Raw genomic sequence first — 114694 nt, forward strand, 5'->3', positions numbered from 1 at the left:
TGCCCGGCGCCTGATTCCTTGCCCAGGCCGACCGGGCGCCTGATCCCCGTGCCAGGGGGCTTGGCGGCTGATCACCGGCCGGGTGGTCCGGCCGAGGCCGGTGTGGGGTCACCGCACCGGGTGACCCAGCAGCATGGTCGGGGCACCGGCGACGCGGGTCAGGAACACCGTGACGGACGCGGTGCCGTGCTGCTTGGGGAGGACCTTGCGGCGCAGTTCCTCCGGTTCGACGGCCGAGCCGCGCTTCTTGACGGTCAGGATGCCGATGCGGCGCTCCCGCAGCAGCGCCTTCAGCTTCTTGACGCCGAAGGGCAGCTGGTCGGTGATCTCGTAGGCGGTGGCGTACGGCGTCGGCCGGTACTCGTCCGCGGTGACGTAGGCGATGGTCGCGTCGATCAGCCCGCCGTCCAGCTCCTCGGCCACCTGGGCGACCAGGTGGGCGCGGATGACCGCCCCGTCCGGCTCGTACAGGTACCTCCCGACCGGCCGGACCTCGGGGTCCGGGAGCATGGTGCCGCGTGTCGCGTGAAGGCCGGCTCCGGCGGGCAGCAGCGTGGCCCGCCGTGCCCCCGGTGTCACGTCCGGGCCGAACCAGAGCACGGCCTCCTTCACGTCTCCGTGGTCCGAGACCCATTCGGCCGTCGCCTCCGCGGGGATCGCCTCGTGCGGGATGCCGGGCCCGATCTTCAGCAGGCCGAACGGTGCCGCGAGTGCGGCGGACACGGCCCAGGACAGCGGCGGAGAGTAGGCCTCCGGATCGAAGATCCGGCCGCGTGGGGAGGACCGCCGGGCCGGATCGACGAACACGGCGTCGTAGCCGGCCGTGTCCACCTCCGTCACATCGGCCTCGCGCACCTCGATCAGGCCGGCCAGCCCGAGCGCGTCGGCGTTGGCGCGGGCCGCCTCACAGGTCAGCGGATCCCGGTCGACGGCCAGGACCCGGATCCCGGCGCGGGCGAACGCGATCGCGTCGCCGCCGATCCCGCAGCACAGGTCGGCGACGGACCGTACCCCCTTGGCCCGGAGGCACTCGGCGCGGTACGCGGCCACGCTCGCCCGGGTCGACTGCTCGACCCCGTTGGGCGTGAAGAACATCCGCCGCGCGTCCTGCGCCCCGAACTTCGCCACCGCCCGCTGCCGCAGCCGTGCCTGGCCGAGCGCGGCCGACACCAGCTCGGCGGGGTGCTCGCGGCGCAATCGGGTGGCGACGGCGAGTTCGTGCGCCGGGTCGGTGTCGCGTACCTCGTCGAGGAGGGCGCGGCCTTCGGGGGTGAGGAGCGGTGCGAGGTCGTTCACCGGGTCATTGTGGGCCAGTCGGTGGACCGTATGCCTCCGGCCGCGGTGTCGGGCCGGGACCGGGCGGTCCGGCTGCGAGGATCCGGCTCCATGCGAGCAGTAGGACAAAACGATAAATACCGGCCTCGGTGTGGCGTACGGACCGGCCTCGCCGTACTCGCTCTCGCCGCCATCGCCTCGGCCTGCGGACAGGGCGGCGGCGACCGGGTCGAACCGGCGAGTGGCCAGCAGCCCCTCCAGGCGCCGCCGGCCCGCGCGCTCGACGCCTACGCCACCAAGCTGCGCGCCGCGCACACCGCGAGGGTCGCCGCCGCGAAACGCTGGGGCCTGAAGAAGGTGCCCCGGACGGCCCCGCCGCCCCCGGCGAAGAAGCCGGGGATCACCACCAGGGACGGCTTCGAGGTCGACGGCCACCGCCGCCTCGGGCTCCCCCCGGTCTTCACCACCGTCCCCACCAAGGAGCGGATCGTCTTCCTCACCATCGACGACGGCGAGGAGAAGGACCCGGCGTTCCTGCGGATGATGAGCGAGCTGAAGATCCCGTACACCGCCTTCCTCAGCGACTACCTCGTCAAGGACGACTACGGCTACTTCGAGAGGATGCGGGACGGGGGTGTCGGCCTGCACAACCACACCCTCCACCACCCCTACCTCCCGGCCCTGTCCCGCGCCCGCCAGCGGCACGAGATCTGCGGCATGCAGAAGATCATCGAGGAACGCTACGGCGAGCGCCCCACCCTCTTCCGCCCGCCCTACGGCAACTACGACAAGGACACCCTGCGCGCCGCGAAGTCCTGCGGGATCACCCACGTCCCCCTCTGGAGCGAGGAGGTCTTCGTCGACCGGTGGGAGTACCGCGAGTGGGACCGCTCACTGCACCCCGGTGACATCGTCCTCAGCCACTTCCGGGGCCGAGACGACTGGAAGGGCACGATGCCGGACATGATCCGCCGCTTCCTGGACAAGGTCACCGCGGAGGGCTACGCGGTGGCGCGGCTGGAGGACTACCTGTGAGGCGGGGGAGGGCCGTGACGCCGGGGCGGGCCGTGACGGCCCTCCTGGCGGCCGCCGCCGCGCTGACCGCGGGATGCGCGGCTCCGGACGGGCCGTCCCGGCTTCTGGTACCGGCCGGGCCGACGGCGACCGGCAGCGCCTCCCCGCCCTCCCCCTCCGCCGCCCTCCCGCCCGTCATCGACCACATCCCGACCGACGACCGGGTCGTCTTCCTCACCTACGACGACGGCGCCGAACGCGACCCCCGCTTCATCGACCTGGTCCGCGCACGCGGACTCCCCGTCAGCATGTTCCTGACGGACAGTGTGATGGGCCCCGGCTACGCCCACTTCGCCCGCCTGCGCGCGGTCGGCGCGAGTCTGCAGAACCACACCCTCGACCATCCCGCCCTGCGCGGGTTGCCCTACGCCGGTCAGCGTGCCGAGATCTGCGGCCAGCAGCGCAAGCTCAAGTCCCGCTTCGGCATCACCCCCCGCCTCTTCCGCCCGCCCTACGGCACGTACGACACCACCACCCTGCGCGCCGCCGCCGACTGCGGCATCGGGGCCGTGGTCCTGTGGCGGGTCACCCTGGAACCCGACGGCCACCTCACCTACACCCACGGCCCCCACCACCTGAACCCCGGCGACATCATCTCCGTACCGTCGGGCGAGGCCCCGACCCTGTCCCTGGCGGAACGAACGGCACGGCTCCTGGCGGAACTGGAGAAGCGGAACCTGAGGGTGGGCAAGCTGGAGACCTACGCCGAAGCCCACCGAGCCGACGTTCACTGACGAGCACGGCCGACCTTCCAGCCGATCCGCGCAGGCTGGAGGGTTACTGGAGGGTTGTGCGGGAGTTCGCCGGGCCGACGGTTCCTGGCGAGCGCCGCTCACCCTCCAGCCCGTCCGGCGTTTGAGGACGAGGCCCGTTCAGGGCCGAAGCGGGGGCCTGGGGGCGGCAGCCCCCAGTGACGGTCACAGCAACACCGCCGGCCGCACAACCCGGTGCCAAAAAACGCCCCCACCCCCCGACGCGCCACACGGCAATTGGCACTCCGCTTGACCGAGTGCTAATCCCGGCCATAGTCTCGGATCTGGCACTCCCCCCTGGAGAGTGCCAACATGCGCGACGGGCAGGTCCGGCACCCGCGACGACGGATCCACCTGGTCGCCACCTCAGACAATTGACCCCGTGAGATCTCCGAAGGGGGAGGTCGGATCGTGACGACCACCAGCTCCAAGGTTGCCATCAAGCCGCTCGAGGACCGCATTGTGGTCCAGCCGCTCGACGCCGAGCAGACCACCGCCTCTGGCCTGGTCATCCCGGACACCGCCAAGGAGAAGCCCCAGGAGGGCGTCGTCCTGGCCGTGGGCCCGGGCCGCTTCGAGAACGGCGAGCGCCTGCCGCTCGACGTCAAGACCGGCGACATCGTGCTGTACAGCAAGTACGGCGGCACCGAGGTGAAGTACAACGGCGAGGAGTACCTCGTCCTCTCGGCTCGCGACGTCCTCGCGATCATCGAGAAGTAGTTCACCCGCTTCCACCGAAGCACATTGCTTTTTGAGCTGCGCCCCGGGCCCCCGCGACCTTATGAAGCCGGGCGTCAGGGGCGCAGTTCGTTTCACCCACGCTTTCCGAGAGGGCTGAACCGCTCCCATGGCGAAGATCCTGAAGTTCGACGAGGACGCCCGTCGCGCCCTTGAGCGCGGCGTCAACAAGCTTGCCGACACGGTGAAGGTGACGATCGGCCCCAAGGGCCGCAACGTCGTCATCGACAAGAAGTTCGGCGCCCCCACCATCACCAACGACGGTGTCACGATCGCCCGTGAGGTCGAGATCGAGGACCCGTACGAGAACCTCGGCGCGCAGCTGGTGAAGGAGGTGGCGACCAAGACCAACGACATCGCGGGTGACGGCACCACCACCGCCACCGTGCTGGCCCAGGCGCTGGTCCGCGAGGGCCTGAAGAACGTCGCCGCCGGTGCCTCCCCGGCCGCCCTGAAGAAGGGCATCGACGCGGCCGTCGCCGCGGTCTCCGAGGACCTGCTCGCCTCGGCCCGCCCGATCGACGAGAAGTCCGACATCGCCGCCGTCGCCGCGCTGTCCGCGCAGGACGAGCAGGTCGGCGAGCTCATCGCCGAGGCGATGGACAAGGTCGGCAAGGACGGTGTCATCACCGTCGAGGAGTCCAACACCTTCGGCCTGGAGCTGGACTTCACCGAGGGCATGGCCTTCGACAAGGGCTACCTGTCCCCGTACTTCGTGACGGACCAGGAGCGCATGGAGGCCGTCCTCGACGACCCCTACATCCTGATCACCCAGGGCAAGATCGCCTCCATCGCGGAGCTGCTGCCGCTGCTGGAGAAGGTCATCCAGGCCAACGCCTCCAAGCCGCTGCTGATCATCGCCGAGGACGTCGAGGGCGAGGCCCTGTCGACCCTGGTCGTCAACAAGATCCGCGGCACCTTCAACGCGGTCGCCGTCAAGGCGCCCGGCTTCGGTGACCGCCGCAAGGCGATGCTGCAGGACATGGCCGTCCTCACCGGCGCCACGGTCATCGCCGAGGAGGTCGGCCTCAAGCTCGACCAGGTCGGCCTGGACGTGCTCGGCTCCGCCCGCCGCGTCACCGTCACCAAGGACGACACCACGATCGTCGACGGTGGTGGCAACAAGGAGGACGTGACCGGTCGCGTCGGCCAGATCAAGGCCGAGATCGAGACCACCGACTCCGACTGGGACCGCGAGAAGCTCCAGGAGCGCCTCGCGAAGCTGGCCGGCGGCGTGTGCGTGATCAAGGTCGGCGCCGCCACCGAGGTGGAGCTGAAGGAGAAGAAGCACCGTCTGGAGGACGCCATCTCCGCGACCCGCGCCGCGGTCGAGGAGGGCATCGTCTCCGGTGGTGGCTCCGCACTGGTCCACGCCGTCAAGGTCCTCGAGGGCAACCTCGGCAAGACCGGCGACGAGGCCACCGGTGTCGCCGTCGTCCGCAAGGCCGCCGTCGAGCCGCTGCGCTGGATCGCCGAGAACGCCGGCCTCGAGGGCTACGTCATCGTCTCCAAGGTGGCCGAGCTGGAGAAGGGCAGCGGCTACAACGCCGCCACCGGCGAGTACGGCGACCTGGTCAAGGCCGGCGTCATCGACCCGGTGAAGGTGACCCGTTCCGCGCTGGAGAACGCCGCCTCCATCGCCTCCCTGCTCCTCACGACCGAGACCCTGGTCGTCGAGAAGAAGGAAGAGGAGGAGCCGGCCGCCGGTGGCCACGGCCACGGCCACGCCCACTGACGACGTAAGGTCGCCGGAACCCGAGTGAGGGCCCGGTTCCCCGTCCACCAGGACGGGGAACCGGGCCCTCGCCGTACCCCGATCATGGAACCGAGCCACGGCGGAGCGTGTCTCTCCCCACAGCGGACGGAGCGGGAAGGGGAAGGGCGATGAAACAGGTGCTCTACGGAGAACAGTCCCGGAACCCCTTGGCACGCACCGTGGAACTCACCGAGAGCGGGCTGCGCCGAGGCGGCCGGACGACTCCGCTGGACGAGCTGAACCTCGCCGCCATGGCGGACGCGTTCCTGCGCGGACAGTGGCTCGGCGGCGGAGGCAGCGAACGCCCCCTGGCATCGTTGCCGCCCGACCGCGGCATCGTCCCGGTCACCCGCGTGACCGGCACCAGCAGGCCCCTGAAGACGCGTCAGTCCTCCGCCTTCGCCCGCGCGCTGGGCGAACTGGCGGTGCGCAGATGCGGCGGACCCGACCAGGTGGCCGCCCTGGCCGCGCGGGCGCACGCGGAGGGCGTACCGCTGTGGATCGCGCGCCGGTACGCGCACGGCCCGGCCGGCCCGGTGACCGTCACCGTGGACCGGCGCTCGGTACGCGTGGACGTCTGGGGCCCTCACGCCCCGGCTGTACGGCTCAGAGCCCCGCAGGGCTACCTCCTCGACACGCCCGACCGCACGGGCGGCCTGACCCTGACCGTCGGTGACATCCCCGCGCGGCTCGAACTCCACAACAAGTTCCGCAAGTCCAAGAGCAAGGTCGAGATCCGCCTGCCCGACCGGCAGTGGACCCTGCGCCGCGAGACCGCGGTGAGCTCCTCGCTGCTGCGCGACGGCACCCGCATCGCCGTACTCACCCGCCCGCCCCGCGGCACGACCCCGCCACCCGGCACCGTCCTGCTGCCGCTCGCCGACGTGCACCACGAGAGCCCCGACCCCCTGGACGCGGTGCTGGCCCACGCGGTCGCGGTCTCCTTCGGCCTCGGCGACACCACGGGCGCGGCCAGGTTTCGCCCCAGGCACCGCTCCCGGGGGACCGCGGACGACGCCGACTGGGACCAGCCCTGGTTCAGCAACCTCGGCAGAAACCGGGACGACAACGAATCCGGCGGCGGCGACGGCTGGGGCAGCGACGGCGGAGACGGTGGCGACGGAGGCGGAAGCGGTGGGGGCGACGGAGGAGGGGACGGCGGCGGCGGAGGCGGAGGCGACTGAGCCCACCCGGAAACCGCGCCCCGCCCCGCCCCACCCCATCCCGCTCCCGGCTGAAGGCTCACCACGCCTTGCTGCGGTCGAACTCCGTGATGTTGATGGTCACGCCGGAGGTCTTGAGCGTGGTGGGTGACTCACCCGTGGCCGTCTGCCCCGGCTGTACGTCGGTGGCGAACTCGGTCGAGTTGTAGAGCCGTTTGCCGTCCGGGCCCACGGCTTCCCACTCCCAGGTGTAGTCCGACTTCTCCGAACTCCGGTTCGTGATGGTCCAGGTGACCCAGATGTCCTCGAACCCGGCCTGCGAGCGGTCGTCGATCTCGAAACTGACGAGATCGTCGCGCTCACCGTCCGCCGCCTCCGACCGCCCGCCCTGCGGCTCCTCACCCTGTCCCTCGGCCTTCTGCTTCTCCGCGGTCGCGGTGCCGTCGTCCGGGGCCGGGGTGGAGCTGTCGTCCTCGACGGTGCAACCGCCGACGGCCAGCCCGCCCACCATGGTCACTGCCGCACAGGCGGCCACAACACCGAATCTTCGCATCGTACGGCCCTTCTGACGCTGTATGTCATGTATAGACCCGTTTGGTGCAACGCGCAGGTCGAGGCCGCGTGAGCGCCGGCTCACCCGCCTCGGCCGTTCGGGCTCACCAGCACTCCGGACACCGCGCGTTCGCCCCGTCAGGCGGCCGTCGGTGCGGCCCTGCGTGCGGCCCGCACCGTGGCGGACAGGGCGGCGAAGGCCCGCGTCAGGTCCTCCTGGGTGGAGGGCACGACCCCGCGCATCAGGACGAAGGCGTGGATGTGCCCATCGGCTTCGAGGAAGGTCGTGGGCACGCCCGCGGTGACGAGGGCGGCCGCATAGGCGCGGCCCTCGTCACGGATCGGGTCCTCGCCCGCGGTGAGGACGACGGCCGGCGGCAGGCCGGTGAGGTCGCCGAGGAGCGGCGAGCCGCGCCAGTCGTGGGCGTCGGCACGGTAGTGGTCGTAGTACCAGCGGAGGCCCGCCTCGGTCAGCAGCCGTCCGGTGGCGAACTCCTCCTGCGAGGGGTACGGACGTGAGAGGTCGGTGGCCGGATAGATCGTGATGTGCGCCTGGACCTGGACCGCGGCCGGGGCGTCACGCAGGGCCATCGCTGTCACGACGGTCAGCGTCCCCCCGGCGCTGTCTCCGCCGAGCACCAGGGCGTCGGCCTCACGACCGAGCTCACGGGGGCGTGAGGCGACCCATCGGGCGGCGTCCTCCGCGTCCTCGACCGCGGCCGGATACGGGTGCTCCGGGGCCAGCCGGTAGTCGACGAGCACCACCGGGAGGTCGAGCATCCGTGCGACGTCGGCCGCGAAGCCGCCGTGCGTCTCCAGGTCTCCGGTGACGAATCCGCCCCCGTGGTACCACACGACCACCGGGCCGGGCTCACGCTCCGCTCGTGGGTCGAGGAGCAGACCGGCGATCGCGCCGGACCGTGTCGGGATGGCCAGCGGCCGCTGCACGGCGATCTCGCCGACGGGCAGGTCCGCGGCCTTGACCGACGCGCGCAGGCCGGCGCGTGCCTGCTGTGGGCTCTGGGTCTCTATGTCGGGCATGTCGGCGGCGGCGAGGTGGGAGAGAAGCGCTTCCACATCTGCACGGGGCATGATCGTCCTCACGTTGATGTCAGATTATGACATCGGCAAGGCTAACACCTGACGTCACAATCTGACATCACTGATAGGGTCGGCTCATGAGCCGCTGGAAACCGGGAAGCCGTGCGCGACTCCAGGAAGCCGCCCTCGACCTGTTCCTGGAACGCGGCTATGCGGCGACGACCACCGCGTCCATCGCCGAGCGGGCCGGTGTGACCGACCGGACCTTCTACCGCCACTTCAAGGACAAGAGCGAAGTGCTGTTCGGCGACGAAGGCCGGATCGAGCACCTCATGGTCACCGCCGTGACGGACTCCGAGTCGTCCGCCTCCGGCGCCCTGCGGGAGGCCCTGCGCGCGGTCGCGCGGGACTTCGAGCCGCGTCGCGGCGCCATGGCCAGACGGGCGACCGTCATCGAGTCCGTACCGGACCTGGCGGAACGCGAACTGTGGAAGCTCCGCGCCTGGTCACAGGCGCTCACGCAAGCACTCGTCGAACGGGGCGAGGAACCCTTCACCGCTCAGGCCCAGGTCGAGGTGGCCCTGGCCCTGTTCCGTACGGCTTTCCAGTCGTGGACACACGACGACGCCGCGCCGTGCCTCGATGAACTCATCCGGAACGCCTACAACGCCGTCCGCCTCCCCCACGCCTGACGGCTGAGGATCCGCCCTGCCGGGTCGCGGCAGTCGCTGGTCACGCCGGATCGACGACGAGCGCCGCCTCGTCCACCGGGCCACCGAGAAGGACGTCGTGATCATCAAGGCCCGGTACCACTACTGACGGTCCGGCGCGGCGGGCACCACGGCCCACACCGTCTTGCCGGCGCGCCGGGGCGCGGGGCCGTTCCCCACTCCTTGGCCAGGGCGGCGACGAGGAGGAGCCCCCGCCCGCCGTCCTCCCCGCTTCCGGCGTCCCGCGTCTCGGGTAGCCGCTCGCCCCGCGCGTCGCTCACCTCGACGCGGACGTGCCCGTCCTCCTCCCTGCTGAGCCGCAGCTCGGCGTCCCGGCAGGGGACCCGGCCGTGGGTCGCGGCGTTGGCGGACAGTTCGCCCACGATCAGCTCGACGGAGTCGTGCGCCGGGGTGCCGTAGCGCCACCCCCAGGCGTCCATCCGGCAGGAGGCGAGCCGACGGGCGAGCCGGGCACCGCGGGGCGAGGCGGTGAAGCGGAACGAGAACACCGTCTGATCGGCGAGCGGGAACGGCAGCGCGGACCGCCGCTCCTGGTGGGGGGAAAGTGGTCATGCCCCGAAGATCCCGCGCCCACACCCCTGCTCACCAGGAGCGACGCCCTCACGACGGCGCTCTGTCGGGGCGCTGGGCGGTGGGCGGTGCTGTCGGGCTTGTCGGGGCGGTCTCCGAACAGGCCGACGAGGACCATGCGGGCAAAGGGTTCTCAGGGAACCTGACGGTAGACCTCGCGGCGGTTGCCCACGGCCAGCACCCACACGATGAGCCGACCGTCCTCGATGGTGTAGACGGCCCGGTAGTCACCGACCCTGAGCCGCCACCGGGCGTCGTGCCCTCGGAGGGCTTTCACGTCGAACGCCGCCGTGTCCCCCGCGTCCATCGCCTTCTGGAGTTCGGCCAGGCGGTACAGGATGCGCAGGGCGTCGGGGCGCGGGATCTTGAGCATGTCCCGCTGGGCGTGCGGGGTGAAGCGCGTGACGTACCCCACGCGCGTCAGCCCTGCTGGTCGCGGAGCAGGGCGGCCATCTCTTCGAGTGAGACCGATCCGTCGGTTCCTTCGGACTCGGCTTCGTCGGCCAGCCGGTTGAGCCATGCCTCCTCGGCGTCCTCGGCGAGTTGGCGCAGCCGCTGGTACTCCTGGATGTCGATCACGATGGCTTCCTGCTTGCCGCGCCGCGTGATGATCGTCGGCGTCTCCTCGCGGCGGGCGCGGTCGATGACATCGGCGAGGTGGTTGCGGACCTCGGCCATGGACTCGACTACCGGTTCACTCATGTCACGAATGTAGCAGATGTACATGAAGGCCCCGGTCTACCGGTGATGTGTCCTCGCGTCGATGCTCGGCGGACCGGCATGGGGCGGTGGTGAGGTGAGGCAGCGGCGGCAGAGGGTTTCGTCGCCGGTCGGACGGAAGAGCGTCGCCTGGACGTGGTCGCCCTCGCATTCCCGGAGGGAGGCGAGGCGGCTGGTCGGGCGGGCGGAGGTGGGGCGTTGGGCGGCCGGGGCGGTGTCGGGGCCCGGCGCGGGTGGCATGTCGCGGAGGAGGTAGCGCAGGAGGCCGCCGGGGCGGTGGACCGGGGTGCCGTCGTCGGGGAGGCCGCGCAGGATGTGGGTGCGGATGGCGGTGGGGGCGTGACCGGCGGCGAGCCAGCGGGAGACGAGGCGGGCCAGTTCGTCGTGCATGCCGCGTGGGATGCGGCGCAGGTCGGGGGAGAGGTGGGGGAGGGCGGCGACGAGGGCGTGGGCGGCTTCGGAGGGCTCGGTCGTCTCGGTCGCCTCTGGGGTGGGCTCGGGCTCCGGGTCCGGCTTCCGCTCCGGCGGGGCGGGACGGTGGGAGGTGTTTTCCCCGGGGTTTTTCCTTGGATGACCGTCGGTGGGCCGAGGGGCCGGAGCACCGACGGCCGGGATGCGGGGACTCGGCGCGACCTGCGGTGACGCGTCGACGGAGGGGCTGTGGACGGGCATCCGGGCGAGGATCTTGGCGGCCTCGGCGGCGCTCAACGGCACGTTGGAGACGAGCTGTTGGGTGCCCCAGTGTCCGCCCGGCCCCTGGAGCCGCCGCTCGTGCACGAAGCCTTCCTCCTTGAGCTGCCGCTTGGCCCGCGTGAAGGCGCACGCCCCGATGCGGGCGCGTTCGGCGGTGCGTGACAACGACTCGCGCGCCCCGTCGGGGAGGGAGAGCTGCCAGGTCAGCAGCCGCACGGCGTCGGAGGACAGCCGGGGGTGCCGGATCAGGTCGTGGGAGAACTGGGAGAAGGCGCGCGGGGGCGCGATATGGTGCCGGTAAATCAACGGTGGAGTCCTGTTCCACTGGTGGTTCAAGGCCCTCGCGGACGGGTGCAACCGGCCGCGGGGGTCGCCTTCGTTCCGTGCTCGGAGTGCACGCGGAAGACGTGATGTCGAGGCGACGCTACCGCACACTGCGTGTATGCATGGACGCGTTGAGTGAAGAAGGCTTTCGCGAAGGGCGACCACGGGTCAGCGGGGCCCTCGACATGGGTGCCCCGGGTAGCGAGGTGACGCATCGCATCGGCCGCTCCGCTGGGTTGGGTCTCCTGTGCGACGGGGAGAACAACGAACAGTTGATACATCCGGGGGCATAGGGGGCTTTGCGTGGACGCGGCGGAACTGGCGGGCTTAGCGGTAGGCGTGGTGGCCGCAGTGGCGACAGGGGCGGCCACCGGCGTGGGGGAAGGAGCGGGCACGGCGGTCGCCGACGTGGTGCGCGCCCGCCTGGTGTCGACGGAGCGAGGGCAGCGGGCCCTGGAAGGCCTCGACGCGGATCCGAACGCCGCGTCGGCCCGGTCCGAGGCCGGGGGCCTCCTGCGCGAGGAGATCGAGGCGGATCCCGAGCTACGGAGCCGCCTGGAACAGCAGCTGTCCGGGGTCGTGGCACACTCCTCCGTGGTGATCACGGGGGGCCGGGTCTCCCGCAGTCCGATCGCGATCGGTCCGCTGACGATCAACAACACACGTCAGGCACGGGGGTGGTTCGTCGCTGCGGCGGCTCTGCTTGTGGCGCTTGTCGCCCTCGCCTCCTACGGCGGGGTCCAGTTGTTCGGAGCAGACGACTCTCCGGGGACATCACCACAGGGGACGGAGCAGAGCGGCCTCCTGCCGGCTGAGGGCGGCGAGGGCCCGTCCGACCGGAGTGGTGACAGGGCGGTGGACACCAGCGGCTTCCTGTCGACGAGCGAGACCGGGCGGGTCCTGCCCACCTTGCAGGACATGCCGCCGAGCTGGACTCCGTACCGAAAGGCGCGCGTCTCCTCGGCGGAGGAGCCCGGACAGTGCCACCAGGGCCGGGTGGAGTACGAGTCGTTGGAACCGGACGTCGGGTTCCTGGTCGCGGAGTTCACCGTCTACGCCTGCCCCAGCGCCGACACGGCCGGTGCCTGGTACGAGGAGGTGCTCGGCTGGCAGCAGGGTTACGACGAGACGAACCCGATCTCCATGCCGCGCTTCGGCGACGAGAGCACGGCACTCGTCTATTACAAGGCCCCCGAGGACAGCACCACGGCGGTCACCTTGGTGCGCACCGGAACTGTTCTCCTCATGCTGAAGTACGCGCACGTGGATGATCAACCCGAGTACGCGGCACACGTGCAGGAACTGACCGCGATCTTCGCCGGTCTGGCCACGGGCTGACGAGCCGGTGTCCGGCGGATTCGGTCGGCGGTCCGTACGCGGTCAGGTCCCGGCGCACACGTCGTGACGGCGCGCGGGGAGACGTTCACCCGTACGACGCAACTCGTGGGGATTCCGGTCCGGTCGGCACGGAAGGCGCCCTACGGTGCGAGCACGGGTGATCGGTGGAGGTCGTGCTGAGAGGGCTGGTGCGATGGAGTCGGGAGTGGACTCGGGTGGGGGTGTGGAGGGCGAGGGCGTGGGCGCCGATTCCAACGGGGAGTTCCTGCGGTGCTTCGGGCGGTAGATGAAGCTGCTGCGGGAGGCCGCGGGGCTGACACGGGCGCAGTTGGGCGAGCGGGTCGGATACGGCGAGGCGCAGATCGCGTCGGTGGAGCAGGGGCGGCGGATTCCGCGAAGGCGGGCGGGGCGGGAGCGCGGGGCGGGGCCCGTCCCGCCGGTGAGGAAGCCGCGATGCGGCGACAGCCCGTCAGGGCGCTCGTAGGATGCCTGGATGCCCGAGCCGATACGGACGAGCCGCCGCACGTGGGTTGCCGCGTGGGTGGTGCTGTGCGCGGCCGGCCTCGCCGCCACTGCCGGACTGAACGCCTCCCCGGTACCGGACCCGCAGCCCGAGAGGCCCGTCAGCGCCGAGTGCGCCGAGTACGTCGCGGACGTCGGGAGGCGACTGGCCGAGGCCAAGAAGGAAGGCGGGGGAGACGGAATACTGGCCTTCTCCCGAGTCCGGACCGGCACCGGGGACGACTGCGACGACGAGCTCCGCGACCGCCTCCGGGGCGACCGGTGAGCCGTGGTGCACGGCTCGCCGCGATGGCGGGACTGACCTGCGTCGGTGCCGTGGCGATCATCGCCGTGGGCGCCACGACGGAACCGGAACCTGAGCCGGGGCCCGCACCGTCGCGGGTGTACTCCTCCTGTCTGGCGGCCGACACCGTGCCGGTGCCCGCGGGCGGCGACCCGTGCGCAGGCCGGTGAAGGCGGAAAGCACGTCGGGACTCCTCCGGCAGTGCTCTGTGGGACGACGAGAAGACGGCACGCACAGGGAACGGCCGTAGCCCCGTCCAACACCGCCAGACCGGGGAACCGCGCCCGCACCCGGGACGGGTCCTGCATGACGGTCCGTCAGGGTCGGTTCGCGGACGGCTCATGTGCGGGGACGGGGATTCGGCGGTGGGTGTCGGTGAGCAGGTGGTGCATCGCCATGCGGAAGATCTCGGCCTGGTGGCCGCCGAGGAAGGTGGTGTGTCCGAACACCTCGAGGACGACCAGGCCGTGCATATGGCCCCACGCGCTCACGAGCAGCGCGGCCGCGGCGGGCGGCAGGGGTACCGGGCCCTCGGCATCGCCTGGAAGGGCTTCGAAGTGGGTCCGGAGCGGGGGCGGCAGGGCGTGGGTGTCGGCCGCGGCGAGTTGCTCCTGGGTGAACCCGCTGAAGAACACCTGCTGGAAGACCGCGCTCATCCGGCGCATCGCCCGGGTGGTGGGGCCCTCGACGGGTGCCGCGTAGTCGCGCAGGGGGGTGCCGTAGATGAGCTGGAACCGTTCGGGGTGGGTGACGGCCCAGGTGCGGTAGCTCTCGCTCGCCTTCACGAAGGGCGGGACGGCTTCCATGGGGGCCGGGGACCGTCCGTCGGCGGGGGTGCCGACGGCGGTCTGTACGGCGTCGGCCAGGTCGTCGTACGCCTTGGTGATGAGCACGGTGACGAGGGCGTCCCGGTTCGGGAAGTAGTGGTAGAGCGCCTGGACGGTCATGCCGAGGCTGCGGGCGACGGCGCGCAGGGAGAGGGCGGCGGGACCGTGCTCGTCCAGGTGGCGCTCGGCGGCTTCCACGATCTCCTGGGTGGCGACGGCCCGGCGTTGCTGGCGCAGGGAGAGCGGCGCGGGACCGGTCACGGGCGCGGACGCGGCGCCGGTGGTCGGGATCGGGAGGTGTTCGGGCATGCGGCCGAGCTTACGACGAGGCTCCGATGAAGCGTCAAGAATATTTACAGCATGGATGTTATATCTGACACTGTCAGAAAATTCTCCTTCTGTCAAAGGATCTGTCGCCTCACTAACGTCGTGCTCGCGACGAGGAATGCGACACCGCGCCTGCCGGACGGGGTTCAAGGGTGTGCGGGTTGCCACGCCGGCCCATTCGGGCGTCCGGCGGACACGTCGTCCCCACCGTTGTGGACAATTCGAAGGAGATGTGGCGTGTTCGAACGCTTGGCAGAGTTGGTGATCCGCCGGGCCCGGTTGGTCCTGGCCGTGGCCGTCGCGGCGGTCGTCCTCATGACCGTGGTGGGCGCGGGCGCGTTCGACAAGCTGCTCGGCGGCGGCTTCGACGACCCTGCCTCCGAGTCCAGCCGGGCCGCCGAGGTCATCGACGAGAGATTCGGCGGGGAGACGAACCTCATCCTGCTGGTGCGCGCCTCCGACGGCGATGTCGACGCCTCCGGCGCCCGGCGCAGCGGCGAGGCGCTGGTCGCCGAACTGAAGGAGGAGAAGCGGCTCACCAACGTCGTCTCCTACTGGGAGACGGACAACCCCGTGCTGCGGTCCCGGGACGGCAGCGAGGCCATGGTGCTGGCCCACGTGACGGGCGACGAGACCCAACAGCGGCTCAGCGCGAAGGAGTTGCTGGAGACGTACACCGGCACCCACGACGGCACGCTCACGGTCCGGGCCGGCGGAGGCGCCGCCGTGGGCGGCGAGCTGTCCCAGCAGGTGGTGGACGACCTGATCCTGGCCGAGGCCATCGCGGTCCCGCTGACGCTCATCCTGCTGCTGTTCGTGTTCGGCAGCGTCGTCGCGGCGCTGCTGCCGCTGGTGATCGCCGTCATCGCCGTCGTCGGCTCGCTCGCCCAGCTGTCGCTGCTCGCCGATGTCACCGATGTCGCCGACACCGCGACCAACCTCACCACCGCCCTCGGCCTGGGACTGGGCATCGACTACGCCCTGCTGATGGTCAGCCGCTTCCGTGAGCAGCTGGGGGCCGGCGCGAGCGTGGAGGACGCGGTGCGGCGCACGGTGAGCACCGCGGGCCGTACCGTCGCGTTCTCCGCCGCGACCGTGGCGGCGGCGCTCGGCGCGCTGCTGGTGTTCCCGCAGTACTTCCTCCGCTCGTGCGGCTTCGCCGGAGTCGGTGTCGTCGCCATCGCGGCCGTCAGCACGCTGTTCGTGATGCCGGCGCTGCTCGTCGTGCTGGGCCACCGGGTCAACAGCGGGCGGCTGCCGTGGGCGAAGCCGGGGCGTACCGACGCACGGGCGCCGATGTGGGGGCGGCTGGCCCGTACCGTCATGCGGCGGCCGGCGCTCACCGCGCTGCCCGTCCTCGCCGTGCTGGTGCTGGCGGCGAGCCCGCTGCTCGGCATCACCTTCGGCATCCCGGACGAGCGGGTGCTGCCCGAGGACGCGGGGAGCCGGCAGGTATCCACGGCGCTGCGGGAGAACTTCGACGGCACCGAGGAAGCCGCACTGCACATCGTCATCGACCAGGCCGTGGAGAAGGGCCCGCTGGCCTCGTACGCGTCGGAACTGTCCGACCTCGACGGTGTGGTGCGGGTCGAGACCAGCACGGGCACCTACAGCGGGGGGAAATCCGGGGCGGACGGCGCCGGCAACCCGGCGCTCGGGCGGGAAGACGCCCAGCGGATCACCGTGGTGAGTTCCCTGACGCCGAGGTCGGAGGCGGCACAGACGCTGGTCGAGGAGACGAGGGCGGTCACCCCGCCCGGCGGGACCGCCCTCGTCGGCGGTAGTGACGCCCAGCTGGTCGACTCCAGGGAGTCCATCGGCGACCGGCTGCCCCTCGCCCTGGCCCTGATCGTCCTCACCACCTTCGCCCTGCTCTTCCTGTTCACCGGCAGTGTCGTGCAGCCGCTGCGGGCGCTGGTCCTGAACGTGACGAGCCTGGCGGCGACGCTCGGCGTCATGACGTGGATCTTCCAGGACGGCAACCTCTCCTCCCTGCTCGGCTTCACCCCGCAGCCGATGGAGATGGCGATGACGGTGCTGATGTTCTGCATCGCCTTCGGCCTGTCGATGGACTACGAGGTGTTCGTCACCAGCCGCATCAAGGAACTCCACGACCTGGGCAAGGACAACGAGACCGCCGTGGCCGACGGTCTCGGGCACACCGGACGCATCGTGAGCGCGGCGGCCTTCCTGCTCGCGGTGAGCTTCTTCGCCTTCGGCACCTCGCAGATCAGTTTCATGCAGATGTTCGGCCTGGGCAGCGGGCTGGCCATCCTCATCGACGCCCTCGCCGTGCGCGGTGTGCTCGTCCCCGCCGCGATGCGCCTGCTGGGCCGCTCGGCCTGGTACGCGCCGCCGTTCCTGCGCAGGTTCCACGACCGGTTCGGGCTCCACGAGGGCGGACCGGTGACGGCCGCGGTGCCGACAGCCGGCCGGCCGCAGGCCCAGGCGCAGCCGCCGTACGTGAAGGACACGACCCGAGTCTGACCACGCGACCCGCCCGGCCCGCCCGGCCGCCGTGCTCGAGCACCGGCGGCCGGCGGAACTCGCGTCGGCTCACCCAAGGGGGCGACCGGCAAGGCAATGCGGCCCCGCGCCGCATTGTGTTCACCAGGCTGCGCTTCGATCCCCGCACCCAGGCGTACTACGAACGCCGCACTCGGGAGGGCGAGACCCGACGTGAGATCACCGGATGCCTCGAGCGTTATGCCGCCCGAGAGGTCTTCAGCCTGGTCGGGAGGCGTCCAGTGCCGCCTCGCCATCGGGCGGCGGTGATACGGCGGAGCCCCGTCGGGAACTGTCCCGATGGGGCTTCCGCGGAGTTCGTCGGGCCGCTGACCTGGCGGCCTACACGGACGGCGGTCACCCGGCCCGTGGAGGCCGAGGTCGACGTCCTCGCCTTTCCCAGGAGCGGTGAGGAGGGCCTGTCCGAGCAGTCGACCCGCCGCACGAAGGTGCTCCGCGGTGCGAAATACTCTTCTGATGGGTTCACGCACTTCCCCGGTCCACCCGATCACGATACGGAGGGCTGTCGCGCGGGATGCCAAACGGCTCACGCGGCTCGTGCGTGGCTCGGGCGCCTACGAGGGCAAGTACGCGTCCGCGGTCGCGGGCTACCGGGTCGGTCCTGATTACATCGAGGCCCACCGCGCCTTCGTGGCCGTCGGCGGTGACGTGCATGGAGGCCGGGTCCTCGGGTTCTACTCGCTCGTCCTCGCGCCACCGGAGCTCGACCTGCTGTTCGTCGCCGACGAAGTGCAAGGACGGGGTGTTGGACGGCTGCTCGTGGCGCACATGCAGTCCGAGGCCCGTGCCGCTGGGCTCGACCGTGTCCTGGTCGTGTCCCATGTCCCCGCCGAGGATTTCTACCACCGCGTCGGTGCGGTGCGGACCGGGACCGCGCGCGCCAACCCGCCCGCCGTGCCGTGGGACCGTCCCGAATTCGAGTTCCGCATTCCTTCGGGATGACTCGCTCCCACCGCAGTCCTGCCGCCTCACACGTCGGCGGGCCAGAACCGTATGAGCCAGCGCTCCACCCCGTGACCGGTTCCCTCGCCTTCCGGCAGGGCGGCGGCCTCGGCCCGGCCCGCGCAACTGACCCGGACCCGCCAGGGAGCGGAGGGCGTCCTTGGCCCAGCCGCCGGTCGCGACGGCGGCCGCGGTGATGCTGGTGCCGAGCGCACCGGGAGCACTGGCTGCTCCGCTCGCCGGGGGCGAGGACGTCACCTGTCAAGAAGGCGCCGGCCGTCCGCTCGGGCTCCAGGACCGGGCACACCTGCAAGTCCGTCAAGAACACGGGCGGCAAACACGTACAAGCGCTGGGCGGGCAGGGGTTCGGCCGTTGGGTGACCCTGCGAGCTGTTCGCGCGTGAGCGTGCCCAGCGGCCGTCCCCCCTTTCCGGACGGGGCGGGACCACGGCGTCCACTCGGTGTGCCCCGACGACACGTTCGCCGTGTTCCCGGGCCGACGCCGACACACTTCCGAGCCCCGCCGTGCACGCACCGCCGCCGCCCAAGGCCTGCCGGCTCAGAGCTCCGTCGGCTCCAGCGCCCCCAGCTCCGCCATCAGACCCAGCCGGTCGTACTCCCACCAGCCCTCGACGATCTTCCCGGTGTCACCGAAGCGGAAGATGGTCGTCCCGGTCATGGAGACCTTCTTCCCGGTCGCCGGGATGCCCAGGAAGTCGGCCTTGTGGGTGCCCTCCCAGCTCCAGCGGGTGCACACGCGGTCGTCCTGGGCGATCTGGTCCTCGACGCGGAACGCGAAGTCGAAGCCGCCGCGCCACTCGTCCAGCTCGCGCCGGAGGTGGTCCAGGCCGATCACGTCCTGCTCGTCGGCCGGATCGTGGCCGTGGTAGTGCTCCTCGGTCAGGCCCGTCAGCGGGGACAGGTCGTCCGAGGTGGTCACCACCTCGAAGAAGCGTCGCGCCGTGTCCGTGTTCAGCTGCGCGTCGCGCACCACGTCCAGGTCCGTGAACGTGGGCATCTCGTCGCACAGCGCCACCATCTCGCGGAAGATCCGGTCGGTCTCCGGGAGCTGCGAGTTCCGCATCGCCTCCTCGTAGGACGGGAACTCCACGATCTCGATCAGGTGCGACGTGTCCGAGTGGTCCTTGCCGACCAGCGCGTGCGTCGCCGTCCGCTTGCCCTTGGTCTGCTCGACCCACTGGTCCATCAGCCGGTTCATCTCCTCGAACCGGTTCGTCCTGCAGTCGATGAGCTGGATGAAGGTCATGACGTCACCGCCTCCGGCCCCCTGGGTCCGGGGGTCCTCAAAGCCCGGGTGTCCTGGCACCTCCATCTTCCTCCGGGGAACGGAACTCGTCCCGTTCGGCCGGCCGGGGCGTGCGGAGCGGCCTCTACCGGGGGCCGTACTTGCGTCCCGTCCGGGACGACACCCCGCCCAGCAGCCCGCGCGGGATCAGCTTCGCCGCCCCCATCAGCGCCTTGTACCGCGGGTCGGGGATCGACACCGTCCTGCCCCGGGCCAGGTCGGCGAGCGCCGCCGAGGCGACCTTGTCCGCGTCCAGCCACATCCACTTCGGGATGTTGTCCGTGCCCATCCCGGCCCGCTCGTGGAACTCGGTGCGCACGAAGCCGGGGCACAGCGCCATCAGGCGCACGCCGTGGCCCGCCAGGTCCACCGCCGCGCCCTGGGTGAACTGCACGACCCACGCCTTGGAGGCCCCGTACGTCCCGCGCGGTACGAACGCGGCGGTCGAGGCGACGTTCACGACACCTCCGCGGCCCCGCTCCCGCATCGGCTCCACCGCCGCCGACGTCAGCCGGAGCACGGCCTCGCAGTGCACCTTGAGCATCCGCAGCTCGTCGGCCATGGGGACCTCCAGGTAGCGGCCCCTGTTGCCGAAACCGGCGTTGTTGATCAGCAGGTCGACGGGGTTCCTGGGGTCACCGAGCCGGTCGGCCACCGTCTCGATGCCCTTGTCCTGAGCCAGGTCGGCGGTCAGCACCTCCGCCTCGATGCCATGGCGGTCGTGCAACTCGGTGGCCTGCTCGCGCAGCCGGCCGGTGTCGCGGGCCACCAGCACCAGGTCGTGTCCGTCGGCCGCCAGCTGCCGCGCGAACGCGGCACCGATCCCAGCCGTCGATCCCGTAATCAGAGCCGTTGTCATGGCGCAAGAGTAGTTACCGGGAGGGGAGGCGTCCGCTCCGCGCCTCCCGGTTCACCACCACCTCCACGAACCGTCCCGGCAGGGCTCCGCGGCGCCGAGCGGTGACCGTCCGTCAGGTCGCCTGCCGTGTACCGTACTTCTCCATATACGTCCGTGCCGTCGCGAGCGCCTCCGGGTGCAGTGCCTCGCCGGCCGCCGCCAGCCGGGGCAGCAGCGTCCGGTCGGTCGTCACCGCGCGGAACTGCAGAGCCACCGTCACCTCGTGGTCCGGCCGGTGCAGGATCCGTACGGCGTCGCCCGCGCGTATCTCACCGGGCTGGATCACCCGCAGGTACGCGCCCGGCGCGCCCCGCTGCGTGAAGCGCTTCACCCAGCCCTTCTCACCCAGATGGCCCTGGAAGGTGCGGCAGGGGATGCGCCCGCTGGTGACCTCCAGGACCACCTCCGCGCCGATGCCCCAGCGTTCGCCGATCAAGGCGCCGGACACGTCGATGCCTTCCGTGGTGAGGTTCTCGCCGAAGGAGCCGTGCGGCAGCGGGCGTCCCAGCGTGCGCTCCCACTCGTCGAGATCCTCCCGGGCCACGGCATAGACGGCCTGGTCGTCACCGCCGTGGTGCCTCGTCTCGCACACCGCGTCCCCGGTCAGCCCGCTGCCCCCGACCCCCTTGGGTCCCGGAGCCTCCACCCGTACCGGCTCGGCCACCGGCCGCTTGTCGATACCGGTCACACCGTCGGGCTGATCCGTGTAGGGCACCGCTCGGGGGCGTCCCAGGTTCACAGAGAGAAGCTTCATGGGCGCACGGTAGGTGATGCGGCTAAAAGCGTCGACGCATTAATGACCGGAATGTCAAAGAGTCACTTATTCTTGTGGGTGTGATCGAAGCCCGTCATCTCCGTGTGCTGCGCGCCGTGGCCACCACCGGTTCCTTCTCCGCGGCGGCCCGCGAACTGGGCTGCACCCAGCCCGCCGTCAGCCAGCAGATGAAGGCCCTGGAGGCCTCGGTCGGCACGCCCCTGCTCGTCCGCAGCGGCCGTGAGATGCGTCTGACCCAGGCCGGCGAGGCGCTGGTGCGGCACGCTGCCGGGATCATCGCCGGACTCACCGCGGCCGAGGAGGAGGTCGCAGCCATCGCCGGGCTGCGCGCGGGCCGGGTCCGGCTCGTCTCCTTCCCCAGCGGCAGCTCCACGCTCGTCCCCACTGCCCTCGCCGCCCTGCGCGACGCCCACCCGGGAACCCGGGTCTCCCTGGAGGAGGCCGAACCGCCACGCTCCGTGCGGATGCTGCGCGAGGGTGACTGCGACGTGGCCCTCGCCTTCCGGTACGAGGGGGCGGCGGGCGACGAGGAGTGGGACGACCTGGTCGTACGGCCGCTGCTGTCGGACCGGCTCGTCGGGCTCCTGCCGGAGCGGCACCGGCTCGCGCGCGCCAAGTCCCTGGCCATCGGCGAACTCGCCGACGAGCCGTGGATCGCGGGCTGTCCACGCTGCCGGGGGCAGTTGGTCGAGGTGTGCGAGACGGCCGGCTTCACCCCGCGCATCGACTTCGCGACCGACGACTACCCGGCGGTCGCCGGACTGGTCGGCGCGGGACTCGGAGTCGCGGTCCTGCCTCAGCTGGCCATCGAGTCCGTACGGCCCCGGGGCGTCCGCGCCGTGGCGCTGGAGCCCGCCGTGCGACGCGAGATCGTCGCACTCACCCTCCCCGATCTCGCCCAGGTGCCCGCGGTCGCCGCGACGCTGGACAAGCTCGCGGCGGCAGCGGCCCGCTGAGAGGCGCGTGCGCGCGTTCTCCGGGGACGCGCCTTGGAGAAACGTTCCTTCAGTTGTTCGAGGTGGTGGCGTGTCCGCCGCCGGCCGACGCCGACACCAGCCGGTGACGCGCCCGCCCCATCAGTTCTTCGCGCTCGTCCTCGGTCAGGCCGCCCCACACGCCGTACGGTTCGCGAACCGCCAGCGCGTGCGCGGCGCACTCGGCGCGTACCGGGCACCTCATGCAGACCTCTTTGGCCGAGTTCTCGCGAGCGCTCCGCGCCGCACCGCGCTCACCCTCGGGGTGGAAGAACAGCGAGCTGTCCACCCCGCGGCAGGCGGCCAGGAGCTGCCAGTCCCACAGGTCCGCGTTCGGTCCGGGAAGGCGGGAGAAATCTGCCATTACGTGACCCCTTGTAGCGGTTCTGGGCGGATCCGGTGTCCATGACCGTACAACTACGATCCAAGGAGATGAAAATATGACTCATTGCGAATCTAGCTCCGGACACCATCAAAGGGGAAGAAAAGGGTCTGAATGGGGCATGGGTTGTAGTGAAAGTTCGAGGGTCCGCGCGCATGTCTGCACCGTGAACGCCTCCTCACGTAGAGTGCCGAAGATGGCGGACGGCCCCGTAACTCTTTCGAGTGACCATCGTTGAGAGTGCGAGGCGGTTGAAGGAACAAGCGCTCGGGCCGGCGTCCGAGACGGTCGACCGCACAGGTGACGATTTCGTACCAGCCTGGAGGCTCAAGGTGACGCGCATCAGCTGCGGAGGGCGGCCATGACTTCCGTCCTCGTCTGCGACGACTCCCCGCTTGCCCGAGAGGCGCTCCGCCGCGCGGTCGCGACCGTGCCCGGTGTCGAGCGCGTGACGACGGCGGCCAACGGCGAGGAAGTCCTCCGCCGCTGGGGTGCCGATCGCTCGGATCTGATTCTGATGGATGTACGCATGCCCGGCCTGGGCGGCGTCGAGACGGTCCGCCGGCTGCTGTCCGCCGACCCGGGAGCGCGCATCATCATGCTCACCGTCGCCGAGGACCTCGACGGTGTGGCGCTCGCGGTGGCGGCCGGCGCGCGTGGCTACCTGCACAAGGACGCTTCGCGCGCGGAGCTGCGGGCCACGGTCACGCAGGCGCTCGCCGACCCGACCTGGCGGCTCGCCCCGCGGCGGCTGCGCTCCGCCGAGATGGGCGCGGCGCCCACGCTCACCGCGCGGGAGATCCAGGTCCTCGAAGGCATGAGCCACGGACGCTCCAACGCGGAGATCGGCCGGGAGCTGTTCCTCTCCGAGGACACCGTCAAGACCCACGCGCGACGGCTCTTCAAGAAGCTCGGCGCCTCCGACCGGGCCCACGCGGTGGCGCTCGGGTTCCGGTGGGGCCTGGTGCGTTAGGGCCCGACCTTCGGGCCGGGCAGGGTCGGGCCGGATGCGGCGCGGCGTGGTGGTGCGAGCTTGTGCCCCCGCGGGGACGGCGATGTGCCTGCGCGGGTGCCACGCCCCGCGCGCGGGCGCGGATGGGTGCGTCCCTCGCGGGTCGGTGGACGCGTCCTGCCGGGAGCTGCCGGTGTGTGATGCCGCGGATGCCGGGCCGTCCGGTCGGCGTGGTGGCCCGGACATCGGGGCGCTCCTGGAATGCGACGGCATCACCGCGCGGTGTCGTCGAGGGTCGGCCTCCCGTTGGCGAGGGCCCGCCTCCCGGCGTCGGGGGTCGGCCTCCCGTTGGCGAGGGCCCGCCTTCCGTTGGCGAGAGGTGTGCGGAAGAGCGGGGTGCGGGTTCCGGTTCCGCCCTCTCCGCGCCGGACCGGAGCCCGAGCGGCGCGGCGGCCTGCTCCTCGGCCGGGCCGTGGGTCTCCGCCGTTTTCGCCTCGGCGAGCAGCCCGCCGGACCGGTCCGGACGACCGTCCCCGAGCCGGTCGCCCCTGCGCGGAAACCGCACCGCGACTCCGGCCCGTCCGGGCTTCCACGGTGTCCGGAAGATGCCCGCTGCTCGTTTCGGCGCGGATGGCGCATCCTTGAGGTGTGGAGTTCCTCGGGGACGAGTCGGTCGAGCGGGAGGGGAGGGCGCAGGGTATGAGTTCCGGCGCACCTGCTCATAACGCTTCGGTGCACAACCAGGGACACGGTGCGACGGACCAGACGTCCGCAAGGCACCATGGACCGATGCGCGACGACGAGGCGGGCACTGCCCAAGGGGCGTTCGGTGCGCTCGTCCATCGCGCCGTCGACGGAGACGAGCAGGCCACACACGACCTGCTCGCCCATGTCCATCCCCTGGCGCTGCGCTACTGCCGCACCCGGCTGTCCCGGCTGCCCGGCGACGCCCGGCACTTCGTCGAGGACCTCGCCCAGGAGGTCTGCGTCGCGGTGCTGCTCGCGCTGCCCCGCTACAAGGACACCGGCCGGCCCTTCGAGGCGTTCATCTTCGCCATCGCCTCCCACAAGGTCGCCGACCTCCAGCGCGCCGCGATGCGGCACCCCGGCTCGACCGCCGTGCCCTCCGACGAGATGCCCGAGCGCCCCGACGACTCCCTCGGCCCGGAAGAGCGCGCCCTGCTCAGCAGCGACGCCGAATGGGCCAAGAAACTGCTGGCCAGCCTGCCCGAGAACCAGCGCGAGCTGATCCTGCTGCGCATCGCCGTGGGGCTCACGGCGGAGGAGACCGGGCAGATGTTGGGAATGTCACCCGGGGCCGTCCGGGTGGCACAGCACCGCGCGCTGAGCAGACTGCGCGCCCTGGCGGAGCAGTAACCGCCGCCCTCGCGCCACCCCTTCGGCGTATGAACGGACGATCAGCCGTTCCCGTACGAACATACGAAGCCGGAGCCGTGCGAAACCGTGGAAGGAGACACCCGCGCTTCCCGTTAGCATGGACATCCGCACCGATCAAGGCCATTTGGGGAAGGTGTCATGACTGCCAACGTCGACGGAGTGCCCGGAAAATTCGCGACCCTCGGGCTCACCTACGACGACGTGCTGCTGCTGCCGGGCGCATCCGAGGTGCTGCCCAACGCGGTCGACACCTCGTCCCGCATCTCCCGCAACGTCCGGGTGAACATCCCCCTGCTCTCGGCCGCGATGGACAAGGTCACCGAGTCCCGCATGGCGATCGCCATGGCGCGTCAGGGCGGCGTCGGGGTGCTCCACCGCAACCTCTCCGTCGAGGACCAGGCCAACCAGGTCGACCTGGTGAAGCGCTCCGAGTCCGGCATGGTCACCGACCCCATCACCATTCACCCGAACGCCACGCTCGCCGAGGCCGACGCCCTGTGCGCGAAGTTCCGCATCAGCGGCGTTCCGGTCACCGACGGCAGCAAGAAGCTGCTCGGTATCGTCACCAACCGTGACATGGCCTTCGAGACCGACCGCTCCCGCGAGGTGCGCGAGGTCATGACCCCGATGCCGCTGGTCACCGGGCACGTCGGTATCTCCGGCGTGGAGGCGATGGAGCTGCTGCGCCGCCACAAGATCGAGAAGCTTCCCCTGGTCGACGGCGCGGGTCTGCTCAAGGGCCTGATCACGGTCAAGGACTTCGTGAAGGCGGAGAAGTACCCCCATGCCGCCAAGGACGAGGAAGGCCGCCTGATCGTCGGCGCCGCCGTGGGCGCCAGCCCCGAGGCCCTGGAGCGGGCCCAGGCGCTCGCCGAGGCCGGCGTGGACTTCCTGGTCGTCGACACCTCGCACGGCCACAACAGCAACGCCCTCAGCTGGATGGCGAAGATCAAGTCGAGCGTCGGCGTCGATGTGATCGGCGGCAACGTGGCCACCCGCGACGGTGCCCAGGCCCTCATCGACGCCGGTGTCGACGGCATCAAGGTCGGCGTCGGCCCCGGTTCGATCTGTACCACCCGGGTCGTCGCCGGCATCGGTGTCCCGCAGGTCACGGCCATCTACGAGGCGTCCCTCGCGGCCCGCGCGGCGGGCGTTCCGCTGATCGGGGACGGCGGGCTGCAGTACTCCGGGGACATCGGCAAGGCGCTCGCCGCCGGCGCGGACACCGTGATGCTGGGCAGCCTTCTCGCCGGCTGCGAGGAGTCCCCCGGCGAGCTGCAGTTCATCAACGGCAAGCAGTTCAAGTCGTACCGCGGCATGGGCTCGCTGGGCGCCATGCAGTCCCGCGGGCAGGGCCGGTCGTACTCCAAGGACCGCTACTTCCAGGCCGAGGTCGCCTCCGACGACAAGCTCGTGCCCGAGGGCATCGAGGGCCAGGTGCCCTACCGCGGCCCGCTGGCCAACGTGCTGCACCAGCTCGTCGGCGGTCTGCGCCAGACCATGGGCTACGTGGGCGCCGCGACCATCGGGGAGATGGAGTCCAAGGGCCGCTTCGTGCGCATCACGTCGGCCGGCCTCAAGGAGAGCCACCCGCACGACATCCAGATGACGGTCGAGGCACCGAACTACAACCGCCAGTAGCGGCGGACTTCGGCGAGGGCGGATCCGGACCATCCGGGGCCGCCCTCGCCGTACGTCCGGGGCGGTGGGCGCCACTGCCGTCGGGGATACTGGAAGGCGCTGCAACGCATCAGGGAAAGGCCACAGACGTGACTGAGATCGAGATCGGGCGCGGCAAGCGCGGCCGCCGGGCGTACGCCTTCGACGACATCGCCGTCGTCCCCAGCCGCCGTACGCGGGACCCGAAGGAGGTCTCGATCGCCTGGCAGATCGACGCCTACCGCTTCGAGCTGCCGTTCCTGGCCGCTCCCATGGACTCGGTCGTCTCGCCGGCCACCGCGATCCGCATCGGCGAGCTCGGCGGCCTCGGGGTGCTGAACCTCGAGGGCCTGTGGACGCGCCACGAGGACCCCGAGCCGCTGCTGGACGAGATCGTCGGCCTGCCCGCCGAGGCGGCCACCCGGCGCCTCCAGGAGATCTACGCGGCTCCCGTCCAGGAGGAGCTGATCGGGCAGCGCATCAAGGAGGTGCGCGACGCGGGCGTGGTCACCGCCGCCGCGCTCTCCCCGCAGCGCACCGCCCAGTTCTCCAAGGCCGTCGTCGACGCCGGCGTGGACATCTTCGTCATCCGCGGTACGACGGTGTCGGCCGAGCACGTCTCCGGCTCGCACGAACCGCTGAACCTGAAGCAGTTCATCTACGAGCTCGACGTCCCGGTGATCGTCGGCGGCTGCGCCACCTACACCGCCGCCCTGCACCTCATGCGCACCGGCGCGGCGGGCGTCCTGGTCGGCTTCGGCGGCGGCGCCGCGCACACCACGCGCAACGTCCTGGGCATCCAGGTGCCGATGGCCACCGCGGTCGCCGATGTGGCCGCGGCCCGCCGCGACTACATGGACGAGTCCGGCGGCCGGTACGTGCACGTGATCGCGGACGGCGGGGTCGGCTGGTCCGGCGACCTGGCCAAGGCGATCGCCTGCGGCGCGGACTCCGTGATGATGGGCTCCCCGCTGGCCCGCGCGACGGACGGTCCGGGCAAGGGCAACCACTGGGGCATGGAGGCCGTCAACCCGGAACTGCCGCGCGGTCAGAAGGTCGACCTCGGCACGGTCGGCACCCTGGAGGAGATCCTCACCGGCCCGTCCCACACCCCCGACGGCTCGATGAACCTCTTCGGCGCCCTGCGCCGCGCGATGGCCACGACCGGCTACAGCGAACTGAAGGAGTTCCAGCGCGTCGAGGTGACGGTCGCGGACTCGCAGCACCGGCGGTAGCGGCCGCGCGGGCTTTTCGTACGGCACCGAGAGGGCCGGTCACCTGGTGAGGTGGCCGGTCCTTTTCGCATGTCAGGGGGCGCGCGGGGGCGCCCGTGGCAGTCGGGGGGCGCGCGGTTGCTTTCGGGGCCGATCCGCGCTGGTCCACCCGTGTGAGGCCGCTAGTGTCCTCGACGGCGCCCCAGTTCTTCTGGGAGCCCCCTTCCAAGGACCTGGTCCGGACCCCTCCCTTCGGGGCCCGGCCCGATTCCGACGGACCGTTCCACCGGGCAACTGGGCGGTGTCGTGGAAGGGGGCACCCATGGGACGCCACCGCAGGCCCACTCGCTGGGATCGGATCCGTCTGTGGACGGTGAAGTGCCGGAGGAGGTGGATCTTGCGGATTTTTGGATGGTGAGCGGCCGCCCCCACAAGGACTAGGGGCGGACACCCGTGAACCATCTTGGAGCCTGCCGCAGTAGCCCCTGCGGTGGGCTCCACCTTTTCCAGCCGTGAGCGGCCGCCCCCAGAAGAAGTAGGGGCGGACACCCGTGAACCATCCTGGAGCCTGCCGCAGTGCCCTCTGCGGTGGGCTCCACCTGTTTTCTACCGTACCCGTGTGGCACTCGGCCCACCACCAACCCCTGTGGCGCGGGCAGCCGCCGCGCGCCCCCGCTCACAACCGGTGCGCCGCCCCCGTAGGCGTGGCCCCGCGGGTGTCCAGCAGGAGCTGGGCCTTCACCGACAGGCCCTGGAGGTCGTACGTGCGGTGCTGCTGGAGCAGGATCGTCAGGTCGGCGTCGGCGGCGGCCTCGTAGAGGGAGTCCGCGCGGGGAACGGGCCGGCCGAGGACGTTCCAGGACGGGACGTGCGGGTCGTGGTAGCTGACGGAGGCGCCCAGTTCCATCAGCCGGACCGCGATCTCCTGGGCCGGGCTGCCCTGCTGGTCGGCGAGGTCGGCCTTGTAGGTGACGCCGAGGAGCAGCACCCGTGCGCCGCGCGCGGACTTGCCGTGCTCGTTGAGGAGCGCGGCGGCGCGCTGCACGACGTAGCGCGGCATGCGGCTGTTGACCTCCTGGGCGAGTTCCGCCATGCGCAGGGTGCGTCCCGCGTGGGCGGTCAGGTCCTGGGGGACGCTGTGGCCGCCGACGCCGGGGCCGGGGCGGAAGGCGTGAAAGCCGAAGGGCTTGGTCTCCGCGCAGCGCAGGACGTCCCACAGATCGATGCCCAGGTCGTGGCAGAGGGCGGCCATCTCGTTGACGAGGGCGATGTTGACATGCCGGAAGTTGGTCTCCAGGAGCTGCACGGTCTCCGCCTCACGCGGGCCGCGCGCGCGGACGACCTTGTCGGTGAGCCGGCCGTAGAAGGCGGCCGCCGACTCGGTGCACGCGGGGGTGAGGCCGCCGATGACCTTCGGGGTGTTGGCGGGGGTGAAGTCGCGGTTGCCGGGATCGACACGGCTGGGGGAGTGGGCGAGGTGGAAATCGCGTCCCGCGCGCAGGCCCGAACCCGACTCGAGCAGGCGCAGCAGGGGCCCCTCCGTCGTCCCCGGGGGGACCGGGGACTCCAGGATCACCGTGGTGTGCGGGCGCAGCCGCGCGGCGAGGGTCCGGGCGGCCGTCTCGACCTGGCCGAGGTCCAGCCCGCCGTCCGTGCCCGGCGGGGTCGGCGCGCAGATGACGGCGGTGCGCACCCGGCCCAGCTCGGCGGGGTTGGCGGTGCTGCGGAAGCCCAGGGCGAGCATGCGGCGCTGTTCGGCGGCGCTGAGGGAGCCGGATTCGGGGCCGGTCCGGTAACCGATGGTGGAGATGCCTGCGGTGACGGCGGCCTGGGCCAGGGGCAGTCCGTACGGGCCGAGTCCGATGACGGCGAGATCTGCGGGCATGGCGTGGGCCGTCCTTCCCAATAACCGGAGTGCTACAGGTGCGCAAGCGCTGTGGACTGGACAGGCGAGCGCAATGTCAGACTAGGAGTAAATATGACCGATATGTGGGATTGGTCGGCCGGTTTCGGTGAGTCGTTCCGCGGACGTTGTCCACAGGCTGGGGGCGCGTGTGGCTGAAGTCGGGCATGCCGGTCAGAATTTGGGCATGAGGACGACGGACCGGTCTTCGCCCGACGGGTGCGGCCGACGCAACCGATGAGCGGGAGGCAGTGGTGAGGACAGCGACACTGGGACCGGCGCAGCGCGCCGAATCACTCGCATCCATGGCCGAGCACGAACTGGATGTGCTGGTGGTGGGCGGCGGAGTGGTCGGTGCGGGCACGGCGCTCGACGCCGCGACGCGCGGACTGTCCACCGGACTGGTTGAGGCGCGTGACTGGGCGTCGGGCACCTCCAGCAGGTCCAGCAAGCTGATCCACGGCGGCCTGCGCTATCTGGAGATGCTCGACTTCGCGCTCGTACGCGAGGCGTTGAAGGAGCGCGGCCTGCTGCTGGAAAGGCTCGCCCCGCATCTCGTGCGACCGGTGCCGTTTCTGTACCCGTTGCAGCACAAGGGCTGGGAGCGGCTGTACGCCGGTGCGGGCGTCGCGCTCTACGACACCATGGCGATGGCCCGCGGACATGGGCGGGGCCTGCCCGTGCACCGGCACCTGAGCCGACGTCAATCGCTGCGCGTGGCACCGTGCTTGAAGAAGGACGCACTGGTCGGTGCCCTGCAGTACTACGACGCCCAGATGGACGACGCCCGGTTCGTCGCGAACCTCGTCCGCACGGCCGCGGCGTACGGGGCGAAGACCGCCAACCGGGCCCGGGTGGCCGGGTTCCTGCGCGAGGGTGAGCGCGTCGTCGGCGCCCGGGTGCGGGACGTCGAGGGCGGCGGCGAGTACGAGGTCCGCGCCAAACAGGTCGTCAACGCCACCGGTGTGTGGACCGACGACACACAGGCGATGGTCGGGGAGCGCGGGCAGTTCCATGTCCGGGCCTCCAAAGGCATCCACCTGGTCGTCCCCAAGGACCGCATCCACTCCACGACCGGACTCATCCTGCGCACCGAGAAGTCCGTCCTCTTCGTCATTCCCTGGGGCCGGCACTGGATAGTCGGCACCACGGACACCGACTGGGACCTGGACAAGGCGCACCCGGCCGCGTCCAGCGCCGACATCGACTATTTGCTCGAACATGTGAACTCGGTGCTCGCGGTGCCGCTGACGCGGGACGACGTCGAGGGCGTGTACGCCGGCCTGCGGCCGCTGCTCTCCGGCGAGTCCGACGCCACCAGCAAGCTGTCCCGCGAGCACACCGTGGCCCACCCCGTACCCGGACTGGTCGTGGTGGCGGGCGGCAAGTACACGACGTACCGGGTGATGGCCAAGGACGCGGTGGACGCGGCGGTGCACGGACTCGACGTGCGCGTCGCCGCCTGCGTCACCGAGGACACACCGCTGGTGGGCGCCGAGGGCTACCACGCGCTGTGGAACGCGAGGGCGAGGACGGCGGCGCGCACCGGACTGCACCCGGTACGGGTGGAGCACCTGCTGCAGCGGTACGGCACGATGGCGGAGGAGGTCCTGGACCTCATCGCCGCCGACCCCTCGCTGGGCGAGCCGTTGCGGGCGGCGGACGACTATCTGCGCGCCGAGATCACCTACGCCGCCTCGCACGAAGGGGCTCGGCATCTGGACGACGCGCTGACCCGGCGCACCCGCATCTCGATCGAGACGTTCGACCGGGGCACGCGCAGCGCGCGGGAGGCCGCCGAACTGATGGCCCCGGTACTGGGCTGGGACACGGCACAGATCGCGCGCGAGGTGGAGCACTACGAGAAGCGCGTGGAGGCCGAACGGGAGTCGCAGCGGCAGCCCGACGACCTGACGGCGGACGCGGCGCGTCTGGGGGCGCCGGACATCGTGCAGCGATAGCCGTCCCGCGACGCCGCGGGCGGCGTCCCGCATCACTCGAATGGGCGACTGGATCCGGGAGCTTCGCGGAGGAACGCGCTCCCCGGCCCCGCACGATGTGCTCCGCCGGGGCCGTCCGCGACGGGTCCGGATCGGGGGCAGCGGCACCCTGGGCGTCGGACACTTGTCGGGTGAGGGACAATGAAGGCTCTGTCAGGGCGGGTTGCATGAGGGGACGCATGTCGGAGGCGGAGCGGGCGGGGACATCCCGTCAGGACAAGAGCGCACGTCTCCTCGCCGGGCGGTACCGGCTGGGAGATGTGCTCGGCCGCGGCGGCATGGGGACGGTGTGGCGTGCCCAGGACGAAACCCTGGGGAGAACCGTCGCCGTCAAGGAACTTCGCTTCCCGTCGAGCATCGACGAGGAGGAGAAGCGCCGGCTGATCACGCGGACGCTGCGCGAGGCCAAGGCGATCGCGCGGATCCGCAACAACAGCGCCGTGACCGTCTTCGACGTGGTGCAGGAGGACGACCGGCCCTGGATCGTCATGGAACTCGTCGAGGGCAAGTCGCTCGCCGAGGCCATCCGGGAGGACGGCGTGCTGGAGCCGCGGCGTGCCGCCGAGGTCGGGCTCGCCGTGCTCGACGTGCTGCGCTCCGCGCACCGGGAGGGCATCCTGCATCGTGACGTGAAGCCGTCGAACGTGCTGATCGCCGAGGACGGCCGGGTCGTGCTCACCGACTTCGGCATCGCCCAGGTCGAGGGCGACCCCTCCATCACCTCCACCGGCATGCTGGTCGGTGCTCCCTCCTACATCTCCCCGGAGCGGGCGCGCGGCCACAAGCCCGGGCCGGCGGCGGACCTCTGGTCGCTCGGCGGGCTGCTCTACGCGGCGGTGGAGGGGACACCCCCGTACGACAAGGGCTCCGCGATCGCGACGCTCACGGCGGTGATGACCGAACCGCTGGAGGAGCCCACGAACGCCGGACCGCTCCGGGACGTCATCTACGGGCTGCTCACCAAGGACCCCGCCCAGCGGCTCGACGACAGCGGCGCCCGGGCCCTGTTGAACGCGGTCATCAACGCGCCCGCGCCCAGCCGGGCCGACCAGGAGCCGGCGGACGCCACGAAGGTCGTGCCGCTGCCCGAGCAGCCCGGCGAACGGGACGTCAGGAGCAAGCGGGGCGAGGAGGCGGGGGAGAAGCTGCGGGGCGCGCTGCGTTCCGTGCGCAAGGCGGTGGCGGCCGGCCCGGCGGGCACCGCCGCGGCGAACCGGTTCAAGTCCGGCACCGGCACGACCCCTTCGGCGTCCGGCACGACCGCCGCGACGACTCCGGAGAGGGCGAGCGGGCCGTCCGGGGCAGCGGCCGGCACCGGGGCCCTCCCCTCCACGTCCGCCTCGCGCGCCCCCTCCGCGTCCGCCACGGCCCCGGGCCCGGCATCCGGGTCGGGTGGGCGAGGTGGCGGGCCGCAGAAGCCGGCCGCCGGCGGCCGCAGTTCGGGGTGGCCGGTGATGACGCCGCCGGACCTGCCGGCCCGGCCCGTGCCACGGGCGTCGCTCACCGACGTGGTGCCGCGGCGGACGCTGGTCGCCATCGCGCTGGTCGCCGTCCTGTCCGTGCTCGGCATCGTGCTGGCCATCGTGCTCAGTGGCGACGACGAGGGCGGCACGGGGGCGAAGGGCGGCGCCGGCGATCGGACCGCCGCCAGCGGGAACCCGAGCGCCGACACCAAGAACGACGAGTCCGGCGGCACCCGGACCGACGGCACGCACCCCGACGGCAAGGCGACCGGATCGGCCGGGTCGGGCTCGGGCTCGGGGACGAGCGACCCGGACACCGGCGCCGGCGAGGCGGACGGCTCGGCCGGGGACGACGGCGGTACGTCCGCGACGAAGACGTACCAGGGGAGCCAGGGGTACTCGATCGGACTGCCCGAGGGGTGGACGTTCCAGACGTCGGGTGCCGCCGGTGACCGCTTCGCCGGCCCCGACGGGCAGAAGCTGCTCATCGGCTGGACGACCACACCGAAGGACGACCCGGTCGCGGACTGGACGAACCAGGAGCGCGCCATGGTGCGCGCTCAGTACCAGCGGATTCGTATCGAGGCGGTGGAGTACCGGGGCTGGAAGACGGCCGACTGGGAGTTCACCTATGTGGAGAACGGGACCACGTACCGGTCCGTCGACCGGGGGACCGTCGTCGGTGACCGGCTCGGGTACGGGCTGATGTACACGGCCGAGGCCGACCGGTGGAACAGCGATCAGCGCAAGAACACCTGGCGGACGCTGACCGAGACGTTCCGGCCCAAGGACTGAGGGTGAGCGGTTTCCGGAAAGGGGAGCCAGATGTGGCATCCCCTCTCTGCGGGTTGCCTCCGGCACGTATCGTGAATGCTTGCGGACCGTACGCAGCGACAACGGGCCGCTGGGCGAACGGAACCGACCGACCGTAGTGCCGGGGGAGGCAACGTGGACGACTATGCGGGACGGGTTCTCGCCGACCGCTACCGCCTGCCGCTGCCCCCCTCCGACGAGTACGAACTGACCGAAACCCGCGCCTTCGACACGTACAGCGGGCAGGAAGTCCTGGTCAGGCAGGTGCCGTTGCCCGAGGTCGTCGAGGCCGAGGTGCTCGACGCCGAGGGGCTGCCCGACGGCTTCACCGCCCGTGACGGGTTCGCCCGGCGTGGCGGCCCCGGTCCGGGAGCCGCGCGCGGCGGTGTGCGCCGGCCCGCCGATCCGGTCGTGCGGCGTGCGGTCGAGGCCGCGCAGGCGGCGGCCGCCATCCCCGACCACCCGCGCCTGGACCAGGTCTTCGACGTGTTCGCGGAGGGCGGTTCGCTGTGGATCGTCAGTGAACTCGTGGCCGCCCGGCCGCTGGCCGCCCTGCTCGCCGAGAAACCGCTGTCCCCGTACCGGGCGGCGGAGGTCGCCTCCGACGTCCTCACGGCCCTGCGGGTGCTGCACTCCCACGGCTGGGTGCACCGCAACATCACCGCGCGGACGGTACTCGTCTGCGACGACGGCCGGGTCATGCTGACCGGGCTCGCCGTCGGAGCCGCGGAGGAAGCCCTGTGCGGCTACGACCCGGTGCCGGCTCCGGACCCGGAACCGGAACCGGTGGAGGAGCGGCCGGGGGCGCTGGAGGCCCTGGGACCGGCGGCGGCGCGGAGCGGGACGCCGGAGGCCGGGCCCGGCCCGTCCTGGCCGCCCGGGTTCGCCCGTGACCCGGACCCCGACCCCGATGCCGCGCGCCGCGCCGCCATCGAGGCACGGGCCGGCCGGCTGCCGGGCGGTGGCGCCGACCTGCCGGGCGGGCTCACTCCCGCCGCGGCACCCAGGGCACTCGACAGTGCCGGAGACGTGCGGGCGGCCCGTGCGGGGGCCATCGCCGCGTACCGGGCCGGCGCCCGTGCCGCCGCCCGCGTGCAGGAGGACCGGCAGAGCGGCCGTACGGCCCTGCCCGGCGCCCGTCCCGCCCCCGAGGGCGAAGGACCGCCGGCCGGCGCGGTCCCGCCGGGGCAGATAGCCGACCCCTACGGCGTGGGTGCCACCGGCCGCCCCGGAGCCACGCCCCGCACCGGCCCCGGAGGCCCAGGAGCCACGCCCCGTACCGGCCCCGGAGGCCCGGGAGCCCTCGGGGGACCCCCGGACAGTCCGACGGGCCCCGCCGCCCTCGAAGCGGTCGGTGCCCCCGGCGCTGCCACCCCTGCCGCCCGCTGGGACGACCTGGTGGCGCACACCCCCGCCCGCCGGGGCCCGACCACCGCGCTGGCCGCCGAGCGGGCGAGGCAGGCCCGGATGGCCGTCGTCGGCCCCGTGACCGAGCGGTGGGCGCCGGAGCAGGCCGGCCCGGTGCACGAGAACTGGCAGCTGGCCGCGCCCATCGGCCCCGCCACCGACCTCTGGGCGCTGGGCTCCCTGCTGTTCCGGGCCGTCCAGGGACACGCCCCCTATCCGGAGGAGTCGACAGCCGAACTGGTGCAGATGGTGTGTGCCGAGCCGCCCGCCTTCGCCGAGGAATGCGGGCCGCTCCGGCCGGTCGTGGAGTCGCTGCTGCGTCAGGACCCCACCGAACGCCTGGACTTCGAGGAACTGCGCGGCTGGCTGCGATCGCTGGTGCGCTCGGCGCCCGAGCCCGAGGCCGGTGTGCACGTCATAGCGGCACCGCCCGCCGACACCAGCAGACTGCCGGTCATACGGCGCCGGGGTGAGTTGGTGCGCAGGCGGCGCGCCGGGCTCCCCGCACACCACGGACGGCACAAGCGGACGAAACGGGAGACCGGTTCGCCGCGCCGGCTCGGCCGCTCCCTGCTGCTGCTGGTGCTGCTCGCCATGGCGGCGGCGGTCGCGTACGCCGTGCTGTTCATGCCCAGGGCGGGCGAGGAGAACACGGGGGCGTCGACCGACCCTACCGGCGCCGCCGGTGAGGTCAGCGCCGCGCCGAGCCCCCCCGACGCCGGGCAGAACTCGCCGGAGCCCGGGAACGGCCCCGAGAACACCCCAGGGAACAGCCCCGAGGAGTCGGCCGCCGACAACGAGACCCAGACCACAGGGCCCGAGGTCGCCGACGGCTTCACCCTGCGCGAGGACCCGGAGGGGTTCCGGGTCGCCGTCGCCGAGAACTGGCAGCGCACCGCGAAGAACGGCAGCGGTCAGGTCGTCTACTCCCGCGGCGACTTCGAGCTCATCGTCGTCCCCGGCCGGGACAGTGCGGAGCAGTACGGCAGCGACCCGATGGCCTACCAGCGGGACGACGAGCGCGAGCTCCAGCCCTACCGCGACTCCAGCTGGGCCACCTCCACGGGCCTGAAGACCATCGAGGTGGGCGGACGGACCATGGCCGAGGGCCAGTTCACCTGGACCGGTGACGGCGGCGAGCTGTACGTCCGCAACCTCGCGGCGCTGATCGACGGCCGCTACCACGTGGTTCAGGTGCGCGGACCGGAGGCCGAGCGGGACGAGGTGACCCGGCTGTACGAGCAGGCGTCCGCGACCTATCAGTTCACCGGCTGAACCCCGGACCGTACGCGGAAACACGCCTTTTGGTTGCCTCCCGCCGGATACAGCGACAACCATCACAGTGCGGTCTCCATGGCGTGCCCTCGGTTCCCAGGATGGTCGCCAAGTACTTACCCTGGCCCTGTCAAGACCATTGCGGGGCAACGTGAATCAGATGCAGGGCTCGCTCGTCGCGGGCCGCTACCGGCTCGGTGAATCCATCGGAAGCGGTGGCATGGGCCGGGTGTGGCGTGCGCACGATGAGGTGCTGCACCGTACCGTCGCCATCAAGGAACTGACCGCGGCGCTCTACGTCTCCGACAGCGAACGGATCACGCTGCTGGCACGCACCCGCGCGGAGGCGCGGGCCGCCGCGCGGATCAACCACTCCGCCGTCGTCACGGTGCACGACGTGCTGGAGCACGACGGCCGGCCGTGGATCGTGATGGAACTGGTCGAGGGGCACTCCCTCGCCGACACGCTGAAGGATCAGGAACGCGTCGAGCCCCGCGAGGCCGCCCGGATCGGCCTGTGGGTGCTGCGCGCCCTGCGCGCCGCGCACACCGCCGGCGTCCTGCACCGTGACGTCAAGCCCGGCAACGTTCTGCTCGGCAAGGACGGCCGGGTGCTGCTCACCGACTTCGGCATCGCGCAGATAGACGGCGACACGGCCATCACCCGCACCGGAGAGGTCGTCGGCTCGGTCGACTACCTGGCCCCCGAGCGAGTTCGCGGCCACGACCCCGGCCCCTCCTCCGACCTGTGGGCGCTCGGCGCGACGCTGTACACGGCGGTGGAGGGCCTGTCGCCGTTCCGCCGCACCTCGCCGCTGACCACCATGCAGGCCGTCGTCGAGGAGGAGGCCGACGAGCCGCGGCACGCCGGTCCGCTCGCGCCCGTCATCAGCGCGCTGCTGCGCAAGGATCCGGCCACCCGGCCCGACGTCTCCCAGACCGAGCAGCTGCTCGCCGAGGCCGCGGAGGGACGCCGGCCGCGCGCGGCGCAGGAGTACGTGCCGACCCGCGCCGTCGACGCCCCCGCGCCGCCTGTGCTGCCGCAGCAGCGCGGCCCGGAGACCGCCGTCGGCGCGGCACCGCCGTACCCGGTGCCCGGCAGCGGTTCCACGGCCCTCCAGCAGCCGTACGGGCCGCCCGCCGCGCCGCGCCGGAGGATGCGCGGACGGATGATCGCCCTGGTCGTCGCCCTGGCCGTCATCATCGGCGGGGGAACCGCGGTGGTGCTCAAACAGTGGGACCGGGGCAGCGGTTCCACGGCGGGCCCCGGCGAGTCCCCCGGGCCCAGGTCCGGGACCACGTCCGGGCGCACGTCCGGACCCACGTCCGAGCCCACGCCCGAGCCCAGTGGCACGAAGACGGGTGAGACCGACGCGGCGGGAGGCCTCCCCGAGGGGTGGGTGCGCCGTACCGACCCGCTCGGGTTCACCGTCGTCCTGCCCGGCGAGGACTGGGAGCGGGTGGTCTTCGACGAGGAGACCCGGCAGGTCGACTACACGCCCGACGGCGGCAAGCACCTGCTCCGTATCGCCATGGACGACTCCCCCGACTTCGACGACCCCTACGAGCATCTGCGCGACATCGACCAGCAGGTCGGCGCGCGCCTGGTCGACTACGAGCCGCTGGGCCTGCGCCGCCTGACCTACCGTGACCGCGACAGCGCACGGCTGGAGTACAGCTGGACGGCGCTGGCCAAGGACACGGAGTTCCCGGGGCCGTACCGGGCGATCGACCAGATGTACATCTCGCGCGACGGCGTCGAGTACGCGATCTACATGGCCGCTCCGGCCGCCGACTGGGACACGACCGGCGAGCAGTTCCGGACGATCCTGCGGGGGTGGCGCGAGCCCTGACGCCCGTGGCAGGGCGCGGGCGCGCCGCTTGGCCGAATCGCCGTACCGGAGCGGACACATCCGGTGGGGCATGATGGGCGCATGGTGACCGAGGGGGAACCGGGCAACGGGACCGCACGGCACAATGCCCGTGTCATCGCGGGCCGTTACCGGCTGGAGGCGAGGATCGGGCGCGGCGGCATGGGCGTGGTCTGGCGGGCCACCGACCAACTGCTCGGGCGGAGCGTCGCCGTCAAGGAACTCCCCTTCGACGAGACGCTCTCCGCGACCGAGGCCCGACGGCAACGGGACCGCACCCTGCGCGAGGCGCGTGCCCTCGCCCAGTTGAGCCACCCGAACATCATCGTCGTCCACGATGTCGTCGAGGACGACGAACGCCCGTACATCGTCCTGGAACTGATCGAGGGGCCGTCCCTCGCCGAGCGCATCGCCGAGCAGGGCCCGGTCGGCGCCGCGGAGGCCGCGCGGATCGGCGTCGACCTGCTCGGCGCGCTGCGCGCCGCCCACACCTCCGGTGTGCTGCACCGTGACCTCAAGCCCGCCAACGTCCTGCTGGAGGACCACACCGACCGGGTGCTGCTCACCGACTTCGGCATCGCCCAGGTGTCGGGCTCCACCACGCTCACCGAGGCCGGCTCGTTCGTCGGCTCTCCCGAGTACACGGCGCCCGAACGGATGTCCGGCGCGCGGACCGGTCCCGAGTCCGACCTGTGGTCGCTGGGCGCGCTGTTGTGCACGGCGCTCAGCGGCGAGTCGCCGTTCCGGCGCGACTCCCTGAGCGGGGTTCTGCACGCGGTCGTGGTCGACGAGATCCGTCCGCCCGCCGAGGCCCGACCGATCCTGCCGGTGGTGCGCGGTCTGCTGGAACGCGATCCGAACCGCCGGCTGGACGCGGACCGGGCCGAGCGGATGCTGAGGGCGTTCCTCGCCACGGGTCGCACGCCGGAGTCGGCTTCCCCGGAACTGCTGCCGCCGGACCGGGAGCCGGCCCGTCGGCGGTACGCGGCCTGGCGGGCGGCGACGGCCGGTGCGACGCCGGACGCCGTCGGACCGGGCGGTTCACGGCCGGGCGCATCCCGGTCGGGCGTATCGAGGCCGGGTACGTCGCGGTCGGGTACCTCGGGGCCGGGTGGCGCCTTCGGGGAGCCTCCCGTACTGCGGCAGCCCACGAGGGGGGTGATCCTGGCCGCGCTGGCGGTCGCCGCGATGGCGGGAGCGGGCCTGTCCGCGGCGGCACTGCTCCTGCAGGACCGGGACGGCGACGGGGGCGGTACGCCGAGCAGCACGGCGCCGGAGACACCCCCGGGCGACCCGGCCCCCGGGCCACGCCCGCCCGCGTCCGTCCCCACGACCACCAGCCCGCAGCGGACGCTGCCGTCGCAGACCGGCCCCGAGGCCGACCCCACGACGGCCGGCCCGGTGACAGCGACCCCGACGACGGCCGGCCCCTCGGTGTCGGGTTCCTCACCACAGGCCGTTCGCAAAGGGCGATAAAAGGGAGATAAGTTCCGGTGCGGGTCACGGGTCTGTGACCGGTGGGCGTTCGCAGTGGATACGGGACGGTCTCGCGCGATATGGATGAACCATGAGCAACAACGGGGGAGCCCGCAGAGGGGCCGACGAGCCCACCAGTTTTGATCTGCAACCGCCGAACCCGCCCACGGCGGTGCCGCACCCCGACAACCCGTACGCGGCATCGACCCAGGTGGTCCCGCAGCAGGCGCACGCGACTCAGCAGGCGCACCCGCAGGGTGCCGGGCAGGACCGGACGCCCCGGTCGGCGGGCGCGCCCGACCCCGGTACCGGGCGGCTGATCGCCGGACGCTACCGGCTGCTCGCCAAGCTGGGGCACGGCGGCATGGGCACGGTGTGGCGGGCCAAGGACGAGACGGTGGACCGTGAGGTCGCCGTCAAGGAACCGCGCGTCCCGGACCACCTTCCCGAACGCGAACGTTCCAACGCCTTCGAGCGGATGCGCAGGGAGGCCCGCGCCGCCGCGCGGCTCGACCACCCCGCGGTGGTCAACGTCCACGATGTCGCGGTGGTCGACGGCCGGCCGTGGATCGTGATGGAGCTGGTCCAGGGCCGTTCGCTCGGCGCCGTGCTCCAGGAGGAGGGCACCCTCTCCGCGCGCGAGGCCGCCAGGGTCGGCCTGGAGGTGCTCGGCGCGCTGGAGGCCGCCCACGCGGCGGGCATCCTGCACCGGGACGTGAAGCCGGACAACGTACTGCTCGGCCGACACGACCGGGTCGTGCTCACCGACTTCGGCATCGCCCGGATCGAGGGCGAGACCAATCTGACCGACACCGGCGGCTTCGTCGGTTCGCCGGAGTACATCGCGCCGGAACGGGTGCTGGGCCAGCGCCCCGGCCCCGCCTCCGACCTGTGGTCGCTCGGTGTGGTGCTGTACGCGGCGACGGAGGGGGTCTCTCCGTTCCGCCGCAGCAACACCCCCGCCACCCTCCAGTCCGTGCTCAACGCGACCCCGGCGCCACCCGCCTCCGCGCAGGGACCGCTGGCCGGGATCATCACCGCCCTGCTGCAGAAGGACCCGGCGCGCCGGCCGAACGCCGCCCAGGTCCGCGCCGTACTCGAAGACGCCGCGAACCCGCCCGCCCCGCAGCCCACGCAGATCGCCCCGCTTCCCGGGCCCGGCCGCGGCGGCAAGGGCATCCGGATCGGCCGCAGGACGCTGACCGGTCTGGGCGCGGCGGTGGTCGCCGCGGCGGTGGCGGCGTATCTCGTGGTCGCCGACCCCTTTGCGGGTCCCCTCCCGGACGGCTGGAAGCAGCACGACCTCGGGGACAGGGTGGGTGTCACCCTCGCGGTCCCCGAGGGTTTTGTGAAGGACGAGCCCGCCGAGGACGGGGACGGGACGGTCGTCTCCTTCACCGACCCGAGCGGAATGGTGCGGATCGAGACCGACCGCGACCTCAAGGCCGACGACAAGAACGACGAGCTGCCGGCATCGGCGTCGGAGGAGGCCTTCGCACACTGGAACCTGCTGAAGGACGGCGAGTACGGGTGGAACATCGCCAGTGAACCGGCGCCCGAGGGGCAGCCGCGCGAGACCACGTACAAGGACCGTGACGCGGCCACGAACACCATCGTCTACACGGACACCGCCACCCAACCCGTCGTGCGGGAGGCGCAGGTCATGTACTACCGGAACAAGGCCGGCGACATGTACCGGCTCTGGGTCGTCTATCCGGGCAAGGGCCACTTCACGGAGGAGGGCCGGGAGATCGCCCGCACGGCCATGAAGTCCTGGGACATCCACAAGCTCTGAAGAGGCAGGGCGGCCGGACCGGCCCGAGACCGAAACGTAGTCGACCAGTTCCGGTCCGATCGGCAACGCCCTGATCAGTGCGTTTGTTGCCAGCGTTCACTGGCGGTGTGCAGGTCGTGCGGGAATCTGTTACCGACGGGTACACAAAGGGTGCGCTCCGGCATACCCTGCGGCTCATGACGGACGCGCAGACCCGGGAAACCACCGGCACCAATCCCCTCGCCCCCGCCCCGGAGGGCGCTCGCACCGCCGCCGACGTGGTCACGCCGGAGCTGGTCGCCCGGCTCACCAAGGGGGTGGCCGGCTCCGGCCGGACCGCCAACCACACCCCCTTCACCGGGGAGAAGCTGGCCGAGCTGCCCGAGTCGACGCCCGAGGACGTGGCCGGGGCCTTCGAGGCGGCCCGCGCCGCCCAGGTCGTCTGGGCGCAGATACCGGTACGGCAGCGCGCCGCCGTCCTGCTCCGCTTCCACGACCTGGTGCTGGAGCGCCAGGCCGAGGTGCTCGACCTGATCCAGCTGGAGACCGGAAAGGCACGGCTGCACGCCCACGAGGAGGTGCAGGCGGTCGCCGTCGCCGCCCGCCACTACGGCCGCCGGGCCGCCGCCTATCTGCGGCCCAAGCGGCACGCGGGCGCCATGCCGACCCTGACGAAGGTCACCGAGCTGCGTCACCCGCGTGGTGTCGTGGGCCAGATCGCCCCCTGGAACTACCCGCTCGAACTCTCCGTCGGCGACGCGCTCCCGGCGTTCGCCGCGGGCAACGCGGTCGTGATGAAGCCCGACACGGAGACCTGCCTCACCGCGCTGTGGGCCCGTGACCTGCTGATCGAGGCCGGACTGCCCGCCGACGTCTTCCAGGTCGTCCTCGGTGAGGGCCCGGTTGTCGGCCCCGAGGTCGTCCGCCACGCCGACTACGTCTCCTTCACCGGCTCCACCCGTACCGGCCGCGAGGTCGCCCAGGGCGCCGCCGCCCGCCTGGTCGGCGTCTCCCTCGAACTCGGCGGCAAGAACGCCATGCTGGTCCTGGAGGACGCCGACCTCGACAAGGCCGCGGCCGGCGCCGTCCGCGCCTGCTTCTCCAGCGCCGGCCAGCTGTGCATCTCGATCGAGCGTCTGTACGTCCACGAGTCGGTCGCCGACGCCTTCCTGGAGCGCTTCGCCGCCCGCACCAAGGCCATCCGCCTCGGCACCTCCCTCGCCTACGGCGCCGGCATGGGCTCACTGGTCGGGCAGCGCCAGCTGGACGCCGTCACCCGGCACGTGGACGACGCGGTCGCCAAGGGCGCCAAGGTGCTCGCGGGCGGCACGGCCCGCCCGGACATCGGCCCCTACTTCTACGAGCCGACCATCCTCGACGGGGTGGAGAACCCCATGAGCGTCTGCTCGGAGGAGACCTTCGGCCCGGTCGTCTCCGTCTACCGCTTCTCCTCCGACGACGAGGCGGTCGACGCCGCCAACTCCACCCCGTACGGCCTGAACTCCTCCGTCTGGACCAGGAACGCCCGGCGCGGCCGCGAGATCGCCGCCCGGCTGCGCACCGGCACCGTCAACATCAACGAGGGGTACGCGCCCGCGTACGGCAGTGTCCAGTCGCCCATGGGCGGCATGAAGGACTCCGGTCTCGGCCGCCGGCACGGCTCCGAGGGGATCCTCAAGTACACCGAGGCACAGACCGTGGCCCACCAGCGGCTGCTGCCGATGGCGCCCTCACTGGGCATGGACGACGAGACGTACGCGGCCTTCATGAGCCGCAGTCTGCGTCTGATGAAGGCCTTCCGGTTCAGGTGAGCTGCCTCAAGGTGCGCGAGGAACCGCGCGACCGGCCACACACGACCCGCACGCGAACTCAAAGGGGAGCCCTCCGTGCCTGAAGACGCTTACGACTACGACGTCATCGTCGTCGGCTCCGGCTTCGGCGGCTCCGTGTCCGCCCTCCGCCTGACGGAGAAGGGATACGCCGTCGGCGTCCTGGAGGCCGGCCGGCGCTTCACCCGCGAGACCCTGCCGAAGAACTCCTGGGACCTGAAGAACTACCTCTGGGCCCCGAAGCTCGGCATGTACGGCATCCAGCGCATCCATCTGCTCGGCAACGTCATGGTCCTGGCCGGCGCGGGCGTCGGCGGCGGCTCCCTCAACTACGCCAACACCCTCTACGTACCGCCCAAGCCGTTCTTCGACGATCCGCAGTGGGGGCACATCACCGACTGGCAGGACGAGCTGAAGCCGTACTACGACCAGGCGCGGCGCATGCTCGGCGTGCGGCTCAACCCGACGATGACCCCGTCGGACGTGCATCTCAAGGCGGCGGCCGAGCGGATGGGCGTGGGCGACTCCTTCCACATGGCCCCCGTCGGTGTCTTCTTCGGCGACGGCGAGGACGCCGACGGCACGGCGAAGGCGACGCCGGGGCAGGAAGTGCCCGACCCGTACTTCGGCGGGGCGGGACCCTCACGCCGGGCCTGCACCGAGTGCGGCGAGTGCATGACCGGATGCCGGCACGGCGCGAAGAACACCCTCAACGAGAACTACCTCCACCTCGCCGAGAAGACGGGCGCCGTGGTGCACCCCATGACCACGGTGGTGTCGGTGACGGAGGACGCGCAGGGCGGATACGCGGTCGCCACGCTCCCGACCGACAACCGCCGCAAGGGCAAGGGCCGTACCTACCGCGCCCGGCGGGTGGTCCTCGCCGCCGGCACCTATGGCACCCAGACGCTGCTGCACCGGATGCGGGACGGAGGGCAGCTGCCGCACCTCTCGGACCGGCTGGGCGAGCTGACCCGTACCAACTCCGAGGCGCTCGTCGGCGCGCAGACCGACAACCGCCGCTACCGCAAGGCAACCGGTGAGGTGAGGGCCGACTTCACCCGCGGTGTGGCCATCACCTCCTCGATCCACCCCGACGAGAACACCCACATCGAGCCGGTCCGTTACGGCAAGGGCTCCAACTCGATGGGCGGGCTGTCCATCCTCCAGGTGCCGTACGCGGGCGGCGGCTCGGGCGCCGCCCGGGTGCTGGGCTGGCTGGGCAACGCGGCGAGACACCCCGTGATGCTGGTGCGTTCGCTGTCCAACCGGCGCTGGTCGGAGCGGACCATCATCGGGCTGGTGATGCAGTCCCTGGACAACTCCCTGACGACGTCCATCAAGCAGTCCGGCGCCGGCCGCGGGCTGCTCACCGCCCGGCAGGGCCATGGCGCACCCAACCCCAAGCAGATCAAGGCGGCCACCGAAGGCGCCTCGGCGCTGGCGGCCGAGATCAACGGCTTCGCCGGCTCGAACGTCGGCGAGCTGACGGGCATGCCGCTGACCGCGCACTTCCTGGGCGGCTGTCCGATCGGCGGCTCCCGCGACACCGGTGTGATCGACCCGTACCACCGCCTCTACGGCCACCCCGGCATCTCGGTGGTGGACGGGGCGGCGGTCTCGGCGAACCTGGGCGTCAACCCCTCCCTGACCATCACGGCCCAGGCCGAGCGCGCGATGTCGTACTGGCCGAACAAGGGGGAGGCCGACACGCGGCCGGTGCAGGGCGAACCGTACCGGCGGCTCACGCCGGTCGAGCCGAAGGCCCCGGCGGTCCCGGCGGACGCGTTCGGCGCGCTGAAGCTGCCCTTCCTGGGGATTCCGGCGGTGCCGCCGAAGAAGTAGACGAAGTAGCGGGCACGGCGCCGCGAGGAGAGAGAAGGAAAAAGGACCTGGGCCCCCCTCCGAGCTCAGGTCCTTTTCCCTTGTCCTGGGTGGTGCCGCGCGGGTCGGCGCGGCACCGAGGGGTTACGCCTCAGTGGGGTTACGCCTCCGTGCCGGCCTTGCGCCGCCGCACCACGAACACCGCGCCGGCACCGGCCACGACGGCGGCGCCGCCGACCAGACCGATCATCGGCAGAGCGGAGCTGGAGCCGGTCTCGGCGAGGCTGCCGGTGACCTTCACGTCGCTGACCTTGTCGAGCTCGGTCGTGCCACCGGTCTGCGGCTTGGCGTCGTTCGGCTCACCGGCGTCGGAGCCGGCGGCCAGGATGTCGAAGAAGTACGCCCAGCCGTTGGGGTCGTCGGCGACCCAGCAGCCCTCGTCGTCCGCGTACGCGGCGAGACCGCCGGTCAGGCCGAGCGCGTCGGGCACCTTGCCGCTGACACTGAGGCGCAGCTGGTACGAGACCGACTGGCCGGCACCGAGCGAGAACGCGGCGAACGTGGCGCCCTCACCCGCGGCGTCCGCGAGCGTGTTCCACTTCCCGGTGGCCTTGTCGAACACCTGGACGGTGATCTTGCCGGAGTAGTCCTTCATGTCGTTCCAGCCGACGGCGGCGACGCCGATCAGCGGCTTGATGTTCTTGATCTTCTCGTCGCCGCGGTTGGTCACGTTGAACGAGAACGCCGTCCAGCCGCTGCCGGCCACGATCGTGTCGGGCAGCCCCGCCAGACCGCTGCGCAGGTCGGTGCTGAGCTCGGCCGCTTCCCCGCCGTCCTCGTCGAGGCAGAGCTCGGGGTCCTCGTCCTCGTCCTCGGCCGGGGTGCTCTCGCCGGCGCTCGGCGCGGGGGCGGTCGTCGACGCCGAGGCGGACGCGGACGGCGAGGTGGAGGTGGACGCGGACGACTCGTTCTCGGACGCGTCGAGCTCGGTCTTGTCCGAGGACTCCGTCGACTCCGTCGACTCCGTCGAGTCCGTCGTCTCGGCCGGAGCGGACGGGGACGCGTCGGTCGTGTCGTCACCGGCCGTGGACTCGGTCGCGGTCGCGCTCGGCGTGGGGTCGGTCGCGTACGCGGCGGGGGCCGCGAGCAGGGCGACCGGGGCTATCACGGCCGTCGCGGCCGCTACGGCCATGGCGCGGCGAAGCTTCATGAAGACCTCGGGATGTCCGGTGTGCCGCGTGACCGCGGCAGGCACGAGTGCGGGAGGCCTCCGCGTGTGGGGCGCGGCTGTGGCCCTTGGTTTCGGTGGTTTGATCAACGAGGCCGGCGAAGGGTTGCCCCGGACCTCACACAATTCTTATGTGAGCTGGGTCACGTGCCCGCATGCCGGGGAGGTCGGGTCGGGGACCGCGGCCCGTGACGCGTGTCGGCCGGCTCCGGGCGTCCCCGGAGCCGGCCGTTCCGCTGTGACCGGGCCGCTGTCCCCGGCCGCCCGGTCACCCGTCCGGAGCGAGGTCCCACGACGTACGACGTGATCCGTACGCCTCATCGCTCCGGTGAGCCACGCGTGGTTCTCTCTCGGGCCCGCCCCTGGCTGACGCGGACACCGGTGCCAACGAGACCGCCGGGGCACCGGTCACGCGCCGGACGGGTGAGAGGCGGTGCGTACGTCCGTACCGGGGGACGCCGCTTCAGATCCTGCCCCGGCACAGCTCCAGCAGGGTCATCGCCAGCGTGGTGCCGGGCTTGCCCAGGGCGTCCCGGTAGGTGGCGAGGATCTCCATCTCACGGGAGAGGTTCACGCGCCGGCCGCCGGAGGCGATCCGTTCCTTCTGGATGACGGCCGACACGGCCATCCGTTCCTGCACCAGTCCGATGATCCGGTCGTCGAGCGCGTCGATCCGCTCACGGGCGCCGGTGATCAGTTCGGCGGCCTCGGTGGTGCGGGCGCCGGTCTTCTCGGCCGGCTCGGTCGTGGTGGCGGTCATGTCGGGGCTCCTCGGTGAGTGGGTGGGGCCGGTGCCCCGGAGCGGCCAGGTCCGGAAGAAAACGACAGGCGCCCCGGACCTTGTCGGCCCGGGGCGCCTGGGAAGTCGCTTGTCAGTTGCTCAAGCAGCACGACCATGGCAGCCGGCGGGCCGGGTGCCATAGGTAAAGAGGAAGGTCGGGTGCGTGAGCATGCGGCCCAGTATGCCCGGTGGGCCGCGGCTGTCCAAGGTCGGCCGCATGGTGAGACGGGGGCGGGGTGGGGCGGGCGCGGTGACGGGCTCTGTTCTCCGGTCCCGTGCCACCGTGTGTCATCCGGTCCGGTGCCGTGCGTCCCCCCGTCCGGTGTCGTGCGTCCCCCGGTCCGGTGCCGTGCGTCCCCTGGTCCGGTGCCATCCCCGGTCGGCCCGGGACGTGTCCCTCCGCCGCCTCGGTAGAATCGGGAGGCACAAGACTCCCGCCCCACCGCCGGAAGGCACCTCGTGTCATCAGCGTCTCCCGCTGCCAACGCGCCCGACACCGTTCTGGTCGTCGACTTCGGCGCGCAGTACGCCCAGCTCATCGCCCGTCGCGTCCGCGAGGCGCGGGTCTACAGCGAGATCGTGCCGAGCACCATGCCGGTCACCGAGATGCTCGCCAAGAACCCGGCGGCGATCATCCTCTCCGGCGGCCCGTCGTCCGTGTACGAGGAGGGCGCCCCCCGTCTCGACCGCGAGATCTTCGAGGCCGGCGTCCCCGTCTTCGGCATGTGCTACGGCTTCCAGCTCATGGCCCAGAGCCTGGGCGGTCAGGTGGACAACACCGGCTCCCGTGAGTACGGCCGTACGGATCTGCACGTCTCCAAGAACTCCTCCACCCTCTTCGAGGGCACCCCGGGCGAGCAGGCCGTCTGGATGTCGCACGGCGACGCCTGCTCCGCCGCACCCGAGGGCTTCACCGTCACGGCCTCCACGGACGTGGTCCCGGTCGCCGCCTTCGAGAACGACGAGAAGAAGCTCTACGGCGTCCAGTACCACCCCGAGGTGATGCACTCCACGCACGGGCAGCAGGTGCTGGAACACTTCCTGTACCGGGGCGCGGGTCTGAGCCCCGACTGGACCACCGGCAGTGTCATCGAGGAGCAGGTCGCCGCGATCCGCGAGATGGTCGGCGACCGGCGCGCCATCTGCGGTCTGTCCGGCGGAGTCGACTCCGCGGTCGCCGCCGCCCTCGTCCAGAAGGCCATCGGCTCCCAGCTGACCTGCGTGTACGTCGACCACGGTCTGATGCGCAAGGGCGAGACCGAGCAGGTCGAGAAGGACTTCGTCGCCGCGACGGGCGTGCAGTTGAAGGTCGTGGAGGCCGAGGAGCGGTTCCTGACCGCGCTCAAGGGCGTCTCGGACCCCGAGGAGAAGCGGAAGATCATCGGCCGCGAGTTCATCCGGGTCTTCGAGCAGGCCCAGGCCGAGATCATCGCGGACGCGGGCCCGGCCGTGGAGTTCCTGGTCCAGGGCACGCTCTACCCGGACGTCGTGGAGTCCGGCGGCGGCACCGGCACCGCCAACATCAAGTCCCACCACAACGTCGGCGGCCTCCCCGAGGACCTCGAGTTCAAGCTGATCGAGCCGCTGCGCAAGCTGTTCAAGGACGAGGTCCGGATGGTCGGCCAGGAACTCGGCCTGCCGGAGGAGATCGTGCAGCGCCAGCCGTTCCCCGGCCCCGGCCTCGGCATCCGGATCGTCGGCGAGGTCACCAAGGAGCGGCTCGACCTGCTCCGCGAGGCCGACGCCATCGCCCGTGAGGAGCTCACCGCGGCCGGCCTCGACCGGGACATCTGGCAGTGCCCGGTCGTCCTGCTGGCGGATGTGCGTTCGGTGGGCGTCCAGGGCGACGGCCGCACCTACGGTCACCCGATCGTGCTGCGCCCGGTCTCCAGCGAGGACGCCATGACCGCCGACTGGTCGCGGCTGCCGTACGACGTCCTCGCGAAGATCTCCACCCGCATCACCAACGAGGTGCGCGACGTCAACCGCGTCGTCCTCGACGTCACCTCCAAGCCGCCGGGGACCATCGAGTGGGAGTAGTGCAGGAGTAGTCCGGGCGGTCATGTCCGTTTGAGGGTCCGCACCGGCTCTCCGGGCTTCCAGACCTGGACGACCAGGTATTTCTCGTCCTCGACGCTGGTCCGTACGACCTCCGTCAGCTCGGTGCGGAAGAGGTGGAACGGCTCCGGCGGTTCCACCTCTTCGGCATACCGGGCCCGCGTCCGCGTGTCCTCCGCGGGGATCTCGACCGCCCGGCCGCCGACGCGGACGTCGCCGCCGCCCATGCCGGTGCCCTCACCCGGGTTCGCCTGGAGCGCGAAGCGCGGGTCGCGACGCAGGTCCAGCGCCTTGAGCGAGTCCGGCATCATGCCGAGCCAGAGCTCCCCGTTCAGGAAACGGACCTCCAGGCCGGTGGTACGCGGCGAGCCGTCCCTGCGGACGGTCGCGAGGACGTGGTGGGTGTACGCGGCGAAGCGTTCCTCGACGGTCTTCGCCAGCTCGGGTTCGGCCGCGGTGAAGGCAGCCCAGTTCACGGTCGTGTCTGTGCTCATGGGCCGAGTGTGGCGCGAATACCGGACAACCGGTGTCGGATATCCGGCGTTACGGAACAGAGCTGTCGTACGGGGCGGCCCACCGGTAACTTCCGCCTCGTACGCAAACCCCCTGCGGGAGGACTTATGCACGGGCCCACGCCGCCCCTGCCGCTGCCCACCGACCGACTGCGCTTCGCCATGCCGCCCATGCACGAGTCGATGGAGGACGAGCGCCGGCACCGCAAGGGACGGCTCGCGGGCGCGTTGCGGCTCTTCGGGCGGCTCGGCTTCGAGGACGGTGTCTCGGGGCACATCACCGCACGCGACCCGGAATTCAGCGACTGCTTCTGGGTCAACCCGTTCGGCATGCCCTTCCGGCACGTCACGGTGAGCGACCTGGTCCTCGCCAACCGGGACGGCCAGGTCGTCGAGGGCGGCCACCATGTCAACCAGGCCGCGTTCACCGTGCACGCCCAGGTGCACGCGGCCCGGCCCGATGTCGTCGCCGTCGCCCACTGCCACTCCGTGCACGGGCGGGCCCTCGCCGCCCTCGGTGACCTGCTGGACCCCATCAGCCAGGAGAGCTGCGCCTTCTACGAGGACCACGCCCTCTACGACGCCTACAGCGGCGTCACGGTCGACGCCGGGGAGGGGCGGCGCATCGCGGAGGTGCTCGGGTCCCACAAGGCGCTGGTACTGCGCAACCACGGACTGCTCACCGTGGGCGACTCGGTGGACGCGGCGGCCTGGTGGTTCGTGAGCATGGAACGGTCCTGCCGGGTGCAGCTCACCGCGAGGGCGGCGGGCCGGCCGGTCCTCATCGACCACCGGCAGGCGGTCGCGACCCGGGAGCAGCTCGGCGGGGACCTCGTGGCGTGGATCAACTACCAGCCGATGTGGCAGGAGATCACCCGGAGCGAGCCGGATCTCCTGAGCTGAGTGCGGGTGGTCAACGAGGCGCCTCGAAGTTCACTCTCACGGACCGGGCCTGCCGGACGGGGAGGGGTGGCGGTAGGGCACAATTCGCTCTCGTCACGGGGGACTTGCCCGGTGTTCGTCGGCAGTGGTCGTGGTTGTGGTTGTGGTCGTAGTTCTGGCCGTGGTTCTGGCCGTGGCGTGTTGTCGTGGTCGTGTTGTCGTGGGTTCTTGATCAATGGCGGGGAAGGCGGGCTTCGGGCGTGGCGGTGCACGAGGCGAGGCAGGGCGGGGTGGACGCGGGGGCGCACGAGGGCGGCTGCACCTGCGGAGACTGTCCGCACGGGGCGCGTGAGGGGCATCGGCGCGCGGTCGCCGCGTTCCTGCTGAAGCGGGACGGGTTCGCGGCCGGACAGGGCGTGCCGGCGGCGGTGGCGCACTCCGCCTCCGCCTCCCGGCAGTGGGTGTCCGAGGAGCTGACACAGGCCGCGGAGGCCGTCGCCGAGCGGGGGCGGGCCGAGGGCGAGGCCTGGCTGACCGGGCTGTGGCGGTGGACCGCCGCCGTGGTGTGGGCGGGTGTCGTCCTGCTGCTCCTCGGACAGGCGCTCACGGCGATCGGCGCGGGGTGGACCGCCGCGCGCACCGCGGGGCTGCTGGCCGCGCTGGTGGTGGCCGGCGCGCTGACCGCCGCGTCCTGGTTCCACCGGGCGCGCGGTGGTGTGCTGGCGCCGGTGATCGGGGAGGACAACCGGCTCTCCACCTCCCGTGCGGTGGCGGCGTGCTGGGTGCTGTTCCTGGCGTTCGCCGTGCTCGTGCTGGTGGGGCAACTGGCGGCCGCCTCCGGGAACCGGGAGCGCGATGCGCTGATCGACGGGCTCGAACTCGCCCGCGGTGCGGGTGTCGTGACCGTGCTGGCCGTGGTGTGCGGGATCGCTGTGCTGGTCCGACGGGTGGTCGGGCTGCGGGTGCAGGGGCAGCGGCTGCAGAAGGTACGCGCCTACCGGCCCAGGGCGGCGGACCTGCTGACCGACGACGCGGGGCGGGGGAGCTTCGCCGACATCCAGTACGTCGTGATCAGCGGGGTCGCCCTGGCCTTCGCCGCGGTGCGGCTGGCCCGGCGGCCCGAGCAGTTGCCGGATCTGCCGTGGGGACTGGCGGTGGTGGTGCTGGTGTCGGCGGGGACGTATCTCGCGGGGAAGTACGCGGAGGGCGGGCGTCCGGTGATTCTCTCGGTGGTGCGGGCACGGGAGGCGGGCGATCTGGACGCGCCGATCCGGACCGGGGACGACATCGAGATCCGGGGGGCCGGGTTCGTGCCGGTCGGTGCGCAGGGGGCGGACCGGTTGTCGCGGATGGTGGTGCGCGTGGGGACGGTGAACGTCCACGTGCCGCTGGTCCCGGTCACCGGCGGCTTCGACAACCCCACGGACGCGCTGCTGACGGTGCCGGTACCCGCGGACGTCGAACCGGGCCGCGTGGACGTCCAGGTCGTCACCGCGGCGGGCGTGGAAACGAACCGCTACACGATCGACGTGACCGACTGACACGGCCGGAGCCCCGCGGCACCGGTGCTTTCAAGAAATACCGCGCGCCCAGGGTTGAGCCGCGCCAGATTGTCGTACGTATGGTCAGAAGGGCGGCCCCGGCACGGCAGTGAGAGGCGGCGGACAGGGATGGCTCACGGTATGCGCACGGACACGCGCCCCCACTTCGACGGCGACCGGAACTGGCGGGACACCGCCACCCGCCACGCCCTGGTCCCCCTGCGCGTCTTCCTCGGCGTCACCTTCATCTACGCCGGCCTGGACAAGCTCACGGACAGCGCGTTCATGAAGGACTCCGGCGCCGGTTCCATCGGGGAGATGATGCGCGCCGTCCGGGACTCCTCCGCCATCCCCGCGATGGTCGACATGGCATTGGAGAGTCCCGTCGCCTTCGGCTACGCCATCGCCCTCGGGGAACTGGCCGTCGGCATCGGTACCCTGCTCGGGCTGCTCACCCGCCTCGCCGCACTCGGCGGTGCGCTGATCTCCCTCAGCCTGTGGCTGACCGTGAGCTGGGCCGCCGATCCGTACTACTACGGCAATGACCTCCCGTATCTCATGGCCTGGATCCCCCTGGTGCTGGCGGGCGCTCCGCTGCTGTCCGTGGACGCGGCCCTTCGTGCACGGCGACGGCGGCGGACGGGGGAGTACCGCTAGTTCTCCGACACCCTGCGGCGGCGTCTGCGGCCGGTCAGTGAACCCACCGCGCCGGCCAAACAGAGACCACCCAGGACGACGGGGATCATGACGAACCACGGGGTGTCCCAGGCGCCGCCCGCGTCGCCGGCGTAGAGCACCGCGGCGGCGGTGAGGGAGAGACCGGCGACCAGCCTGCCGGGCTGGAACTCATGACGTAGCACGGCTCACCTCCGCCTGTCCGACACCGACATGGAGCTCGAGATCCAGGGTTCCCGCCGGCTTGGTGCCCGCGGGCGGTTCCAGGGTCAGCTGTGTGTGCTTGCCGGGTGCCACGTCCACGTCCTTCCGCCTGTCGCCCGGCACCTGGATGTCACCCACGCCCACATCGATGCTCAGCCTCACGGTCACGTCCCTGGGCACGATCACATGGATCCGGCCCAGGCTGACGTGCGCCCTCGTCGAGACGGTGTCGTTCTCGGGGAGGCGTATCGAGGACAGGTCCAGCTCGCCCTCGCCCCCGCCCAGGTCGTACGTGGGACGGATCTGCGCGACCGAGGTGGGCTCCCAGGTCGTGCGCGCCCAGTCGGTGCCGATGTCCTTGGGGACCGCGGTCGAGCCGGTCAGCAGACCCGCCGTGAGGAGTGCCAGGACGATCGATCCCGCCCCGGTACGACCGAGGAAGGCGCTGACGGCCACGCCGACGCCGAAGACGCCGAGCGCGCAGGCCAGACCGGTCTGCAGGCTGGTGCCGAGCGGGTGCGTCTCCCAGGTCAGGCCGGTGCCGAGACCGGCCGCGATCAGGGCGGACAGGAAGATCCAGCCGCCGATCCCGCGAGGGCCGCGGGGCTTCGGCGGTCTGTGGAGCGGTGCGTGCGGTCTGTCGCGGGTGCGGGAGTCGAGGCCGATGTTCACGGCGGCGGAGATGTCCAGGTCGCGGGTGTCCCGGGGGCCCCACAGATAGCCTGTGCCGCCGACATGCGTGCCGTCCTTGACGATGGGATCGCGCCACCACGACGGGAAGGCGTCGGGAACCGGTGGCGCCTGGGGCTCCGGCGGGGCGTCGGCGGCGGCCTGGGCGGCGATGTGGTCGGTGCTGGGCGCGCCGCGCCGCCGCGACCAGTAGCCGGCGCCGGCGAGGAGCAGGGACAGTATGACGGCGAAGCTCAGCACGCCTTCATTCCTCAGCATGGTGAGGAAGACGCCGCAGCCGACGAGTGCGAACAGCACGGCCGTCAGGGTGTGGCCGTCGACCCGGCCGGTCAGCAGCCGGCGGATGCCGTTCTCCTCCTCGTCCTCGTACGGGACGAAGAGCCAGGCGAAACCGTAGAAGATGAGACCGATGCCGCCGGTGGCGGACAGGACCGCGAGGGTGATCCGGAAGATCACCGGGTCCATGTCGCACTGCCGGCCGAGCCCCGCGCAGACGCCGCCCAGCATCTGGTGCCGGCGGTCCCTCCGGAAACGGAGGTCCGGGTCCGCGGGGCCGGGCCCGCCGGGTGTCTCCGGCGGCGCGGCGGTCGCTCCCCCCGGACCCGCCGCGGTGTGCTGGTGATCGGTCATGGGTCCATGGTGACGGGCGAGCCGCCGTGGCGGGAGTCGGAACGACCCTGGCCGGACCCTGATATCGGTCCCTGAGCGGGACCCGGGGAGGGTTCGAGGGGCCCGGAGCGGGGAGATCAGGGGAGTCTCCGGGACGGACCCTGATGCTCCCGTATTCCGGGCGTGTGACCATCGTTGGCATGTCGGAAGCCGCAGCAGCGCCAGTCGTCGAGCCGCGGCCGCCGCGCAAGCTCTACCGCAGCAGTGACGGACGCTGGCTCGGTGGCGTGGCGCGGGGGCTCGCCGGACACCTCGGGCTGCCCGTGATCTGGGTGCGTCTCGTCTTCGTCGCCCTGTTCATGGCCGACGGTCTCGGTGCCCTGCTGTATGCCGCGTTCTGGTTCTTCGTACCGCTCGGTGTCGGAGGGGTGGACGCGCAGAAGCCGGCCCCGCCGGTGACGACCGAGACGGCGCCGGACGGCCGGCGCAGACTCGTCACCCGCAGACCCGACAAGGGGCAGATCGTCGCCCTGCTCCTCATGGTCGTGGTGGCCATGGTCTTCGTGGGAAGCGTGGACCTGAACAGCGGCGCCAAGGCGTATCTCTGGCCGACCGTCCTGGTCGGCGCGGGTGTCGCCCTGGTGTGGCGGCAGGCGGACAACGCGCGCCGGGCCCGCTGGATGGAGGTCGGCCGCCGCCGACGCACGGTCACGCTGCTGCGGGCCGTGGCCGGTGTGCTGCTGGTGACGGCGGGCGCCTCGGGCATGTTCGTCCTGCGGGGCTCCGGCAGCCACCTCGGCTCGGTGCTCCAGGCGGCCCTCGCGGTCCTGGTCGGCATCACGCTGCTCGCCGGCCCCTACCTGGTGCGCATGACGCAGGACCTCTCCGAGGAGCGTCTGATGCGCATCCGCGCGCAGGAACGCGCGGAAGTGGCCGCCCATGTCCACGACTCGGTGCTGCACACCCTCACCCTGATCCAGCGCAACGCGGACAACGCGGGCGAGGTACGCCGTCTGGCCCGTGCCCAGGAGCGCGATCTGCGCGCCTGGCTCTACAAGCCGGAGGGCAACGGCAAGGATGAGGACGACGAGCCCACCACCCTCGCCGAGGCCGTGAAGCGCAACGCCGCCGAGGTCGAGGACAAGCACGGCGTCCCCCTCGAGGTCGTCGTGGTCGGCGACTGCCCCCTCGACGAGAGAATCGGCGCACAGATGCAGGCCGCGCGGGAAGCAATGGTCAACGCCGCCAAGTACGGTGGCGAGGGAGGCGCGGTGCAGGTCTACGCCGAAGTCGAGGGGAAGAAGGTCTTCGTGTCCGTCCGTGACCGCGGTCCCGGCTTCGACCTGGACTCGATACCCGCCGACCGCATGGGCGTCAGAGAATCGATCATCGGCCGCATGGAGCGCAACGGCGGCACGGCGCGGCTGCGCGCGGTGCCGGACGGCGGCACGGAGGTCGAGCTGGAGATGGAGAGGGCGGAGAAGACGTCATGAGCGAGCCGACCGAGGCGGGCGCAGCGACGGGAGCGGGGCAGGGCCCCGGGTCCGAGGAGCCCGCCGGGCGTCATGTGCGTGTGGTCCTCGTCGACGACCACCGCATGTTCCGCACCGGCGTCCAGGCGGAGATCGGGCAGACCGCGCAGACCGGCGTCGAGGTGGTCGGCGAGGCCGCCGACGTCGACCAGGCGGTCACGGTCATCACCGCGACCCGGCCCGAGGTGGTCCTGCTCGACGTCCACCTGCCCGGGGGCGGCGGCGTCGAAGTGCTGCGCCGTTGCGCCCCGTTGATGGGCGACACCGAGCAGCCGGTCCGTTTCCTCGCCCTCTCCGTGTCGGACGCGGCGGAGGACGTGATCGGGGTGATCCGGGGCGGCGCCCGTGGGTACGTCACCAAGACGATCACCGGGACCGACCTGGTCGACTCGATCTTCCGGGTCCAGGAGGGCGACGCGGTGTTCTCACCGCGGCTGGCCGGCTTCGTCCTGGACGCCTTCGCCTCGACCGACGCTCCGCCGGTCGACGAGGACCTCGACCGCCTGACCCAGCGCGAGCGGGAGGTGCTGCGGCTCATCGCCCGGGGGTACGCGTACAAGGAGATCGCCAAGCAGCTGTTCATCTCCGTGAAGACGGTCGAGTCCCACGTCTCTGCGGTCCTGCGCAAACTCCAGCTCTCCAACCGCCACGAGCTGACCCGCTGGGCGACGGCACGGCGCCTGGTGTGAGCCGCGGCCCCGCACGGGCTGCTCAGCTCACCCGGGTCGCGCCCGCGAAGGGCATCTCGTCGAGGGGGGCCACGCGGACCGGGGCCGAGGGGTTCGGTGCGTGGATCATCCGGCCGTCACCGACGTAGATGCCGACGTGACTGATGCCGGAGTAGAAGAAGACCAGGTCGCCGGGGAGGAGTTCGGAGCGGGGGACGCGGCGGCCGGCGTCGATCTGGGCGTAGGTCGTGCGGGGCAGGGAGACGCCGGCGGAGCGGTACGCGGCCTGGACGAGGCCCGAGCAGTCGAAGGCGTCCGGGCCGGTCGCCCCCCAGACGTAGGGGCTGCCGATCTTCTCGTAGGCGTAGGCGACGGCCTCCGCCGCGCGGGGGCCCGGGGCCCGGGAGGTGACGGAGCCGGGGGCGGACGGGCCGTTGTGGGGGTCGGTCGAGGAGCGTGAGGCCCGGTCGGTACCGGCGTCGTGCTGCTCGGGCGGCAGGCGGGACAGCAGCCGGCGGGCGGCGGTCAGCTTGTCGTTGATCGTCTTCCTGTGCCGCTTCATCTCGGCCCGGCGGGCGGTCAGCGACTCCACCTCGACGCGGGCGGCCCCGCGCAGTCGCTCGATCTCCCGGAGTTGTCCGCGCAGGCGGCCCACCTCCGCGTTCTGGCGGCTGCCCACGCGTGCGGCGAGGGCGGTGCCGTCCAGATAGCCGTCCGGGTTCTCGGACAGGAGGAGTCGCAGGGCGGGGTCCAGGCCGCCGCCCCGGTACTGCGCCGCCGCGACCGAACCCAGGGCGTCCCGCGCGTCGTTGAGCCGGTCCCTCCGGCGGGCCGTCTCGTCGTGCAGATCGTGCAGCCGCCGCTGGGCCGACTCGGCCTTCTCCTTCGCGCCGTTGTACTTCTCGGTGGCGGTCTCCGCCTCCTGATAGAGCACCGCGATGTCGGCTCTGGCCTGCTCCGGTGTCGACTGTGGTTCGGCGAGCGCAGGCCCGGCGAAGCCGGTCGCGGTGGCAGCGCCGACGAGGGCGACGGTGGCGGCCGTGCGGCCGCCCGCCGAGCGCTTCCGGGACCTGCGGTGCGCTGCCACCTTGCTGCCCGTCCTTTCCGACGACCGCACCGGACGGACTGTCGTCCGGCGGTCCGGCGGCGGGATGTGCGGGGGAGCCGTCCGCCGCCGGACCTTTCGGCGGTGGTGCCCGGCCGCCGCCCCTGGCACGGGCGGCGATGGAGAGCCGGTCACCTGGTGGAGGACGCTAGGCCCCGCCGCGCGCCCCGGGTAACGGGTTGTGCGAAAGTGGCGTGGGTGGATCGACGAGTGACCGTAAGTGATCGGAATCGCGTTCCGGCTTCGTCCTCTTCACTCTGGGTCATGATCGATGCGGTGAAGCCCGGCGGGCCGAGGGCGCCGGAGTGCTAGAGGACGGGGGTGGCTAGGCTCCGGCCTCATGGACGTACTCATCCACCTCTTCGTCGGTCTGCACATCATCGGCATCGCGTCGCTGCTCGGTGGCTTCCTCACCCAGATGAAGGCGATAGGCGAGGGCACCGCCCGCTTCATCCCGGCGATGCTGCACGGCGCGCTGACGATGCTGGTCACCGGTATCGCCCTGGTCGGCCTCAACGAGGCGCAGGACTACTCCGTCGACAACATCAAGATCGGTGTGAAGCTGGCGCTGCTGATCGTGATCCTCGGCCTGGTCTATGTGAAGCGCGACGACGAGAAGGTGGACAAGGGCCTGTTCGGTCTCGTCGGTCTGCTGACCGTGACGAACATCTTCATCGCGGTGCTGTGGACCTGACGCGTCGGGGCACGGAAGCGGTCGTCCGGGGAGGCGGAGCCTCCGTGCCCCTGCTCGGTCAGGCGGGGCGTACCACGCTGTGGATCGAGGACTCGCCGTCGTAGAAGATCGACTCCTCGCGGACGTACGTGCCGGGCTTCGGGGCGTGGATCATCATGCCGTTGCCGATGTAGAGGCCCACGTGGGTGACGTCGTCGTAGAAGAAGACGAGGTCGCCGGGCCGGGCCTGGGAGACGGGGACTGTCGTGCCCGCGTTGACCTGGTCGTACGTGGTGCGGGGGAGCGTGACGCCGGCGGCCTTCCAGGCGGCCTGGGTGAGACCGGAGCAGTCGTAGGAGCCGGGTCCGGTGGCGCCCCAGACGTACGGTTTGCCGATCTGCGCGCGGGCGAAGGCCAGGGCCTTCTCGGCCTTGGTGCCGTACGAGGAGTCGGATGACGGCGCGGTGGCCGAGCCGGAGGACCCCGAGGTGCCCGAGGCGCCGCTGTCCTGCTGCGCGGCGGCGGCCTCTGCCTGGGCCTGCTGCCGCTCCGCCTCCTGCTTCGCGAGCTCGGCGGCCTGGCGGGCGGCCTCTTCCTGCTTCTCCCTCTCGATGGCCGCGAGCCGCGCCTTCTCCTCGGCGGTCAGCTTCGACAGCAGCTCACGCGCGTCGGTGAGCTTCTTCTGGACGGTGGCCTTGGCCGTTTTCAGGTCGTCCTGCGACTCGGTGAGCGTCTCGAGGCTCTCCGTGGCCTCCTGGCGCATCTTCATCGTCTCGGACTGCTGCGTGACGTAGTCGTCGACCGCCTGCTTCTGACGGCCGGTCATCCGGTCCATCACCTGGCGCTGGTCGAAGATGTCCTGCGGGGTGTCCGCGAGCAGGAACGTCGCGGTGTCGGGGACGCCCGCGCCGGTCCGGTACTGGGCGGCGGCGTAGGAACCGAGTTCCTCACGCGCGTCGTTCAGCTTCTGGGTGCGCTTGGCCACGTCGTCGAGGAGGGTGTCGACGCGCTTGCGCTGCTTGGTCGTCTTCTCTTTGGCCGAGTTGTACTTCTCGGTCGCCGACTCCGCCTGGCGGTAGAGGTCGCCGACCTTCTTCTCGACCTCCTCCAGGCTCGGCTTGTCGTCGTCCGTGGGGACGGCGTTGGCTGTCTGGGAGAGCAGGGCGACGGAGGTCAGGGCGGCCGTGGCCAGGGCCGGGGTCCGTATGCCTGCTACGCGCGTGCCGGGAGTGCGCGATTTGCGGTGCGACGCCAAGGGAGGCGACTCCTTCCAATGCTCCGCCTACCGGGTTAGCTGTCGGGTTCGGGCGGGTGGTTCGGAAGGGTTGCCCTACGGCCGCTCCACGGGGGAGTGGGCCGATTCACCCCAAAATCTCGGTGGGTCCCCGGCTCCGGCTGCCACGGCGGACAGTGACGGACTCGGCGGAGGCCGCGCGGTCCGGCGAGGTTCGCCGGCGGGGGACGAGCGGCCTGACCGCACCGTAGCCAACTGGTGTGGCCTCTGTGAAGGTTGATGGGTGATATGCCCGATACATTTTTGTGACCTTATGCAATGAGCCACTCAGGGTGAGGGGCCGGTCCTGGAGAGTGTGCGCCCGTGCGGTGGCCGGGCTCCGGCGCCGGCGGCGGGCGGAAAGCGGGGATGTTCCCGGGGCGGGCCCGGGATGTCGGTGGGGCACCCTAGACTCGGAGAGCGATGAGCAGCCTCTTTGACGACAGCTTCCTGGCGGACCTCCAGGCCCAGCGGGGCCCCGCGGACGAACCTCCGCCACCGCCCGAGGACGATCATGCGCCGGAGTCCGTTCCGGACGATCTGTTCGGCGGGAAGTTCGACGTGCCGCCGGACCGGGATTCCTACTACCGCGACGGCGCCCCGCGCCCGGTCACCGACCCCGCCGCGCTGCTGGAGGGGCTGAACGAGAACCAGCGCGCCGCCGTCGTGCACTCCGGCTCCCCGCTGCTCATCGTGGCCGGTGCCGGTTCCGGCAAGACCCGCGTGCTCACCCACCGCATCGCCCATCTGCTGGGCGAGCGGCACGTCCACCCGGGCCAGATCCTCGCGATCACCTTCACCAACAAGGCCGCGGGCGAGATGAAGGAGCGCGTCGAGCAGCTCGTCGGCCCGCGCGCGGGCGCCATGTGGGTGATGACGTTCCACAGCGCGTGCGTGCGCATCCTGCGCCGCGAGAGCAAGAAGCTCGGCTTCACGTCGTCGTTCTCGATCTACGACGCCGCCGACTCCAAGCGGCTGATGGCGCTGGTCTGCCGTGACCTGGACCTCGACCCCAAGCGCTTCCCGCCGAAGTCCTTCAGCGCCAAGATCAGCAACCTGAAGAACGAGCTGATCGACGAGGAGGACTTCGCCGCCCAGGCCGGTGACGGCTTCGAGAAGACCCTCGCCCAGGCCTACGCGCTCTACCAGTCCCGGCTGCGTGAGGCCAACGCGCTGGACTTCGACGACCTGATCATGACGACGGTCCATCTGCTCCGCGCCTTCCCGGACGTCGCCGAGCACTACCGCCGCCGCTTCCGGCACGTCCTGGTCGACGAGTACCAGGACACCAACCACGCCCAGTACGCCCTGGTCCGCGAGCTGGTCGGCACCCCCTCCGAGCATCCCGTCGACGTGCCGCCGGAGGCCGAGGTCCCGCCCGCCGAGCTGTGCGTGGTGGGTGACGCCGACCAGTCGATCTACGCCTTCCGCGGCGCGACCATCCGCAACATCCTCCAGTTCGAGGAGGACTACCCGGACGCGACCACGATCCTGCTGGAACAGAACTACCGCTCCACGCAGACCATCCTGAGCGCGGCCAACGCCGTCATCGAGCGCAACGAGTCGCGCCGCCCCAAGAACCTGTGGACCAACGCCGGCTCGGGCGCGCGGATCACCGGGTACGTCGCCGACACCGAGCACGACGAGGCACAGTTCGTCGCCGACGAGATAGACCGCCTCACGGACGCGGGCGAGGCCAAGGCGGGCGATGTCGCCGTCTTCTACCGGACCAACGCCCAGTCCCGTGTCTTCGAGGAGATCTTCATCCGCGTCGGCCTGCCCTACAAGGTCGTGGGCGGTGTCCGGTTCTACGAGCGCAAGGAGGTCCGGGACGTCCTGGCCTATCTGCGGGTGCTCGCCAACCCCGAGGACTCGGTGCCGCTGCGCCGCATCCTCAACGTGCCCAAGCGGGGCATCGGCGACCGCGCCGAGGCCATGATCGACGCCCTCGCGCAGCGCGAGAGGATCAGCTTCCCGCAGGCGCTGAAGCGCGTCGACGAGGCCTACGGCATGGCCGCGCGCTCGTCGAACGCCGTGAAGCGGTTCAACACGCTCATGGAGGACCTCCGTACGGTCGTCGAGTCCGGCGCGGGCCCGGCCACCGTCCTGGAGGCGATCCTCGAACGCACCGGGTATCTGGCCGAGTTGCAGGCGTCCACCGACCCGCAGGACGAGACCCGGATCGAGAACCTCCAGGAACTGGCGGCCGTCGCCCTGGAGTTCGAGCAGGAGCGCGGTGAGGGCGAGTCCGTCGCACTGTCCGACTTCCTGGAGCAGGTCGCCCTGGTCGCCGACTCCGACCAGATCCCCGACGAGGACGACGACGGCTCCGGTGTCATCACCCTCATGACGCTGCACACCGCCAAGGGCCTGGAGTTCCCGGTCGTCTTCCTCACCGGCATGGAGGACGGCGTCTTCCCGCACATGCGCGCCCTCGGCCAGCCCAAGGAGCTGGAGGAGGAGCGACGGCTGGCGTACGTGGGCATCACGCGCGCGCGGGAGCGGCTGTACCTCACCCGGTCGACGCTGCGCAGCGCGTGGGGCCAGCCCTCGTACAACCCGCCCTCGCGCTTCCTGGAGGAGATCCCGGCCGCCCACCTTCAGTGGAAGCGGACGGCGGCGAGCGCGCCCGTGCCGTCCGGTCCGGCGTCGGGGGTGGCGGCCTCGCTGTCGTCGTCCCGTTCGCGCTCGTCGGCGTCCGGTGCCTCCGGCTTCGCCACCCGGCGGACCACGGAGAAGCCCGTGGTGTCGGTCGCGGTCGGGGACCGGGTCACGCACGACCAGTTCGGCCTCGGCACCGTGGTCGCGGTGCGGGGCACGGGGACGAACGCGGAGGCGACGATCGACTTCGGGGACACCAAGCCCAAGCGTCTGCTGCTGCGGTACGCGCCGGTGGAGAAGCTGTAGCCGCACGCCGGGCGCCCGCCGGTCCGTCATGGGCTCGCGGGCCGCGTGCGGCTGGTCCGCCTGCCGGAGCTGTTCCCGTCCCGCGACGCGCCGAGACGTCTACGACGGCTCGAGGCCGTGGCTGCGCAGCCAGGCGAGCGGGTCGATCGCCGAGCCGCCGCCGGGGCGTACCTCGAAGTGCAGGTGCGGGCCGGTGGAGTTGCCCGAGTTGCCGGAGAACGCGATCTGGTCGCCGGCTTTCACGGTCGAACCGGAGGGAATCTGGTAGCTGGAGAGGTGGCAGTACCACGTCTCCGTGCCGTCCATCGCCGTCACGATCATCATGTTGCCGTACGCGGAGTTGTACTGCGTGCGCACCGTGCCGTCGGTCGCGGCCAGCACCGGGGTGCCGTACGAGACGGGGAAGTCGATGCCGGTGTGGGCGGACATCCAGTTGATGCCGGACTGGCCGTAGTAGGCGCTGAGCCCGTGCTGTGCGACCGGGAGGGAGAACTTCGGGCGCAGCCGCTCCTTGCGGGCCGCCTCCTCGGCGGCCGCCCTGCGCTCGGCGTCCTGCTGCGCCTTGAGGTCGATGCGCTCCTGGGTGCGGCTGGCCCGGTCGGCGAAGTCGTCCGCGCCCGCGGCGAGGCTTTCCAGCTGGGTGTCCAGCTTGATGTTGGCGGCGGACGGTGTGACCGGCTGGGCGTCGGCCGCGGTCGTCTTCGTTTCCTGGCCGCTGTCCTCGGCCAGATCGCCGACCGAGGCCGCGGCGATACCGGCGACGCCCATCACACACGCCGAGGGCACGGCCACCGTCAGCAGCGCGGAGCGCTTGGCGGGCGAACGGCGTCGGGAGCGGGACCCGGAGCGCGAGGCCGCGCGCGGTGACGGGACCGGTGACGGGACCGGGAGGGGCTCCTCCTGCTCGTCGAGCAGGGACACGGCGGGCAGTTCACCGGTGTCGCCCGGCTCGTCGTGGGCCGGTGTGCCGAGGGCCGGTTCGTCGGCGGTGGTCTCGTAGGCGTCCTGCGCGTAGGTCTCGTGCTCGCCCGTGCTCTGGCCGTAGGGGTCCTGGTCGTAGGACTCGGCCGGTGGTGCGTAGGTGTCGGACGTGGGGGCCGGGGAGGCCGCCTCGCCGCCGTCGGAGTTCCACTGCGTGGCGTCGTACACGCCGCTGTCGAAGGTCTGCGTGCCCCAGCCCCACTGCGGGACCCCGTCGGCCGGGGTCTCGGCCTGGCCGGACGGGAGCCAGGTGCCGGCGTCCCACTGGCCACTCGTCTCGGGCGAGCCGGCCTGCGGCGGGATCACCGTCATCGGCTGGTCGCCGGTGGTCCAGGCGGTCGTGTCGTAGCCGCCGGTGTCGTACGAGGCGGGCTGCTGGGCCGCGTACAGGTCGTAGTGCCCGGTGTCCTGGCCGTTCGCGGGCCAGTGTCCGGTGTCGTAGCTGCCCGTGTCGGAGCTGCTGCCCTGGAGGTCGCCGAAGAGGGGGTCGGCGGTGAAGGTCGCGGTGCTGTGGCCGCCGGTGCCGTAGTGCGTGGCGGCGAAACCTGTGGCGTCATAGCCACCGTAGGTGGTGAAATCGCCGTACTGGGCTTCCTGGGTGCCGTACGACGCGTAGGGCGCCTCGTCGGCATCGGAAGCCGGAGCCGGGGCCATGGTCCCCGACGGGTGACGGTCGTTCACCAACTTCTCTTTCGCCTCGACAACAGGGGCTGGCAGAGCAGTGCGGCGACTGTACCCGGCGGTACGCGGGCACGACAATCTTCCCGAGGTTTCACGCGCGCAGGAAACGGGCATTCGGACGTGTTTTGGCGGAGGGCGGGCGCGGTCTTGGCTCTTTGTTCGAAGTTTGTTCGAGATTTGAATGAGTCGGTGGCCGTAAGTCGGCCGTGTCGGACCGTTGTTGTTCGGATGTGGGCGCCCGTGGTGCGCCCCCCGAGAGGCGGGTTCGGGGCGGGCGCCGGGCGTGTCGCGCCCTGCCGCTCTCGTGCCCTGCCGTTATGCCACCGTCAGACCGTTCGCGCGACCGGTGGACGGCTCTCCGGCGTGTGCCGCGTCCAGCGCCTCCCGGATGCCGGTCGCCACCGCAGGGTGCACGGGCAGGGCGAGATGGCCGACACCGCTCACCCGGACGTTCACCGCTGTCAGGTCCGGGTGCTCCACGCACGCCGCCTCCAGCGGATCCATGATGTGGTCGAGGTCGCTCCAGAAGGCGACGAAGTGGGTACGGCAGTCGGGCGCCGGCCGGCTGAGCTCCTCGAGTACCGGTGAGCCGGGGCGCATCTGGCGCACGATGGGGTGTGCGTCGGCCAGTCGCGCGACACGCGTTCCGGAGTGCGGGGTGCCGAGCGTGACGAGCGTCCGCACTCGGGTGTCACCGCCCAGTCGCTGCACGTAGTACCGCGCGATCAGCCCGCCGAGGCTGTGTCCGACCACGTCCACCTGACGGCTGCCCGTACGCTCGCACACCTGCTCTATGTGCCGGCCGAGCAGTTCCGCCGCGATGCGGATGTCACAGGTCAGCGGCGAGTAGTTGAGCGACTCGATCTGCTGTCGGCCGTGCTGGGACAGGCTGCGGCGCAGCAGGACGAAGACCGATCGGTTGTCGATGAAGCCGTGCAGCAGCACGACCGGGGGCTTGGCCTCCGCCGGCAGCTGTGCGGTGCCCTGCGGTGCGGGCAGCACGGTGCGGTCCGGGCCCCGCCGCTCCTGGATGATCCCCGCGGGATAGAGGAGGACGTGACCCGCCAGGATCGCCAGCTCCAGGGCCGTCGCTTTGAGCAGGGCCAGGGAGAAATCCGTCAGCCGGGCCGGCAGAAGACGCCGGCAGAGCGGCAGGAAGGAAAGAGCTGCCTCGGTGACCTTCATGGCCGACCTCCTGTCGGCACGCGAGGGGACAGCCTCGTCCCCCGTGTGCCCTCATGGGATGTCGCTACGAGAGGGGTCGGCGGTGTGCGTGTGCGATGCGGGGAGGGAGTGTGCTGGTATGCCGACGTCGGTGCGAATCCCTTATGCGCATGCTCCCACCGATGCCCGTGCCTCGCACGGGCGCGCGGTACGCGGGCCTCGGAGCCCGGGAACGCTGCGCGGTGAACGTGTCCCTGTGTGTGATTTCCCCCTCCCTGTGCACCGCGAAACTGCCGGTTGCGGGATGCTGGAGATAACGTTCGTTCACTTCTCCGGCCGGTTCGGGACGGAGTGTCCGTGCGATATGTGCGGTACTTGTCGATACGGATGGATGTAGTCGCTTCATGGAGGCAGTGATGGGTGTGGCAGCCGGTCCGATCCGCGTGGTGGTGGCCAAGCCGGGGCTCGACGGCCACGATCGTGGGGCCAAGGTGATCGCGCGTGCGCTGCGCGACGCCGGTATGGAGGTGATCTACACCGGGCTGCACCAGACTCCCGAGCAGATCGTCGACACCGCGATCCAGGAGGACGCCGACGCGATCGGTCTGTCCATCCTCTCCGGCGCGCACAACACGCTGTTCGCGGCGGTCATCGAACTGCTCGAGCAGCGGGACGCGGCGGACATCCTGGTCTTCGGCGGTGGCATCATCCCCGAGGCGGACATCGCTCCGCTGAAGGAGAAGGGCGTCGCGGAGATCTTCACCCCGGGCGCGACCACGGCATCGATCGTGGACTGGGTCCAGGCGAACGCTCGCCAGCCCGCGGACGCGTAGAGCGGGCCCGGGGGTTCTCGGGACCGACGGTCGCCGCACCGGAACCGGACCCGGGGTCCTGGTCTCGTGGCCCGGAGGCCGGTGCGGGGCGCCGCCGCGCCCCGCACCCATGAGCGGGTGGACCCCCGTCGTCCCGGTGGTACCCCCGCCGGGGGAGGAACGACTGCCCGAGCGGGTGGGGAGGGGGCGGGTCAGGGGGTGGCCGGGGTCAGCTCCGTCAGCATGGCCGCGCGCAGGCGCAGTGTGGTGACCAGTCGCTGGAACGCCTCCGCCCAGTAGCCCCCGGCTCCCGGTGACGCGTTTTCCGGCTCGTCCGGTACCGCCAGGAGCGCGTCGAGCCGGCCGGCCTCGGACGGGTCCAGGCAGCGTTCGGCCAGTCCCATGACTCCGCTGAAACTCCATGGATAGCTCCCTGCGTCACGCGCGATGTTGAGCGCGTCGACCACCGCCCGCCCGACGGGCGCCGCCCACGGCACGGCACACACCCCGAGCAGCTGGAACGCCTCGGACAGGCCGTGTTTCTCGATGAACCCGGCCACCCACTCCGCTCGCTCGGCAGCGCCCAGCATGCCGAGCAGCTTGGCGCGCTCGGCCAGGGACACCGCCCCCGGTCCACCCGCCTCCGGTGCGGAGGGCTCGCCGAGCAGCGCCAGGGACCATGCCGCGTCCCGCTGCTGGACCGCCGCCCGGCACCAGGCCGCGTGCAGTTCGCTCCGCCAGTCGTCCGCCACCGGCAGCGCGACGATCTCCCGGGGGGTACGCCCGCCGAGCCGCCGCGACCAGCTGCCGAGGGGCGCCGACTCCACCAACTGGCCGAGCCACCAGGACCGTTCACCACGGCTCGCGGGGGCTTTGGCGACCACACCGTCGCGCTCCATACCCGCGTCGCACTCGTGCGGGGCCTCGACGATGATCGTCGGTATCTCCCGCGTACGGTCCACGGACACACACGCGCCGGCTCTGACCGCCATCCGTGCCGCCAGGGCCGAACCGGGCAGCGCCGACAGCAACTCGGCCGCCGTCGCCCGTACGGTGCGGCTGCGGTCGGCCAGGGCCTGTTCCAGGAAGGGCTCGTCGTCCGCGCCGATTCCGGTGCGCAGGGAGTCGAGGAACATCAGCCGGTCCTCGGCCCGCTCCGTCGCCCAGGTCTCCGCGAGAAGCTCACGCGCGGCGGCCGGTGCTCGTGAGCGCAGCGCGGTGAGGAGGGTGACCCGCTCGGCGAAGAGCCCCTCCTGCCAGAGCCGCCGCATTCCGTCCATGTCGGACGGGGCCGGTACGGACGCGCCGCCTCCCGGCGTGGAACGCAGGGCGAACCGCCAGTCCGGGTTGAGCCGGGCCAGCCACAGCGCGCGCGGCCCCGCGAACCGCAGTGCCGCCGGACGCAGGTCCGTACGCCCCCGCGCGGCGTCGAGCAGGGCGGGCAGGAGGGCGGGAGGTGGTGCGAAACCGCGGGCGTTCGCCGCCGCCAGCCATTGGGGCAGCAGCTCCATGAGGTCCGGTGCCGTGCCCCGGCGGCCCCCGCCGGAGGTGCCGGGGCGGTCGGTGAGCAGCATCGTCAGCCGGCGGGCGGCGGCCGGTGGCAGCACGGGGCGTGGGTCCTCGGGGGAGGGCCCCGGACGCTCCGCGGCCCGGGCCGGCCGCAGCCCGGCCCTTCGCCGTACCGTCGCCACGGCCGCGGCGTCCAGCAGGGCCGACGGCGCCCGCGGGCCGGGCGCGACACCTGCCGGTGTGCGCCGGTCGGTGCCCAGCAGGGCCGTGGTCACCAGCTCCTCCCAGTTGCCCGGAAGGCACGCGTCCACGGCGGCGGTCGTCCTGCTCATGGCCGTCCTTTCCGGCGGGGACCCCGGGGGAGTCGGACACTCGGGCGCACCGAGTGTCCAGTGATGTCCGAAAGATTCCTGAGGTGGACGGGAACGGGGGCGAGGGCACCGCTCAGCACAGGGACACCACCTCACCGGGCTCCTCGGGCCATGCCGCCAAAGGAGTGAATCCCTGATGGCCGCACTCACCGAAGACCCTGACCGGGGCGCCGCCGGACAGCGCGACCAGGCGCCACAGACCCGGCCGGGACCGCGCGGCGGGGGAGAGCGGCAGGGCCGCGTCCCCGTCGGCGTCGGCCAGCTGCCAGGAGGCCCCGCCCTCGTCCGGGGCCGGTATCACGCGGTCCAGCGTCACCGGAACCGACTCCAGCCAGGGGTCGTCGCGCAGCGCCTCCCCGTAGCGGGCGAGAGCCGGGCCCGTCGTGGTGCCCGGCGGCCGCGCGCTGGTCGGCGCGGGCGGTGCGAACCGGTCGCCCAGGGCCGCCCTCGGCTGCCCCGGCCCCGGGTACGCGGACAGCTCCGCGTCCAGGGCCAGGCCGACCGGCAGCGCGAGTTCCGGGGCGCGGCCCGCCGCGCCGTAGGAGAGGAGCAGCGCCGTACGCCCCGAACCGGTGCCGTACAGCCAGATACGGCGGGTGGTCAGCCGGCTGTCCGGGGTGTCGTACTGGGCGAGGACCAGCCAGCGGTCCCGTACCGGCGGGCCGTCCGGCGAGGCGGGCAGACCGACGCGCGCGCGGACGGTCGCGGCAAGACCCTCCGGAAGCCGGTCACGGCGCAGCCAGCCGCGGGCCAGCAGATGGAGCAGCGCGCACTCCTCCAGCAGCCGCACGGGCCGGCCCGGCCCGGTGCCCGGGAGTGCCGCCAGCTCCCGCACCCGGGCGGCCAGCCCCGGCGCCTGGGCGTCGACCATGCGGGCCGCCGTCTCCTCCCACACTCCGGGCCCCGCCTGCTCGGCCGGGGCCAGACCGCCCCGGAGCAGATCCGCCAGACGCTGCTCCAGCTCCTCGGCACCCGCGGTGATCCGCTCGGCCCGGCGCTCCGCCCTGCGCCGCGCCGCCCCGGGGCCGGCGGAACCCTGGGGGGATCCCGGAACGTCCGTCCTCCGTCTCCCCCCGGTTCCCGCGCGCCGGCCCATGACCCACTGTTCGGCCCACTCCGGCACCTCCGCCCGCGGCACCGCTTCCTCTCCGCCCGCCCGGAGCAGCAGCAGACCCAGCGCGTGCTCGCACGGCGACTTCGCACTCGGGCAACTGCATGTGTACGCGGGGCCGGATGCGTCGGAGAGGTCGACGAGTGTCCGGTACGGCGTGCCGCCAGGGCCCTCGCACACCCCCCACACCGTCCCTTCGGCGGAACGGCCGGTCGCCGACCACGACCCGGCCGCGCCGAGTTCACGTCCTGCCCGGCGTGACGCGGCGTCAGGCGCCAGGCCCAGCACCTGGTCCGCGGTCCGTCGCACCCCCTGCTCAGTCATGCCGTCGACACTAGATCCCGCCACTGACAGTCGGCCCGGAGCGCGCATTCGTGCAGGTCGGAGCGATTGTCAGTGGTGTGGTGCACGGTTGGTGACAGATCCGAACCGGCCGAGCTGGAGGGGGACTCAGCCATGACTGTGCCTGTGGGACCTGTGCCTGGGGGACCGACATCCGTCGACCCGAGCCGGACCGGCTCCGCGCCGGACGACACGTCCGTGCTGAGGCCGCACGCCGAGGACGCCTTCGCCGCCGAACTCGCCGCGCTGGCCGCGTGGGACGATCGTCCGCGCCCCGCCCGCTGGCGGCTGTCGCCGTGGGCCGTCGCCACCTATCTGCTCGGCGGCGCACTGCCGGACGGCACCGTGATCACGCCGAAGTACGTGGGCCCGCGCCGGATCGTCGAGGTCGCGGTCACCACCCTCGCCACCGACCGCGCCCTGCTGCTGCTCGGGGTGCCCGGCACGGCGAAGACCTGGGTCTGCGAGCATCTGGCCGCGGCGGTCAGCGGTGACTCCACCCTGCTGGTGCAGGGCACGGCCGGCACACCGGAAGAGGCCATCCGCTACGGCTGGAACTACGCCCGGCTGCTCGCCCATGGACCCAGCCGGGACGCCCTCGTCCCCAGTCCGGTGATGCGGGCCATGGCGGAGGGCATGACGGCCCGCGTCGAGGAGCTGACCCGTATCCCGGCCGACGTCCAGGATTCGCTGATCACGATCCTGTCGGAGAAGACGTTGCCGATACCGGAGCTGGGCCAGGAGGTTCAGGCGGTCCGCGGCTTCAACCTGATCGCCACGGCCAACGACCGTGACCGCGGGGTCAACGAACTGTCCAGTGCCCTGCGCCGGCGGTTCAACACCGTGGTGCTGCCGCTGCCGGAGTCGGCGGAGGCGGAGGTCGACATCGTCGCGCGCCGCGTCGACCAGATCGGCCGCTCCCTCGACCTGCCGGCCGTGCCCGACGGCATCGACGAGATCCGCCGGGTCGTCACGGTCTTCCGGGAACTGCGCGACGGGGTCACGGCCGACGGCCGCACCCGGCTCAAGTCGCCCAGCGGCACACTGTCGACGGCCGAGGCGATCTCCGTGGTCACGGGCGGTCTGGCGCTGGCCGCCCACTTCGGCGACGGCGTGCTGCGGGCCGGGGACGTCGCCGCGGGCATCCTGGGCGCGGTCGTCCGCGACCCGGCGGCGGACCGTGTCGTCTGGCAGGAGTACCTGGAGACCGTCGTCCGTGAGCGTGACGGCTGGAAGGACTTCTACCGGGCCTGCCGGGAGGCCGGCGCGTGAGGCAGGGGAACGCGGACGCCGCCGCGGGGCCGCTGCTGCTCGGGGTGCGGCACCACGGCCCGGGGTCGGCGCGGGCGGTGCGGGCGGCGCTCGAGGAGGTGCGGCCGGGTGTCGTGCTGATCGAGGGACCGCCGGAGGCGGACGCTCTGATCCCGCTCGCCGCCGAGGAGGACATGCGGCCGCCCGTCGCCCTGCTCGCCCACGCGGTGGACGAGCCCGGCCGGTCGGCCTTCTGGCCGCTGGCCGAGTTCTCCCCGGAGTGGATCGCGATCCGCTGGGCGCTGGAACACGGAATCCCGGCTCGCTTCATCGACCTGCCGGCGACACACACGCTGGCCTGGGAGGAGGACGGGGGGAGCGGCGGGGAGGGCGGTGGGCCCGGCCCGGCGGGGGGCGTGCCGGACGGGGAGCGGGGCCCGGGCGGGACCGCTCCGGGCGGGGAGGACGACCCGGGCACGGGGGACGACCCGGGGCCGGGGGACGAGCGACACGGCAGGGCGGGGGACCCCGGCCATGGTGCCGCCGCGGACGGCGGGGGTGCCGGGCCGGCAGCCGACGTACGGTTCGACCCCCTCGGGGTGCTGGCCCAGGCAGCGGGGTACGACGACGCCGAGCGGTGGTGGGAGGACGTCGTAGAGCACCGGGGTGTGGGGAAGGGGGACCCGGTCGCGCCGTTCACCGCGCTGGAGGAGGCCATGACCGCGCTGCGGGAGGAGTACGGCAGCGGGGGACACGACCGGGACCTCGTGCGCGAGGCCCATATGCGGCTGCGGATCCGCGCGGCGCGGCGGGAGTTCGAGGACGGCGTGGCCGTGGTGTGCGGGGCCTGGCATGTGCCGGCGCTGCGGCGCAGGACCACCGTCGCCGCCGACCGGGCCCTGCTGAAAGGACTGCCCAGGGTGAAGACGGACATGACCTGGGTGCCCTGGACCCACCGCAGGCTCTCCCGGGCGAGCGGCTACGGCGCGGGCATCGACTCACCCGGCTGGTACGGGCATCTGTTCCGCGCCCCGGACCGGCCGGTGGAGCGGTGGCTGACCGAGGTGGCCGGTCTGCTCCGGGCCGAGGACCGCATCGTCTCGTCCGCGCATGTCATCGAGGCCGTACGGCTGGCGGAGACCCTCGCCGCGCTGCGCGGACGTCCGCTGGCCGGGCTGAGCGAGACGACCGACGCGGTACGGGCGGTGATGTGCGAGGGCTCCGACGTGCCGCTGGCGCTGGTGCGCGACCGGCTGGTCGTCGGGGACGTCCTGGGGGAGGTGCCTGCCGCGGCGCCCGCCGTGCCGTTGCAGCGTGACCTCGCGCGGATCCAGCGCCGGCTCCGGCTGAAACCGGAGGCGGCCGAGCGGCAGCTGGAGCTCGACCTGCGCAAGGAGACCGACGCGGAGCGCAGCAGACTGCTGCACCGGCTGCGGCTGCTCGGCATCGACTGGGGTGAGCCGGGCGCCTCGCGCGGCAGCACCGGAACCTTCCGGGAGACCTGGCGGCTGCGCTGGGATCCGGAGTTGTCCGTGCGGATCGCCGAGGCAGGGGTGTGGGGAACGACCGTGGCCGCCGCCGCGACCGCCAAGGCGGAGATGGACGCCGTCGCCGCGCGGGGCCTCGACGTGGTCACCGGGCTCGCCGAAGTCTGCCTGCTGGCCGGGCTGTCCGAGGCGCTGCCCACGGTGATGCGGATCCTCTCCGACCGAGCCGCCCTCGACACGGACATCGGCCGGCTCGCCCGGGCACTGCCCGCCCTGGTCCGCGCACTGCGCTACGGCGATGTGCGCGGCACGGACACCGTCGCGCTGGCCGGAGTCGCCGCCGGACTCGCCGAGCGGGTCTTCGTCGGGCTGCCCCCGGCCTGCACCGCACTGGCCCCGGACGCAGCCGAGGAGATGCGGAGCCATGTCGACGCCGTGCACGGGGCGGTCGGCCTCCTCGGCGACTCCCCCGCCCCGGGGCACGCAAGACTGCGCGCCCGCTGGCACTCGGTGCTGCGGACGCTGTCCGCCCGGGACACCGTGCCGGGGGTCGTACGGGGCCGGTCGGTGCGGCTGTTGCTGGACGCCGGGGAGGTGGCGGGGGAGGAGGCGGCGCGGCTGATGGGGCTCGTGCTGTCGCCCGGCACACCTCCGGCGGACGCGGCCGCGTGGATCGAGGGGTTCGTCGGCCGGGAGTCCGGCGGCGGGCTGCTCCTGGTCCACGACGAACGGCTGCTCGGCCTGGTCGACGCCTGGCTGACGGGCGTACCGGCGGAGGCGTTCACGGATGTCCTGCCGCTGTTGCGGCGCACGTTCTCCGCGTACGAGCCAGGGGTGCGGCGCACCATCGGCGAACTGGTCCGGCGCGGACCGGAGGCCCGCGGGAGTGCGACGGCCGGGGGCTCCGGCACAGCCGGCTTCGCCACCGGACTCGACACGGCACGAGCGGACGCCGTACTGCCGGTCCTGCGCCTGCTGCTGGGCCCGGACACCGAAGGCGGGGCACCGAGCGCGGGACCACCCGGGACGGTGGGGGCGGCTGAAGCCGGTGCCGGAGCACCCGGGGTGGCGGGGGCGACCGGGGCGGCGCGATGACGGGCACACACCGGGAGGGGGAGACGGGCATGGAGAGCACCACGACGGATCCGGCGGGGGAGCGGCTGCGCAGATGGCGGCTGGTGCTCGGCGGGGACCCGGCCGACGGCACCGGCAGTGTGCTCTCCGGGCGGGACGCCGCGATGGACGGGACCCTCGCCGCGCTCTACGGCGAGGGCGGCCGACCGCGGGCGGGCAGGGACCGCTCGGCGGGACTGGGCGCATCGGCGCCGTCGGTGGCCCGCTGGCTCGGGGACATCCGGACCTACTTCCCCTCCTCCGTCGTCCAGGTCATGCAGCGCGACGCCATCGACCGGCTCGGGCTCGCCACACTCCTGCTGGAACGGGAGATGCTGGAAGCGGTCGAGGCGGACGTCCACCTCGTCGGCACCCTGCTGTCGCTCGGCCAGGCCATGCCGGAGACGACGAAGGAGACGGCCCGGGCCGTCGTGCGCAAGGTCGTCCAGGACCTGGAGAAGCGGCTCGCCACCCGCACCCGGACCACCCTCACCGGCGCCCTCGACCGCAGCGCCCGCGACAGCCGGCCACGCCACCGCGACATCGACTGGAACCGCACGATCGCCGCCAACCTCAAGCACTACCTCCCGGAACACCGGACGATCGTGCCCGAGCGGCTCATCGGCTACGGGCATGCCGCGCGGTCGGTGCAGAAGGAGGTCGTCCTCTGCCTCGACCAGTCGGGGTCGATGGCGGCGTCCGTCGTGTACGCGTCGGTGTTCGGGGCGGTGCTCGCGTCCATGCGGTCGGTCGACACGCGGCTCGTCGTCTTCGACACGGCGGTCGTCGACCTCACCGACCAGCTCGACGACCCCGTCGACGTGCTGTTCGGCACCCGGCTCGGCGGCGGTACGGACATCAACCGGGCGCTCGCGTACTGCCAGTCGCGGATCACCCGGCCCGCGGAGACGGTGGTCGTCCTGATCAGCGACCTCTACGAAGGGGGAATACGCGACGAGATGCTCAAGCGGGTGGCGGCGATGAAGGCGTCGGGGGTGCAGTTCGTGGCGCTGCTCGCGTTGTCCGACGAGGGGGCACCCGCCTACGACAGGGAGCACGCGGCCGCGCTCGCCGCACTGGGCACGCCGGCGTTCGCCTGCACGCCCGATCTGTTCCCGGAGGTGATGGCGGCGGCGATCGAGAAGCGGCCGTTGCCGATACCGGACGAGGGCTGAGGGAGGCGGACCCGGACCGCGGACGCGTCGCGTTCGAGGACCGGCGCCGCCCTGTCCCGGGCCGGGTGCGGACGGCTCGCGTCAGTCGTCCTCCCCGTCGCCACGCGCGCCGCCCCTTGCGCCGCCGTCGGGAGGCGAAGGGGTCGGGCACCGTCGATGTCTCCGAGGGCTCGTTCGGCGTGGCCGCCCCGGACGCCCAGGGCGGACCGGCAGCCCAGGGCGGACCGGACGGAACCGCGACCGCCGCCGCGCACGGCCCGGAGTTCACCGGCCCCGGCAGCGGGACGCACGGGGGGCACGGCGGTCGCCGGGACGGCGCCCCCGCGACGTGACGGCGTACGCGCCGGACCGTTCCTCGCCCCCACGCCCCCGCCGACGGCCGGTCGGACGGCGCACCGGGCAGCCGCACGGCGGCGGACCACGGCACACCGGCCCGCCCCCCCGGCTCGTACCGCGCACCGGCCCGCCCCCGGCTCGTACCCGGCACCGTCGTTGCGCGCTGAGCCGGTGTACCCGCGCGGACAATCCGCCCGCCCCGGCGGAAACCGGAGCGGACCGTCCGGCCAGGAGGGCCGGTTGCCGGACCCGCCTCCCACCCGGACCTGACTCACGGGTAACAAAGGACTCCGCGGGGGCGTCGGGACACGGACAGCCGAAAGCCGTCGGCTCGTCCGGTCGCACCCTTCGCGGAAGGGTGACCCGCCCCCATTGGGGTGGAGGCCGGTCCCCCGCATCCCGGAAACCGGGCGTGCACCGCCCTGTCCGGGTGCTCGAAGGGCCTCACCGGGTCGACCCCAGCCCGGTGAGGCCCCTCACGTCCGGCACGGCGTGTCAGGGATGGCGGCATCATGTGACAGGTATCACCGCTCACGTGTGACCCGCGATTTAGAGAGGTCACCCGTGCGGCGATAACCTGCGAGACGGACATGCCGCGCGCTCGGACACCGTGTGCGCCTCCCTTGTGACACAGCGGACGTCACGTTGCCCTTCGCGGCACGCCCACGCATCCAACGAACCGCGAGATCACTGATAGGGACGGAAGCGCGTGGACCTGTTCGAGTACCAGGCGAGGGACCTCTTCGCAAAGCACGATGTACCGGTGCTGGCCGGTGAAGTCATCGACACGCCTGAGGCGGCCCGCGCAGCCACTGAGCGTCTCGGTGGCAAGTCCGTAGTCAAGGCCCAGGTGAAGGTCGGCGGCCGTGGCAAGGCCGGCGGCGTCAAGCTCGCCGCGACCCCTGACGAGGCCGTCGCCCGCGCGACGGACATCCTCGGAATGGACATCAAGGGCCACACGGTCCACAAGGTGATGATCGCCGAGACGGCCCCGGAGATCCTGGAGGAGTACTACGTCTCCTTCCTCCTCGACCGTGCCAACCGCACCTTCCTCTCCATCGCCTCCGTCGAGGGCGGCATGGACATCGAGGAGGTGGCGGCCACCCGTCCGGAGGCCGTTGCCAAGACGCCGATCGACGCCAACGAGGGTGTGACCCCCGCCAAGGCCCGCGAGATCGTCGAGGCCGCGAAGTTCCCGGCCGAGGTCGCCGACAAGGTCGCCGACGTCCTGGTCACCCTGTGGAAGACCTTCGTCGCCGAGGACGCGCTCCTGGTCGAGGTCAACCCGCTGGCCAAGGTCGCCTCGGGTGACGTCATCGCCCTGGACGGCAAGGTCTCCCTGGACGAGAACGCCGAGTTCCGTCAGCCGGAGCACGAGGCCCTGCAGGACAAGGCCGCGGCCGACCCGCTCGAAGCGGCCGCCAAGGAGAAGAACCTCAACTACGTCAAGCTCGACGGTGAGGTCGGCATCATCGGCAACGGCGCGGGTCTCGTGATGAGCACCCTGGACGTCGTCGCCTACGCCGGTGAGGCGCACGGCGGCGTCAAGCCCGCCAACTTCCTCGACATCGGTGGCGGCGCCTCCGCCGCCGTCATGGCGAACGGCCTGGAGATCATCCTCGGCGACCCGGACGTCAAGTCCGTCTTCGTCAACGTCTTCGGCGGCATCACCGCCTGCGACGAGGTCGCCAACGGCATCGTGCAGGCGCTCCAGCTGCTCGCGGACCGGGGTGAGGAGGTCACCAAGCCTCTCGTCGTCCGTCTCGACGGCAACAACGCCGAGCTGGGTCGCACGATCCTCTCCGACGCCAACCACCCGCTGGTGCAGCGCGTGGACACCATGGACGGCGCGGCCGACAAGGCCGCCGAGCTCGCGGCTGCGAAGTAAGGGACGAGGGACAGAACAGCCATGGCTATTTTCCTCAACAAGGACTCCAAGGTCATCGTCCAGGGCATGACCGGTGCCACGGGCATGAAGCACACCAAGCTCATGCTGGCCGACGGCACGAACATCGTCGGCGGCGTGAACCCCCGCAAGGCGGGCACGTCGGTCGACATCGACGGCAACGAGATCCCGGTCTTCGGCACGGTCGCCGAGGCCATGGAGAAGACGGGCGCGAACGTGTCCGTCCTCTTCGTCCCGCCGGCCTTCGCCAAGGCCGCCGTCGTCGAGGCCATCGACGCCGGTATGCCGCTCGCGGTCGTCATCACCGAGGGCATCGCGGTGCACGACACCGCCGCCTTCTACGCGTACGCCGTGGAGAAGGGCAACACGACCCGGATCATCGGCCCGAACTGCCCGGGTCTGATCAGCCCCGGTCAGTCGAACGCCGGCATCATCCCGGGCGACATCACCAAGCCGGGCCGTATCGGCCTGGTCTCGAAGTCCGGCACGCTGACGTACCAGATGATGTACGAGCTGCGTGACATCGGCTTCTCCTCGGCCGTGGGCATCGGTGGCGACCCGGTCATCGGCACCACGCACATCGACGCGCTCGCCGCGTTCGAGGCCGACCCCGACACCGACCTGATCGTGATGATCGGTGAGATCGGCGGCGACGCCGAGGAGCGGGCCGCGGCCTACATCGCGGAGAACGTGAAGAAGCCGGTCGTCGGCTACGTCGCGGGCTTCACCGCGCCCGAGGGCAAGACCATGGGCCACGCCGGCGCCATCGTCTCCGGTTCCTCCGGCACCGCCGCCGCGAAGAAGGAGGCCCTCGAGGCCGCCGGCGTCAAGGTCGGCAAGACGCCGACCGAGACGGCCAAGCTGGCGCGCGCGATCCTCGCCGGCTGAGTCACCGGCACGGCGCACCGCACGGGTGGGCCCGTTCCCCGCACCAGGGGGCGGGCCCACCGTCGTTCCCGCGCGGGAGGCGGCTCACCGTCGCGTCGTGCGCGGCACCATGGCTCATCGTCGCGTCGTGCGCGGCACCATGGCTCACCGTCGCGTCGTGCGCGGCACCATGGCTCACCGTCGCGTCGTACGCGGCACCATGGCTCACCGTCGCGTCGTACGCGGCACCATGGCTCGTCGTCGCGTCGTGCGCGGCGCCGTGGCTCACCGCGCCTGAGGCGTCAGCCGCTGCGGTCCTCGTGACAGTTCCTCACGCAGCGTGTCCCGCAGCTCCCGCTGCTCGTCCGACAGGGGACCGGGAGCCACGCGTGGCGGAACGCCCTGGACCGTCCTGCCCGGCGGCACCGGCGGCTCGTAACGGGTGGGTGCCGTGCGCAGGGTGAGGGCCGTGGTGCCGATCAGGGCGACGGTGACGGCGATGGCGGCGCGCGTCCAGAAGCGTGCCCGGCGCTCGCTGCCGTCGCGTACCTCCGGCGGCTCGGCCGCCCGCAGCCGACCCGTGGACGCCAGTTCGGCCAGCCGTTGGTGCAGCTCCCGCGGGTCCGACAGGTCCGGCAGCCGGGCGGCGACGGCCTCGCGTGCGTACATCAGCCGGCCGGCCGTCGCGCGGGTGCTGGCCTCCGTCTCCGCCGCCGTCTCCGGCAGGCCGAGGCCGATCCCGTCGTACAGCAACAGCGTGCGGCGGTACGGCGGCGGCAGACGCAGCAGTGCCTCCAGGAGCGTACGGTCGTCGTCCCCGGGCGGCGGGGGTTCCGGCTGCCGGTGACGGCGACGGAAGCGGTGCCAGGGGGAGAGCGCCCACTCGTGCGCCGCCGCGCGTACCCAGCCGGCCGGGTCCGGGTCCCGGGCCACCTCCGGCCAGTGGTCCCAGGCCTGCTGGAAGGCACGCTCCACCGACTCGCGGGCGAGGTCCCGCCGGCCGCTGAGCAGATACGTCTGCCGGACGAGGGCGGGGGCGCAGCAGGAGTACAGGGCGTCGAAGGCCTGAGCCGGTGTCGGTCCGGGGCGGCTCTCCTCCCCGGGTACCCGGGCGGGCGGGGGTGCCTGCGCGTACGCGGACGGCTCCGGCCCGGCCGCCGCGTGGCCCCGGCCGCCGCCCGGCTCGTCCGGACGCACCGTCACCACCGCGGTGTCCTCCTTCCGCTGACGGTTCGCTCCCGCGTCCCCGCCGCCGCCCCCGGCTCCACCCCCTGACGTGGCTCCGGCCGGCCCTTCCGCCGGCTTCGCCAGGCCGGCCAGCAGCCTGGCGTACGCCTCCCGGCTCCGGCCGCGCGGTGTGCCGCGGCCGGACTCCCACGAACGCACGGTCTCCGGCCGTACGCCCACACATGCGGCGAGCTGAGCCCGCGTCAGCGCGCCTGCCTCGCGCAGGCGTCGGCGTTCCGTGGGCGGAGGAAGCGGGGTGACAGGGCTCCGCTTCACCAGGCACCCTTCCGTACAGAAAAGTACATAAACATATATTGAGCGACACAGCCGGGCTTCGCCCGTTACACCGGGAAAGCGCGTGTCGTTGGGAGCATGGCGGGCGTGATCCAGACGACCGCTCGCCGTTCGACCCCGGCCGCCCTGCTCTCCCGGATGCGCGACCGCGCACCCGGGCTGGCCGCCGGCCTCCTCGGCGGTGTGCTCGCCGCCGTACTCGGGTTCGCGGTGTTCACCGTGCTCGTGATGCTGCTGTGGGTCAGCTCTCCCTACCCGGACAGCGGCCCCGACGGCGCCCTGCACGTCGCGGCCGCGGTGTGGCTGCTGGCGCACGGCGCCGAACTGATCCGCACCGACACCCTCTCCGGGGTGCCCGCCCCCATCGGCCTCCCGCCGCTGCTGCTGCTCGCGCTGCCGGTGTGGCTGCTGCACCGCGCCGCCCGTGACGCCGCGGACGGGGATGCGGGCGGCGAGGCCCCCCTGGTCCCCGGCCGTACGGCGCTGACGGGCGTGGTCCTCGGCTACTTCGCCGTCGGCGCGCCCATCGCGTGCTACGCCGCCGGCGGTGGACTGCGGCCCGACTGGGTGGGGACCGGGGTGTGCGTGCCCCTGGTCGCCGTGCTGGCCGCCGGGACCGGGGTGTGGTCCGCGTACGGCCGTCCCAGTGGACCGCTGGAGCGGGTTCTGGGCCGGGTCCTGCCCCGACGCGTACGCCATCTGGTCCTCGGGCCGGACGGTCGCCCCGGCGTCGCGGCGCGTGCGGCGGTGGCCGGGGCGACCGTACTGGCCGGCGGCGGGGCGCTGCTCCTCGCGGTGTCGCTGGCCTGGCACGGCGGGGAGACGCGGACGGCGTTCACGCGGCTGACCGAGGGCCGCCCGGGATGGCTGGCGGTGCTGCTGCTCTGCGTCGCCCTGGCGCCGAACGCCGCGGTATGGGCCGCGGCCTACGCCCTCGGCCCCGGCTTCCTGCTCGGCGAGGGCACCCTGGTGACCCCGCTCGCCTCCGCCTCCGCGCCGCTGCTGCCGCCGTTCCCCCTGCTCGCGGCGGTTCCGGACGCGGGTCCTGGGACGCCGGTGAACTGGGCGGCCGCCGCGGTGCCGCTGGCGGCCGGGGGCGTGGCGGGATGGTTCGTGGGCCGGGGCGCCACGATCAGCGGACGGGCGCCCGCTCCAGTCTGGACGCGCGGCCGGACCGTCGGCGCGGCGGCCCTGTCGGCGGTGCTCTGCGCGGTTCTGCTGTCCGTCCTCGCCGCCCTCGCGGGCGGGCCGCTGGGTGTGGCGGCGCTTTCCCGGTTCGGTCCGGTGTGGTGGTGGACGGGGGGCGCGACACTGGTGTGGATCGGCCTGACGGCGATCGTCGCGTCGCTGGTGGTACGGGCCTGGCGTGCCCGCCCGCTCGCCGGTGACCCGGCGGGGCGGGTGCCGGGGCCCGGCGCCCGGGGCGGGGTGTCCCCGCGCGGCGGGTGGCTCCGCCTCCTTCGTGCCGCCACCTCGGCCGCGAAGGGGGCGACGGCCCGGACCGCACCACGGCAGCCGGCGGCCTCGCCCTCCGGCCCCGACCCGGACGAGCCGTACCTGTTCCTCGACCACGACGCGCTCGACCTCACGCGCGAGGGCACACCCGGCGCGCGGGGTCGGAGCGCCGCCCCCCGGTCGGGCCCTGGCGTGGACGGACCGTAGTTGTCTCTCGGCCACCACGTGCTCGACCGCGCGTCCGGCACCGTGCCGGGCGCGCGGGGTCGGAGTGCCGCTCCGGAGGCGGCCCAGGCGCCCGGCTGTCACGCCGGAGGCGGCCCGGGCCCCCGACTCTCACGCCGGAAGCGTCACTCGCCCTCGCCGAGAAGGCCGCGGAGTTCCTTCGGGAGAAGGTCGCTGCAGCCCTGGCGGGCCTCCTGGGTGAGGGCGTCGTTGGTGCAGGTGTAGTAGTCGCTGTAGACCAGCTGGGCCACGAACGACGCGGCCACCAGGGCGAGCGCCAGGGACGCCGTGACCAGACCGCTCACCGCGGCCGTGGTCTGCGGGCGGCCCTTCTGCTCGGGCGCCGGGGAGTCCGGGTCCTGTCCGCGGGGCTTGGCGCGCAGGGCGCTGATGGCCCAGTACATGGCGAGCGAACCCAGCAGCAGCGCGACGTACGGCCAGCTGAAGAGGGCGAAGAAGAAGGCCCACATGCCGCACAGGAGGGCATAGCGCGCCCTGCGCTGGGACGGGTCCGTGGGGTCCCACCGGGGGCCCGGGGTCTGAGGACCGCTGCCCTGCTCCTCGGGGCCGCGCGGCCGGTCGCCGAAACCGCCGGAGGAACGGCCGGGCTGACGGTCGCTCCAGTTCCGGCCCCAGGGGGAGCGGCCGCCTTCCCCGCCCGAGGGGTGCCGCGGCTGCCAGGGCCGGTCGGGAGTGCCCTCGGGCGGCGGCGCGAACGGATTGTCCTCCTCGGGACCCTGCGAGCCAGGAGGGGTCCCGGGGGTCTGGGAGCCCTGCGAGCCCCCGGAGTTCTGGGAGCCGCGATCGCCGTCGCCCCCGCCCCGGGGGGCGTCGGGCGGTGAGGCGGGGCGCTCCCGCAGCAGCACGGTGCCACGCTCCCCTCCCTGGCCCGACTGCTGGGGGAACGTGAGGAATCGCAGGCTGCGGTCCGGCATCAAGTGAGCGTCTTCCCCTTAATGAAGCACGGCGTGGTCCGGCGCGACCGCCTCGCACGACGTATTCGACTACGACTGAGCTGTGAGCTGGTGCGTTCCCGTCAGCACCGCGCGGCCCGGGTCCGTCCTCCTGTGAACGCGTGGTGCGCGGTGCGCGTTCCCGCGCGCGCCCGGCGTTCCAGTACCGGCTTTCCCGGACCGGCTCGTCCCAGACGCTACCTTCCGGCCACGCCCCCGTCCCGTGGGGGCCGTCCGGTGTGCCGGTATCGTTGCTGACGGTCGGCCGCTTCGTAGGCTTCCCCGTATCCGGGGGCGCGAAGCATTCGTATGAATGTACAAAGCGCTGTGCCGCCGGCCGTACAGACGCTCCCCGAGAAAGGGCCCCACCGTGGCCGCCAAGCCCGTGGCCGAGCGCGCCAGGCGTCTCGTCGTGCTGGTCTCCGGATCCGGCACCAATCTGCAGGCGCTCCTCGACGAGATCGCCGCCACCGGCACCGAGGCGTACGGAGCCGAGATCGTGGCCGTCGGCGCCGACCGTGAGGGCATCGAGGGGCTGGCCCGGGCCGAGCGTGCCGGGCTGCCGACCTTCGTGTGCAGGGTCAGGGATCACGCGAGCCGCGAGGAGTGGGACGCGGCGCTCGCCGAGGCCGTCGCCGCCCACGAGCCCGACCTCGTGGTGTCCGCCGGGTTCATGAAGATCGTGGGCAAGGAGTTCCTCGCGCGCTTCGGCGGGCGGTTCGTCAACACCCACCCCGCCCTGCTGCCCAGTTTCCCCGGAGCCCACGGTGTGCGGGACGCGCTCGCCTACGGCGCCAAGGTCACCGGTTGCACCGTCCACTTCGTCGACGACGGCGTCGACACCGGGCCGATCATCGCGCAGGGCGTGGTGGAGGTCCGGGACGAGGACGACGAGAGCGCTCTGCACGAGCGCATCAAGGAAGTCGAGCGAAGGCTGCTCGTCGAGGTCGTGGGGCGGCTCGCCCGTAACGGCTATCGCATTGAGGGACGAAAGGTAGTTATCCAGTGACCGCCGAGAGCAACAAGCGGGCCATCCGACGGGCGCTCGTCAGCGTCTACGACAAGACCGGCCTCGAGGACCTCGCGCGCGGCCTGCACGAGGCCGGCGTGGAGCTCGTCTCCACCGGGTCCACCGCCGCGAAGATCGCCGCCGCGGGCGTCCCCGTGACCAAGGTCGAGGAGCTCACCGGCTTCCCCGAGTGCCTGGACGGCCGCGTCAAGACCCTGCACCCCAAGGTCCACGCCGGCATCCTCGCCGACCTGCGCCTGGAGGACCACCGGCGGCAGCTGACCGAGCTGGGCGTGGAGCCGTTCGGCCTCGTCGTCGTCAACCTGTACCCGTTCCGGGAGACCGTCGCCTCGGGCGCGACGCCCGACGAGTGCGTGGAGCAGATCGACATCGGCGGCCCGTCCATGGTGCGTGCCGCCGCCAAGAACCACCCGTCGGTCGCCGTGGTCACCAGCCCCGCCCGCTACGGCGACGTCCTCGCCGCGGTCCGGGACGGCGGCTTCGACCTCACCACCCGCAAGCGGCTCGCCGCGGAGGCCTTCCAGCACACGGCCGCGTACGACGTCGCCGTCGCGAGCTGGTTCGCCTCCGAGTACGCCCCGGTGGACGCTGCGGCCGACAGCGGCTCCGCCGCGGGCCGGTTCCCCGACTTCCTCGGCGCGACCTGGGAGCGCAAGAACATCCTCCGCTATGGCGAGAACCCGCACCAGCCCGCGGCGCTCTACGTGTCCGGGACGGGCGGTCTCGCCGAGGCCGAGCAGCTGCACGGCAAGGAGATGTCGTACAACAACTACACGGACACGGACGCCGCCCTCCGTGCCGCGTACGACCACGACGCCCCGGCCGTCGCGATCATCAAGCACGCCAACCCGTGCGGTATCGCGGTCGGCGCGGACGTCGCCGAGGCGCACCGCAAGGCGCACGCGTGCGACCCGCTGTCGGCGTTCGGCGGTGTGATCGCGGTCAACCGTCCGGTGTCGAAGGAGATGGCCGAGCAGGTCGCGGAGATCTTCACCGAGGTCATCGTCGCGCCGGACTACGAGGAGGGCGCCCTCGACGCCCTCACCAAGAAGAAGAACATCCGCGTGCTGCGTGCCCCCGAGGCCCCGGCCGCCCCCGTCGAGGTCAAGCCCATCGACGGCGGCGCCCTCCTCCAGGTCACCGACCGCCTCCAGGCCGAGGGCGACGACCCGGCGACCTGGACGCTGGCCACCGGTGAGGCCCTCTCCGAGGCGGAGCTGGCCGATCTCGCCTTCGCCTGGAGGGCCTGCCGCGCGGTGAAGTCCAACGCGATCCTGCTTGCCAAGGACGGCGCCTCCGTGGGCGTCGGCATGGGCCAGGTCAACCGTGTCGACTCCGCGAAGCTGGCGGTGGAGCGGGCGGGCGCCGAGCGCGCGGCCGGTTCCTACGCAGCCTCGGACGCGTTCTTCCCGTTCCCCGACGGCCTGGAGATCCTGACCGAGGCCGGCGTGAAGGCCGTGGTCCAGCCCGGCGGTTCGGTCCGCGACGAACTGGTCGTCGAGGCCGCGAAGAAGGCGGGCGTGACCATGTACTTCACCGGCACGCGCCACTTCTTCCACTGACGGCCGAGGCTGACGGCCGACGCCACGCACGGGCCGTGTCCCACCACCGGGAGTGGGACACGGCCCCGACGTCAGTGGTGCGAACTGTCCGTTCGCGCGACGCGTCAGTAGCGGGGGCGGGCGAACCAGGCTGTGCCGCTGGGGACTACCGGGGCCGCGGTGATGATGGCGCCGAAGACGACCCACAGCAGCGGGAAGATGACTGCCGTGGCCATGCCGGAGTCCAGGCCGATGAACAGGCCCACCAGACCGAGGATCGTGCCGAGCGCGCCGTAGACGACCGTGGTGATCCGGATGCCCTGGCCGCCCCTGCCGAACTTCACGCCGAGCGTGATGGACAGCGCCGCCAGGCCGAGCGTGAACAGTGCCAGGAACACCAGCGCACCGGCCGCGATGTCACCGCCCTCGCCGATCGAGCTGAACGGGTCATCGGAGGAAGCGCTGAGGTCGTCGGCGGCGTCGGTGACGTCGTTGACGAAGGCTGCCACGTACATCCAGGAAAGGCCCGCCAGGATCTGCACCGCCGAGATGATGAACAGGAAGACCCGGGCGGTCACGAGCAACCCCGGCATCGACTGCGGCGCCATCACGTTGGCACCCGGATAACCCGGGTAGCCGGGGTAGCCGTAGCCCTGCTGTGGCGGTGCGCCGGGCGGGGGCGGGGTCTGCTGGGGGTAGCCGTAACCCGGAGCGCCGGCCGGAGGCTGCTGGGGCGGCTGCCCGTAAGGGTTGTTCGGGTCGCCGAAACTCATGGCGGTTTTTCCTCCGTTGTCATTCACGTGCGGGGACGACGCGAGGCGCGGCGCGGAGGAAGTTCTACAGATGCGGTCCGTCCCCCCGGTTCTGCCCGCGGCACTGTGCCCCTCATCGTTCTTGACCGTTCCTTTCCCTGTCCAGCCGTACGTCGTATGTGTTGTGCAAGTGCAACATCACTGATCTTGGGCGGATGGGAGTGGAAGAGGACCGGTCGCGGATCGCGGCCCCGGCGACGGACCGGAATGCGGGCTGATTGGTACCGGGGCCCGGTCATCCGCGAGGATGGGGGGCATGACCGCCCAGATTCTCGATGGCAAGGCCACCGCAGCCGAGATCAAGTCCGATCTGACCGCCCGTGTGGCGGCGCTGAAGGAGAAGGGCGTCACGCCCGGCCTCGGCACCATCCTCGTGGGGGAGGACCCCGGCAGCCAGAAGTACGTCGCCGGCAAGCACCGCGACTGCGCCCAGGTGGGCATCGCCTCCATCCAGCGCGAACTGCCGGAGACGGCCACCCAGGAGGAGATCGAGGCGGTCGTCCGTGAGCTGAACGAGGACCCCGCCTGCACCGGGTACATCGTCCAGCTGCCGCTCCCCAAGGGCATCGACGAGAACCGCATCCTCGAACTGATGGACCCGGACAAGGACGCCGACGGCCTCCACCCGATGAACCTGGGCCGCCTCGTCCTGAACGAGCCGGCTCCGCTGCCCTGCACCCCCAACGGCATCATCACCCTGCTGCGCCGTCACGGCGTGGAGATCAAGGGTGCCGAGGTCGTGGTGGTCGGGCGGGGTGTCACCATCGGCCGCCCGATGCCGCTGCTGCTGACCCGGCGCAGCGAGAACGCCACCGTGACCCAGTGCCACACCGGCACGCGCGACCTGCCGGCGCATCTGCGGCGGGCGGACATCATCGTGGCCGCCGCGGGCAGCGCCCATCTGATCCGCCCCGAGGACGTCAAGCCGGGCGCGGCCGTCCTCGACGTCGGTGTCTCCCGCAGTGCGGAGGGCAAGATCGTGGGCGATGTCCACCCGGGCGTCGCCGAGGTGGCCGGCTGGGTCGCCCCGAACCCCGGTGGCGTCGGCCCGATGACCCGGGCCCAACTGCTGGTCAACGTGGTCGAGGCGGCGGAGCGCAGTGTCGGCTGAGCGGAACGCCCCCGAGGCCACGGACCCCTCCGGCGCTCCTCGGGCGGCGGTGGAGCGGCCGGCGGACGTCACCGTCCGCGATGCCGTCAGCGCGCCCGACGACACAGGCCGGCCGCGGCGTGCCACCCGCCGGTTCCCGCTGTTCACCCGGGACACCGCGCGTCCCGAGGGCGGAGGCAGGGCCGCTCCGGGGGACGCGCCCGCGCCCGCCCGTCAGTGGCCGGTCCTCGCCGTGCTGCTCACGGTCGCGCTGGGGCTGCTGATGACCGCGATGGACCAGTTCCGGCTCGGCACGCTGCTGATCGGAGTGGCCCTGGTGACCGGGGCCCTGCTGCGCTGGCTGGTGCGGAACGTCGGCATGCTCGCGGTGCGCTCCCGGTTCACCGACATCGTCACCTACGGCGGACTGGGTCTGGGAATCGTGCTGCTGGCGCTGATGGTCCAGCCACATCCGAAGCTGAGGATCCCGTTCCTGGCGGATCTGCTGCACTTCACGATCAGCGGCTGAGCCGCACCGGAGTGGCCTCGCACGAGGGCCCGTCCTCACCCCCGTGAGAGGACGGGCCCTCCGCCGCGCACCACACTCCTGTACGACGAAGGGCCCGTTCAACGGCTGTCCGGCCGCTGTGGCACGGAAGTGACCGTTCCGGTACGTCGCCCGGAATCCCCGCACGGACCCGTGATGCGGCTGCGGCCCGCTCGCGACACATCAGCGGCTCCGGGACCTGCGACGAGGCATCTTCCCTGCCCGGGGCCTGCCTCGGAGCGGGTGGGGCGCGCGGGATTCATCTGCTCATCCTTGCGGCGTCGGTGTTCATCCGATGACAAGTTCGCGCATGTGTGGCGAAGTGGTGCGGAGGCAGGTCGAGCAGGAACAATGAGGGCGGTCCGGGATGTCCCGCCCGTCAGTTCCGGGTTCTGTACGGTCCAGGGGGCGACCGGTGGGAGACTGGACCGCAAGCGAGCAGGCGTGTGATGGTGCGCGCCCGCAGTCCTGATGCTCCCGTGCGCCCCCACCCCGGGAACTGGGACCCCGGCCGCCTGCATCCCTGTGGGTAGCCAGACGGGGACTCGGCAGAGGGCACCATGCGCGAGGGAAAGAACAGCACGAACCGGGGGGAAGAGGGGGGAAGCAATGCCTCGTTGGAAGGCCTTGCCGGAAGAGCTCGATCCGCAGATCAGGGAGTTCACGAGCCAGCTCAGGCGGGTGGTGGACCGTAGTGGCCTGAGTGTCGCGTCGGTCGCCGACCGCACGGGCTACAGCAAGACGTCCTGGGAGCGTTATCTGAACGGACGGCTGCTCGCGCCGAAGGGTGCGATCGTGGCCCTGGCCGAGGTCACCGGGACCAACCCGCTGCACCTCACCACCATGTGGGAGCTCGCCGAGCGCGCCTGGAGCCGTTCGGAGATGCGTCACGACATGACGATGGAGGCCATCCGGATCTCGCAGGCGCGTGCCGCGCTCAGCGAGGTCGCCGGGCCGTCGTCGGGCAGCAGACCGGGCAAGGGCGGCGCCGCCGTCCGTCCGGGGGGCGCGGGGCCGGCCGGTGTCGCGCCCAGTGTGCCGCCGCAGCCGACCGCCTCCGAGGTACGTGACGCCGTGGGCGGTTCGCCCGGCGGGAACTCCTGGGGTGTCTCCGGAGCGCCGCGGCCGGGCCCCGGCGGCTACGGTGCGGCGACCGCGGTGCCTGCCACCGGCGACGGAGGACCGGCGGGGGCGTACGGCCCGCCGCCCCGGGACGCGTCCGGTCACGGCCGCTCGGGCGGCTCCGGCCGGGCCGGCGCCAAGAAGCGGACCTCCACGTTCGTCGTCGGTGCGCTGGGGGTGCTGGTGGTGGTCGCCGCCGCGTTCTACGTCATCGGGACCGAGGGCGACAAGAAGAAGGACGAAGCGCGGAAGTCCCCGTCGCCCACCGCCACCGTCGACGTGAACCTGCCCCCGGGCGTCAAGTGCAACGGGGAGAGCTGCGCCGGCAAGGACGCCGAGGTCATGGGATGCAGCGGTGACCTCGTCACCACGGCGCAGACCGCCACCGTCGGCGCCACCACGGTGGAGGTCCGCTACAGCGAGACCTGCGGCGCGGCATGGGGACGGATCACCCAGGCCGCCCAGGGTGACACCGTCGAGATCAGCTCGGGCACGTCGAAGCAGAGCGACACCGTCACCGCGGCCGGCGACACCGTCACCTACACCCCGATGGTGCCGGCCGACAGCGCGACGGACGCGAAGGCCTGCGCGGTCCTGGCCGCTTCCGGCGAGAAGGGCTGCACGGAGTAGTCCGGCCGTGGCTCCCGGCGCGCTTCCGGCGGCGGGGGCGGGAGGGCCTCCCGCCCGGTCCGGCGCCCGCGTCCGGGCCTCCCGCCCGGTCTGGCGCCCGCGTCCGGGCCTCCCGCCCGGTCCGGCGCCCGGAAGCACCCGGGCAGTCTGCCCTGCCCGACGCCCCGGAACTCCGGCGGTTCAGCGGTCCACCCCCGGCTCTGGTAGTCCGCCGTACCGGCGGGGACGCGCGTCGGACCCGGTGTTTCACGGCTCCGATGGTGGGGGGCAATCGTTCGGGACGGAGCTTCGGGGCGGCAGGTGCGTACCCGCTCGCGGCCCGCAGGTCCGCCGTGGCGGCAAGGGGTGCGCGGGGGTGAGGACGCGGCCGCTCGCCGGGGAGTGCGCGTTCCCGCGGTGCGGGTCGCTCGTGCGGTGGCCCGGGCTCCCGGCCTGTGCCGTCCCGGGCGGGACCGGCGCGGGGGTGAGGACGCGGCCGCTCGCCGGGGAGTGCGCGTTCCCGCGGTGCGGGTCGCTCGTGCGGTGGCCCGGGCTCCCGGCCTGCGCCGTCCCGGGCGGGACCGGCCTGTGGTGCCGCGCGATCCGGGACGCGGGGTGTGGTGCCGGCGCGGGGCGACTGAAGGACGTGCGGGGCCATCGACGGAACGGTGGGCCGTTCGCTCGGGGCGAGGGCGAGGGCGAGGGCGAGGGCGAGGGGCCGGGCTGCGGTGCGTGCTGCCCGGTGTCGAGCCGGGCCGTGGCGGGTGGGTGTGGGTCCGGAGCGGCGCTCCGGGGCGGGACGGCCTCCACGTGTACGCCATATGGGCCCCTGTGTGTGGGGAAATCGTGGGGACGTGAATGCCGCCGCGAAAGACGGGCACGCGAAAAGTACCCCCACGGGAGTCCGGCACGGTCGGTCCCCGACGGCGGCCGCCCGTCCCCACCTCTCCCGGACGGTGCGGCCGCCCTTTCCGTGCCCTCCCGGCTACCCGGGTGCGCACGCGGTCACTCTGTGGGGCGGGCCACAGGGAGCCCGGCCTTCCGCGCTCGTGGATGCGCGATAGCCTGACCGCTGGATCTCTCTTGACGCCAAGAGATCGATCATGCGAACCGATGATCGATCATCGTGGCGGACGCCGGTCACGAGCCGGAGCGGGATCCCGCACCCCGGGGCAGGGACCGCCCCACCGCCAGCTGTCATACGGAGAACGCCATGACCCGCACTCCCGTGAACGTCACCGTCACCGGCGCGGCCGGCCAGATCGGTTACGCCCTGCTCTTCCGCATCGCCTCCGGCCAGCTGCTCGGCGCGGACGTGCCGGTCAAGCTGCGCCTGCTGGAGATCACGCCCGCGCTGAAGGCCGCCGAGGGCACCGCCATGGAGCTGGACGACTGCGCGTTCCCGCTGCTGCAGGGCATCGACATCACGGACGACCCGAACGTGGCCTTCGACGGCGCGAACGTCGGTCTCCTCGTGGGCGCCCGTCCGCGCACCAAGGGCATGGAGCGCGGTGACCTCCTCGAGGCCAACGGCGGCATCTTCAAGCCGCAGGGCCAGGCCATCAACGCCCACGCCGCGGACGACATCCGCGTCCTGGTCGTCGGCAACCCGGCCAACACCAACGCGCTGATCGCCCAGGCCGCCGCCCCGGACGTCCCCGCCGAGCGGTTCACCGCCATGACCCGCCTGGACCACAACCGCGCGCTGACCCAGCTGTCGAAGAAGACCGGCGTGCCGGTCTCCGAGATCAAGAAGCTGACGATCTGGGGCAACCACTCCGCCACCCAGTACCCGGACATCTTCCACGCCACCGTCGCCGGCAAGAACGCCGCCGAGGTCGTGAACGACGAGAAGTGGCTGGCCGAGGACTTCATCCCGACCGTCGCCAAGCGCGGTGCCGCGATCATCGAGGCCCGTGGCGCCTCGTCGGCCGCCTCCGCCGCCAACGCCGCCATCGACCACGTGTACACCTGGGTCAACGGCACCGCCGAGGGCGACTGGGCCTCCATGGGCATCCCGTCGGACGGCTCCTACGGCGTCCCGGAGGGCCTGATCTCCTCCTTCCCGGTCACCGTGAAGGACGGGAAGTACGAGATCGTCCAGGGCCTGGAGATCAACGAGTTCTCCCGCACCCGCATCGACGCCTCCGTCAAGGAGCTCGAGGAGGAGCGCGAGGCGGTCCGCGGCCTCGGCCTCATCTGATCCCTTCCGCGCGGTGCCCGGACATCCGATCCGGTCCGCGCAGGACTTCGGGCCCCGCACCGGTTTGCCGGTGCGGGGCCCGCCGCGTTCGCGCGTTCCCGTTCCGGGGATCGGCTCCCGGCCCGGTCCGCTCCGTGCGTGATTTCTGGTGCTTTCTCCCTGGATTCAGTGACTCGACGCACTTCCGTTCGGCGATTGGGCATGCATTCGAAGCATCAGGGCAGGCGCACCCGGTCCCGTGGGCGACACATGTGTCATGCACGGACAGGGAACAGGAACGGAAGGCAGTTACCGATCATGGCGGACACCACAGAACATCCGGTGCGCGACACCATCCACGTGGGGGGCGAGTGGCGGGCCGCCGTCTCGGGGGCCACCCGCGAGATCCTCGACCCCGCGGACGCCCTGCCGTTCGCCGTGGTCGCGGAGGGCGACGAGAAGGACACCGACCTCGCGGTGGCCGCCGCACGCCGCGCCTTCGACGAGGGCCCCTGGCCGCGCACGCCCGTCGCCGAACGGGCCGCGCTGCTGCGCCGCGTCGCCGAACTGCTCGTGCGGGACCGGGAGAAGCTCGGCCTGCTGGAGAGCCGGGACGCGGGCAAGACCGTCGAGGAGGGCCGCGTCGACATCGACTGCGTGGCCGACGCCTTCCGTTACTTCGCCGACCTGGTCGCCGGGGAGGCGCCCGGACGCGTCGTCGACGCAGGATCGCCCGACATCCACAGCGTCGTCGTGCACGAGCCGGTCGGCGTCTGCGCGCTGATCACACCGTGGAACTACCCGCTGCTCCAGGCCAGTTGGAAGATCGCTCCGGCTCTCGCGGCCGGCAACACCTTCGTGGTCAAGCCCAGCGAGCTCACCCCGCTCACCACCGTCGCCCTCATCGGCCTGCTGACGGAGGCCGGTCTGCCCGCCGGTGTCGCGGGCATCGTCACCGGCCCCGGCCGCACCGTCGGCGCCCGGCTGGCCGAGCACCCCGACGTCGACCTGGTCTCCTTCACCGGCGGTCTGGCCAGCGGCACCGAGGTCGCCCGGGCCGCCGCCCCCACCGTGAAGAAGGTGGCCCTCGAACTCGGCGGCAAGAACCCCAATGTGGTCTTCGCCGACGCCTGCGCCACCGACGAGGGCTTCGACACCGCCGTCGACCAGGCCCTCAACGCGGCCTTCATCCACAGCGGCCAGGTCTGCTCCGCGGGCTCGCGGCTCATCGTCGAGGAGCCGGTCAGGGACCGCTTCGTCGCCGAACTCGCCCGCCGCGCCGAGAGGATCAGGCTCGGCCGGGGCACCGGGGACGGCGTGGAATGCGGCCCCCTGGTCTCCGAACAGCAGCGCGCGAAGGTCGAGGCGTACGTCGAGTCGGCGCTCAAGGAGGGCGCGGTGCTGCGCTCCGGCGGCAAGCGGCCCGAGCCGTCCGCCGAACGCCCCGAGGCCGGCTACTTCTACGAGCCGACCGTCCTCGACCGCTGCCACCGTGGGATGCGCGTCGTGCGCGAGGAGGTCTTCGGACCGGTCCTCACCGTCGAGACCTTCCGCACCGAGGACGAGGCGGTCGCCCTCGCCAACGACACTGAGTACGGGCTGGCCGGGGCCGTATGGACCGCCGACGCGGGCCGCGCCCGGCGCGTGGCCGGACGGCTGCGCCACGGCACCGTATGGATCAACGACTTCCACCCCTACCTCCCGCAGGCGGAGTGGGGCGGATTCGGCAGGAGCGGAGTGGGCCGCGAACTCGGCCCGGCCGGTCTCGCCGAGTACCGCGAGACCAAGCACGTGTACCAGAACCTGGCGCCGAAGCCGGTGCGCTGGTTCGCGGGCTGAGCGACCGCAGCCGCGCACCGCGCACCCGCACCACCGCACGGTGTCCCCGCGCCACCACACCCGTCGGCAACACCCCACCGCTCGTCACGCAGTCGGCTCCCTGTCCCTCACGCGGCTCGTCGCACCGCCTGTCATCCCGCCCGTCCCACCGCGACCCACCCACCCGTCCCCGAGTCCCCGGAGGAGTACCACCCCGATGCCAGCTCACACCCATGAACGTGACATCACCTACGACTACGTCGTCATAGGCGGCGGCACCGCCGGATCCGTCATCGCCTCCCGGCTGACCGAGAACCCGGACGTGACCGTCGCCGTCATCGAGGGCGGCCCCAGCGACGTCGGCCGTGACGACGTGCTGACCCTGCGCCGCTGGATGGGCCTGCTCGGTGGCGAGCTGGACTACGACTACCCCACCACCGAGCAGCCGCGCGGCAATTCGCGCATCCGGCACAGCCGCGCCCGGGTCCTCGGCGGCTGTTCCTCGCACAACACGCTCATCGCGTTCAAGCCGCTGCCGTCCGACTGGGACGAGTGGGAGGCGGCCGGCGCCGAGGGCTGGGGCGCGGCGCGGATGGAGCCGTACTACACCCGCCTCGAGAACAACATCGTGCCGGTCGACGAGAAGGACCGGAACGCCATCGCCCGGGACTTCGTCGACGCCGCGCGGGCGGCCCTCGACGTCCCGCGGATCGAGGGCTTCAACGAGCAGCCGTTCACCGAGGGCGTCGGCTTCTTCGACCTGGCCTACCACCCGGAGGACAACAAGCGTTCATCGGCGTCGGTGGCCTATCTGCACCCGGTGATGGACGAACGCCCGAACCTCACGATCATGCTGGAGACCTGGGCGTACCGGCTGGAGCTGAACGGCACCCGCGCCGAGGGCGTCCACGTGCGCACCAAGGACGGCGAGGAGATCCTCGTCAGGGCGCGAGCCGAGGTCGTGCTGTGCGCCGGCGCCGTCGACTCGCCGCGCCTGCTGCTGCACTCCGGCATCGGACCCAAGGCCGATCTGGAGGCGCTCGGCATCCCCGTGGCACACGATCTGCCCGGCGTCGGCGAGAACCTGCTCGACCACCCCGAGTCGGTGATCGTCTGGGAGACGGACGGCCCCATCCCCGACAACTCCGCGATGGACTCCGACGCCGGCCTGTTCGTGCGCCGCGACCCCGAACACGCGGGCCCCGACCTGATGTTCCACTTCTACCAGATCCCGTTCACCGACAACCCGGAGCGACTGGGCTACCGGCGGCCGGAGTTCGGCGTCTCCATGACCCCGAACATCCCCAAGCCGAAGTCCCGTGGCCGGCTGTTCCTCACCAGCGCCGACCCCGGGGTCAAACCCGCCCTGGACTTCCGCTACTTCACCGACGAGGACGACTACGACGGCCGCACCCTCGTCGACGGCATCCGGATCGCCCGCGAGATCGCGAAGACCGAACCGCTGGCGCACTGGCTCAAGAGCGAGGTCGCCCCCGGACCGGACGTCACCGGCGACGAGGAGCTCAGCGAGTACGCCCGTAAGGCCGCCCACACCGTCTACCACCCGGCAGGCACCTGCAGAATGGGCGCAGCCGACGACGAACAGGCGGTCGTCGACCCCGAGTTGCGGATCCGCGGCCTGGAGGGCATCCGGATCGCGGACGCCTCCGTCTTCCCGGCCATGACCGCCGTCAACCCGATGATCGCCGTCCTCATGGTCGGCGAGCGGGCCGCCGAGCTGATCGGCGGTGCCGCGTGACGACCACCCCGGCCACCGCCACCGCGAATCCGGACACCGGCACCCCCGTCTTCTCCGTCGACGGCCTGTGGAAGGTCTTCGGCCCCCAGGCCGACCGCGTCCCCGGCGACCCGGAGCTCACCGCCCTCGACCCGGCCGAACTGCGCTCCCGCACCGGCTGCACGGCCGCCGTCAGGGATGTGGGCTTCGACGTCCGCAAGGGCGAGGTCTTCGTCGTCATGGGCCTGTCCGGCTCCGGCAAGTCCACCCTGGTGCGCTGTCTGACCCGGCTGATCGAGCCGACCGCGGGCACCATCGCCATCGACGGCGAGGACGTCCGCGCCATGGACAAGGCACGGCTGCGCGAACTGCGCCGGCACCGCGCCGCCATGGTCTTCCAGCACTTCGGCCTGCTGCCGCACCGCACCGTCCTCGACAACGTCGCCTACGGCCTGGAGATCCAGGGCATGGGCAAGGCGGAACGCCGCGAGAAGGCCGCCCAGGTGGTCGCCAAGGTCGGCCTGGAGGGCATGGAGGAACGCAGACCCGCCCAGCTCTCCGGTGGGCAGCAGCAGCGTGTCGGCCTGGCCCGCGCCCTCGCCGTCGACCCCGAGGTCCTCCTCTTCGACGAGCCGTTCAGTGCCCTCGACCCGCTGATCCGGCGCGACATGCAGGAGGAGGTGATCCGGCTGCACCACGAGGAGGGCCGCACGATGGTCTTCATCACCCACGACCTCCAGGAGGCTCTGCGGCTCGGCGACCGGATCGCCCTGATGCGCGACGGCCGCGTGGTCCAGCTGGGCACGCCCGAGGAGATCGTGGGCTCGCCCGCCGACGACTACGTCCGTGACTTCGTCCGGGACGTCCCGCGCGAGCAGGTCATGAGCGTCCGCACCGCGATGCGCCCCGGAGACTGCGGCGGTCCCGACCACCCGGGGGCCCTCGCGCCCGACACCGTCGTCGCCCGCGCCATCGAGGTCGTCGCCCGTACGGGCCGGGCCGCCTGTGTCGTGGAGAACGGCCGCTGCCTCGGCCGGGTCGACCAGGCCGGCCTCCTGCGGGTCGTCGCCGGAATCGACGGCGGTCCGGCGAAGGAGGCCGCCTGATGAGCTCCGGTATCGCAACCGACGCCGTGGACACGGCCACCGGGACCGCACGGAGGTGGGGCATATGAGTGCCGTCACCACCCCGGCCCCGCCCTCGCCGCCCACGGAACCGGCCAAGGAGCGGGCGCCGCGAGCGGCCCGCTCACGGACGGCCCACCCGCTGCTGCGCCGTCTCCTCCCCCTGGCCGTCGCCGCGGTCGTGCTCGTGCCGGTCGCGGCAGCCCTCTGGGGCAGCGGAGCCTGGCCGTCCGCACTGACCGCCGACGTGCGGACACCACTGGACGACGCCTACGCCTGGGTGGTGCGCAACCGGGACACCCACCCCGTCTTCCTCTACTTCCTGCTCCATCTGAGCAACTGGTCCGACGACTCCGTCGGCTGGATGACGGACCTGCTGGTGAACGTCGGCTGGTTCCCCGTGACGCTGGGCGCGGTCCTGCTCTCCTGGCGCATCGGCGGCCTGCGCGGCCGGCGCGGACCGAAGCTCGCCGGCATCACGCTCGGCTGCTTCGTGGTGTGCGGCCTGCTCGGCATGTGGGAAGCCACCATGGAGACCCTCGCCCTCATGGCGATCGCGGTCGCCGTGTCCGCGGTCATCGGCGGCCTGCTCGGCCTGGGCGGCGGCCTGTCGGACCGCTTCCAGCGGATCCTGCGCCCGGTGCTGGACACCATGCAGATCATGCCGGCGTTCGCCTACCTGCTGCCGCTCGTGCTGCTCTTCGGCATCGGCGTGCCCTCCGCGCTGATCGCCACGATCATCTACGCCGCCCCGCCCATGGCCCGGCTCACCGCGCTCGGCCTGCGGGGCGCCGACACGGGCGTGATGGAGGCCGCCCGGTCTCTGGGCGCGAGTCCGTGGCAGCGGCTGCTGACCGCCCGTCTGCCGCTGGCCCGCAAGGAGATCCTGCTCGGCCTCAACCAGACGATCATGATGGCCCTGTCCATGGTCACCATCGCCTCCGTGGTCGGCGCCGGCGGCCTCGGCGAGGAGGTCTTCCAGGCCCTGTCCACCGTCGACGTCGGCAGGGCACTCGCCGCGGGCATCCCGATCGTGCTGCTGGCCGTCTGGCTGGACCGCACCACCGCCGCCGCCGGTGACCGTCTCGGTGAGGGCTCCGACCCCTCCGCCGTCCGGCTGCTGCACGGATGGCGCGGCTGGAGCCTGACGGCCGGCGTGGGCGTCGTGGTCTCCGCGGTGGGCGCCGTGCTGCTCATCGAGGAGTGGCCCGAGCCGTGGACCGTGGACATCTCCCAGCCGGTCAACCGGGCCATGGACTGGTTCACCGGCCATCTCGCCGAGGGGGTGCCCGTCCTGGGCGGCACCCGCACCTGGGCCGACGGCTTCACCACCTGGGTGCTCGACCCGCTCCGCGACGGCCTGACCGCCACCCCGTGGTGGCTCCTCGTCCTGCTCGCCGCGGCGCTCGGCCTCCTCGCGGGCGGCTGGGGCGCCATGGTCACGGCCGCCGCGTCCATGGCCGGCATCGGTGTCATCGACGTGTGGAACCGCTCCCTCGACACCCTGTCGCAGGCCATCGCGGGCGTCGTCGTCACCCTCCTGCTCGGCTTCCTCATCGGGGTGATCGCCGCCCGGGTGCCGGTGGTGGAACGCGTGCTGCGGCCCCTGCTCGACACCCTGCAGACCCTGCCGCAGTTCATCTACCTGATCCCGGTGGTGGCCCTGTTCAACGTGGGCCGCTCCGCCGCCGTCGCCGCGGCGGTGCTCTACGCGCTGCCCGCCGTCATCCGGATCACCGTGCAGGGCCTGCGCCAGGTGGACCCCGCGGCACTGGAGGCGTCCCGGTCCCTGGGCGCCAGTACCTTCCAGCAGATCCGCCAGGTCCAGGTGCCGCTGGCCCGCCCGGCGCTGATGCTCGCCCTCAACCAGGGCGTCGTCCTCGTCCTCGCCATGGTCATCGTCGGTGGCTTCGTCGGCTCCGGCGCCCTCGGCTACGACGTCGTCTACGGCCTCCAGAAGAGCGAGCTGGGCACCGGCCTGACCGCCGGCGTCGCGATCGTGCTGCTCGGACTCGTCCTGGACCGCACGACCCAGCGCACCCGGGCCACGACCGGTACACCCTGACCCCCGACCCGGAGCCCGCTCCGGCGACCCGCGGGGCCCCCGGCCCCGCACCCACACCTGACCGAACGCACCGTCCGCCCCACCGAAATGAGAGAACCGCCATGCGCATGAAGAACCTGAACCCGACCGGCCGGAAGCACCCGAAGCCCAGCGGGAGCAGAACGCACCTCACCCGCGCCGCGACCGCCGCCGCCGTCGTCCTCGGCCTCACCGCCCTGAGCGCCTGCGCCGCGGCCGACACCGGCTCCTCCTCCAAGGGCTCCGCCGGCTCGGTCACCATCGCCGTGCCGTCGTGGGTCGGCGCGGAGGCCAACGCCGCCGTCGCCCAGTACATCCTCGAGAACGAGCTGGACACCAAGGCCGAGCTCACCCAGCTCGACGAGTCGGTCGCCTTCGACGCCCTCAACAGCGGCAAGGTCGACGCCATCCTGGAGGACTGGGGCGGCGCCCCGAAGAAGGTCGACCTCTACGTCGAGGACAAGAAGACCGTCGTCGCGGGCGGCGACCTCGGCGTCGTCGGCCACATCGGCTGGTTCGTGCCGAAGTACCTGGCCGACGAGCACCCGGACATCACGGACTGGAAGAACCTCAACAAGTACAAGGACCTCTTCAAGACCGCCGAGAGCGGCGACAAGGGCCAGCTCCTGGAGGGCTCGCCGTCGTACACCACCAACGACGACGCGATCATCAAGAACCTCGACCTGGACTACAAGACGGTCTACGCCGGCTCCGAGGCCGCACAGATCACCCAGATGAAGGAGAACTACAAGGCCAAGAAGCCCTTCATCACCTACTGGTGGACCCCGCAGTGGCTGAACGCCCAGCTCGACCTGGTCGAGGTGAAGCTGCCCGAGTACAAGGAGGGCTGCGACGCCGATCCCGCGAAGGTGGCCTGCGCCTACGCCCAGACCCCGCTGCAGAAGTACTTCAACGCCGACTTCGCCGAGGACGGCGGTGACGCGGCCCAGTTCCTCAAGAACTTCAACTGGACCGCGGAGCAGCAGAACGAGGTCGCCTCGATGATCGCGGACGAGAAGATGAGCTCGAAGGCGGCCGCCGAGAAGTGGGCCAAGGACAACGAGGACGTCTGGCGGAAGTGGCTGCCCTGACCCGCGGCCCCGTCAGCGGTGCTGTCCCGGCTGGTAGTGACCCGGCGTCATACGGCACGTCACGCCGAACCGGTTCCACGCGTTGATCACCGTGATCGCGGCGATCAGCTGGGACAGCTCCGCCTCGTCGAACCGCTTGGCGGCCCGCTCGTACACCTCGTCGGGCACGAAGCCGTCCGTCAGGACGGTGACGGCCTCCGTCAGCTCGATCGCGGCGAGCTCCTTCTCCGTGTAGAAGTGCCGCGACTCCTCCCACGCGCCGAGCTGCACGATCCGCTCGACGCTCTCGCCCGCCGCGAGGGCGTCCTTGGTGTGCATGTCGAGGCAGAACGCGCAGTGGTTGAGCTGCGAGGCGCGGATCTTCACCAGCTCGTACAGCTTCGGGTCGAGGCCCTTCTTCGCGGCGGAGTCCAGCCGGACCATCGCCTTGTAGACCTCGGGGGCGTGCCGCGCCCACTCCAGGCGGACGGGCACCTCGGCGGCGTAGGGTTCGGCTGCTGTGATGTCGGTGTTGGTCATGGCTCGACCGTAGGAGCGAGCAGGCCCACGGGTATGGTCCATTTCCATGGCAGAACACCGGGCCACTTCGCGAGGCGGCCTTCAGGGCATCGACCTCCACCTCGACCCGGCCGGCCCCGGCCTGCGGCGCGGCCTGACCGACGCCCTGCGCGAGGCCGTGCGCACCGGCCGGCTGGCCCCCGGCACCCGGCTGCCCTCCTCCCGCTCCCTCGCCGGTGACCTGGGCATCGCCCGCAACACCGTCGCCGACGCCTACGCCGACCTGACCGCCGAGGGCTGGCTCACCGCCCGGCAGGGCTCCGGCACCCGGGTCGCCGACCGTGCGGTCCCCGCCCCGCCGGCCCGTCCGGTCCCCGCGCGGCGCACACCGGGCCGCCTCCCGTACAGCCTCGTCCCGGGCACCCCGGACCTCGCCTCCTTCCCCCGCGCCGAATGGCTCAAGGCCACCCGCCGCGCCCTCGCCCGCGCACCCCACGAAGCCTTCGGCTACGGCGACCCGCGCGGCCGCCCCGAACTGCGCACCGCCCTCGCGGGCTACCTGGCACGGGTCCGTGGCGTACGCGCCGACCCCGAACGTGTCGTCGTCTGCTCCGGCTTCGCCCACGGTCTCCAGCTCCTCTGCGAAACCCTGCGCGCCCGCGGCGCCCGCACCCTCGCCGTGGAGTCCTACGGCCTGGACGTCCACTGGAACCTGGCCACCCGCGCCGGCCTGCGCACCACCCCGCTGCCCCACGACGACCTCGGCACCCGCACCCAGGACCTGGGCGACGCCGACGCCGTACTCCTCAGCCCCGCGCACCAGTTCCCCCTGGGCGGTGCCCTGCGCCCAGAACGCCGCGCCGCCGTGATCGACTGGGCCCGCCGCACCGGCGGCCTGATCCTGGAGGACGACTACGACGGCGAGTTCCGCTACGACCGCCAGGCCGTCGGCGCGCTCCAGGACCTCGACCCCGACCACGTGGTCCACCTCGGCACGGCCAGCAAGTCCCTCGCCCCCGGGCTGCGGCTGGGCTGGATGGTCGTTCCACCCGCGCTGGTGCCGGACGTCACCGCCCATTCCGTGAGCGTCGTCGAACAGCTCACCCTCGCCGAGTTCCTCACCTCCGGCGCCTACGACCGCCACGTCCGCGCCGCCCGCCTGCGCTACCGCCGCCGCAGGGACGCCCTGGTTCGGGCCCTCGCCGACCGGGCACCCGACGTCCATGTCACCGGCATCGCGGCCGGCCTCCACGCGGTCCTGGAGCTCCCGCCCGGCACCGAACAGTCCGTCGTCCAGGCAGCCACCTGGCAGGGCCTGGCCGTCCACGGCCTCACCTTCTACCGCCACCCCGCCACCGGCACCACCGTCCCGGGCGACGCCCTGGTCGTCGGCTACGCGACCCCACCGGACCATGCCTGGGCCGGCACCCTGGAGGCGCTGTGCAGGGCGCTGCCGTAGGGGCGCGGCACAAAAAGTCCGGGCGGCTGTCGATGTGGCCCTGCCCCGTTCGACGTCCTTGTGTGGAGCGCATCGCCTCCGGGGGGATGCGCCGGGACCCGATGAGGAGAAGCCATGGATCAGCTCCTGAGAGTGATGAACTTCTGCGTCTCGAGTGACGGAGTCGCCGCCGGTGAGCACCAGAGCCTGGAGAGTCCCCTGGGTATCGCCCATCCCGAAAGGATGTTCGCCTGGGCCGGTGCCACGGCGAGCTGGCCCAACCGCACCGACCCCGGCGGGAGCCGCGGCCTCGACGACTACTTCACCCGGGACTTCGCCCGCAACATCGGTGCCGAGATCATGGGCCGCAACAAGTTCGGCCCCCAGCGCGGGCCCTGGCACGACCACGAATGGCGCGGCTGGTGGGGAGACGAGCCCCCGTTCCACACCCCCGTGTTCGTCATGACCCACCACAGGCGTCCGTCGCTCACGCTCTCCGACACCACGTTCCACTTCGTCGAGGGCAGCCCGACGACCATCCTGGAACAGGCGCGGGAGGCGGCGCGGGGCAAGGACGTCCGACTCGGCGGCGGGGTCACCACCGTCAGGCAGTTCCTCGACGCCGACCTCGTCGACACCCTGCACGTAGCGGTCGCACCGGTGAGGATCGGCTCCGGCCTCCGCCTCTGGGAGGCACCCGATGAGCTGTGCGACCGGTTCCATCTCGAGGTCGTGCCCAGCCCGAGCGGAGTGACCCACCACCTGTTCTGGCGGAATTGAATCCTCCCCCAGCTGAAGCAGGGGGATTCCTGGCTCACGCCGCCTGCGGGTCAGCGACCCGACAGGTCTTCCACGATCAGCACCAGCCGGGTTGAAACCAGCCCGGGGTCATACGGCAAAGCTCGGAGGTGCATGTGCTGTCCTGGTTCTCGGTCAGCACGGCGTACGCGCTTGGTTCTCGCAACGTACGGCGTGCAGTTTGCCCGGCCGGGTGGGCGGTCCTTCGCCTTGACGGCGAAACCCCGTTTCCTGCCCCGCTTCGCAGGGGTCCGATTCTCCCCCGCAAGCGGGAGGTACCCCCACCCCGGGCTGAAGGCCGGGCATCCTCGGGGGAGCCAGGTGACACGAGGCCCACCCGGGCGGATCGCGGATGGCGGATGCGACTCAGACGGCCCAAAGGGGGCGAAACCGCGGCGCGGTGAGGGCGGGAGCCGGGGGCTGCCGTGCGTGAAGTGCGGGTGGTCTCTAGGCTGTCCGCCGCGAGCCGGGGAGCGGACAGGGCCGCGGCGGACAGCGGAAGCGGCACAAGGGGGAGTCATGGCAGAGTCACGGCGACGGTTGCGGTCCAGCACGGTGGTGCTCGGGGGGATGGGGGTGCTGGCGGCGGCGTTGTCGGCGTGCGGGTCGGATCCGGACCGGCGATGTGTGGACCGGGACAGCTACGACGCCTTCAACGGCTACAAGGTCGTCGCGGACAAGAACTGCGCGTCCGGTACCTCTTCCTCCGGCTCCTACGGCAAGGGCACGTCCCGCGGCGGCGACGCCGACTGGTACTACGACGCCGATGTCAGCGCCGGTTACGCCGAACACGGCACCTTCAGCCGCAGTGAGGCCGTCGACCGAGGCGGCTTCGGCTGCTCGGGCTCCGGCAGCAGCGGCGGCTGACCGGGTCATGGAACGGCGCACCATCGAGCCCCGCCCCGGCTGGCAGGAGACCGTCGAGGAGCAGGGGCTCATCTATCCGCTCACCCGGTATCCGGACGGGTCACTGCGGCCCTACTGGGACGAGAGCGCCTATTACGTCTTCTCCCTGGACGAGGTCGAGGCACTGGAGGAGGTCGTCGAGGAACTGCACGGCATGTGCCTCGCGGCGGCCGGGCACATCGTCACCGCCGACCGCTTCGCCGACCTCGGCATCACCGACCCGCGGATCGCCCGCGCGGTCGGCGAGGCCTGGCAGCGGCGTGCCGAACTGCCCTCCGTCTACGGCCGCTTCGACCTCCGATACGACGGGAGGGGCCCCGCCAAACTGCTGGAGTACAACGCCGACACCCCCACCTCCCTGGTGGAGGCCGCCTCCCCCCAGTGGTTCTGGATGGAGGAGCGCTTCCCCGGCGCCGACCAGTGGAACTCCCTCCACGAACGCCTCGTCGACGCCTGGAAGAAACAGGCCACCCTCCTCCCGCCGGGAAGCCCCCTGTACTTCGCCCACTCCTCCGACGACGAGCTGGGGGAGGACCTGATGACGGTCGCCTATCTCAAGGAGACCGCCGAGCAGGCCGGGCTCGACACCGACTGGCTCTCCATGGAGGAGATCGGCTGGGACCGTCTCTCCGGCCGCTTCGTCGACAACGGGCTGCGGTTCATCCGCAGCATCTTCAAGCTCTACCCCTGGGAGTGGCTGACCACCGACCGCTTCGCCGGTCATGTGCTCGACACCCTCGACAACGGCGGCGGCACCGGCACCACCCTCTGGATCGAGCCCGCCTGGAAGATGCTGCTCAGCAACAAGGCCCTGCTGGCGATCCTCTGGGAGCTGTACCCCGGGCATCCGAACCTCCTTCCCGCCTATCTCGACGGCCCGCGCGAGCTGGCGGACACGGCGGGATACGTCGCCAAACCGCTGCTGGGCCGGGAAGGCGCCGGAGTGACGATTCACGAGCCCGGCACGGGTACCGGTGACCCCGTGCTCCGGGACGAACCCTGCTGCTACCAGCAGCTCGCCCCCCTTCCCGACTTCGACGGCAACCACGTCGTCCTCGGTGCCTGGGTGGTGGAGGACGAGTCGGCCGGCCTCGGCATCAGGGAATCCTCCGGCCTGGTGACGGACGAGTACGCCCGCTTCCTGCCGCACGTGATCCTTTAGCGCCCCGGAGGGGCGCGGGGAAGCCGCGCCCGTATGGTGGACGTCTCCCGGTGGCACTCCGTGCCGCCCGGTAATCTGGCCACGGGCCGTGACTGGCGTGCTGGGATGGAGCAACCATCGGGAAGCGGCCCCCGTCCCCGTGACTCCGGGGACCGGACATGTGCCGTGCGCCTGGGCCGTACCGTGAACGCCGAACGCCACGTCCGGAGGTCCCTCATGTCTGCCGAGCCCCTCTCCACCGCTTCCACCGCCTTCCGCTCCGCCCTCGACGTGATCCGCGCCGTCGAGCCGCGTGTCGCCGACGCCATCGGCCAGGAGGTCGCCGACCAGCGCGAGATGCTCAAGCTGATCGCCTCCGAGAACTACGCCTCCCCGGCCACCCTCCTCGCGATGGGCAACTGGTTCAGCGACAAGTACGCCGAGGGCACCATCGGCCGCCGCTTCTACGCCGGCTGCCGCAACGTCGACACCGTGGAGTCGCTCGCCGCCGAGCACGCCAAGGAGCTCTTCGGCGCCCGCCATGCCTATGTTCAGCCGCACTCCGGCATCGACGCCAACCTCGTCGCCTTCTGGTCCGTCCTCGCCCAGCGCGTCGAGGTGCCCGCCCTGGAGAAGGCCGGAGTCCGCCAGGTCAACGACCTCTCCGACGCCGACTGGGCCGAACTGCGCCGTGCCTTCGGCAACCAGCGCATGCTCGGCATGTCCCTGGACGCCGGCGGTCACCTCACCCACGGCTTCCGCCCCAACATCTCCGGCAAGATGTTCGACCAGCGGTCCTACGGCACGGACCCGGCCACCGGCCTGATCGACTACGAGGCGCTGCGCGTCTCCGCCCGCGAGTTCAAGCCGCTGATCATCGTCGCCGGCTACTCCGCCTACCCCCGTCTGGTGAACTTCCGGATCATGCGGGAGATCGCCGACGAGGTCGGTGCCACGCTCATGGTCGACATGGCGCACTTCGCCGGTCTCGTCGCCGGCAAGGTCCTCACCGGCGACTTCGACCCCGTCCCGCACGCCCAGATCGTCACCACCACCACCCACAAGTCGCTGCGCGGCCCCCGAGGCGGCATGGTGCTGTGCGACGACTCCCTCAAGGACCAGGTCGACCGCGGTTGCCCGATGGTCCTCGGCGGCCCGCTCCCGCATGTCATGGCCGCCAAGGCCGTCGCCCTCGCCGAGGCCCGCCAGCCCGCCTTCCAGGACTACGCCCAGCGCATTGTCGACAACTCCCGCGCCCTCGCCGAGGGCCTGATGCGCCGCGGCGCCACCCTGGTCACCGGCGGCACCGACAACCACCTCAACCTGATCGACGTCGCCACCTCCTACGGTCTCACCGGCCGCCAGGCCGAGGCCGCCCTGCTCGACTCGGGCATCGTCACCAACCGCAACGCCATCCCCGCCGACCCCAACGGCGCCTGGTACACCTCCGGCATCCGCATCGGCACCCCCGCGTTGACCACGCGTGGCCTGGGCACCGCCGAGATGGACGAGGTCGCCGGTCTCATCGACCGTGTCCTCACCACCACCGAGGCGGGAACCACCAAGTCGGGCGCCCCCTCCAAGGCCTCTCACGTCCTCGACGCGAAGGTCGCCGACGAGATCTCCCGCCGCGCCACCGACCTGGTCGCCGGCTTCCCGCTGTACCCGGAGATCGACCTCGGCTGAGGCATCCCCCGCCCGGTTCCCGAGGCGGCGCACGGCGGTCCGGTTGCGCACCGGGCCGCCGTGCTCCGTCGTCAGACGTCCAGCAGCTCCTGCCGCGGACCCGGGTCGTCCTTCCGCCGGTGGATCAGCCGGGTCCCGTACGGGCGCAGCAGCAGGGCCAGCGCCGCTCCGGCCACCACCCCCGGTATCGCCCACCACCAGTCGGTGGAGCCGGCCGGCACGGCGCGGGTCCCGGATGCCGCTGCGGTCGTGCCTTCGTCGGCTGCCGGGTCGGCCTGCGCCGTTTCCCACGGTGCCGGGTAGATCCCGGATGCCGGTACGGGGGCTGTCCTCTCGCCCTTCAGACCCAGCCCGTACAGGAGTTTGTGCAGATCCGTCGGGTCCTCGGCGCGGTGCCAGACGCCGTTCGACGATTCATTGAGCTGCGACGCCGTGTGTATCCAGACCTCTTCGTCCGCGTCCCCCAGGAAGATCCGGTCCACGCGCCACGGCGTCACGTCGTGCACCATCCATGTCACGTTGATCAGCCGGGCGGAGGCCGAGGTGCTCTCCGGCGGCCTGTCGCGGGTGCCCGTGCCGATCGGACCGAGATTCTTCTCCAGCCGGGTGTACTCCGCGTCGGAGTAGTACAGCGAGGCCGTCTCCTGGCTCTCCGGCGAGACCACCAGCACGCTGGTCGGCCCCCCGGCGACGGCCGGTGACGCTCCCCACATCGTCAGGGCCAGCGCGGCCGCCAAGGCCCCCGCACTCGCCGTCAGTTGTCGGACTCTGCCCTTCCATCCGCGCATCCGGGCCCCCACTCGGCCGGTCGATCCCCGTGCGGCCCGCCCACGAGCCGCCTGTCACTTCTGGTACACCGCCCGAACCGCCGGGGTTCCCTTTCGGTCCGCCACGAATTCCCGGACTCCGGGAGGTCCGGCTACCCGCCCGCCTCCTCGACCGTCCTCGCGATCTCCAGCGCCCGCGCCTTCGACGCCACCCCCTCCAGCCGCAGTGTCACCCCGTCCGCCGCCGCCCCCACACCGTCCACCGCACCTTTGTGGCCCCACAGCAGCGTCGGCCCCGCCGTACGCTCCGCCCGGGTGAACCGGTGCCCGTCCGTGTCGACCATCCAGAAGGTCAGCACATGCGGTCGCGGGAACCACAGGACCGGCTCCGCAGCCCCGTCCTCCGCGCCCTCCTCGCCCAGCGACGCCCACTGCGGCTGCTCGCGCACGCTCTTGACGAAGGTGATGTCCAGGCGGCCCGGGAACTCGTCCAGCCGGATCGTCCGCCCTCCCTCCCGCCAGCACAGACTCACCTGGGACCGTCCCCGGGGCAGGTCGCTCACCGTCACCACGTCCGGAACCCCCAGCGCCTTCGGCACCAGCGGGGCGAACCCGGCCCGCCGCTCCGCCTCACCGAGCGACACCGACCGCCCGCAGCCGGGCACCTCCGCCCCCGGAGAGGGCACCGCCGACGGGTCGTACCGCACCTCGACCCCGCCGAAGGCGAACCAGTCGGTCACCGCGGCCCGCACGGGAGGCGTCAGCGCCAGCACCGTCAGCAGCCCGCACCCGGCCGCGACCAGCCTCCGCCAGCGCGCCCGCACCCAGCGCCGCACCGTCCGCAGCCGCGCCCGGGCGTCCGCCGGCCCGGCGACCGGAACCGGCACCCGCTCGGCCAGTATCTGCCCCAGCACCCGCTCGGCCATCGACTCGGACCGCGCGGCCCCGTCCGGCCCGTCCAGGGACCGGCCGAAGGCCCGCAACTCCTCCCGCAGCCGCTCGGCCTCACCGTCGTACCGCTCAGTCACGCCTCTCACCCCCTTCCCGGGGCCGGAAGTCCGGCAACAGGCGCTCCAGCTTGCGCAGGGCGCGGTTCAGCCGGGATTTCACCGTGCCCCGGGGCCAGCCCAGGGCCTGGGCGGTCTCCCGCTCGTCCATCTCCAGCAGATAGCGGTACGTGACGACCAGCCGATGCTCCTCGCTCAGCTTCCCCAGAGCGGCCGCCAGGGCCGCGCGGCGCTCGGTCTCCAGCGTCGCCACCGCCGGATCGGCCGATTCCGGTATCACCGGCTCCGCCTCCACGAACGCCGCCTCACGGTCGGCGAGGGTGTGCCGGCGCACCGCCGCGCGCACTGTGTTCCTCGTCTCATTGGCCACGATCGACAGCAGCCACGGCCGGTACGCCATGCCGTCCCGGAACCGGCCCAGCGCGCAGTACGCCTTCACAAAGGCCTGTTGCACCACGTCCTCCGCGTCCGCCCCCGCCCCGAGCGCGGCGGCCGCTCTGAGCGCGATGCCCGTATGGGCCCGCACCAGCTCCGCGTACGCCTCCGGCTCTCCGGCGCGTACGCGTGCGATCACCGTGGCCTCATCGACGATGCGGCCCCCCTCCCGCGTCCTCACACTCTTGTTACACCGCCGGGCACGGATCGGTTCCCACCTGTTTCCGGTCGGTTCCGGACCGCCCCCGGAGACCTGAGAGAATGGTGGGCATGGCGACTGACCGACCTCGCGTGCTCTCCGGAATCCAGCCCACCGCAGGCTCGTTCCACCTCGGCAACTACCTCGGTGCCGTCCGTCAGTGGGTGGCCCTGCAGGAGACCCACGACGCGTTCTACATGGTCGTCGACCTGCACGCGATCACGCTTCCGCAGGACCCGAAGGAGCTGCGCGCCAACACCCGGCTCGCCGCGGCCCAGCTGCTGGCCGCCGGGCTCGACCCGGACCGCTGCACGCTCTTCGTCCAGAGCCACGTTCCCGAGCACGCCCAGCTCGCCTGGATCATGAACTGCCTCACCGGCTTCGGCGAGGCCTCCCGGATGACCCAGTTCAAGGACAAGTCCGCCCGGCAGGGCGCCGACCGCGCCTCCGTCGGACTGTTCACGTACCCGATCCTCCAGGTCGCGGACATCCTGCTCTACCAGGCCGACGAGGTGCCGGTGGGCGAGGACCAGCGCCAGCACATCGAGCTCACCCGGGACCTCGCCGACCGTTTCAACGGCCGGTTCGGCGCGACCTTCACCATGCCGAAGCCGTACATCCTCAAGGAGACGGCGAAGATCTACGACCTCCAGGACCCGTCGATCAAGATGAGCAAGTCGGCGTCCACGCCGAAGGGCCTGATCAACCTCCTGGACGACCCGAAGACCACCGCCAAGAAGGTGAAGAGCGCGGTCACCGACACCGACACGGTGATCCGCTACGACGTCGTCGGGAAGCCCGGCGTGAGCAACCTCCTCACGATCTACTCGACCCTCACCGGAGCGAGTGTCCCCGAGCTGGAGGAGAAGTACGCCGGCAAGGGCTACGGTGCGCTCAAGACGGACCTGGCCGAGGCCATGGTCGAGTTCGTGACCCCGTTCAAGGAGCGCACCCAGCAGTATCTGGACGACCCCGAGACGCTCGACTCGATCCTGGCCGAGGGCGCGGAGAAGGCGCGTACCGTCGCCGCGGAGACACTCGCCCGGGCCTACGACCGGGTGGGTTTCCTGCCGGCCAAGCACTGACCCGCCCGGCACCGACGCGCCCGGCACCGACCGGCCCGGCACCCACCTGCCAGGACCGACCCGCCGGGCACCGGACCGGCACGCGCTCGACCGGCGCTGAACCGGTCCACGCCGGCGGTCCGTACCACCCCGGAGCGCTGCACATCACTCCGCCTGCGCCTGCCCGCACCCGGGTCGTGGTCGTACAGTCGATAACCGGGTGACCGTCCTGGCGGTCACCCGGCGCTCACAGCGGCTTCACCACAACAGCTTCCGTACACGCTTCACCACCACAACGACAGGAGACGACGTGGGGACCGTAACGATCGGCGTGTCGATCGCGGTCCCGGAGCCTCACGGCAGCCGGATTCAGCAGCTGCGCACGGGCTTCGGTGACGCCGCGGCGCACGGCATCCCCACGCACATCACCCTGCTGCCGCCCACGGAGATCGCCGACACCGACCTCGCGGCCGTCGAGGCGCATCTGAGCGAGGTCGCCGCGGCCGCCCGCCCGTTCCCCATGCGGCTGTCCGGCACCGGCACCTTCCGGCCGCTGACACCGGTGGTGTACGTCCAGGTCGTCGAGGGCGGCGCGGCGTGCACCTGGCTGCAGAAGCGGGTCCGCGACGCCTCAGGACCGGTCGCCCGCGAACTGCAGTTCCCGTACCACCCGCACGTCACCGTGGCGCACGGCATCGACGAGGCGGCCATGGACCGCGCCTACGAGGACCTCGCCGACTACGTGGCCGCGTGGCCCTGCACCGGCTTCGCCCTCTACGAGCAGGGCGCCGACGGGGTGTGGCGCAAGCTGCGCGAGTTCCCCTTCGGCTCCCTCGTGGTGCCCCCGCAGGCCGGGCGCGTGGACCTGGACTCCGTCTCCGCCCACTGAGCCCGCCGCCCTCCCCGCGCGGGCCTCATACCGGCAGCCGCCGGAACACCCCGCGCGGCAGATGCCGCAGCGCCGACATCACCATCCGCAGCGCGCCCGGCACCCACACCGTCTCCGCGCGGCGGCGCAGCCCCAGCTCCACGGCCGCCGCGACCGCCTCCGGGGTGGTGGCCAGCGGCGCCTCGGGAAGTCCGGCCGTCATCCGCGTACGGACGAACCCGGGGCGTACGACCATGACGTGCACGCCGGTGCCGTGCAGGGCGTCGCCGAGGCCCTGGGCGAAGGCGTCCAGGCCGGCCTTGCTGGAGCCGTAGATGAAGTTCGCGCGGCGGGCCCGCTCGCCCGCGACGGACGACAGCACCACCAGCGAGCCATGGCCCTGCTCCTGGAGCGCGCCCGCGCACACCAGGCCCGCCGAGACCGCGCCGGTGTAGTTGGTCTGCGCGACCCGTACCGCGGCCGCCGGGTCCCGTTCGTCGTGCGCCTGATCGCCCAGGGTGCCGAAGGCGAGCAGCACCATGTCGATGTCGCCCTCCGCGAACACCTTGCCGAGGGCGTCCTCGTGGGCGTCCGGGTCGAGGGCGTCGAAGGCGACGGTGCGCACCTCGGCACCCAGGCCGCGCAGCTGCTCCGCGGCCTCGTCCAGGGCCGGGGAGGGCCGGCCGGCCAGCCACACCGCTCGGGTGCGGCGGGCGATCAGCCGCCGCGCGGTGGCCAGCGCGATCTCGGACGTACCGCCGAGGACGAGCAGGGACTGGGGGAGGCCGAAGGCGTCCTTCACGACAGCTCCTAAGGAGGCAGGGGACGACGGGTTCAGAGATGGAGCCGGCGGGAGAGGTCGGAGGTGAACACCTGGCGCGGGTCCAGTTCCGCGCGCAGCGCGCGGAAGTCGGCCAGGCGGGGGTACATGGCGGCGAGGAGCTCCGGGCGCAGCCGGGAGTCCTTGGCGAGGTAGACGCGGCCGTCGGCGGCGGCCACCTCCTCGTCGAGTTCGTCGAGGAAGCCGCCGAGGCCGGGCAGCGCCGCCGGGATGTCCAGGGCCAGGGTCCAGCCCGGCACGGGGAAGGACAGCCAGCCCGGGTCGGCCTCGCCGAAGCGTTTGAGGACGGCGAGGAAGGACGGGCAGCGCCGTGCGGAGATCCGGCGCACGATCCGGCGCAGGGCGTCCTGGCGGCCGTGCCCGACGACGAACTGGTACTGCACGAAGCCGCTCCGGCCGTAGACCCGGTTCCAGTGCGGCACGCCGTCCAGGGGGTGGAAGAACGCGGGGATCCGCTGGAGCTGCCCGGTGCGCGCGCGGGGCGCCTTGCGGTACCAGAGCTCGTTGAACAGCCCCACGGTGGTGCGGCTGAGCAGGCCCTCGGGGACGTAGGAGGGGGGCGCCGGGAGGCGGGCGGTGCGGAAGGCGAGCGGGTCCCTGCGCGCGCGTGCGCCGTGCGGCAGCGCGTCCAGGGGCGCGTGGTCGCCGCGGGTGAGCACCGCGCGCCCGGTGGCCCGGCCCCGGGCCAGCAGATCGATCCAGGCGACGGAGTAGCGGTAGCGGTGGTCGGTGTCGGCCAGACGGGCCATCAGGTCGTCGAGGTCGTCCGCCCGTTCGGTGTCGACCGACATCAGCGAGGTCTCGACCGGCTGGAGCCGGATCGTCGCGGTGAGGATCACCCCGGTCAGGCCCATACCGCCCGCGGTCGCCTCGAACAGTGGCATGCCCGGTACGACGGTGCGGACCTCGCCGTCGGCGGTGAGCAGTTCCAGGGACAGCACATGGCGGGAGAAGGATCCGGACACATGGTGGTTCTTGCCGTGGATGTCGGCGCCGATCGCACCGCCGACGGTCACATAGCGGGTGCCCGGCGTCACCGGCACGAACCAGCCGAGCGGCAGCAGCACCTCCATCAGCCGGTGCAGGGAGACGCCCGCGTCGCACAGCACGGTGCCGCCGTCGGCGTCGATCGCGTGGACACGGTCCAGTGCCGTCATGTCGAGCACCGCGCCGCCCGCGTTCTGCGCCGCGTCCCCGTACGCCCGTCCCAGGCCCCGCGCGATGCCCCCACGGGCCCCGCAGCCCCGGACGGCCAGGGCGGCCTCCTCGTACGTCCGCGGGCGGATCAGCCGGGCGGCGGTGGGAGCGGTGCGGCCCCATCCCGTGACGGAAACGGTGTCGGCAGGCATGACGGTGACCGTATCGCCCCTGTGTGACTCATTGGTTTCGAAACGTCATTCCCGTCCCTGGAACGGGTGATTAATGGGATGTCGCTCCATAAGGGCAGAATTCTGGCCCGCCAAGGGTGAACAGTGGGTCCACATGGACGATCACCACGACCTCCCGCACCCCCGCGGACTGCACGGCCTGGACCACCGGATCGTCGTCGCGCTCAGAGCGTGCGGCACGGACCCACGGGTGGCCGGTGCCGCGCGCGCCCTGTCCTGGGCGGGGGAGCACGCGGCGCTGTGGCTCGCGGCGGGTCTCGCCGGAGCCGTCGTGGACCGCCCGCGGCGGGCCGCCTGGCTGCGCGGCACGGCCCTCACCGCGGGCGCCCACGCCGTCAGCATGGGAGTGAAACGTGTCGTGCGCCGGCCCCGTCCCGCGCATGTCGAACCCCTGGTCGGCACGGTCGGCCGGCACTCCTTCCCCAGCTCGCACGCCACCTCCGCCGCGGCCGCCGCCGTCGCCTTCGGCGCGCTGGGCGCCCGCGCGGTGCCGCCGCTGGCCGCCGCCGTGTGCGTCTCCCGCCTGGTGGCCGGCGTCCACTACCCCTCGGACGTGGCGGCCGGCGCCGCCCTCGGCGCCCTCACGGCCCGGCTCGGCGTCCGCTGGATGACGGGAGGCCCCGCGTGACCCTCCTGCGCGAGCGTTCCGAACGACGGCAGGACGCACCGTCCGACAAGGGCGGCCTCCTCAGCGGCCTGCTCAGAACCGCACGCCCCAAGCAGTGGGTCAAGAACGTCCTGGTGATCGCCGCCCCGGCCGCCGCCGGCGAACTGTTCTCCGCCGGAGCGCCGGCCCGGCTCGCCCTGGTCTTCGTCCTGTTCACCGCCTGCGCCGCCGCCGTCTACCTCGTCAACGACGCGCGCGACGCCGAGGCCGACCGCGCCCACCCCACCAAATGCCGCCGTCCGGTCGCCGCGGGCCAGGTCCCCGTACCGGTCGCCTACGCCGCCGGAATCGTCCTCGGCGTCCTCGCGCCGGTCGTCGCGGCCCGGTTGTGCCCGCCGGAGGTCGCCGCGCTGCTGACCGCGTACCTCTTCATGCAACTGGCGTACTGCGTCAGTCTCAAGCACGTCCTCGTCGTCGATCTCGTCGTCGTCACCACCGGTTTCGTGATGCGCGCGGTGATCGGCGGGCTCGCCCTCGGCATCCCGCTGTCGCGCTGGTTCCTGATCACCACCGGGTTCGGCGCGCTGTTCATGGTCGCGGCCAAGCGCTACTCCGAGGCCGTGCACCTGGCCGGGAAGGAGGGCGCCACGCGCGCGCTGCTCACCGAGTACACCACCGGCTACCTCCGCTTCGTCTGGCAGCTCGCCGCCGGCGTCGCCGTCCTCGGCTACTGCCTGTGGGCCCTGGAGGAGGGCGGGGCGCCGCACACCGGCCTGCTGCCCTGGCGGGAGCTGTCCGTGGTCGCCTTCGTCCTCGCCGTCCTCCGGTACGCCGTCTTCGCCGACCGGGGGACCGCCGGCGAACCCGAGGACGTGGTGCTGGGCGACCGTGCCCTCGCCCTCATCGGCGTGGTGTGGATGGCGATGTACGCCGCGGCGGTGGCGGACTGGTGAGAATCCGCGGGCCGGTGAGAGTCCGCGGACCGGTGAGGGACCGTCTGCTCCGGCACCGGCGGGAGCTTGTCGGTTTCGCCACCGCGGGTCTGCTCGCCTACGCCGTCGACCTCGCCCTCTTCGTCTGCCTGCGCGGCCCCGCCGGACTCGACCCGCTCACCGCCAAGGCGCTCTCCTTCGTCGCGGGCTGCACCGTCGCCTACGCCGGCAACGCGCACGGCACCTATCGCGGCACACGGGTGCGCGGCGCGCGCCCCTACGCGATGTTCTTCGCGGTCAACCTCGCCGGCGCCGCCGTCCAGCTGCTGTGCCTGGCCGTCAGCCACTACGGGCTCGGCCTCACCTCGGGGCGCGCGGACATCGTGTCCGGCGCGGTCATCGGTATGGCGCTGGCCACCGGTGTCCGGTTCTGGGGCACCAGGACATTGGTCTTCCGCGATGCGGGCAGAGTCGGCTCATGGACTGGCTGAAAAAGCTCCCGGGTGTCGGGCCGTGGATGACGCGACTGATGCTCACCCACGCGTGGCGGTCGTACGAGCGGCTGGACCGCGTGCGCTGGACACGGCTGGCCGCGGAGATGACGTTCCGCAGCTTCGTCGCCCTGTTCCCGCTGCTCACCGTGGCCGCCGCGATCGGTGCCGCCACGCTCGGCCAGGACCAGCAGGACGCCCTTCAGGACAAGATCACCGATCAGGTGCCCGGCATCTCCGACCAGATCGGCGACCTGGTGCAGAACGCCGGCACCGTCGGCCTCATCGCCGGCGCCGTCCTGCTGTTCACCGGCATCAGCTGGGCCGGCGCCATGCGGGACTGCCTGCGCGCGGTGTGGGAACTGCCCGACGAGGAGGAGAACCCGCTCCTGCGCAAGGGCAAGGACGCGGGCATCCTCGTCGGGCTCGGCGGCGCGCTCCTGATCACCCTCGCCGCCTCCGCCGTCGCCTCCGCGCTGGTCGGCCGGATCAGTGACGCCATCGGACTGGAGAAGGGCGGCTGGGGAGGCATCGTGCTGCACCTGGCGGCGTTCGCCGTCGCCGTGGGCGCCGACTTCCTGCTCCTGCTCTACGTCCTCACCCTGCTCCCCGGCGTCGAACCCGCCCGGCGTCGGCTGATCGTCGCCGCGCTCACCGGCGCGGTCGGCATCGAACTGCTGAAGCTGCTGCTCAGCGGCTATCTGCAGGGAGTGGCCGCGAGGAGCATGTACGGCGCGTTCGGCGTCCCCGTGGCCCTGCTGCTGTGGATCAACTTCACCACGAAACTGGTCCTGTTCTGCGCCGCCTGGACGGCGACGCCGAGCAAGGGGGACGAGACCGCCGAGGTCATGGACGTGAGCGGCGGCGCACCAGGTCAGGCAGCGGCCAGCGCCGGTT

General features: G+C 72.1%; 97 protein-coding genes, 1 pseudogene and 2 riboswitches (2 of these 100 cut by a window edge). Of the genes and pseudogenes, 64 read left to right on the top strand and 34 right to left on the bottom strand.

Annotation, left to right across the window (positions count from 1 at the left end; all coding sequences use genetic code 11):
• Positions 1–108: 108 nt before the first annotated feature.
• The gene (locus ACIF9R_RS07055) at positions 109–1296 is read right to left on the bottom strand and encodes a methyltransferase domain-containing protein (RefSeq protein WP_399975395.1); all 1188 of its coding nucleotides are present in this window, start codon (positions 1294–1296) and stop codon (positions 109–111) included.
• Between the two features lie 90 nt (positions 1297–1386).
• On the opposite strand from ACIF9R_RS07055, the gene ACIF9R_RS07060 reads away from it, so the two are divergent.
• The 5 genes from ACIF9R_RS07060 to ACIF9R_RS07080 all read left to right on the top strand — a co-directional run bounded on the left by ACIF9R_RS07060 (position 1387) and on the right by ACIF9R_RS07080 (position 6779).
• Positions 1387–2310: a polysaccharide deacetylase family protein gene (locus tag ACIF9R_RS07060; protein WP_399975398.1), complete on the top strand. Its 924-nt coding sequence runs from the start codon at positions 1387–1389 to the stop codon at positions 2308–2310.
• Positions 2307–3083 (top strand): polysaccharide deacetylase family protein, encoded by a 777-nt coding sequence (locus ACIF9R_RS07065; protein ID WP_399975400.1) that lies wholly within the window; start codon positions 2307–2309, stop codon positions 3081–3083. Before ACIF9R_RS07060 ends, ACIF9R_RS07065 begins: the two co-directional genes overlap by 4 nt.
• 429 nt (positions 3084–3512) lie before the next feature.
• A complete protein-coding gene (groES, locus tag ACIF9R_RS07070) occupies positions 3513–3821 on the top strand; it encodes a co-chaperone GroES (protein ID WP_003998759.1) in 309 nt (102 codons plus the stop codon).
• A gap of 127 nt (positions 3822–3948) precedes the next feature.
• Complete coding sequence (gene groL / locus ACIF9R_RS07075) at positions 3949–5574, top strand: chaperonin GroEL (protein ID WP_399975403.1); 1626 nt, start codon at positions 3949–3951, stop codon at positions 5572–5574.
• Between the two features lie 149 nt (positions 5575–5723).
• Positions 5724–6779: a hypothetical protein gene (locus tag ACIF9R_RS07080; protein ID WP_399975406.1), complete on the top strand. Its 1056-nt coding sequence runs from the start codon at positions 5724–5726 to the stop codon at positions 6777–6779.
• A 58-nt stretch (positions 6780–6837) separates the two neighbouring features.
• Here the strand turns inward: ACIF9R_RS07080 and ACIF9R_RS07085 are convergent, their stop codons facing one another.
• On the bottom strand, positions 6838–7311 hold the full coding sequence (locus tag ACIF9R_RS07085) for a hypothetical protein (protein WP_399975408.1): 474 nt from the start codon (positions 7309–7311) through the stop codon (positions 6838–6840).
• A 137-nt stretch (positions 7312–7448) separates the two neighbouring features.
• Positions 7449–8402: an alpha/beta hydrolase gene (locus tag ACIF9R_RS07090; protein WP_399975411.1), complete on the bottom strand. Its 954-nt coding sequence runs from the start codon at positions 8400–8402 to the stop codon at positions 7449–7451.
• Positions 8403–8488: 86 nt separating this feature from the next.
• Here ACIF9R_RS07090 and ACIF9R_RS07095 point away from each other — a divergent pair, with 86 nt between their 5' ends.
• On the top strand, positions 8489–9043 hold the full coding sequence (locus ACIF9R_RS07095) for a TetR/AcrR family transcriptional regulator (RefSeq protein WP_399975413.1): 555 nt from the start codon (positions 8489–8491) through the stop codon (positions 9041–9043).
• A 49-nt stretch (positions 9044–9092) separates the two neighbouring features.
• Complete coding sequence (locus tag ACIF9R_RS07100) at positions 9093–9170, top strand: hypothetical protein (RefSeq protein ID WP_399975746.1); 78 nt, start codon at positions 9093–9095, stop codon at positions 9168–9170.
• Here ACIF9R_RS07100 and ACIF9R_RS07105 read toward each other — a convergent pair.
• The 4 genes from ACIF9R_RS07105 to ACIF9R_RS07120 form a co-directional block, all read right to left on the bottom strand.
• Positions 9148–9570 (bottom strand): ATP-binding protein, encoded by a 423-nt coding sequence (locus ACIF9R_RS07105; protein WP_399975415.1) that lies wholly within the window; start codon positions 9568–9570, stop codon positions 9148–9150. The two genes, ACIF9R_RS07100 and ACIF9R_RS07105, sit on opposite strands and share 23 nt — an antisense overlap.
• A 215-nt stretch (positions 9571–9785) precedes the next feature.
• On the bottom strand, positions 9786–10067 hold the full coding sequence (locus ACIF9R_RS07110; protein ID WP_399975418.1) for a type II toxin-antitoxin system RelE/ParE family toxin: 282 nt from the start codon (positions 10065–10067) through the stop codon (positions 9786–9788).
• 5 nt (positions 10068–10072) lie between these two features.
• Positions 10073–10354 (bottom strand): type II toxin-antitoxin system Phd/YefM family antitoxin, encoded by a 282-nt coding sequence (locus tag ACIF9R_RS07115; RefSeq protein WP_399975421.1) that lies wholly within the window; start codon positions 10352–10354, stop codon positions 10073–10075.
• A 36-nt stretch (positions 10355–10390) separates the two neighbouring features.
• Positions 10391–11371, bottom strand: coding sequence for a hypothetical protein (locus ACIF9R_RS07120; RefSeq protein ID WP_399975424.1), 981 nt, complete (start codon positions 11369–11371; stop codon positions 10391–10393).
• 369 nt (positions 11372–11740) lie between these two features.
• On the opposite strand from ACIF9R_RS07120, the gene ACIF9R_RS07125 reads away from it, so the two are divergent.
• The 4 genes from ACIF9R_RS07125 (at position 11741) to ACIF9R_RS07140 (ending at position 13702) form a co-directional block, all read left to right on the top strand.
• Complete coding sequence (locus ACIF9R_RS07125) at positions 11741–12727, top strand: hypothetical protein (RefSeq protein WP_399975427.1); 987 nt, start codon at positions 11741–11743, stop codon at positions 12725–12727.
• Between the two features lie 286 nt (positions 12728–13013).
• Positions 13014–13211 carry a helix-turn-helix domain-containing protein gene (locus tag ACIF9R_RS07130; RefSeq protein WP_399975430.1) on the top strand — a complete coding sequence of 66 codons (198 nt, stop codon included), beginning with the start codon at positions 13014–13016 and terminating at the stop codon, positions 13209–13211.
• A 9-nt stretch (positions 13212–13220) separates the two neighbouring features.
• Positions 13221–13514 (top strand): hypothetical protein, encoded by a 294-nt coding sequence (locus ACIF9R_RS07135; protein WP_399975432.1) that lies wholly within the window; start codon positions 13221–13223, stop codon positions 13512–13514.
• Positions 13511–13702 carry a hypothetical protein gene (locus tag ACIF9R_RS07140; RefSeq protein ID WP_399975435.1) on the top strand — a complete coding sequence of 64 codons (192 nt, stop codon included), beginning with the start codon at positions 13511–13513 and terminating at the stop codon, positions 13700–13702. The genes ACIF9R_RS07135 and ACIF9R_RS07140 overlap by 4 nt, the downstream gene beginning before the upstream one ends.
• A 147-nt stretch (positions 13703–13849) precedes the next feature.
• On the opposite strand, the gene ACIF9R_RS07145 is transcribed toward ACIF9R_RS07140, so the two are convergent.
• Positions 13850–14668, bottom strand: coding sequence for a TetR/AcrR family transcriptional regulator (locus ACIF9R_RS07145; protein WP_399975437.1), 819 nt, complete (start codon positions 14666–14668; stop codon positions 13850–13852).
• A gap of 255 nt (positions 14669–14923) precedes the next feature.
• Here ACIF9R_RS07145 and ACIF9R_RS07150 point away from each other — a divergent pair, with 255 nt between their 5' ends.
• Together ACIF9R_RS07150 and ACIF9R_RS07155 are read left to right on the top strand one after the other, a co-directional pair.
• Positions 14924–17173: an MMPL family transporter gene (locus tag ACIF9R_RS07150; protein ID WP_399975439.1), complete on the top strand. Its 2250-nt coding sequence runs from the start codon at positions 14924–14926 to the stop codon at positions 17171–17173.
• A 495-nt stretch (positions 17174–17668) separates the two neighbouring features.
• Positions 17669–18154, top strand: a complete 486-nt coding sequence (locus tag ACIF9R_RS07155; RefSeq protein WP_399975441.1) for a GNAT family N-acetyltransferase — start codon at positions 17669–17671, stop codon at positions 18152–18154.
• A gap of 559 nt (positions 18155–18713) precedes the next feature.
• Here ACIF9R_RS07155 and ACIF9R_RS07160 read toward each other — a convergent pair.
• The 3 genes from ACIF9R_RS07160 to ACIF9R_RS07170 form a co-directional block, all read right to left on the bottom strand.
• On the bottom strand, positions 18714–19421 hold the full coding sequence (locus ACIF9R_RS07160) for an ester cyclase (RefSeq protein WP_399975443.1): 708 nt from the start codon (positions 19419–19421) through the stop codon (positions 18714–18716).
• 124 nt (positions 19422–19545) lie between these two features.
• Positions 19546–20319, bottom strand: coding sequence for an SDR family NAD(P)-dependent oxidoreductase (locus ACIF9R_RS07165; protein ID WP_399975445.1), 774 nt, complete (start codon positions 20317–20319; stop codon positions 19546–19548).
• A gap of 112 nt (positions 20320–20431) precedes the next feature.
• On the bottom strand, positions 20432–21112 hold the full coding sequence (locus tag ACIF9R_RS07170; RefSeq protein WP_399975448.1) for an MOSC domain-containing protein: 681 nt from the start codon (positions 21110–21112) through the stop codon (positions 20432–20434).
• An 80-nt stretch (positions 21113–21192) separates the two neighbouring features.
• Between ACIF9R_RS07170 and ACIF9R_RS07175 the strand changes: the two genes are divergently transcribed.
• On the top strand, positions 21193–22089 hold the full coding sequence (locus ACIF9R_RS07175; protein WP_399975449.1) for a LysR family transcriptional regulator: 897 nt from the start codon (positions 21193–21195) through the stop codon (positions 22087–22089).
• Positions 22090–22138: 49 nt separating this feature from the next.
• Here the strand turns inward: ACIF9R_RS07175 and ACIF9R_RS07180 are convergent, their stop codons facing one another.
• The gene (locus ACIF9R_RS07180) at positions 22139–22471 is read right to left on the bottom strand and encodes a WhiB family transcriptional regulator (protein ID WP_399975451.1); all 333 of its coding nucleotides are present in this window, start codon (positions 22469–22471) and stop codon (positions 22139–22141) included.
• 379 nt (positions 22472–22850) lie between these two features.
• Between ACIF9R_RS07180 and ACIF9R_RS07185 the strand changes: the two genes are divergently transcribed.
• The 4 genes from ACIF9R_RS07185 (at position 22851) to ACIF9R_RS07200 (ending at position 27733) form a co-directional block, all read left to right on the top strand.
• A complete protein-coding gene (locus tag ACIF9R_RS07185) occupies positions 22851–23462 on the top strand; it encodes a response regulator transcription factor (RefSeq protein ID WP_003948568.1) in 612 nt (203 codons plus the stop codon).
• A 768-nt stretch (positions 23463–24230) separates the two neighbouring features.
• The gene (locus ACIF9R_RS07190; RefSeq protein ID WP_030221188.1) at positions 24231–24818 is read left to right on the top strand and encodes a sigma-70 family RNA polymerase sigma factor; all 588 of its coding nucleotides are present in this window, start codon (positions 24231–24233) and stop codon (positions 24816–24818) included.
• 159 nt (positions 24819–24977) lie between these two features.
• Entirely contained in the window at positions 24978–26480 is a 1503-nt protein-coding gene (guaB, locus tag ACIF9R_RS07195; protein ID WP_399975454.1) for an IMP dehydrogenase, read from the top strand.
• Between the two features lie 128 nt (positions 26481–26608).
• The gene (locus tag ACIF9R_RS07200; RefSeq protein WP_399975457.1) at positions 26609–27733 is read left to right on the top strand and encodes a GuaB3 family IMP dehydrogenase-related protein; all 1125 of its coding nucleotides are present in this window, start codon (positions 26609–26611) and stop codon (positions 27731–27733) included.
• A 655-nt stretch (positions 27734–28388) separates the two neighbouring features.
• Here ACIF9R_RS07200 and ACIF9R_RS07205 read toward each other — a convergent pair.
• Positions 28389–29597, bottom strand: coding sequence for a nucleotide sugar dehydrogenase (locus ACIF9R_RS07205; RefSeq protein ID WP_399975458.1), 1209 nt, complete (start codon positions 29595–29597; stop codon positions 28389–28391).
• A gap of 272 nt (positions 29598–29869) precedes the next feature.
• On the opposite strand from ACIF9R_RS07205, the gene ACIF9R_RS07210 reads away from it, so the two are divergent.
• The 8 genes and pseudogenes from ACIF9R_RS07210 to ACIF9R_RS07245 all read left to right on the top strand — a co-directional run bounded on the left by ACIF9R_RS07210 (position 29870) and on the right by ACIF9R_RS07245 (position 45367).
• Positions 29870–31576, top strand: coding sequence for a glycerol-3-phosphate dehydrogenase/oxidase (locus tag ACIF9R_RS07210; protein WP_399975461.1), 1707 nt, complete (start codon positions 29870–29872; stop codon positions 31574–31576).
• A 218-nt stretch (positions 31577–31794) separates the two neighbouring features.
• A complete protein-coding gene (locus tag ACIF9R_RS07215) occupies positions 31795–33873 on the top strand; it encodes a serine/threonine-protein kinase (RefSeq protein WP_399975464.1) in 2079 nt (692 codons plus the stop codon).
• 153 nt (positions 33874–34026) lie between these two features.
• Complete coding sequence (locus ACIF9R_RS07220) at positions 34027–36573, top strand: protein kinase (protein ID WP_399975466.1); 2547 nt, start codon at positions 34027–34029, stop codon at positions 36571–36573.
• Between the two features lie 160 nt (positions 36574–36733).
• Positions 36734–38425 carry a protein kinase gene (locus ACIF9R_RS07225; protein ID WP_399975469.1) on the top strand — a complete coding sequence of 564 codons (1692 nt, stop codon included), beginning with the start codon at positions 36734–36736 and terminating at the stop codon, positions 38423–38425.
• A gap of 81 nt (positions 38426–38506) precedes the next feature.
• Positions 38507–39886 (top strand): annotated as a pseudogene (locus ACIF9R_RS07230) (protein kinase); the annotation flags it as partial.
• Positions 39887–40010: 124 nt separating this feature from the next.
• On the top strand, positions 40011–41714 hold the full coding sequence (locus ACIF9R_RS07235; RefSeq protein ID WP_399975472.1) for a serine/threonine-protein kinase: 1704 nt from the start codon (positions 40011–40013) through the stop codon (positions 41712–41714).
• Positions 41715–41890: 176 nt separating this feature from the next.
• Positions 41891–43504: a succinic semialdehyde dehydrogenase gene (locus ACIF9R_RS07240; protein ID WP_399975474.1), complete on the top strand. Its 1614-nt coding sequence runs from the start codon at positions 41891–41893 to the stop codon at positions 43502–43504.
• A gap of 75 nt (positions 43505–43579) precedes the next feature.
• The gene (locus ACIF9R_RS07245) at positions 43580–45367 is read left to right on the top strand and encodes a GMC family oxidoreductase N-terminal domain-containing protein (RefSeq protein ID WP_399975477.1); all 1788 of its coding nucleotides are present in this window, start codon (positions 43580–43582) and stop codon (positions 45365–45367) included.
• Between the two features lie 139 nt (positions 45368–45506).
• Here the strand turns inward: ACIF9R_RS07245 and ACIF9R_RS07250 are convergent, their stop codons facing one another.
• Positions 45507–46556 (bottom strand): LAETG motif-containing sortase-dependent surface protein, encoded by a 1050-nt coding sequence (locus tag ACIF9R_RS07250; protein WP_399975480.1) that lies wholly within the window; start codon positions 46554–46556, stop codon positions 45507–45509.
• Between the two features lie 481 nt (positions 46557–47037).
• Positions 47038–47334 carry a chorismate mutase gene (locus tag ACIF9R_RS07255; protein WP_215208653.1) on the bottom strand — a complete coding sequence of 99 codons (297 nt, stop codon included), beginning with the start codon at positions 47332–47334 and terminating at the stop codon, positions 47038–47040.
• Positions 47335–47814: 480 nt separating this feature from the next.
• On the opposite strand from ACIF9R_RS07255, the gene guaA reads away from it, so the two are divergent.
• On the top strand, positions 47815–49395 hold the full coding sequence (gene guaA, locus ACIF9R_RS07260) for a glutamine-hydrolyzing GMP synthase (RefSeq protein ID WP_399975482.1): 1581 nt from the start codon (positions 47815–47817) through the stop codon (positions 49393–49395).
• A gap of 20 nt (positions 49396–49415) precedes the next feature.
• On the opposite strand, the gene ACIF9R_RS07265 is transcribed toward guaA, so the two are convergent.
• The gene (locus ACIF9R_RS07265) at positions 49416–49907 is read right to left on the bottom strand and encodes a pyridoxamine 5'-phosphate oxidase family protein (RefSeq protein ID WP_399975484.1); all 492 of its coding nucleotides are present in this window, start codon (positions 49905–49907) and stop codon (positions 49416–49418) included.
• A 126-nt stretch (positions 49908–50033) separates the two neighbouring features.
• Between ACIF9R_RS07265 and ACIF9R_RS07270 the strand changes: the two genes are divergently transcribed.
• The 3 genes from ACIF9R_RS07270 (at position 50034) to ACIF9R_RS07280 (ending at position 53005) form a co-directional block, all read left to right on the top strand.
• Positions 50034–50828 carry a class II aldolase/adducin family protein gene (locus ACIF9R_RS07270; protein ID WP_399975486.1) on the top strand — a complete coding sequence of 265 codons (795 nt, stop codon included), beginning with the start codon at positions 50034–50036 and terminating at the stop codon, positions 50826–50828.
• Positions 50829–51067: 239 nt separating this feature from the next.
• On the top strand, positions 51068–52348 hold the full coding sequence (locus tag ACIF9R_RS07275) for a hypothetical protein (protein WP_399975488.1): 1281 nt from the start codon (positions 51068–51070) through the stop codon (positions 52346–52348).
• A gap of 141 nt (positions 52349–52489) precedes the next feature.
• The gene (locus tag ACIF9R_RS07280) at positions 52490–53005 is read left to right on the top strand and encodes a DoxX family membrane protein (protein ID WP_399975490.1); all 516 of its coding nucleotides are present in this window, start codon (positions 52490–52492) and stop codon (positions 53003–53005) included.
• Here ACIF9R_RS07280 and ACIF9R_RS07285 read toward each other — a convergent pair.
• Together ACIF9R_RS07285 and ACIF9R_RS07290 are read right to left on the bottom strand one after the other, a co-directional pair.
• Positions 53002–53208: a hypothetical protein gene (locus ACIF9R_RS07285; RefSeq protein WP_399975493.1), complete on the bottom strand. Its 207-nt coding sequence runs from the start codon at positions 53206–53208 to the stop codon at positions 53002–53004. The genes ACIF9R_RS07280 and ACIF9R_RS07285 overlap by 4 nt on opposite strands.
• Positions 53195–54547: a PspC domain-containing protein gene (locus ACIF9R_RS07290; RefSeq protein ID WP_399975496.1), complete on the bottom strand. Its 1353-nt coding sequence runs from the start codon at positions 54545–54547 to the stop codon at positions 53195–53197. The genes ACIF9R_RS07285 and ACIF9R_RS07290 overlap by 14 nt, the downstream gene beginning before the upstream one ends.
• 179 nt (positions 54548–54726) lie before the next feature.
• Between ACIF9R_RS07290 and ACIF9R_RS07295 the strand changes: the two genes are divergently transcribed.
• Both ACIF9R_RS07295 and ACIF9R_RS07300 read left to right on the top strand, forming a co-directional pair.
• Positions 54727–56019, top strand: a complete 1293-nt coding sequence (locus ACIF9R_RS07295; protein WP_399975498.1) for a PspC domain-containing protein — start codon at positions 54727–54729, stop codon at positions 56017–56019.
• The gene (locus ACIF9R_RS07300; protein WP_399975501.1) at positions 56016–56747 is read left to right on the top strand and encodes a LuxR C-terminal-related transcriptional regulator; all 732 of its coding nucleotides are present in this window, start codon (positions 56016–56018) and stop codon (positions 56745–56747) included. Before ACIF9R_RS07295 ends, ACIF9R_RS07300 begins: the two co-directional genes overlap by 4 nt.
• 22 nt (positions 56748–56769) lie before the next feature.
• On the opposite strand, the gene ACIF9R_RS07305 is transcribed toward ACIF9R_RS07300, so the two are convergent.
• Positions 56770–57813 (bottom strand): NlpC/P60 family protein, encoded by a 1044-nt coding sequence (locus ACIF9R_RS07305; protein ID WP_399975504.1) that lies wholly within the window; start codon positions 57811–57813, stop codon positions 56770–56772.
• A 358-nt stretch (positions 57814–58171) separates the two neighbouring features.
• Here ACIF9R_RS07305 and ACIF9R_RS07310 point away from each other — a divergent pair, with 358 nt between their 5' ends.
• Complete coding sequence (locus ACIF9R_RS07310) at positions 58172–58525, top strand: hypothetical protein (RefSeq protein WP_399975506.1); 354 nt, start codon at positions 58172–58174, stop codon at positions 58523–58525.
• 58 nt (positions 58526–58583) lie between these two features.
• Here ACIF9R_RS07310 and ACIF9R_RS07315 read toward each other — a convergent pair whose 3' ends face one another.
• Complete coding sequence (locus ACIF9R_RS07315; RefSeq protein ID WP_399975509.1) at positions 58584–59759, bottom strand: NlpC/P60 family protein; 1176 nt, start codon at positions 59757–59759, stop codon at positions 58584–58586.
• A gap of 7 nt (positions 59760–59766) precedes the next feature.
• A riboswitch (cyclic di-AMP (ydaO/yuaA leader) is annotated at positions 59767–59939 on the bottom strand.
• 261 nt (positions 59940–60200) lie between these two features.
• Between ACIF9R_RS07315 and pcrA the strand changes: the two genes are divergently transcribed.
• Positions 60201–62684 carry a DNA helicase PcrA gene (gene pcrA / locus ACIF9R_RS07320; RefSeq protein WP_399975511.1) on the top strand — a complete coding sequence of 828 codons (2484 nt, stop codon included), beginning with the start codon at positions 60201–60203 and terminating at the stop codon, positions 62682–62684.
• A gap of 99 nt (positions 62685–62783) precedes the next feature.
• Here the strand turns inward: pcrA and ACIF9R_RS07325 are convergent, their stop codons facing one another.
• A complete protein-coding gene (locus ACIF9R_RS07325) occupies positions 62784–64460 on the bottom strand; it encodes a peptidoglycan DD-metalloendopeptidase family protein (RefSeq protein WP_399975514.1) in 1677 nt (558 codons plus the stop codon).
• A gap of 201 nt (positions 64461–64661) precedes the next feature.
• Entirely contained in the window at positions 64662–65531 is an 870-nt protein-coding gene (locus ACIF9R_RS07330; RefSeq protein WP_399975516.1) for an esterase/lipase family protein, read from the bottom strand.
• A 395-nt stretch (positions 65532–65926) separates the two neighbouring features.
• Between ACIF9R_RS07330 and ACIF9R_RS07335 the strand changes: the two genes are divergently transcribed.
• Positions 65927–66343: a cobalamin B12-binding domain-containing protein gene (locus tag ACIF9R_RS07335; RefSeq protein ID WP_399975749.1), complete on the top strand. Its 417-nt coding sequence runs from the start codon at positions 65927–65929 to the stop codon at positions 66341–66343.
• Between the two features lie 191 nt (positions 66344–66534).
• On the opposite strand, the gene ACIF9R_RS07340 is transcribed toward ACIF9R_RS07335, so the two are convergent.
• On the bottom strand, positions 66535–68163 hold the full coding sequence (locus tag ACIF9R_RS07340) for a DUF5691 domain-containing protein (RefSeq protein ID WP_399975518.1): 1629 nt from the start codon (positions 68161–68163) through the stop codon (positions 66535–66537).
• A 112-nt stretch (positions 68164–68275) separates the two neighbouring features.
• On the bottom strand, positions 68276–69637 hold the full coding sequence (locus ACIF9R_RS07345; RefSeq protein WP_399975521.1) for an SWIM zinc finger family protein: 1362 nt from the start codon (positions 69635–69637) through the stop codon (positions 68276–68278).
• A gap of 132 nt (positions 69638–69769) precedes the next feature.
• Here ACIF9R_RS07345 and ACIF9R_RS07350 point away from each other — a divergent pair, with 132 nt between their 5' ends.
• From ACIF9R_RS07350 to sucD, 6 genes are all read left to right on the top strand, one after another.
• On the top strand, positions 69770–70927 hold the full coding sequence (locus ACIF9R_RS07350; RefSeq protein WP_399975523.1) for an AAA family ATPase: 1158 nt from the start codon (positions 69770–69772) through the stop codon (positions 70925–70927).
• A complete protein-coding gene (locus ACIF9R_RS07355) occupies positions 70924–73488 on the top strand; it encodes a DUF5682 family protein (protein ID WP_399975525.1) in 2565 nt (854 codons plus the stop codon). Before ACIF9R_RS07350 ends, ACIF9R_RS07355 begins: the two co-directional genes overlap by 4 nt.
• Before the next feature lie 29 nt (positions 73489–73517).
• Positions 73518–74681, top strand: a complete 1164-nt coding sequence (locus tag ACIF9R_RS07360; protein WP_399975527.1) for a VWA domain-containing protein — start codon at positions 73518–73520, stop codon at positions 74679–74681.
• Between the two features lie 116 nt (positions 74682–74797).
• Positions 74798–75013, top strand: coding sequence for a hypothetical protein (locus tag ACIF9R_RS07365; protein ID WP_399975529.1), 216 nt, complete (start codon positions 74798–74800; stop codon positions 75011–75013).
• 713 nt (positions 75014–75726) lie between these two features.
• Positions 75727–76905 carry an ADP-forming succinate--CoA ligase subunit beta gene (sucC, locus tag ACIF9R_RS07370; protein WP_399975531.1) on the top strand — a complete coding sequence of 393 codons (1179 nt, stop codon included), beginning with the start codon at positions 75727–75729 and terminating at the stop codon, positions 76903–76905.
• Between the two features lie 21 nt (positions 76906–76926).
• Positions 76927–77811: a succinate--CoA ligase subunit alpha gene (gene sucD, locus ACIF9R_RS07375; protein ID WP_399975534.1), complete on the top strand. Its 885-nt coding sequence runs from the start codon at positions 76927–76929 to the stop codon at positions 77809–77811.
• A 264-nt stretch (positions 77812–78075) separates the two neighbouring features.
• Here the strand turns inward: sucD and ACIF9R_RS07380 are convergent, their stop codons facing one another.
• Positions 78076–79293: a hypothetical protein gene (locus tag ACIF9R_RS07380; protein ID WP_399975536.1), complete on the bottom strand. Its 1218-nt coding sequence runs from the start codon at positions 79291–79293 to the stop codon at positions 78076–78078.
• A 96-nt stretch (positions 79294–79389) separates the two neighbouring features.
• Here ACIF9R_RS07380 and ACIF9R_RS07385 point away from each other — a divergent pair, with 96 nt between their 5' ends.
• On the top strand, positions 79390–80973 hold the full coding sequence (locus tag ACIF9R_RS07385; protein ID WP_399975538.1) for a DUF6350 family protein: 1584 nt from the start codon (positions 79390–79392) through the stop codon (positions 80971–80973).
• Between the two features lie 143 nt (positions 80974–81116).
• Here the strand turns inward: ACIF9R_RS07385 and ACIF9R_RS07390 are convergent, their stop codons facing one another.
• Positions 81117–81926, bottom strand: coding sequence for a hypothetical protein (locus ACIF9R_RS07390; protein WP_399975540.1), 810 nt, complete (start codon positions 81924–81926; stop codon positions 81117–81119).
• A gap of 388 nt (positions 81927–82314) precedes the next feature.
• Between ACIF9R_RS07390 and purN the strand changes: the two genes are divergently transcribed.
• Positions 82315–82953: a phosphoribosylglycinamide formyltransferase gene (purN, locus tag ACIF9R_RS07395; protein ID WP_399975542.1), complete on the top strand. Its 639-nt coding sequence runs from the start codon at positions 82315–82317 to the stop codon at positions 82951–82953.
• The gene (gene purH, locus ACIF9R_RS07400) at positions 82950–84536 is read left to right on the top strand and encodes a bifunctional phosphoribosylaminoimidazolecarboxamide formyltransferase/IMP cyclohydrolase (protein WP_399975544.1); all 1587 of its coding nucleotides are present in this window, start codon (positions 82950–82952) and stop codon (positions 84534–84536) included. Before purN ends, purH begins: the two co-directional genes overlap by 4 nt.
• A gap of 104 nt (positions 84537–84640) precedes the next feature.
• Here the strand turns inward: purH and ACIF9R_RS07405 are convergent, their stop codons facing one another.
• Entirely contained in the window at positions 84641–85288 is a 648-nt protein-coding gene (locus ACIF9R_RS07405; protein ID WP_399975546.1) for a hypothetical protein, read from the bottom strand.
• A gap of 295 nt (positions 85289–85583) precedes the next feature.
• Between ACIF9R_RS07405 and ACIF9R_RS07410 the strand changes: the two genes are divergently transcribed.
• The 9 genes from ACIF9R_RS07410 to ACIF9R_RS07450 all read left to right on the top strand — a co-directional run bounded on the left by ACIF9R_RS07410 (position 85584) and on the right by ACIF9R_RS07450 (position 98731).
• Positions 85584–86438, top strand: coding sequence for a bifunctional methylenetetrahydrofolate dehydrogenase/methenyltetrahydrofolate cyclohydrolase (locus tag ACIF9R_RS07410; protein ID WP_399975548.1), 855 nt, complete (start codon positions 85584–85586; stop codon positions 86436–86438).
• Positions 86428–86946, top strand: coding sequence for a DUF3017 domain-containing protein (locus ACIF9R_RS07415; RefSeq protein ID WP_399975550.1), 519 nt, complete (start codon positions 86428–86430; stop codon positions 86944–86946). The genes ACIF9R_RS07410 and ACIF9R_RS07415 overlap by 11 nt, the downstream gene beginning before the upstream one ends.
• A 627-nt stretch (positions 86947–87573) precedes the next feature.
• Entirely contained in the window at positions 87574–88716 is a 1143-nt protein-coding gene (locus ACIF9R_RS07420) for a DUF2690 domain-containing protein (RefSeq protein WP_399975553.1), read from the top strand.
• Between the two features lie 1192 nt (positions 88717–89908).
• Complete coding sequence (locus tag ACIF9R_RS07425; RefSeq protein ID WP_399975555.1) at positions 89909–90898, top strand: malate dehydrogenase; 990 nt, start codon at positions 89909–89911, stop codon at positions 90896–90898.
• A gap of 297 nt (positions 90899–91195) precedes the next feature.
• Complete coding sequence (locus ACIF9R_RS07430) at positions 91196–92716, top strand: aldehyde dehydrogenase family protein (protein ID WP_399975558.1); 1521 nt, start codon at positions 91196–91198, stop codon at positions 92714–92716.
• A 196-nt stretch (positions 92717–92912) separates the two neighbouring features.
• Positions 92913–94454, top strand: a complete 1542-nt coding sequence (locus ACIF9R_RS07435; protein ID WP_399975561.1) for a GMC family oxidoreductase — start codon at positions 92913–92915, stop codon at positions 94452–94454.
• Complete coding sequence (locus ACIF9R_RS07440; RefSeq protein WP_399975564.1) at positions 94451–95539, top strand: glycine betaine/L-proline ABC transporter ATP-binding protein; 1089 nt, start codon at positions 94451–94453, stop codon at positions 95537–95539. The genes ACIF9R_RS07435 and ACIF9R_RS07440 overlap by 4 nt, the downstream gene beginning before the upstream one ends.
• A 64-nt stretch (positions 95540–95603) precedes the next feature.
• Complete coding sequence (locus tag ACIF9R_RS07445) at positions 95604–97622, top strand: ABC transporter permease subunit (protein ID WP_399975566.1); 2019 nt, start codon at positions 95604–95606, stop codon at positions 97620–97622.
• A gap of 101 nt (positions 97623–97723) precedes the next feature.
• Positions 97724–98731 (top strand): ABC transporter substrate-binding protein, encoded by a 1008-nt coding sequence (locus tag ACIF9R_RS07450; RefSeq protein WP_399975568.1) that lies wholly within the window; start codon positions 97724–97726, stop codon positions 98729–98731.
• Positions 98732–98743: 12 nt separating this feature from the next.
• On the opposite strand, the gene ACIF9R_RS07455 is transcribed toward ACIF9R_RS07450, so the two are convergent.
• Positions 98744–99250, bottom strand: a complete 507-nt coding sequence (locus tag ACIF9R_RS07455) for a carboxymuconolactone decarboxylase family protein (protein ID WP_399975572.1) — start codon at positions 99248–99250, stop codon at positions 98744–98746.
• A 46-nt stretch (positions 99251–99296) separates the two neighbouring features.
• Between ACIF9R_RS07455 and ACIF9R_RS07460 the strand changes: the two genes are divergently transcribed.
• From ACIF9R_RS07460 to ACIF9R_RS07480, 5 genes are all read left to right on the top strand, one after another.
• Positions 99297–100688, top strand: a complete 1392-nt coding sequence (locus tag ACIF9R_RS07460; RefSeq protein ID WP_399975574.1) for a PLP-dependent aminotransferase family protein — start codon at positions 99297–99299, stop codon at positions 100686–100688.
• Positions 100689–100802: 114 nt separating this feature from the next.
• Positions 100803–101447, top strand: coding sequence for a dihydrofolate reductase family protein (locus ACIF9R_RS07465; protein WP_399975577.1), 645 nt, complete (start codon positions 100803–100805; stop codon positions 101445–101447).
• Between the two features lie 537 nt (positions 101448–101984).
• Positions 101985–102332, top strand: coding sequence for a hypothetical protein (locus tag ACIF9R_RS07470; RefSeq protein WP_399975580.1), 348 nt, complete (start codon positions 101985–101987; stop codon positions 102330–102332).
• A gap of 7 nt (positions 102333–102339) precedes the next feature.
• Positions 102340–103533, top strand: coding sequence for a glutathionylspermidine synthase family protein (locus tag ACIF9R_RS07475; protein WP_399975583.1), 1194 nt, complete (start codon positions 102340–102342; stop codon positions 103531–103533).
• Positions 103534–103611: 78 nt separating this feature from the next.
• Positions 103612–103717: riboswitch (ZMP/ZTP riboswitch) on the top strand.
• A 32-nt stretch (positions 103718–103749) separates the two neighbouring features.
• Positions 103750–105198, top strand: a complete 1449-nt coding sequence (locus ACIF9R_RS07480) for a glycine hydroxymethyltransferase (RefSeq protein WP_399975585.1) — start codon at positions 103750–103752, stop codon at positions 105196–105198.
• Between the two features lie 71 nt (positions 105199–105269).
• Here ACIF9R_RS07480 and ACIF9R_RS07485 read toward each other — a convergent pair whose 3' ends face one another.
• The 3 genes from ACIF9R_RS07485 to ACIF9R_RS07495 form a co-directional block, all read right to left on the bottom strand.
• On the bottom strand, positions 105270–105986 hold the full coding sequence (locus tag ACIF9R_RS07485; RefSeq protein ID WP_399975588.1) for a hypothetical protein: 717 nt from the start codon (positions 105984–105986) through the stop codon (positions 105270–105272).
• 131 nt (positions 105987–106117) lie between these two features.
• Entirely contained in the window at positions 106118–106993 is an 876-nt protein-coding gene (locus ACIF9R_RS07490; protein WP_399975591.1) for a hypothetical protein, read from the bottom strand.
• A complete protein-coding gene (locus ACIF9R_RS07495) occupies positions 106986–107546 on the bottom strand; it encodes an RNA polymerase sigma factor (protein ID WP_399975594.1) in 561 nt (186 codons plus the stop codon). Before ACIF9R_RS07495 ends, ACIF9R_RS07490 begins: the two co-directional genes overlap by 8 nt.
• A gap of 131 nt (positions 107547–107677) precedes the next feature.
• On the opposite strand from ACIF9R_RS07495, the gene trpS reads away from it, so the two are divergent.
• Positions 107678–108691 carry a tryptophan--tRNA ligase gene (trpS, locus tag ACIF9R_RS07500; RefSeq protein ID WP_399975598.1) on the top strand — a complete coding sequence of 338 codons (1014 nt, stop codon included), beginning with the start codon at positions 107678–107680 and terminating at the stop codon, positions 108689–108691.
• Between the two features lie 289 nt (positions 108692–108980).
• Positions 108981–109559, top strand: a complete 579-nt coding sequence (locus tag ACIF9R_RS07505; protein WP_399975601.1) for a 2'-5' RNA ligase family protein — start codon at positions 108981–108983, stop codon at positions 109557–109559.
• Positions 109560–109584: 25 nt separating this feature from the next.
• On the opposite strand, the gene ACIF9R_RS07510 is transcribed toward ACIF9R_RS07505, so the two are convergent.
• On the bottom strand, positions 109585–110340 hold the full coding sequence (locus ACIF9R_RS07510; RefSeq protein ID WP_399975603.1) for a decaprenylphospho-beta-D-erythro-pentofuranosid-2-ulose 2-reductase: 756 nt from the start codon (positions 110338–110340) through the stop codon (positions 109585–109587).
• A 32-nt stretch (positions 110341–110372) separates the two neighbouring features.
• The gene (locus ACIF9R_RS07515; protein ID WP_399975606.1) at positions 110373–111728 is read right to left on the bottom strand and encodes an FAD-binding protein; all 1356 of its coding nucleotides are present in this window, start codon (positions 111726–111728) and stop codon (positions 110373–110375) included.
• Positions 111729–111861: 133 nt separating this feature from the next.
• Between ACIF9R_RS07515 and ACIF9R_RS07520 the strand changes: the two genes are divergently transcribed.
• The 4 genes in view from ACIF9R_RS07520 to ACIF9R_RS07535 are tightly spaced (at most 32 nt apart) and all read left to right on the top strand, a layout consistent with a single transcriptional unit that may run on beyond the window.
• Positions 111862–112395 (top strand): phosphatase PAP2 family protein, encoded by a 534-nt coding sequence (locus tag ACIF9R_RS07520; protein ID WP_399975608.1) that lies wholly within the window; start codon positions 111862–111864, stop codon positions 112393–112395.
• Positions 112392–113327, top strand: coding sequence for a decaprenyl-phosphate phosphoribosyltransferase (locus ACIF9R_RS07525; RefSeq protein WP_399975611.1), 936 nt, complete (start codon positions 112392–112394; stop codon positions 113325–113327). Before ACIF9R_RS07520 ends, ACIF9R_RS07525 begins: the two co-directional genes overlap by 4 nt.
• Positions 113328–113359: 32 nt before the next feature.
• Positions 113360–113797, top strand: coding sequence for a GtrA family protein (locus tag ACIF9R_RS07530; protein ID WP_399975613.1), 438 nt, complete (start codon positions 113360–113362; stop codon positions 113795–113797).
• Positions 113785–114694, top strand: partial view of a YihY/virulence factor BrkB family protein gene (locus tag ACIF9R_RS07535; protein WP_399975616.1) — the 5' portion only. The gene runs 2 nt beyond the window's last position; only the first 910 of its 912 coding nucleotides appear in the window; it begins with the start codon at positions 113785–113787; only part of the stop codon is in view: it crosses the right edge, with 1 base visible at position 114694. The genes ACIF9R_RS07530 and ACIF9R_RS07535 overlap by 13 nt, the downstream gene beginning before the upstream one ends.
• Positions 114644–114694, bottom strand: partial view of a D-alanyl-D-alanine carboxypeptidase family protein gene (locus ACIF9R_RS07540; RefSeq protein ID WP_399975619.1) — the end only. 1230 nt of this gene lie beyond the right edge of the window; the window shows 51 of its 1281 coding nt (coding positions 1231–1281); its start codon lies off the right edge, out of view; the stop codon is at positions 114644–114646. The genes ACIF9R_RS07535 and ACIF9R_RS07540 overlap by 53 nt on opposite strands.

This window comes from Streptomyces sp. NPDC086080 (genome assembly GCF_044540255.1).
Lineage (GTDB): Bacteria > Actinomycetota > Actinomycetes > Streptomycetales > Streptomycetaceae > Streptomyces.

What these genes read in the sequence shown, in the direction of transcription:
- ACIF9R_RS07235 (WP_399975472.1), top strand. Translation starts at nt 40,011, where the DNA reads ATGAGCAACAACGGGGGAGCCCGCAGAGGGGCCGACGAGCCCACCAGT.
- ACIF9R_RS07330 (WP_399975516.1), bottom strand. Translation starts at nt 65,531, where the DNA reads ATGAAGGTCACCGAGGCAGCTCTTTCCTTCCTGCCGCTCTGCCGGCGT.
- ACIF9R_RS07300 (WP_399975501.1), top strand. Translation starts at nt 56,016, where the DNA reads ATGAGCGAGCCGACCGAGGCGGGCGCAGCGACGGGAGCGGGGCAGGGC.
- ACIF9R_RS07255 (WP_215208653.1), bottom strand. Translation starts at nt 47,334, where the DNA reads ATGACCGCCACCACGACCGAGCCGGCCGAGAAGACCGGCGCCCGCACC.
- ACIF9R_RS07215 (WP_399975464.1), top strand. Translation starts at nt 31,795, where the DNA reads ATGTCGGAGGCGGAGCGGGCGGGGACATCCCGTCAGGACAAGAGCGCA.
- ACIF9R_RS07290 (WP_399975496.1), bottom strand. Translation starts at nt 54,547, where the DNA reads ATGACCGATCACCAGCACACCGCGGCGGGTCCGGGGGGAGCGACCGCC.
- ACIF9R_RS07455 (WP_399975572.1), bottom strand. Translation starts at nt 99,250, where the DNA reads ATGACCAACACCGACATCACAGCAGCCGAACCCTACGCCGCCGAGGTG.
- ACIF9R_RS07485 (WP_399975588.1), bottom strand. Translation starts at nt 105,986, where the DNA reads ATGCGCGGATGGAAGGGCAGAGTCCGACAACTGACGGCGAGTGCGGGG.
- ACIF9R_RS07240 (WP_399975474.1), top strand. Translation starts at nt 41,891, where the DNA reads ATGACGGACGCGCAGACCCGGGAAACCACCGGCACCAATCCCCTCGCC.
- ACIF9R_RS07280 (WP_399975490.1), top strand. Translation starts at nt 52,490, where the DNA reads ATGCGCACGGACACGCGCCCCCACTTCGACGGCGACCGGAACTGGCGG.
- ACIF9R_RS07410 (WP_399975548.1), top strand. Translation starts at nt 85,584, where the DNA reads ATGACCGCCCAGATTCTCGATGGCAAGGCCACCGCAGCCGAGATCAAG.
- ACIF9R_RS07085 (WP_399975408.1), bottom strand. Translation starts at nt 7,311, where the DNA reads ATGCGAAGATTCGGTGTTGTGGCCGCCTGTGCGGCAGTGACCATGGTG.
- ACIF9R_RS07360 (WP_399975527.1), top strand. Translation starts at nt 73,518, where the DNA reads ATGGAGAGCACCACGACGGATCCGGCGGGGGAGCGGCTGCGCAGATGG.
- ACIF9R_RS07435 (WP_399975561.1), top strand. Translation starts at nt 92,913, where the DNA reads ATGCCAGCTCACACCCATGAACGTGACATCACCTACGACTACGTCGTC.
- ACIF9R_RS07155 (WP_399975441.1), top strand. Translation starts at nt 17,669, where the DNA reads ATGGGTTCACGCACTTCCCCGGTCCACCCGATCACGATACGGAGGGCT.
- sucD (WP_399975534.1), top strand. Translation starts at nt 76,927, where the DNA reads ATGGCTATTTTCCTCAACAAGGACTCCAAGGTCATCGTCCAGGGCATG.
- ACIF9R_RS07095 (WP_399975413.1), top strand. Translation starts at nt 8,489, where the DNA reads ATGAGCCGCTGGAAACCGGGAAGCCGTGCGCGACTCCAGGAAGCCGCC.
- ACIF9R_RS07135 (WP_399975432.1), top strand. Translation starts at nt 13,221, where the DNA reads ATGCCCGAGCCGATACGGACGAGCCGCCGCACGTGGGTTGCCGCGTGG.
- pcrA (WP_399975511.1), top strand. Translation starts at nt 60,201, where the DNA reads ATGAGCAGCCTCTTTGACGACAGCTTCCTGGCGGACCTCCAGGCCCAG.
- ACIF9R_RS07250 (WP_399975480.1), bottom strand. Translation starts at nt 46,556, where the DNA reads ATGAAGCTTCGCCGCGCCATGGCCGTAGCGGCCGCGACGGCCGTGATA.
- ACIF9R_RS07425 (WP_399975555.1), top strand. Translation starts at nt 89,909, where the DNA reads ATGACCCGCACTCCCGTGAACGTCACCGTCACCGGCGCGGCCGGCCAG.
- ACIF9R_RS07480 (WP_399975585.1), top strand. Translation starts at nt 103,750, where the DNA reads ATGTCTGCCGAGCCCCTCTCCACCGCTTCCACCGCCTTCCGCTCCGCC.
- ACIF9R_RS07470 (WP_399975580.1), top strand. Translation starts at nt 101,985, where the DNA reads ATGGCAGAGTCACGGCGACGGTTGCGGTCCAGCACGGTGGTGCTCGGG.
- ACIF9R_RS07130 (WP_399975430.1), top strand. Translation starts at nt 13,014, where the DNA reads ATGAAGCTGCTGCGGGAGGCCGCGGGGCTGACACGGGCGCAGTTGGGC.
- ACIF9R_RS07165 (WP_399975445.1), bottom strand. Translation starts at nt 20,319, where the DNA reads ATGACAACGGCTCTGATTACGGGATCGACGGCTGGGATCGGTGCCGCG.
- ACIF9R_RS07335 (WP_399975749.1), top strand. Translation starts at nt 65,927, where the DNA reads ATGGGTGTGGCAGCCGGTCCGATCCGCGTGGTGGTGGCCAAGCCGGGG.
- ACIF9R_RS07090 (WP_399975411.1), bottom strand. Translation starts at nt 8,402, where the DNA reads ATGCCCCGTGCAGATGTGGAAGCGCTTCTCTCCCACCTCGCCGCCGCC.
- ACIF9R_RS07170 (WP_399975448.1), bottom strand. Translation starts at nt 21,112, where the DNA reads ATGAAGCTTCTCTCTGTGAACCTGGGACGCCCCCGAGCGGTGCCCTAC.
- ACIF9R_RS07265 (WP_399975484.1), bottom strand. Translation starts at nt 49,907, where the DNA reads ATGAGCACAGACACGACCGTGAACTGGGCTGCCTTCACCGCGGCCGAA.
- ACIF9R_RS07445 (WP_399975566.1), top strand. Translation starts at nt 95,604, where the DNA reads ATGAGTGCCGTCACCACCCCGGCCCCGCCCTCGCCGCCCACGGAACCG.
- ACIF9R_RS07405 (WP_399975546.1), bottom strand. Translation starts at nt 85,288, where the DNA reads ATGAGTTTCGGCGACCCGAACAACCCTTACGGGCAGCCGCCCCAGCAG.
- guaB (WP_399975454.1), top strand. Translation starts at nt 24,978, where the DNA reads ATGACTGCCAACGTCGACGGAGTGCCCGGAAAATTCGCGACCCTCGGG.
- ACIF9R_RS07340 (WP_399975518.1), bottom strand. Translation starts at nt 68,163, where the DNA reads ATGAGCAGGACGACCGCCGCCGTGGACGCGTGCCTTCCGGGCAACTGG.
- ACIF9R_RS07430 (WP_399975558.1), top strand. Translation starts at nt 91,196, where the DNA reads ATGGCGGACACCACAGAACATCCGGTGCGCGACACCATCCACGTGGGG.
- ACIF9R_RS07385 (WP_399975538.1), top strand. Translation starts at nt 79,390, where the DNA reads ATGGCGGGCGTGATCCAGACGACCGCTCGCCGTTCGACCCCGGCCGCC.
- ACIF9R_RS07465 (WP_399975577.1), top strand. Translation starts at nt 100,803, where the DNA reads ATGGATCAGCTCCTGAGAGTGATGAACTTCTGCGTCTCGAGTGACGGA.
- ACIF9R_RS07325 (WP_399975514.1), bottom strand. Translation starts at nt 64,460, where the DNA reads ATGCCCGTTTCCTGCGCGCGTGAAACCTCGGGAAGATTGTCGTGCCCG.
- ACIF9R_RS07190 (WP_030221188.1), top strand. Translation starts at nt 24,231, where the DNA reads ATGCGCGACGACGAGGCGGGCACTGCCCAAGGGGCGTTCGGTGCGCTC.
- ACIF9R_RS07475 (WP_399975583.1), top strand. Translation starts at nt 102,340, where the DNA reads ATGGAACGGCGCACCATCGAGCCCCGCCCCGGCTGGCAGGAGACCGTC.
- ACIF9R_RS07115 (WP_399975421.1), bottom strand. Translation starts at nt 10,354, where the DNA reads ATGAGTGAACCGGTAGTCGAGTCCATGGCCGAGGTCCGCAACCACCTC.
- ACIF9R_RS07460 (WP_399975574.1), top strand. Translation starts at nt 99,297, where the DNA reads ATGGCAGAACACCGGGCCACTTCGCGAGGCGGCCTTCAGGGCATCGAC.
- ACIF9R_RS07520 (WP_399975608.1), top strand. Translation starts at nt 111,862, where the DNA reads ATGGACGATCACCACGACCTCCCGCACCCCCGCGGACTGCACGGCCTG.
- ACIF9R_RS07350 (WP_399975523.1), top strand. Translation starts at nt 69,770, where the DNA reads ATGACTGTGCCTGTGGGACCTGTGCCTGGGGGACCGACATCCGTCGAC.
- ACIF9R_RS07225 (WP_399975469.1), top strand. Translation starts at nt 36,734, where the DNA reads ATGCAGGGCTCGCTCGTCGCGGGCCGCTACCGGCTCGGTGAATCCATC.
- ACIF9R_RS07270 (WP_399975486.1), top strand. Translation starts at nt 50,034, where the DNA reads ATGCACGGGCCCACGCCGCCCCTGCCGCTGCCCACCGACCGACTGCGC.
- ACIF9R_RS07205 (WP_399975458.1), bottom strand. Translation starts at nt 29,597, where the DNA reads ATGCCCGCAGATCTCGCCGTCATCGGACTCGGCCCGTACGGACTGCCC.
- groL (WP_399975403.1), top strand. Translation starts at nt 3,949, where the DNA reads ATGGCGAAGATCCTGAAGTTCGACGAGGACGCCCGTCGCGCCCTTGAG.
- ACIF9R_RS07310 (WP_399975506.1), top strand. Translation starts at nt 58,172, where the DNA reads ATGGACGTACTCATCCACCTCTTCGTCGGTCTGCACATCATCGGCATC.
- ACIF9R_RS07420 (WP_399975553.1), top strand. Translation starts at nt 87,574, where the DNA reads ATGCCTCGTTGGAAGGCCTTGCCGGAAGAGCTCGATCCGCAGATCAGG.
- ACIF9R_RS07145 (WP_399975437.1), bottom strand. Translation starts at nt 14,668, where the DNA reads ATGCCCGAACACCTCCCGATCCCGACCACCGGCGCCGCGTCCGCGCCC.
- ACIF9R_RS07450 (WP_399975568.1), top strand. Translation starts at nt 97,724, where the DNA reads ATGCGCATGAAGAACCTGAACCCGACCGGCCGGAAGCACCCGAAGCCC.
- ACIF9R_RS07295 (WP_399975498.1), top strand. Translation starts at nt 54,727, where the DNA reads ATGTCGGAAGCCGCAGCAGCGCCAGTCGTCGAGCCGCGGCCGCCGCGC.
- trpS (WP_399975598.1), top strand. Translation starts at nt 107,678, where the DNA reads ATGGCGACTGACCGACCTCGCGTGCTCTCCGGAATCCAGCCCACCGCA.
- ACIF9R_RS07080 (WP_399975406.1), top strand. Translation starts at nt 5,724, where the DNA reads ATGAAACAGGTGCTCTACGGAGAACAGTCCCGGAACCCCTTGGCACGC.
- ACIF9R_RS07160 (WP_399975443.1), bottom strand. Translation starts at nt 19,421, where the DNA reads ATGACCTTCATCCAGCTCATCGACTGCAGGACGAACCGGTTCGAGGAG.
- ACIF9R_RS07185 (WP_003948568.1), top strand. Translation starts at nt 22,851, where the DNA reads ATGACTTCCGTCCTCGTCTGCGACGACTCCCCGCTTGCCCGAGAGGCG.
- ACIF9R_RS07180 (WP_399975451.1), bottom strand. Translation starts at nt 22,471, where the DNA reads ATGGCAGATTTCTCCCGCCTTCCCGGACCGAACGCGGACCTGTGGGAC.
- ACIF9R_RS07390 (WP_399975540.1), bottom strand. Translation starts at nt 81,926, where the DNA reads ATGCCGGACCGCAGCCTGCGATTCCTCACGTTCCCCCAGCAGTCGGGC.
- ACIF9R_RS07515 (WP_399975606.1), bottom strand. Translation starts at nt 111,728, where the DNA reads ATGCCTGCCGACACCGTTTCCGTCACGGGATGGGGCCGCACCGCTCCC.
- ACIF9R_RS07060 (WP_399975398.1), top strand. Translation starts at nt 1,387, where the DNA reads ATGCGAGCAGTAGGACAAAACGATAAATACCGGCCTCGGTGTGGCGTA.
- ACIF9R_RS07345 (WP_399975521.1), bottom strand. Translation starts at nt 69,637, where the DNA reads ATGACTGAGCAGGGGGTGCGACGGACCGCGGACCAGGTGCTGGGCCTG.